This is a genomic window from Bradyrhizobium centrolobii (assembly GCF_001641635.1).
Lineage (GTDB): Bacteria > Pseudomonadota > Alphaproteobacteria > Rhizobiales > Xanthobacteraceae > Bradyrhizobium > Bradyrhizobium centrolobii.
The window spans coordinates 1-112,002 of record NZ_LUUB01000038.1 but is presented as its reverse complement, the minus strand read 5'-3'; the positions used below and the strand labels follow the sequence as shown (position 1 = coordinate 112,002).

General features: G+C 64.3%; 106 protein-coding genes and 2 pseudogenes (1 of these 108 only partly in view). 53 read left to right on the top strand and 55 right to left on the bottom strand.

All coding sequences use genetic code 11. The features are described 5' to 3' along the window. From AYJ54_RS09295 to AYJ54_RS09285, 3 genes are all read left to right on the top strand, one after another. Nucleotides 1–802 carry the 3' portion of an ABC transporter permease gene (locus AYJ54_RS09295; RefSeq protein WP_063698561.1) on the top strand. The gene continues 47 nt to the left of window position 1, outside the view, so the window shows 802 of its 849 coding nt (coding positions 48–849); its start codon lies off the left edge, out of view; its stop codon occupies nucleotides 800–802. Further along, nucleotides 799–1,413, top strand: a complete 615-nt coding sequence (locus AYJ54_RS09290) for a hypothetical protein (protein WP_063698560.1) — start codon at nucleotides 799–801, stop codon at nucleotides 1,411–1,413. Before AYJ54_RS09295 ends, AYJ54_RS09290 begins: the two co-directional genes overlap by 4 nt. Nucleotides 1,414–1,539: 126 nt before the next feature. Further along, entirely contained in the window at nucleotides 1,540–1,842 is a 303-nt protein-coding gene (locus AYJ54_RS09285) for a copper-binding protein (RefSeq protein ID WP_063698558.1), read from the top strand. Nucleotides 1,843–1,860: 18 nt separating this feature from the next. On the opposite strand, the gene AYJ54_RS09280 is transcribed toward AYJ54_RS09285, so the two are convergent. Beyond that, nucleotides 1,861–2,418 (bottom strand): PQQ-dependent catabolism-associated CXXCW motif protein, encoded by a 558-nt coding sequence (locus AYJ54_RS09280; RefSeq protein WP_063698556.1) that lies wholly within the window; start codon nucleotides 2,416–2,418, stop codon nucleotides 1,861–1,863. Further along, entirely contained in the window at nucleotides 2,415–3,299 is an 885-nt protein-coding gene (locus tag AYJ54_RS09275; protein ID WP_063698554.1) for a substrate-binding domain-containing protein, read from the bottom strand. Before AYJ54_RS09275 ends, AYJ54_RS09280 begins: the two co-directional genes overlap by 4 nt. A 143-nt stretch (nucleotides 3,300–3,442) precedes the next feature. Here AYJ54_RS09275 and AYJ54_RS09270 point away from each other — a divergent pair, with 143 nt between their 5' ends. Continuing rightward, complete coding sequence (locus AYJ54_RS09270) at nucleotides 3,443–4,369, top strand: quinoprotein relay system zinc metallohydrolase 2 (RefSeq protein ID WP_063698552.1); 927 nt, start codon at nucleotides 3,443–3,445, stop codon at nucleotides 4,367–4,369. A gap of 45 nt (nucleotides 4,370–4,414) precedes the next feature. After that, the gene (locus AYJ54_RS09265; RefSeq protein ID WP_063698550.1) at nucleotides 4,415–5,233 is read left to right on the top strand and encodes a quinoprotein dehydrogenase-associated SoxYZ-like carrier; all 819 of its coding nucleotides are present in this window, start codon (nucleotides 4,415–4,417) and stop codon (nucleotides 5,231–5,233) included. Nucleotides 5,234–5,511: 278 nt separating this feature from the next. On the opposite strand, the gene AYJ54_RS49110 is transcribed toward AYJ54_RS09265, so the two are convergent. Further along, the gene (locus tag AYJ54_RS49110; protein WP_136623565.1) at nucleotides 5,512–5,787 is read right to left on the bottom strand and encodes a hypothetical protein; all 276 of its coding nucleotides are present in this window, start codon (nucleotides 5,785–5,787) and stop codon (nucleotides 5,512–5,514) included. A gap of 567 nt (nucleotides 5,788–6,354) precedes the next feature. Between AYJ54_RS49110 and AYJ54_RS53930 the strand changes: the two genes are divergently transcribed. Then, nucleotides 6,355–6,591, top strand: coding sequence for an ATP-binding protein (locus AYJ54_RS53930; protein WP_082905560.1), 237 nt, complete (start codon nucleotides 6,355–6,357; stop codon nucleotides 6,589–6,591). Nucleotides 6,592–6,785: 194 nt separating this feature from the next. Here the strand turns inward: AYJ54_RS53930 and AYJ54_RS09260 are convergent, their stop codons facing one another. Then, nucleotides 6,786–7,145: a hypothetical protein gene (locus tag AYJ54_RS09260; protein WP_063698548.1), complete on the bottom strand. Its 360-nt coding sequence runs from the start codon at nucleotides 7,143–7,145 to the stop codon at nucleotides 6,786–6,788. Between the two features lie 86 nt (nucleotides 7,146–7,231). Between AYJ54_RS09260 and AYJ54_RS09255 the strand changes: the two genes are divergently transcribed. From AYJ54_RS09255 to AYJ54_RS09235, 5 genes are read left to right on the top strand one after another with little or no spacing between them, the layout of a single operon-like run. After that, entirely contained in the window at nucleotides 7,232–8,212 is a 981-nt protein-coding gene (locus tag AYJ54_RS09255; RefSeq protein WP_063698716.1) for an ABC transporter substrate-binding protein, read from the top strand. Between the two features lies 1 nt (nucleotide 8,213). Continuing rightward, a complete protein-coding gene (locus AYJ54_RS09250; protein WP_063698546.1) occupies nucleotides 8,214–8,951 on the top strand; it encodes an ABC transporter permease in 738 nt (245 codons plus the stop codon). Then, nucleotides 8,941–9,669: an ABC transporter ATP-binding protein gene (locus tag AYJ54_RS09245; protein WP_063698543.1), complete on the top strand. Its 729-nt coding sequence runs from the start codon at nucleotides 8,941–8,943 to the stop codon at nucleotides 9,667–9,669. Before AYJ54_RS09250 ends, AYJ54_RS09245 begins: the two co-directional genes overlap by 11 nt. A gap of 48 nt (nucleotides 9,670–9,717) precedes the next feature. Further along, nucleotides 9,718–10,512: a pentapeptide repeat-containing protein gene (locus tag AYJ54_RS09240; protein WP_063698540.1), complete on the top strand. Its 795-nt coding sequence runs from the start codon at nucleotides 9,718–9,720 to the stop codon at nucleotides 10,510–10,512. A 25-nt stretch (nucleotides 10,513–10,537) separates the two neighbouring features. Continuing rightward, nucleotides 10,538–10,888 (top strand): hypothetical protein, encoded by a 351-nt coding sequence (locus AYJ54_RS09235; protein ID WP_063698539.1) that lies wholly within the window; start codon nucleotides 10,538–10,540, stop codon nucleotides 10,886–10,888. A 9-nt stretch (nucleotides 10,889–10,897) separates the two neighbouring features. Here the strand turns inward: AYJ54_RS09235 and AYJ54_RS09230 are convergent, their stop codons facing one another. Continuing rightward, entirely contained in the window at nucleotides 10,898–11,107 is a 210-nt protein-coding gene (locus AYJ54_RS09230; RefSeq protein WP_063698537.1) for a hypothetical protein, read from the bottom strand. 219 nt (nucleotides 11,108–11,326) lie between these two features. Between AYJ54_RS09230 and AYJ54_RS09225 the strand changes: the two genes are divergently transcribed. Together AYJ54_RS09225 and AYJ54_RS09220 are read left to right on the top strand one after the other, a co-directional pair. Beyond that, nucleotides 11,327–12,397 carry an efflux RND transporter periplasmic adaptor subunit gene (locus AYJ54_RS09225; protein WP_063698534.1) on the top strand — a complete coding sequence of 357 codons (1,071 nt, stop codon included), beginning with the start codon at nucleotides 11,327–11,329 and terminating at the stop codon, nucleotides 12,395–12,397. After that, nucleotides 12,390–15,545 (top strand): efflux RND transporter permease subunit, encoded by a 3,156-nt coding sequence (locus AYJ54_RS09220; protein ID WP_201724154.1) that lies wholly within the window; start codon nucleotides 12,390–12,392, stop codon nucleotides 15,543–15,545. The genes AYJ54_RS09225 and AYJ54_RS09220 overlap by 8 nt, the downstream gene beginning before the upstream one ends. Nucleotides 15,546–15,754: 209 nt before the next feature. Here the strand turns inward: AYJ54_RS09220 and pqqA are convergent, their stop codons facing one another. Then, complete coding sequence (gene pqqA / locus AYJ54_RS09215) at nucleotides 15,755–15,835, bottom strand: pyrroloquinoline quinone precursor peptide PqqA (RefSeq protein ID WP_012029362.1); 81 nt, start codon at nucleotides 15,833–15,835, stop codon at nucleotides 15,755–15,757. A gap of 182 nt (nucleotides 15,836–16,017) precedes the next feature. Continuing rightward, complete coding sequence (lanM, locus tag AYJ54_RS09210; RefSeq protein WP_063698532.1) at nucleotides 16,018–16,410, bottom strand: lanmodulin LanM; 393 nt, start codon at nucleotides 16,408–16,410, stop codon at nucleotides 16,018–16,020. A gap of 197 nt (nucleotides 16,411–16,607) precedes the next feature. Here lanM and AYJ54_RS09205 point away from each other — a divergent pair, with 197 nt between their 5' ends. The 6 genes from AYJ54_RS09205 (at nucleotide 16,608) to AYJ54_RS09180 (ending at nucleotide 22,578) form a co-directional block, all read left to right on the top strand. After that, nucleotides 16,608–16,859, top strand: coding sequence for a hypothetical protein (locus tag AYJ54_RS09205; RefSeq protein ID WP_063698530.1), 252 nt, complete (start codon nucleotides 16,608–16,610; stop codon nucleotides 16,857–16,859). A gap of 234 nt (nucleotides 16,860–17,093) precedes the next feature. Continuing rightward, nucleotides 17,094–18,758, top strand: coding sequence for a methanol/ethanol family PQQ-dependent dehydrogenase (locus tag AYJ54_RS09200; RefSeq protein ID WP_063698528.1), 1,665 nt, complete (start codon nucleotides 17,094–17,096; stop codon nucleotides 18,756–18,758). A gap of 13 nt (nucleotides 18,759–18,771) precedes the next feature. Beyond that, nucleotides 18,772–19,128 carry a c-type cytochrome gene (locus AYJ54_RS09195; protein WP_063698526.1) on the top strand — a complete coding sequence of 119 codons (357 nt, stop codon included), beginning with the start codon at nucleotides 18,772–18,774 and terminating at the stop codon, nucleotides 19,126–19,128. Next, nucleotides 19,125–20,051 (top strand): substrate-binding periplasmic protein, encoded by a 927-nt coding sequence (locus tag AYJ54_RS09190; RefSeq protein ID WP_063698524.1) that lies wholly within the window; start codon nucleotides 19,125–19,127, stop codon nucleotides 20,049–20,051. Before AYJ54_RS09195 ends, AYJ54_RS09190 begins: the two co-directional genes overlap by 4 nt. Before the next feature lie 359 nt (nucleotides 20,052–20,410). After that, nucleotides 20,411–21,424, top strand: a complete 1,014-nt coding sequence (locus AYJ54_RS09185; RefSeq protein ID WP_245328946.1) for an FUSC family protein — start codon at nucleotides 20,411–20,413, stop codon at nucleotides 21,422–21,424. A gap of 164 nt (nucleotides 21,425–21,588) precedes the next feature. Then, nucleotides 21,589–22,578, top strand: a complete 990-nt coding sequence (locus AYJ54_RS09180; protein ID WP_063698522.1) for a Bug family tripartite tricarboxylate transporter substrate binding protein — start codon at nucleotides 21,589–21,591, stop codon at nucleotides 22,576–22,578. A gap of 88 nt (nucleotides 22,579–22,666) precedes the next feature. Here the strand turns inward: AYJ54_RS09180 and AYJ54_RS09175 are convergent, their stop codons facing one another. Continuing rightward, the gene (locus AYJ54_RS09175) at nucleotides 22,667–23,635 is read right to left on the bottom strand and encodes a helix-turn-helix domain-containing protein (RefSeq protein WP_063698520.1); all 969 of its coding nucleotides are present in this window, start codon (nucleotides 23,633–23,635) and stop codon (nucleotides 22,667–22,669) included. A 513-nt stretch (nucleotides 23,636–24,148) separates the two neighbouring features. On the opposite strand from AYJ54_RS09175, the gene xoxF5 reads away from it, so the two are divergent. The 7 genes from xoxF5 to AYJ54_RS09140 all read left to right on the top strand — a co-directional run bounded on the left by xoxF5 (nucleotide 24,149) and on the right by AYJ54_RS09140 (nucleotide 32,053). After that, entirely contained in the window at nucleotides 24,149–25,954 is a 1,806-nt protein-coding gene (gene xoxF5 / locus AYJ54_RS09170; RefSeq protein ID WP_063698518.1) for a lanthanide-dependent methanol dehydrogenase XoxF5, read from the top strand. Nucleotides 25,955–26,066: 112 nt separating this feature from the next. Beyond that, complete coding sequence (locus AYJ54_RS09165; protein ID WP_063698516.1) at nucleotides 26,067–26,558, top strand: c-type cytochrome, methanol metabolism-related; 492 nt, start codon at nucleotides 26,067–26,069, stop codon at nucleotides 26,556–26,558. Between the two features lie 63 nt (nucleotides 26,559–26,621). Next, a complete protein-coding gene (locus tag AYJ54_RS09160) occupies nucleotides 26,622–27,731 on the top strand; it encodes an S-(hydroxymethyl)glutathione dehydrogenase/class III alcohol dehydrogenase (RefSeq protein WP_063698514.1) in 1,110 nt (369 codons plus the stop codon). Between the two features lie 33 nt (nucleotides 27,732–27,764). After that, a complete protein-coding gene (gene gfa, locus AYJ54_RS09155; RefSeq protein ID WP_063698512.1) occupies nucleotides 27,765–28,328 on the top strand; it encodes an S-(hydroxymethyl)glutathione synthase in 564 nt (187 codons plus the stop codon). 640 nt (nucleotides 28,329–28,968) lie between these two features. Then, nucleotides 28,969–29,421 carry a (2Fe-2S)-binding protein gene (locus AYJ54_RS09150; protein WP_063698510.1) on the top strand — a complete coding sequence of 151 codons (453 nt, stop codon included), beginning with the start codon at nucleotides 28,969–28,971 and terminating at the stop codon, nucleotides 29,419–29,421. A 2-nt stretch (nucleotides 29,422–29,423) separates the two neighbouring features. Next, nucleotides 29,424–31,736: a xanthine dehydrogenase family protein molybdopterin-binding subunit gene (locus AYJ54_RS09145; protein WP_063698509.1), complete on the top strand. Its 2,313-nt coding sequence runs from the start codon at nucleotides 29,424–29,426 to the stop codon at nucleotides 31,734–31,736. Nucleotides 31,737–31,792: 56 nt separating this feature from the next. Then, on the top strand, nucleotides 31,793–32,053 hold the full coding sequence (locus AYJ54_RS09140; protein ID WP_063698507.1) for a hypothetical protein: 261 nt from the start codon (nucleotides 31,793–31,795) through the stop codon (nucleotides 32,051–32,053). Nucleotides 32,054–32,380: 327 nt separating this feature from the next. Here the strand turns inward: AYJ54_RS09140 and AYJ54_RS09135 are convergent, their stop codons facing one another. From AYJ54_RS09135 to AYJ54_RS09100, 7 genes and pseudogenes are all read right to left on the bottom strand, one after another. After that, nucleotides 32,381–34,108 carry a methanol/ethanol family PQQ-dependent dehydrogenase gene (locus tag AYJ54_RS09135; protein ID WP_063698505.1) on the bottom strand — a complete coding sequence of 576 codons (1,728 nt, stop codon included), beginning with the start codon at nucleotides 34,106–34,108 and terminating at the stop codon, nucleotides 32,381–32,383. Nucleotides 34,109–34,226: 118 nt separating this feature from the next. Beyond that, nucleotides 34,227–34,886: a QcrA and Rieske domain-containing protein gene (locus AYJ54_RS09130; RefSeq protein WP_063698713.1), complete on the bottom strand. Its 660-nt coding sequence runs from the start codon at nucleotides 34,884–34,886 to the stop codon at nucleotides 34,227–34,229. Nucleotides 34,887–35,151: 265 nt separating this feature from the next. Beyond that, on the bottom strand, nucleotides 35,152–35,616 hold the full coding sequence (locus tag AYJ54_RS09125) for a group III truncated hemoglobin (RefSeq protein WP_063698504.1): 465 nt from the start codon (nucleotides 35,614–35,616) through the stop codon (nucleotides 35,152–35,154). A gap of 140 nt (nucleotides 35,617–35,756) precedes the next feature. Beyond that, nucleotides 35,757–36,608, bottom strand: a complete 852-nt coding sequence (locus tag AYJ54_RS09120) for a 3-hydroxybutyryl-CoA dehydrogenase (RefSeq protein ID WP_063698502.1) — start codon at nucleotides 36,606–36,608, stop codon at nucleotides 35,757–35,759. A 573-nt stretch (nucleotides 36,609–37,181) separates the two neighbouring features. Continuing rightward, on the bottom strand, nucleotides 37,182–38,138 hold the full coding sequence (locus AYJ54_RS09110) for an MBL fold metallo-hydrolase (RefSeq protein ID WP_063698712.1): 957 nt from the start codon (nucleotides 38,136–38,138) through the stop codon (nucleotides 37,182–37,184). A gap of 204 nt (nucleotides 38,139–38,342) precedes the next feature. Next, a pseudogene (locus AYJ54_RS09105) lies at nucleotides 38,343–38,616 on the bottom strand (helix-turn-helix transcriptional regulator); the annotation flags it as partial. A 271-nt stretch (nucleotides 38,617–38,887) separates the two neighbouring features. After that, nucleotides 38,888–40,370: pseudogene (locus tag AYJ54_RS09100) on the bottom strand (FAD-binding oxidoreductase). Between the two features lie 228 nt (nucleotides 40,371–40,598). On the opposite strand from AYJ54_RS09100, the gene hisC reads away from it, so the two are divergent. Then, on the top strand, nucleotides 40,599–41,651 hold the full coding sequence (gene hisC, locus AYJ54_RS09095) for a histidinol-phosphate transaminase (RefSeq protein WP_063698711.1): 1,053 nt from the start codon (nucleotides 40,599–40,601) through the stop codon (nucleotides 41,649–41,651). A 75-nt stretch (nucleotides 41,652–41,726) separates the two neighbouring features. Here the strand turns inward: hisC and AYJ54_RS09090 are convergent, their stop codons facing one another. The 5 genes from AYJ54_RS09090 to AYJ54_RS09070 all read right to left on the bottom strand — a co-directional run bounded on the left by AYJ54_RS09090 (nucleotide 41,727) and on the right by AYJ54_RS09070 (nucleotide 46,167). Then, nucleotides 41,727–42,530, bottom strand: a complete 804-nt coding sequence (locus AYJ54_RS09090) for an amino acid ABC transporter ATP-binding protein (RefSeq protein WP_136623563.1) — start codon at nucleotides 42,528–42,530, stop codon at nucleotides 41,727–41,729. Then, nucleotides 42,527–43,222 (bottom strand): amino acid ABC transporter permease, encoded by a 696-nt coding sequence (locus AYJ54_RS09085; RefSeq protein ID WP_063698496.1) that lies wholly within the window; start codon nucleotides 43,220–43,222, stop codon nucleotides 42,527–42,529. The genes AYJ54_RS09090 and AYJ54_RS09085 overlap by 4 nt, the downstream gene beginning before the upstream one ends. Next, entirely contained in the window at nucleotides 43,219–44,013 is a 795-nt protein-coding gene (locus AYJ54_RS09080) for an amino acid ABC transporter permease (protein WP_063698494.1), read from the bottom strand. Before AYJ54_RS09080 ends, AYJ54_RS09085 begins: the two co-directional genes overlap by 4 nt. 61 nt (nucleotides 44,014–44,074) lie before the next feature. Beyond that, nucleotides 44,075–44,977, bottom strand: a complete 903-nt coding sequence (locus AYJ54_RS09075; RefSeq protein WP_063698492.1) for an amino acid ABC transporter substrate-binding protein — start codon at nucleotides 44,975–44,977, stop codon at nucleotides 44,075–44,077. A 29-nt stretch (nucleotides 44,978–45,006) separates the two neighbouring features. Next, complete coding sequence (locus AYJ54_RS09070) at nucleotides 45,007–46,167, bottom strand: aminotransferase class V-fold PLP-dependent enzyme (RefSeq protein ID WP_082905559.1); 1,161 nt, start codon at nucleotides 46,165–46,167, stop codon at nucleotides 45,007–45,009. Between the two features lie 176 nt (nucleotides 46,168–46,343). On the opposite strand from AYJ54_RS09070, the gene AYJ54_RS09065 reads away from it, so the two are divergent. Next, nucleotides 46,344–47,141, top strand: coding sequence for an IclR family transcriptional regulator (locus AYJ54_RS09065; RefSeq protein ID WP_063698488.1), 798 nt, complete (start codon nucleotides 46,344–46,346; stop codon nucleotides 47,139–47,141). Nucleotides 47,142–47,182: 41 nt separating this feature from the next. On the opposite strand, the gene fsrB is transcribed toward AYJ54_RS09065, so the two are convergent. Together fsrB and AYJ54_RS09055 are read right to left on the bottom strand one after the other, a co-directional pair. Then, nucleotides 47,183–48,472, bottom strand: coding sequence for a siderophore utilization protein FsrB (gene fsrB / locus AYJ54_RS09060; RefSeq protein ID WP_063698486.1), 1,290 nt, complete (start codon nucleotides 48,470–48,472; stop codon nucleotides 47,183–47,185). A gap of 81 nt (nucleotides 48,473–48,553) precedes the next feature. Then, entirely contained in the window at nucleotides 48,554–50,542 is a 1,989-nt protein-coding gene (locus tag AYJ54_RS09055) for a TonB-dependent siderophore receptor (RefSeq protein WP_063698484.1), read from the bottom strand. A 902-nt stretch (nucleotides 50,543–51,444) separates the two neighbouring features. Here AYJ54_RS09055 and AYJ54_RS09050 point away from each other — a divergent pair. The 3 genes from AYJ54_RS09050 to AYJ54_RS09040 all read left to right on the top strand — a co-directional run bounded on the left by AYJ54_RS09050 (nucleotide 51,445) and on the right by AYJ54_RS09040 (nucleotide 53,878). Then, nucleotides 51,445–51,765: a hypothetical protein gene (locus AYJ54_RS09050; RefSeq protein WP_063698482.1), complete on the top strand. Its 321-nt coding sequence runs from the start codon at nucleotides 51,445–51,447 to the stop codon at nucleotides 51,763–51,765. 512 nt (nucleotides 51,766–52,277) lie between these two features. Further along, nucleotides 52,278–53,531: a hypothetical protein gene (locus AYJ54_RS09045; RefSeq protein ID WP_136623562.1), complete on the top strand. Its 1,254-nt coding sequence runs from the start codon at nucleotides 52,278–52,280 to the stop codon at nucleotides 53,529–53,531. A gap of 62 nt (nucleotides 53,532–53,593) precedes the next feature. Further along, nucleotides 53,594–53,878: a TonB-dependent receptor plug domain-containing protein gene (locus AYJ54_RS09040; protein ID WP_063698478.1), complete on the top strand. Its 285-nt coding sequence runs from the start codon at nucleotides 53,594–53,596 to the stop codon at nucleotides 53,876–53,878. Between the two features lie 39 nt (nucleotides 53,879–53,917). Here AYJ54_RS09040 and AYJ54_RS09035 read toward each other — a convergent pair whose 3' ends face one another. Next, the gene (locus AYJ54_RS09035; protein WP_063698477.1) at nucleotides 53,918–55,234 is read right to left on the bottom strand and encodes an alpha/beta hydrolase; all 1,317 of its coding nucleotides are present in this window, start codon (nucleotides 55,232–55,234) and stop codon (nucleotides 53,918–53,920) included. A gap of 266 nt (nucleotides 55,235–55,500) precedes the next feature. Between AYJ54_RS09035 and blaBJP the strand changes: the two genes are divergently transcribed. Next, nucleotides 55,501–56,388, top strand: a complete 888-nt coding sequence (gene blaBJP, locus AYJ54_RS09030; RefSeq protein WP_063698475.1) for a BJP family subclass B3 metallo-beta-lactamase — start codon at nucleotides 55,501–55,503, stop codon at nucleotides 56,386–56,388. A gap of 224 nt (nucleotides 56,389–56,612) precedes the next feature. Here blaBJP and AYJ54_RS09025 read toward each other — a convergent pair whose 3' ends face one another. The 8 genes from AYJ54_RS09025 to AYJ54_RS08990 are packed head-to-tail and all read right to left on the bottom strand — an operon-like array spanning nucleotide 56,613 to nucleotide 64,982. Next, nucleotides 56,613–57,332 (bottom strand): ABC transporter ATP-binding protein, encoded by a 720-nt coding sequence (locus AYJ54_RS09025; protein ID WP_063698473.1) that lies wholly within the window; start codon nucleotides 57,330–57,332, stop codon nucleotides 56,613–56,615. Beyond that, nucleotides 57,325–58,077 carry an ABC transporter ATP-binding protein gene (locus AYJ54_RS09020; RefSeq protein ID WP_063698471.1) on the bottom strand — a complete coding sequence of 251 codons (753 nt, stop codon included), beginning with the start codon at nucleotides 58,075–58,077 and terminating at the stop codon, nucleotides 57,325–57,327. The genes AYJ54_RS09025 and AYJ54_RS09020 overlap by 8 nt, the downstream gene beginning before the upstream one ends. Then, the gene (locus AYJ54_RS09015) at nucleotides 58,074–59,072 is read right to left on the bottom strand and encodes a branched-chain amino acid ABC transporter permease (RefSeq protein ID WP_063698468.1); all 999 of its coding nucleotides are present in this window, start codon (nucleotides 59,070–59,072) and stop codon (nucleotides 58,074–58,076) included. Before AYJ54_RS09015 ends, AYJ54_RS09020 begins: the two co-directional genes overlap by 4 nt. Beyond that, a complete protein-coding gene (locus tag AYJ54_RS09010) occupies nucleotides 59,069–59,944 on the bottom strand; it encodes a branched-chain amino acid ABC transporter permease (RefSeq protein WP_063698466.1) in 876 nt (291 codons plus the stop codon). Before AYJ54_RS09010 ends, AYJ54_RS09015 begins: the two co-directional genes overlap by 4 nt. A 12-nt stretch (nucleotides 59,945–59,956) precedes the next feature. After that, entirely contained in the window at nucleotides 59,957–61,207 is a 1,251-nt protein-coding gene (locus AYJ54_RS09005) for an ABC transporter substrate-binding protein (RefSeq protein ID WP_063698464.1), read from the bottom strand. Nucleotides 61,208–61,228: 21 nt separating this feature from the next. Then, nucleotides 61,229–63,604, bottom strand: a complete 2,376-nt coding sequence (locus tag AYJ54_RS09000) for a xanthine dehydrogenase family protein molybdopterin-binding subunit (protein WP_063698462.1) — start codon at nucleotides 63,602–63,604, stop codon at nucleotides 61,229–61,231. After that, nucleotides 63,601–64,125: a (2Fe-2S)-binding protein gene (locus AYJ54_RS08995; protein ID WP_063698460.1), complete on the bottom strand. Its 525-nt coding sequence runs from the start codon at nucleotides 64,123–64,125 to the stop codon at nucleotides 63,601–63,603. The genes AYJ54_RS09000 and AYJ54_RS08995 overlap by 4 nt, the downstream gene beginning before the upstream one ends. Continuing rightward, the gene (locus AYJ54_RS08990; RefSeq protein ID WP_063698458.1) at nucleotides 64,122–64,982 is read right to left on the bottom strand and encodes an FAD binding domain-containing protein; all 861 of its coding nucleotides are present in this window, start codon (nucleotides 64,980–64,982) and stop codon (nucleotides 64,122–64,124) included. Before AYJ54_RS08990 ends, AYJ54_RS08995 begins: the two co-directional genes overlap by 4 nt. A 255-nt stretch (nucleotides 64,983–65,237) precedes the next feature. On the opposite strand from AYJ54_RS08990, the gene AYJ54_RS08985 reads away from it, so the two are divergent. Continuing rightward, a complete protein-coding gene (locus AYJ54_RS08985; RefSeq protein ID WP_063698708.1) occupies nucleotides 65,238–65,858 on the top strand; it encodes a TetR/AcrR family transcriptional regulator in 621 nt (206 codons plus the stop codon). 7 nt (nucleotides 65,859–65,865) lie between these two features. Here AYJ54_RS08985 and hutU read toward each other — a convergent pair whose 3' ends face one another. Genes hutU through hutI form a run of 3 tightly spaced genes read right to left on the bottom strand, consistent with a single transcriptional unit; the run spans nucleotide 65,866 to nucleotide 70,317 of the window. Continuing rightward, on the bottom strand, nucleotides 65,866–67,536 hold the full coding sequence (gene hutU, locus AYJ54_RS08980) for a urocanate hydratase (RefSeq protein ID WP_063698456.1): 1,671 nt from the start codon (nucleotides 67,534–67,536) through the stop codon (nucleotides 65,866–65,868). A gap of 10 nt (nucleotides 67,537–67,546) precedes the next feature. Further along, on the bottom strand, nucleotides 67,547–69,106 hold the full coding sequence (gene hutH, locus AYJ54_RS08975) for a histidine ammonia-lyase (protein WP_063698454.1): 1,560 nt from the start codon (nucleotides 69,104–69,106) through the stop codon (nucleotides 67,547–67,549). Next, nucleotides 69,103–70,317 (bottom strand): imidazolonepropionase, encoded by a 1,215-nt coding sequence (gene hutI / locus AYJ54_RS08970; protein WP_063698452.1) that lies wholly within the window; start codon nucleotides 70,315–70,317, stop codon nucleotides 69,103–69,105. Before hutI ends, hutH begins: the two co-directional genes overlap by 4 nt. Before the next feature lie 84 nt (nucleotides 70,318–70,401). On the opposite strand from hutI, the gene AYJ54_RS08965 reads away from it, so the two are divergent. From AYJ54_RS08965 to AYJ54_RS08940, 6 genes are all read left to right on the top strand, one after another. Beyond that, on the top strand, nucleotides 70,402–71,760 hold the full coding sequence (locus AYJ54_RS08965; protein ID WP_063698450.1) for a formimidoylglutamate deiminase: 1,359 nt from the start codon (nucleotides 70,402–70,404) through the stop codon (nucleotides 71,758–71,760). Next, entirely contained in the window at nucleotides 71,757–72,485 is a 729-nt protein-coding gene (gene hutC / locus AYJ54_RS08960) for a histidine utilization transcriptional repressor HutC (RefSeq protein WP_063698448.1), read from the top strand. Before AYJ54_RS08965 ends, hutC begins: the two co-directional genes overlap by 4 nt. 113 nt (nucleotides 72,486–72,598) lie before the next feature. Next, nucleotides 72,599–73,543 (top strand): ABC transporter substrate-binding protein, encoded by a 945-nt coding sequence (locus AYJ54_RS08955; protein ID WP_063698446.1) that lies wholly within the window; start codon nucleotides 72,599–72,601, stop codon nucleotides 73,541–73,543. 77 nt (nucleotides 73,544–73,620) lie between these two features. Then, the gene (locus AYJ54_RS08950) at nucleotides 73,621–74,394 is read left to right on the top strand and encodes an ABC transporter permease (RefSeq protein ID WP_063698444.1); all 774 of its coding nucleotides are present in this window, start codon (nucleotides 73,621–73,623) and stop codon (nucleotides 74,392–74,394) included. Next, nucleotides 74,391–75,176, top strand: coding sequence for an ABC transporter ATP-binding protein (locus AYJ54_RS08945; RefSeq protein WP_063698442.1), 786 nt, complete (start codon nucleotides 74,391–74,393; stop codon nucleotides 75,174–75,176). The genes AYJ54_RS08950 and AYJ54_RS08945 overlap by 4 nt, the downstream gene beginning before the upstream one ends. Beyond that, nucleotides 75,169–76,401 carry a Zn-dependent hydrolase gene (locus AYJ54_RS08940; protein WP_063698440.1) on the top strand — a complete coding sequence of 411 codons (1,233 nt, stop codon included), beginning with the start codon at nucleotides 75,169–75,171 and terminating at the stop codon, nucleotides 76,399–76,401. Before AYJ54_RS08945 ends, AYJ54_RS08940 begins: the two co-directional genes overlap by 8 nt. Here AYJ54_RS08940 and AYJ54_RS08935 read toward each other — a convergent pair. The 9 genes from AYJ54_RS08935 to AYJ54_RS08895 form a co-directional block, all read right to left on the bottom strand. Further along, nucleotides 76,398–77,351 carry an SMP-30/gluconolactonase/LRE family protein gene (locus tag AYJ54_RS08935; RefSeq protein ID WP_063698438.1) on the bottom strand — a complete coding sequence of 318 codons (954 nt, stop codon included), beginning with the start codon at nucleotides 77,349–77,351 and terminating at the stop codon, nucleotides 76,398–76,400. The genes AYJ54_RS08940 and AYJ54_RS08935 overlap by 4 nt on opposite strands. Before the next feature lie 12 nt (nucleotides 77,352–77,363). Continuing rightward, nucleotides 77,364–78,101, bottom strand: coding sequence for an ABC transporter ATP-binding protein (locus tag AYJ54_RS08930; protein ID WP_063698436.1), 738 nt, complete (start codon nucleotides 78,099–78,101; stop codon nucleotides 77,364–77,366). Then, nucleotides 78,094–78,879: an ABC transporter ATP-binding protein gene (locus AYJ54_RS08925; protein ID WP_063698434.1), complete on the bottom strand. Its 786-nt coding sequence runs from the start codon at nucleotides 78,877–78,879 to the stop codon at nucleotides 78,094–78,096. Before AYJ54_RS08925 ends, AYJ54_RS08930 begins: the two co-directional genes overlap by 8 nt. Beyond that, complete coding sequence (locus AYJ54_RS08920) at nucleotides 78,876–79,850, bottom strand: branched-chain amino acid ABC transporter permease (RefSeq protein ID WP_245328945.1); 975 nt, start codon at nucleotides 79,848–79,850, stop codon at nucleotides 78,876–78,878. The genes AYJ54_RS08925 and AYJ54_RS08920 overlap by 4 nt, the downstream gene beginning before the upstream one ends. Continuing rightward, the gene (locus AYJ54_RS08915) at nucleotides 79,843–80,733 is read right to left on the bottom strand and encodes a branched-chain amino acid ABC transporter permease (protein ID WP_245328944.1); all 891 of its coding nucleotides are present in this window, start codon (nucleotides 80,731–80,733) and stop codon (nucleotides 79,843–79,845) included. The genes AYJ54_RS08920 and AYJ54_RS08915 overlap by 8 nt, the downstream gene beginning before the upstream one ends. 2 nt (nucleotides 80,734–80,735) lie before the next feature. After that, the gene (locus tag AYJ54_RS08910) at nucleotides 80,736–81,641 is read right to left on the bottom strand and encodes an NAD(P)-dependent oxidoreductase (RefSeq protein ID WP_063698429.1); all 906 of its coding nucleotides are present in this window, start codon (nucleotides 81,639–81,641) and stop codon (nucleotides 80,736–80,738) included. Nucleotides 81,642–81,645: 4 nt separating this feature from the next. After that, a complete protein-coding gene (locus AYJ54_RS08905) occupies nucleotides 81,646–82,395 on the bottom strand; it encodes an SDR family NAD(P)-dependent oxidoreductase (RefSeq protein WP_063698427.1) in 750 nt (249 codons plus the stop codon). Nucleotides 82,396–82,488: 93 nt separating this feature from the next. Continuing rightward, nucleotides 82,489–83,694, bottom strand: coding sequence for an ABC transporter substrate-binding protein (locus AYJ54_RS08900; protein WP_063698425.1), 1,206 nt, complete (start codon nucleotides 83,692–83,694; stop codon nucleotides 82,489–82,491). 82 nt (nucleotides 83,695–83,776) lie between these two features. Next, on the bottom strand, nucleotides 83,777–84,580 hold the full coding sequence (locus AYJ54_RS08895) for an HpcH/HpaI aldolase/citrate lyase family protein (RefSeq protein ID WP_063698423.1): 804 nt from the start codon (nucleotides 84,578–84,580) through the stop codon (nucleotides 83,777–83,779). 111 nt (nucleotides 84,581–84,691) lie between these two features. On the opposite strand from AYJ54_RS08895, the gene AYJ54_RS08890 reads away from it, so the two are divergent. Together AYJ54_RS08890 and AYJ54_RS08885 are read left to right on the top strand one after the other, a co-directional pair. Further along, entirely contained in the window at nucleotides 84,692–85,375 is a 684-nt protein-coding gene (locus tag AYJ54_RS08890) for a GntR family transcriptional regulator (RefSeq protein ID WP_063698421.1), read from the top strand. Next, nucleotides 85,372–85,947: a cysteine hydrolase family protein gene (locus AYJ54_RS08885; RefSeq protein ID WP_063698419.1), complete on the top strand. Its 576-nt coding sequence runs from the start codon at nucleotides 85,372–85,374 to the stop codon at nucleotides 85,945–85,947. The genes AYJ54_RS08890 and AYJ54_RS08885 overlap by 4 nt, the downstream gene beginning before the upstream one ends. Before the next feature lie 161 nt (nucleotides 85,948–86,108). Here the strand turns inward: AYJ54_RS08885 and AYJ54_RS53925 are convergent, their stop codons facing one another. From AYJ54_RS53925 to AYJ54_RS08840, 9 genes are all read right to left on the bottom strand, one after another. Beyond that, on the bottom strand, nucleotides 86,109–86,990 hold the full coding sequence (locus AYJ54_RS53925; RefSeq protein WP_430641421.1) for an ABC transporter substrate-binding protein: 882 nt from the start codon (nucleotides 86,988–86,990) through the stop codon (nucleotides 86,109–86,111). A 176-nt stretch (nucleotides 86,991–87,166) separates the two neighbouring features. Next, complete coding sequence (locus AYJ54_RS51220; RefSeq protein ID WP_201724153.1) at nucleotides 87,167–87,673, bottom strand: ABC transporter permease; 507 nt, start codon at nucleotides 87,671–87,673, stop codon at nucleotides 87,167–87,169. Between the two features lie 282 nt (nucleotides 87,674–87,955). After that, nucleotides 87,956–88,783, bottom strand: a complete 828-nt coding sequence (locus AYJ54_RS08870; protein ID WP_082905557.1) for an ABC transporter ATP-binding protein — start codon at nucleotides 88,781–88,783, stop codon at nucleotides 87,956–87,958. Nucleotides 88,784–88,836: 53 nt separating this feature from the next. Beyond that, nucleotides 88,837–89,682, bottom strand: coding sequence for an HTD2 family dehydratase (locus tag AYJ54_RS08865; RefSeq protein WP_063698416.1), 846 nt, complete (start codon nucleotides 89,680–89,682; stop codon nucleotides 88,837–88,839). A gap of 23 nt (nucleotides 89,683–89,705) precedes the next feature. Beyond that, on the bottom strand, nucleotides 89,706–90,896 hold the full coding sequence (locus tag AYJ54_RS08860; RefSeq protein ID WP_063698414.1) for a CaiB/BaiF CoA transferase family protein: 1,191 nt from the start codon (nucleotides 90,894–90,896) through the stop codon (nucleotides 89,706–89,708). Continuing rightward, the gene (locus AYJ54_RS08855; RefSeq protein WP_063698412.1) at nucleotides 90,893–92,092 is read right to left on the bottom strand and encodes a CaiB/BaiF CoA transferase family protein; all 1,200 of its coding nucleotides are present in this window, start codon (nucleotides 92,090–92,092) and stop codon (nucleotides 90,893–90,895) included. The genes AYJ54_RS08860 and AYJ54_RS08855 overlap by 4 nt, the downstream gene beginning before the upstream one ends. A gap of 87 nt (nucleotides 92,093–92,179) precedes the next feature. Then, nucleotides 92,180–93,385 (bottom strand): FAS1-like dehydratase domain-containing protein, encoded by a 1,206-nt coding sequence (locus AYJ54_RS08850; protein WP_063698410.1) that lies wholly within the window; start codon nucleotides 93,383–93,385, stop codon nucleotides 92,180–92,182. Nucleotides 93,386–93,419: 34 nt separating this feature from the next. After that, nucleotides 93,420–94,310: a succinate--CoA ligase subunit alpha gene (locus tag AYJ54_RS08845; RefSeq protein ID WP_063698408.1), complete on the bottom strand. Its 891-nt coding sequence runs from the start codon at nucleotides 94,308–94,310 to the stop codon at nucleotides 93,420–93,422. Then, a complete protein-coding gene (locus tag AYJ54_RS08840) occupies nucleotides 94,307–95,443 on the bottom strand; it encodes an ATP-grasp domain-containing protein (protein WP_063698406.1) in 1,137 nt (378 codons plus the stop codon). The genes AYJ54_RS08845 and AYJ54_RS08840 overlap by 4 nt, the downstream gene beginning before the upstream one ends. Before the next feature lie 501 nt (nucleotides 95,444–95,944). On the opposite strand from AYJ54_RS08840, the gene AYJ54_RS08835 reads away from it, so the two are divergent. Continuing rightward, nucleotides 95,945–96,598 carry a sigma-70 family RNA polymerase sigma factor gene (locus AYJ54_RS08835; protein ID WP_063698404.1) on the top strand — a complete coding sequence of 218 codons (654 nt, stop codon included), beginning with the start codon at nucleotides 95,945–95,947 and terminating at the stop codon, nucleotides 96,596–96,598. A 366-nt stretch (nucleotides 96,599–96,964) separates the two neighbouring features. Here AYJ54_RS08835 and AYJ54_RS08830 read toward each other — a convergent pair whose 3' ends face one another. Beyond that, the gene (locus AYJ54_RS08830; protein WP_063698402.1) at nucleotides 96,965–97,531 is read right to left on the bottom strand and encodes a hypothetical protein; all 567 of its coding nucleotides are present in this window, start codon (nucleotides 97,529–97,531) and stop codon (nucleotides 96,965–96,967) included. Between the two features lie 282 nt (nucleotides 97,532–97,813). On the opposite strand from AYJ54_RS08830, the gene AYJ54_RS08825 reads away from it, so the two are divergent. Then, on the top strand, nucleotides 97,814–98,740 hold the full coding sequence (locus AYJ54_RS08825; RefSeq protein WP_063698400.1) for a catalase family peroxidase: 927 nt from the start codon (nucleotides 97,814–97,816) through the stop codon (nucleotides 98,738–98,740). A 19-nt stretch (nucleotides 98,741–98,759) separates the two neighbouring features. Here AYJ54_RS08825 and AYJ54_RS08820 read toward each other — a convergent pair whose 3' ends face one another. Continuing rightward, on the bottom strand, nucleotides 98,760–99,692 hold the full coding sequence (locus AYJ54_RS08820) for a helix-turn-helix domain-containing protein (RefSeq protein ID WP_063698398.1): 933 nt from the start codon (nucleotides 99,690–99,692) through the stop codon (nucleotides 98,760–98,762). A gap of 502 nt (nucleotides 99,693–100,194) precedes the next feature. On the opposite strand from AYJ54_RS08820, the gene AYJ54_RS08815 reads away from it, so the two are divergent. From AYJ54_RS08815 to AYJ54_RS08770, 10 genes are all read left to right on the top strand, one after another. Then, on the top strand, nucleotides 100,195–100,854 hold the full coding sequence (locus tag AYJ54_RS08815; protein WP_063698396.1) for a response regulator transcription factor: 660 nt from the start codon (nucleotides 100,195–100,197) through the stop codon (nucleotides 100,852–100,854). Between the two features lie 39 nt (nucleotides 100,855–100,893). Beyond that, complete coding sequence (locus AYJ54_RS46945; RefSeq protein WP_201724152.1) at nucleotides 100,894–101,307, top strand: response regulator; 414 nt, start codon at nucleotides 100,894–100,896, stop codon at nucleotides 101,305–101,307. Nucleotides 101,308–101,339: 32 nt separating this feature from the next. Further along, the gene (locus tag AYJ54_RS08805; RefSeq protein ID WP_063698393.1) at nucleotides 101,340–102,926 is read left to right on the top strand and encodes a GAF domain-containing sensor histidine kinase; all 1,587 of its coding nucleotides are present in this window, start codon (nucleotides 101,340–101,342) and stop codon (nucleotides 102,924–102,926) included. A 272-nt stretch (nucleotides 102,927–103,198) separates the two neighbouring features. Then, a complete protein-coding gene (locus AYJ54_RS08800) occupies nucleotides 103,199–104,143 on the top strand; it encodes a helix-turn-helix transcriptional regulator (protein ID WP_063698391.1) in 945 nt (314 codons plus the stop codon). A gap of 258 nt (nucleotides 104,144–104,401) precedes the next feature. Then, nucleotides 104,402–105,232: an alpha/beta fold hydrolase gene (locus AYJ54_RS08795; protein WP_063698704.1), complete on the top strand. Its 831-nt coding sequence runs from the start codon at nucleotides 104,402–104,404 to the stop codon at nucleotides 105,230–105,232. Between the two features lie 43 nt (nucleotides 105,233–105,275). Beyond that, on the top strand, nucleotides 105,276–106,496 hold the full coding sequence (locus AYJ54_RS08790; RefSeq protein ID WP_063698389.1) for an NAD(P)/FAD-dependent oxidoreductase: 1,221 nt from the start codon (nucleotides 105,276–105,278) through the stop codon (nucleotides 106,494–106,496). A 72-nt stretch (nucleotides 106,497–106,568) separates the two neighbouring features. Continuing rightward, nucleotides 106,569–107,357, top strand: a complete 789-nt coding sequence (locus AYJ54_RS08785; RefSeq protein ID WP_063698387.1) for an acetoacetate decarboxylase — start codon at nucleotides 106,569–106,571, stop codon at nucleotides 107,355–107,357. A gap of 31 nt (nucleotides 107,358–107,388) precedes the next feature. After that, nucleotides 107,389–108,564, top strand: a complete 1,176-nt coding sequence (locus AYJ54_RS08780; RefSeq protein WP_063698385.1) for a DUF3734 domain-containing protein — start codon at nucleotides 107,389–107,391, stop codon at nucleotides 108,562–108,564. Between the two features lie 43 nt (nucleotides 108,565–108,607). Then, on the top strand, nucleotides 108,608–109,390 hold the full coding sequence (locus AYJ54_RS08775; protein WP_063698383.1) for a 3-hydroxybutyrate dehydrogenase: 783 nt from the start codon (nucleotides 108,608–108,610) through the stop codon (nucleotides 109,388–109,390). A 36-nt stretch (nucleotides 109,391–109,426) separates the two neighbouring features. Further along, nucleotides 109,427–110,173, top strand: coding sequence for an SDR family NAD(P)-dependent oxidoreductase (locus AYJ54_RS08770; protein WP_063698381.1), 747 nt, complete (start codon nucleotides 109,427–109,429; stop codon nucleotides 110,171–110,173). An 80-nt stretch (nucleotides 110,174–110,253) separates the two neighbouring features. Here the strand turns inward: AYJ54_RS08770 and AYJ54_RS08765 are convergent. After that, a partial coding sequence (locus AYJ54_RS08765) for a BamA/TamA family outer membrane protein (protein ID WP_063698379.1) occupies nucleotides 110,254–112,002 on the bottom strand: 1,749 nt, incomplete at its 5' end.

The following is a 112,002-nucleotide window of genomic DNA, read 5'->3' as shown; positions in this document are numbered from 1 at the left end:
CAAGTACATGACCTGCCTCACCGGCATTGTCTGGCGCGAGGGCCTGCGCTTCCTGCATCAGCGCGAGCGCTTCATCTCCGCGCTGGTACGGCCCCTGGTATGGCTGTTCATCTTCGCGGCCGGTTTCCGCCAGGTGCTCGGCATCTCGATCATCCCCCCTTACGAGACCTACATCCTCTACGAGGTCTATATCGCGCCGGGGCTGATGGCGATGATCCAGCTCTTCAACGGCATGCAGTCCTCGCTCTCGATGGTCTATGACCGCGAGATGGGCAACATGCGGACGCTTCTGGTGAGCCCGCTGCCGCGCTGGTTCCTGCTGTTCTGCAAGCTGCTCGCGGGCACCGCGGTGTCGCTGCTCCAGGTCTATGCGTTCCTGCTGATCGCCTGGTTCTGGGACATCACCCCTCCCCCGCTCGGCTATCTCACCGTGCTGCCGGCGCTGATCCTGTCCGGGCTGATGCTGGGCTCGCTCGGCATGCTGATCTCCTCCGGCATCAAGCAGCTCGAGAACTTTGCCGGGGTGATGAACTTCGTGATCTTCCCGATGTTCTTCGCCTCCTCCGCGCTCTACCCGCTCTGGCGGGTACAGGAGGGCAGCCCCTATCTTTATTATGTCTGCCAAGCCAATCCATTCACCCATGCAGTGGAGCTGATCCGCTTCGCGCTGTATGGACAGATCAACTGGATCTCGCTGGCGGTGGTCGCGACCTGCACAATCGTGTTCATGATTGGCGCGATTCTCGCCTATGATCCGTCGCGCGGGCTCGCGCGACGGGGCCCTGCAGGAGGCGAAGGATGAGATTAGGGATCGTGACCATGGCTGCTCTTGCGCTCGCAGTTGCGAGCACGGTCGCGCGCGCCGCCGATCCGCGCTATCCTGACTGGCCCTGCACGCAAGCCAAGGTTCCGGAAATCTCGCTTGCAGCCGTCTGGGCCGGACCGCCGCTCGACGATGTCCAGAGCAAGTGGAAGGACGATGCGAAGGTCAGCGCGCTGGTCTCAAAGCTCGCGGCGCGCAAGACGCCGCTGGACGAGGCCGAGAAGTCGGTGAAAGACTTCCTGGCAGGTTCCGCCTCCGACAAGACTGCGAATGCCAAGCTGCTGTTCGCCGGCCTGTTCGACACACTCAACGCCCAGCGCTCCTCGGTCATGAGCGGGCTCGAACGTGTCAGCCACAAGCAGCGCGAAGCCGCCGACAAGATCCGCGAGGAGACCCTCCAGCTCCAGGCCCTCCAGGGCGCGAAGCCTCCCGACGAGACCAAAGTCGAGGCACTCAGCAATCAGCTGATCTGGGAGACCCGCATCTTCGAGGACCGCCGCAAGGTGGTGCGATTCGTCTGCGAGGTTCCGACCACGATCGACCAACGCCTGTTCGCGCTCGGACGCGTGATCCAGCAGGAAATGGAATAGCGTCAGCCTCGCTGACGGCTCATGAAAAGTTCGCGGATTGGCCCCGCTTTTGCCGCGCTATCTGCCGGAACCAAATCGATTTATCATGTCTTGTCGAAGTGAACCTCGAACGGTCGGGAGGCCTCGATGGGAACAGCAAAATTCATTTACGCGGGGGCTGCGGCCATCGGCATGCTCGCGTCGCCGGCATTCGCCGCTGACGACATGAACGGAATGATCACGAAGATCGACCGGCTCAACAACACCATCTCGATTCAGCAGATGCAGAAGGGAACGGTCGGCGGCAGCGCGGGCGGCGCCGGCGCACTCCAGGAGTACAAGGCGAAGGACGCCGGGATGCTCGAAAGCGTTCACGCCGGTGACAGGGTGACGTACTCCGCGACCGACACCAACGGCACCGGCACGCTCACCAAGCTTCAGAAGCAATAGCTCCCGCTTAGTCGATAGCTACTGTTCGGGGCGCGGCTCCGGCTGCGCCTCTTCGGTGGGAAGCCTTGCGCGCTCCCAGCCGTCGGTGCCGTCTGGATACCAGGCAACGTTGGAATAGCCGTAGGCGAGCGCGCGCTTGCCGGCGTTCCAGGACATCCAGCAATCGGCCTGGCAATAGATCACCACCAGCGCCGCCTTGTCGCCATGCGTTGCGCTGGCGAGGCCGCGCTGGAAATAGTCGTCCGTCGCGGGCGGCAGCGCGCCATAGCCGGTGTCGGGCAGCCAGATGCTGCCGGGAATGTTCTTGCGCGGCATGTCGCGCCAGACGGTGCCCGCGGGAAGGTTCTTCGGCTTCGGCGGACGCGGCAGCACATCGACGAAGGCGCCGGTCTTCGCCCGCCAGATGGCCTCGGCCTCTGCGGTCGTGAGCACGCGCGCGCCTTGCAGCGTCGCCGGCACCGGCGCGCGGTAATTGTCAGTGCGGTAGCCTTCGGGCTCGAACGGCTCTTGCTGCTGCGCGAACGCCGGCGCCGCCAGTGCGGCGGCGACGAGCGCAGCAGCAAGATGCCATCTCATGGGTTCTTCTTGGCGGTCTCCGCACCGAGCGGCCGGTCGCTCTCGTCGAGCAGCGGGACGCCGAACTCGATCAGGATCTTGTTGATCTCGCCCTGGTTCTCCTGGATCAGCTTGTTGAGCTGCCGCTTCCAGTTCTGGTCGGCAGGACGCACGCCCATGCCGATGCGATAGACGAGCTTCGGTCCGGTGGCTTCCTTCACCAGCGGCGTGACATGGAGCGAGGCGCCGGCCTGCTTGGCATAGAAGCCTGCCATCGGCCCCCACAGCACGCCGGCATCGATCGTGCCGGCGGCGAGATCATCAACCATCGCCTTCGCCGAATTGTCAAAGCGCGTGTCGATCATCAGCGGATAGGGCTTTGCGTTGGTCATCAGGCCGGCAATGGCCATGTTGGTCGCCGGAGGTGTGCCGGCGATGATGCCGATGCGCTTGCCTTTAAGCCGAGCGTCTTCGAGCGTATCGACGTCCTCGAGCCCGCTGCCCGCCTTCGCGACCAGCGCGTAGGTCGTGCGGTAATAGGGATTGGTGCCCTGCACGAGATCGTCGCCTTGCGGGAAACCCATGATGACGTCGCAGCGATGCGCGCCCAGCGTCATCCGCACGAAGCCCGTGGCCTGCGGGAAGAACACGTAGTCGAGCTTCTTCTGGAGCTTGTCCGCGAACAGCTCGGCGAGCTTGTTCTCGAAGCCTTCGCCCTTCTCATTGGAGAAAGGCAGGTTGCGCGGATCGGCGCAGACTCGCAGCACCTTCGGGTCGACCAGCTCAAACGAGAGATCGCCGCTGTCACTGGTCTGCGCCCGCGCGGCGCCGTCCGCGACGAACATTGCGGTGATCGCCAACAGCGAGAACAACCAGCGACGATGTCGTCCGGCCTCCGTCATCGCGCTTCCTCCTCTTGTCTTGATTGAATGCTAACCATGGATCAGGTTACGCGCCACGGTCGGCGAAGTTTCTTGATGACTTCGCTTGGGATCTTGCTTGTTGCAGTGCAACGCCGCGCGACGATCGGAACTGAGGCGTAAAGATGGCGCATGTCGCTCTGGTGATCGCGGTGCTCGCCGTGCTGGGGATGCCAACGCTAGCACGCGCAACCCCTCCTGAATTGCCTGTGAGCGAAGTTGCACCCGGAATTTTCGTGCACGCTGGGTCAATTGCGCTGATGAACTCCGAGAACGAGGGCGCGATCGCCAATGTCGGCTTTATCATCGGCAATGACGCGGTGGCCGTGATCGATACCGGCGGCAGCGTCCGCGAGGGCGAGGCGCTACTGGCGGCGCTGCGGGCCCGAACCGACAAGCCGATCCGCTACGTCATCAACACCCACGGCCATCCCGACCACATCTTCGGCAATGCCGCCTTCGTCGCACAAGGGACCAGCTTTGTCGGCCACAGCAAGCTGCCGCAGGCGCTTGCCACGCGCGGCCCATACTATCTCGACAATTTTCGCCGCATCATGGGCGACGAACTGATCGCGCCGGTCAAGATCGTGCCGCCCACCCTGCTGGTTTCGGACAACATGACGCTCGACCTCGGATCGCGTCGCCTCAGCTTGCGGGCTTGGCCTGCCGCGCATAGCGACAACGACCTGACGGTGTTCGATGAGACGACGAAAACCCTGTTCGCGGGCGACCTCGACTTCCTCCGCCATATTCCGGTGATGGACGGCAGCATCCGCGGCTGGCTCGCCCTGCTTAAGGACCTCGAAACCATCCCTGCGCAGCGCGTCGTTCCCGGTCACGGACCCGTGACCGAGTGGCCTGCCGCGCTCGCCGATGAGCGGCGTTATCTCTCGACACTGCTGGCCGACGTCCGTGCGCTCAACACAAAAGGCGAGCCGATTCGGTCGGCGGCGGACAAGGCGGCGGCGTCGGAGCGGTCGCATTGGGACCTGTTCGACGACTACAACGCCCGCAACGCAACCGCAGCATTTTCGGAAATTGAATGGGAGTAGCGGGCGCGCTACGCTCGCTCCGATCACCTGCGCGAGACCACGACCATGATGGGACACCCTCTCCGCCTGACCTTGATCGTCGCGCTGCTCGGCATCGCCTTTGCCGCGCCGGCGCGCACTGAAGAGGCCTATGATCCCTGGCCGGGTCTGGTGCAGGACATCTTCGGCAACCGTCCGATGAACGACGGCAGTGACGTCATCGGCATCGAGATGCCTTATCGCGCCGAGGATGCAGCCATCGTTCCCGTGACCTTGCGCAGCAAGCTGTCGCCCGGCGATGCCCGCCGCATCCGCGCGATCACGCTCGTGATCGACCATAACCCCGCGCCGATGGCGGCGAAGTTCGAGCTCGGGCCGGACGCCAACGTCACGGAGATCTCCACGCGCGTGCGCGTCAACAACTACACCGACGTTCATGCGGTCGCCGAGCTCAGCGACGGCCAGCTCTACGTCTCCAAGACCTATGTGAAGGCCTCCGGCGGCTGCTCGGCGCCTGCGGTGAAGAATGCCGAGGAAGCCAGGAACCGGCTCGGCCACATGCGCTACCGGCAATTCGCGCGCGAGGACGCGCCCGCGAGCCGCGTCCGCGAGGCGCAGATCATGATCGGCCATCCCAACAATTCCGGCCTCCAGATGGACCAGGTCACGCAGCTCTATATCCCAGCGTTCTTCATCGACCAGCTGAAGCTGACGCAGGACGACAGTCCCGTGCTTTCGATGGAAGGCGGCATCTCGATCTCGGAAGATCCCAATTTACGCTTCACTTATGTCTCCAATGGCGCAAAGCGATTCCGCGCGGAAGCGAAGGACACGGATGGACACGTCTTCCGCAACGAGTGGGATGTGGAGAAGCCTGGCACGTGACGGGCGCTAGCTTAGCCTCTCCCCGCGTTGTGGGAGAGGTACCTCGCGAAGCGAGGCGGGCGAGGGTCTCCCTCCGCGGAGACCTCTCTTGCCGGAATTCGCTGATAGAACCCCTCATCCGGCGCCATGGCCGAAGCTTCGCTTCATGCCGACCTTTGAAGCCTGCTGGAATCTCACGCGCAAACAAAAAAGCCCCCGAGAGGAAACCCATAATGGGAATCCTCCGGGGGCTATTTTTTTTTGCGAAGCTCGTGTCAGTCGTCACAGCAACAGGTTAGTCAATTGCCGCGATAATCACAGGACACGCACATATGACCAGCGCTATCCATGTTCTTCTTAGCATCGTAGCCTGAGTCGTGCAGATTCTGCCTATAAAGTGTCCAAGCAGGTCGTTCGTCAATACTACCGCCTGCCGGAGCGCCAACAGCCATCACAGCTGATTCAATATGGTGTCGATTATGATTGAGTGATGAACCATGACGCTGATCATTACCAGCATTAGCTGATACAGCACCAACAGCTAATATAGCTGTAACCAGAAGTGCGGTCTTCATGATGCACCTCCTAGATACAAAGGCAGCGTAGTTGCTGCCAAATGCAAGGCTACTCCTTCTGTCACCCGGTTCATTGTGAATTAGCTCACATCTTCGCATCGACGCCCGCCCCCGGCTCGGCCGGCTGCATCGCCTCACTGGCCGCGACCGTGACGGCATCGAGCGCCTGCTCGCGATCAAGGTGCCGAGGCCGACGCCGGCACCAATGTCGCAACAAGCCGCCGAGTGAATTCCGACTTCGAGGCGTGATCCGGGCCCGCTCCGATGTCGATTTTTCAGCGCTGTTGCCGGTTTCGCCGCGATTTGCAATCGAAGACTCCGCGCACCGGCCTATGGCTACGTAGGGACAGGTCACCGGCCTTTCGCGCCATCTTCGGAGCACTCCGAAGATGGAGCCTAAACGATCAACCGCAGCCCAAGACGGTCTCGCGTTCCAGTGCTATCAGTAAGAGGCGCTGGGGGACACGATGCAGGAAGAAGCAAGGGTCGAGGTAAAGCCTGACTTTCTCGCGCGGCAGACGAAGGCGCGGCCAGTGCAGGCTCTCGCCGAGTTAATCTGGAAATGCGATCGATGCCGATGCGACGTCCATCAACATTGAGTTCGAGCCGGACGGGATCGGCAGCATCGCTAAGATTGTGGTCGACGACAACGGGGACGGAATGCCTCGCGCAGAGGCTCCGCAGCTCTTCAAAAACCTTGGCGGGTCGTGGAAACAGCTCCGGTTCACCACGCCGCGTCTGAACCGCATGCTACATGGATGCGAGGGTCGTGGGGTTACACGGCTTTCGCGCTCGGCGACGTAGTGAATTGGAAAGTCGTCTACAAGAAAGATGGTGCTCCATTTCGTTATGACATCGCTGTTCTTGAGCAGGACATCGAGCGGGTCCATATCTCGGACACAACGGTGGACGCGCGCAGCGCATCGCGCTGTTTTTATTGGACAATTATCTCCTCTTCGTTTCTCATAAAGGGAGAAGGGAAGGCAGCGCAGCAAGCGTCAAAAACACCTCACCTCTGCTTCCGCCTGCGCGCGTCGGAGATCATTCACGGCGGAGTTGGCCTGTTCGGAGGTGCGAAACTGGACGCCGAGATTGCCGCGCACCTGGGACATGCTGAGCGCGGTCTCCGCGGTGACGTAGCGTTCGTAGGGCACGATCGAGGCGACCACGTCGATCGAGCAGGAGCATTGCTCGATCGCCTGCCGCGTCTCGCCATTGGCCTTCATGCAGCCATAGACATATTCCGCGCGCGCGGAGGTCGGATAGTCATTGGCTTCCTCGGCCCGTGCCACGCATGCGGTCGCCGTGAGCACCGCCAACGCGGCGACAATCGGTCGTAGCTGTCCTGCGAAACTCATGCGCGTCCTCCCGCTGGTTGCGACAGAAACTATGCTATGCCTATTGTCCTGAAAAGAACTCGTTGGTGGAAACGGCTCACAAGGTGATGAGAGGTCTTGCTCGAATAGTGGCGCTGTCGGCCGTGCTGGCGCTGGCGCATCTTGCCCCTGCCCGCGCCGCGGACACGATCCGCCTTGCGGTGCAGAAAACCGGAACATTCTCCTGGGAACTGGCCACGATCCGCGCCAACGGCCTCGACAAGGAGGCCAACCTGTCGCTCGCTGTGACGGAGCTCGCGAGCACCGAGGCCGGCAAGATCGCGATGCGTGCAGGGAACGCCGACATCATGCTGTCGGACTGGCTGTGGGTCTCGCGCGAGCGCTCGCTCGGCGCCAAGCTGACCTTCTATCCCTATTCCAGCGCGCTTGGCGCGGTGATGGTGCCGGCGTCTTCGCCGATCAAGACGCTCGCCGACCTCAGGGGACGCAAGCTCGCCGTTGCCGGTGGGCCGATCGACAAGAGCTGGCTCCTGCTCCAGGCGCGGATGAAGCAGGACGGCATCGACCTGAAGTCGGATGCGACCATCGTCTATGGCGCGCCGCCTTTGCTGGCGGCCAAGGCGCTCGACGGCGAGATGGATGCAAGCCTCAACTTCTGGAATTTCTGCGCCCAGCTCGAGGCCAAGGGCTTTCGCCGCCTCGCCGGCATCGAGGACATTCTGCCGAAGCTCGGCGCCAAGGGCCCGGTCTCCGCCGTCGGCTATGTCTTCGACGAGACCTGGGCGGCGGGCCACCGCGACGCGGTGGCGCGCTTCATCGCGATGACCCGCAAGGCCAAGCAGCTGCTGGTGACCTCCGACGCGGCCTGGGAGAAGGTTGCCCCGCTCACCGGCACCACCGATGCGGCCATGCTCAAGACCTATCGCGACCGCTACCGTGACGGCATTCCGCGCCGAAGCATCGATGACGAGGAGGCGGATGCGCGTGTGCTCTACCGCGTGTTGGCCGAGGTCGGCGGCCGCGACCTGGTCGGACCTGCGCCGGAGCTCGATCCCGGCACTTTCTATCACGCGGTCCCCGGAGACTGAGGTGCTACGTCTTTTGTCGTTTGCCCTGTTCCTCGCGATCTGGTGGATTGCAGCGCTGTTCGTCGGCGGCGCAAAGCTCCCCTCCCCGCCCGCCGTGCTCCAGGTGATGATCGGGGAAGCGGAAAGCGGCGCGCTGTTCCTGCATCTCGGTGCCACGCTCGCGCGCGTCGCGCTCGCTTTCGTGCTGGCGATGTCGCTCGGCAGCGCCATCGGCTATCTGATGGGACGGGTGAAGTTCGCCGACCGGCTCGGCGATCCCTGGCTGATCCTGCTGTTGAACCTGCCGGCGCTGGTCGTGATCGTGCTGGCCTATATCTGGGCCGGCCTCACCGAGGCTGCCGCGATCGCGGCGATCGCCATCAACAAGCTGCCGACCGCAGTGGTCACCTTGCGCGAGGGCACCCGCGCGCTCGACCGTTCGCTCGACGAGATGGCAACCGTGTTCGCGATGCCGCGCTGGCGCGCGTTCCGCCATGTCGTGCTGCCGCAGCTTGCGCCCTATATCGCGGCCGCCGCCCGCTCCGGATTGTCGCTGGTCTGGAAGATCGTGCTGGTCGCTGAACTCTTGGGACGGCCGAACGGCGTCGGCTTCGAGATCGGCGTCGCCTTCCAGCTCTTCGACACCCCGCGGCTGCTCGCCTATTCGCTGACGTTCGCCGCCGTCGTGCTCGTCATCGAAACCCTGCTGGTGCAGCCGTTCGAAGCCCGTGCAACAAGGTGGCGGCCCCGTGCAGCTTGAGGTCGACATCACAGGCAAGACCTTCCGCAGCGCGGCAGGCGAGACGCATGATGTGCTCGCGCCGGTCCGCTTCTCGCTCGGCGCTGGCGAGGTCGGCGTTCTCGTCGGCCCGTCCGGCTGCGGCAAGAGCACGATGCTGCGGATCATCCTGGGCCTCGACCACGACTTCCAGGGCGAAGTCACGCGGCCTCCGAACGCACGCATCGGCATGGTGTTCCAGGAGCCGCGGCTGCTGCCGTGGCGCTCGGTCGAGCAGAACGTGCGGCTGGTGGCGCCGGAGATCGACGACGCGAAGCTCGCCGAATTGTTCAGGATCCTGGAGCTGGAAGCGCACCGCAGCCACTACCCCGGCGAGCTGTCGCTTGGGCTTGCGCGCCGCGTCGCGCTCGCCCGCGCCTTCGCCGTCGAGCCGGACCTGCTGGTGCTCGACGAGCCGCTCGCCTCGCTCGACGATGCCTTGGCCGGCCGCCTGCGCGAGGAGATCGCAACGCTGGTCGCTAGCCGGCCGGTGATGACGCTGCTCGTCACTCATAGCCTCGACGACGCGGTGCGTCTCGGCGACCGCTTGTTCTTCCTGTCGCCGCGGCCGGCGCGGATTCTGGCCGAGGTGCCGATCGCCATCCCCCGCGACGCGCGGGGCGAGGCCGAGATCGCCGCGATCAAGGCCGGCTTGGAGCGGCGGACGCAGAGCGAGCGCGCCGGGCGGGATGTCTCATAGGCACGCGCGCTGCCTTCGTGCTAAACAAGCGTGAAGCGGAGCCTGACGATGAAGGCAAAGGCTGTCCTCACAGCGCTCGGTGTCGTGCTTGCCGCCCCCGCGGCAAACGCGCAGGACATGATGCGCGATGTCGACCTCACCTCGCCTGCGATGGTGTCGGCCGAGATGAGCCGGGCCGAGGTCGAAACCGTGCTCACAAAAGCGAGCGCGGCCGCACCCGCCGACTTCACCGGCAAGCGGCTTTCGGGCCTTGACCTGTCAGGTCTGGACATGTCCGGCGCCATTCTTCGCGCGGCACGGTTGAACAGGACCAAGCTCGCGGGCGCTCACCTGGATCGCGCGATCCTCGATCAGGCCTGGCTGCTGGAGGCCGATCTCACCGGCGCAAGCCTCAAGGGCGCCAATCTGTTCGCCGCGCAAATGGCGCGCGCCCGCCTCGACGGCGCCGATCTGACGGGCGCTCGCATCGCCGCCGACCTCACCGGTGCAAGCCTCGTCGGCGCCTCGATCGCGGAGGCGCATCTTGGCGCCGACATGCGCAACCAGTCGATGGGGCTGATGCGCGCCGTCCTGCGCTCGGCCAATCTGGCAGGCCTCAACGCGCGCAACGCCGATCTCTCGCGCGTCGATCTCGAATTCGCTTCCCTCAAAGGCGCCGATCTGACCGGCGCCTCGCTTAGGAGCGCCCAGCTCGGCGGCGCCGACCTGAGCGGAGCAACCGTCATCGGCACCGATTTCGAGGGCGCCGACCTCGTCTCGAGCAAGCTGATCGCGCCGATCGGCCTTGACCGCGCCAAGAATCTCGACAAGGCAAGAAACAGCGAGCGCGTCATCAGGAAATGACGGCGTGATTTGGGAGGAGCGGCTGATGACGCGTTGGTGTCTGGCTTTGATCGTCGTGGTGGCATGTGCCGGCGGAGCCGCCGCGCAGAGCAAGGGCAAGGGCATCCGGTTCTGGAACCTGACGACCGAGACGATTTCCGGCTTTCAGCTCTCGCCGGCGGGCAGGACCGACTGGGGACCGAACCAGACCTTGAACGACAAGGACAAGGAGGTCGACCATGACGAGCGGCTGCGGATCACCGGCGTCGAGCCCGGCCGCTACGACGCCAAGGTCAGCTATCCCAATTCACGGCAGTGCATCGTCCGCGACATCGAGATCAGGGCGGACGCGGTGTTCTCGATCGCCGACAAGGATCTGAAGGACTGCACCAAGTAATGCCGATGCTCAGGCCTTGTCATGCGTGTGCGGATATTCGCAGCGCCATCGCACGGCCTGCCACTTCGGATGCTCGCCGATCCATTGCGCGATGTAGGGCGGCGCCGCCATGGCGCATTGCCTCGGCGAGCCGCCATAGGAAAACACCAGATGCTGCTCCTCGCAGGTCGCGGGCGAGAGCACGGCGCAGACAGTCACAATCAGATCAATCGGATTCATGCCGAAATCCTTGTGTCCTCGGTCAAGGGATAACATAGAGGGCTACGTTGGACGCAACGGGAAGTTTCAATCCCGCGTGAAGAGAAACCGGAACCGGGGCGTCGTTGGCCGCACGCTGCGCCCATCAAGCTCTCCCGCAGGGTAGCAAGACGACAACCGGCGCCTTGCCGCCGGTTCAGTTCGTCAATAAGCTGGTTCCCAACAACTGCTAACAGGCTAATGGCTCTCACGAAAACCCTATGGCGCGGCGTTGCGGTCGCTGTGCGTTTGCTGGCTCTGGTCGCCGGCATCTGGCTCTTCGCCGGTGAAGTCCGGCAAGCGGTTTCAGAGGAGCCGCAGCCGGGCACCCCGAATTCGAGCCGCGCCGAGCCTTCCCGCACTGCAAACAGCGACCAGGCCGTGGTCAAACTTACTCCCGGCCAGCAGAAGCAGATTGGGCTCGAAACGGCGGCTGTGGAAACAGCTCTGCACCCCGAGCAATTCCGCGCATACGGCGCGGTACTGGACATCTCCCGCATCACCGAGCTGACCAACAGTTACGCCAACGCGCAGGCACAGCTCCAGACGGCGCAAGCCAGGCTCGAGGTCGCAAAGAGCGCATTCGAGCGGACCAGGAATCTCGTCGAGTCAGCGGCGCTCCCCAAGAAGGAGGCCGAGACCGCGGAGGGAACATTCCGGACGGACAAGGCCGCGCTCGCCGCCGCCGAGTCGCAGCTCAGGACCCTCGCGGCAACGGCGCAGCAGGAGTGGGGGCCGGTGATCGGCCGGGGAATCGTCGAGCGCTCGTCCCTCGTGGTCCGGCTCATCGAACGCGATCAGTTTCTCGTCCAGGTGACGCTACCGCCGGGCGTGACGGTCATGGGGACTCCGGGAACGGCTCTCGCGCAAGCGCCGACACGGAACGCGAATATCGATCTACAGTATGTCTCGCCAGCGACGCGCACCGACCCGCGCGTTCAGGGATTGAGCTATTTCTTCTCCGCACCCGGCGACAGCGGTCTCTTGCCCGGCATGAACACCACCGTTTATGTGCCGTCGGGCAACACATACGAGGGCGTCTTCGTCGAGGATACCGCGATCGTGCGATGGCAAGGTCGCTCGTGGGTTTACCTGCGCGTGAACGCCGACAGCTTCAGACGACATCCGATCAGCACCGATCAGCCCGTTTCGGATGATGACTACGTTGTCCGGGACATCCCATCGGGCTCGGAAATCGTGATCCGGGGCGCACAGGTCTTGTTGTCCGAGGAGGCAAAGAGCGAGCTTCGGGGCGACACCGACAATGACTGACGGCATTGGCTCAGGCAAGTCAGGGCCGCAAGTCGCTCTCGTATCTTTCGCCATTCGCTTCCGGGGCATCGTGCTGGCGGTTTCGTGCGCGCTGCTCGGCTACGGCCTGTTTGCGCTTGGCGAAGCCAAATACGGAGTCTTTCCCGAATTCGCGCCGCCACAGGTCACGATCCAGACCGAGGCGCCCGGCCTCAGTCCGGAGCAGGTCGAGATTCTCGTGACGCAACCGATCGAAACCTCGATCAACGGTCTGGCCGGCGTCGAGAGCCTGCGCTCGTCATCGATCCAGGGACTCTCCGTGGTGACCGTCATCTTCCAGCCGGGCAAGGATATCTACCGGGGGCGCCAATTGGTGACCGAGCGTCTCGCGGTCGTTGCCTCGCGGCTGCCCCAAGGCGTGCAGGCGCCGTCGATGACGCCTTTGACTCCACTGGCCGGCACGGTGCTCGTCGTCGGCCTGACCTCCGACCAGCGCTCATTGATGGACTTGCGCACGGTCGCGGACTGGACCGTGGCAAGGCGTCTCCTGGCCGTCCCGGGCGTGGCCCAAGTGTCCACCTACGGCAGAGATGTCAGATCGTTGCAGGTGCAGGTCCGGCCGGACGATCTGATCCGTTTCCGGATCGGCCTGAATGACGTGCTGGCCGCCGCGCGGAAGGCCACCGGAGTACGGGGCGCCGGCTTCGTCGATACGGCCAATCAGCGCATCACGTTGCAAACCCAGGGGCAGTCTTTGACGCCCGACCAGCTTGCCCGCACGGTGCTTCTGCACGAGGGCGGCGCCAGCGTGGTACTCGGCGATGTCGCCACAGTGGTGACCGCTCCCGAACCACCGATCGGCGCCGCCCTCATCGACGGCACGCCCGGCATCATGCTCATGGTGAGCCAGCAATACGGCGCGAATACAAGGGAAGTCACCATGCGGGCGGAAGCCGCGCTGCAAGAGCTGCGCCCGGCGCTCGAAGCCGACGGGATTCGGCTCCACGCGGATCTGTTTCGTCCTGCCAACTTCATCGACACGGCGACCGACAACGTTCTGAACGCCTTGCTGATAGGCGGGGCGCTCGTGATCATCGTTCTGTTCCTGTTTTTGTTCGACTGGCGTACCTCGATCATCAGTTGCACCGCCATCCCCCTGTCGTTGATCACGGCCGTGCTCGCCCTGCAATGGATGGGCGAAACCCTCAACACCATGACATTGGGTGGCCTTGCGATCGCCATCGGCGAAGTCGTCGACGACGCCGTGATCGGTGTCGAGAATGTCGTGCGCCGACTGCGCGAAAATCGCCGGGCATCGAAGCCCAGAGTCGAGGCTCGCGTTGTGCTTGAGGCCTTCCTCGAGGTGCGTACTGCTGTTGCCTACGCAACGTTTGCGGTGCTGCTGGTGTTCTTCCCGGTCCTCGCGCTTTCGGGCATTGCCGGCCGCCTCTTCGGTCCGCTCGGCATCGCCTACATTCTTGCGGTGGTTGCCTCGCTCGCGGTCGCGCTTACGGTGACGCCGGCGCTCTCGATGCTGCTGCTCGTCGGGAGGGCCGGCCACCAGCGCCTGCATGAACCGCCTGTGGTGCGGTGGTCCCGCCGCTACTACCAGGCATTGCTGCGTCGCATCGGCCGCTTCCCGAAGCTCGTGATGACGGCGGCCGTGGTTCTGACGATCGCCGGTGCGGCTATGCTGCCGTTCTTCGGCGGGACATTCCTGCCGGATCTCCGCGAAGGCCATCTGATCCTGCACGTCTCCGCGATTCCCGGCACGTCGCTCGACGAATCGCTGCGTATCGGCAAGCTGATCACGGATGCACTCGAGCAGATTCCCGGCGTACGCAGTGTGGCGCAGCACGCGGGCCGCGCCGAGGCCGGCATCGACACGGTGGGGCCGCATTCCAGCGAGTTCGAGGTCGACTTGCAGCCTGGGCTCTCCGGCAAGGAGCAATCCGCCGCAGAGGCGCGCATCAGGGCCGCCTTGGCCGACTTCCCCGGCGTTTCCTTCTCGAGCAAGACCTACCTGACGGAGCGGGTGGAGGAAACCGTTTCAGGCTTCACCGCAGCAGTAGTCATCAACATCTACGGCCCCGACCTCGATTCACTCGAGAGCACAGCGCGCAACGCCGCCCGGGAACTCGACGAGGTCCGGGGCGCGATCGACGTGCAGCAGCGATCCCCGCCGGGGATGCCGCAGGTCAATGTGACGCTTCGTCCGAGCGATCTACAGCGCTGGGGGCTCGACGCGGTCGAAGTGCTCGAACTGATCCGCACCGCCTACCAGGGCGACGTCGTCGGCCAGGGGTATGAAGGCAATGCGGTGTTCGATGTGATCGTTATCCTCGACGCGCATGATCGTGCACGCCTCACTCAGATCGGCGATATGCCGGTGCGCACGCCGAGCGGAGCTTACATTCTGCTGAAGCAAATCGCCGACGTCTACGAAACCTCCGGCCGCTATCAGATCCTGCATCAGAACGCCCAGCGCGTTCAGACGGTAACGGCAAATGTGAGCGGACGCGATCTCGAATCCTTCGTCACCGCGGCCAAGCGCAAGATGGCGCGCGAGGTCACACTGCCGCCCGGTGCGCATATAGAGTTTGCCGGAGCGGCCGAGGCGCAAGCGCAGTCGCGGCGCGACCTCATCGTCAACTCGTTGCTGGCCGGGACCGGCATTGTCCTTCTGCTTGCGATGGTGACCGGCCATTGGCGAAACCTGCTGCTGGTGCTGATCAACTTGCCGTTCGCATTCGTCGGCGGCGTGTTTGCGCTGGCGCTGACCGGCGGCGTGCTTTCGCTCGGCTCGATGGTAGGCTTCGTGACCCTGTTCGGGATCACGCTGCGCAACTCCATCCTGATGATCTCGCACTACGAGCACCTCGTTCTCATCGATGGCCGGGTGTGGGGACCCGATACCGCCATCGAAGGTGCAGCCGATCGCCTTATTCCGATCCTGATGACGTCCCTGGTGACGGGCCTGGGCCTGTTGCCGCTGGCGCTCGGCGCGGGGGAGCCGGGGCGAGAAATCGAGGGCCCGATGGCGATCGTCATCATGGGGGGCCTCGTGACGTCGATGGCCCTCAATCTGCTGCTGCTGCCAACCCTTGCGCTTCGTTACGCGAGTTTCAAGGTGAAGCCTGAGCCCGCGACCGGAAGTGTCGCGGTCTAACGCAAGCCTGGCGTCCGGAGGTGGGCACTGCGCGATGCCCGACCCTGGATGGGACGCGAGTCGCGACTCGAATGCGTCAGACAATCGGATGATTTGAAGACGCTTCGCACATGATGAGGACGACTGGGCCGGCGCACCGCACGCCATAAACACCACCGCGGCTTCAATGGTGTTTGCCATTGAAGCCGCGGCGGGTCCGTCAGGTGGTCTTACTTGCGCGCAGCGCAGGCGTACATGTTGATTTCCATGCCCACCGGCACTTCCACGATCTTCGGAGCTTTCCAAGCCATTCGGGGTCTCCCAAGGTATTGAGCGCGACATCGCGCGGACCGAAACCTAGGGCTGCATCGCGCACCGCGCAAGCCGGTAATCGAACGCCGAACACAGAGATGCAGCCTTTTAAGCGATGATAGTTCCCTCTCGGGCAAATGGTGTTCGCTCTCGGTCAAGCCACGACGCGCGCTGCGCGCATCTATCGCAACAGCCGCACCAGTGCGCGCCCGGCACGCGAATTCAACTCCTTGGCGTCCAGCGTCCCATCATTGTCGGGATCTGCTGCCTTGAAGCGCTGTTCCACCACCGCGAGATACTCATCCAGCGTGAGCGTCCCGTCGTGATCGGGATCGGCGGCGGCGAGCTCTTTTGCAGTCAACCGTCCGCGCAATTCCCGCGCATCGAGCGTGCCGTCGTGATCGGCATCGAGCTTGGCGAACAGCGCAGCGGCGGCCTTCTTCGCCTCGGCAAGATCGACCGTTCCGTCATTATCGGTATCAAACATCTTGACCGCGTTGCGGGATGCCGACCAGGCCGGGCCGCCAAGCAGCAGGCCGGTCAACGCAAGTGCAATGGAGCGGCGCGATATCATCAAGACCTCCCTTGGAGAAAATCCCCGCGTGGCGCGGGATCGAGACAACCATAAGTCCATTGTCCGGGGCTGGTTTCAAGCCCCGGGTTCGCTGCGGACCCCGGGTCATGCGCAAAGTTGACGGATTTCGGGTGGACCGTCGGCCCGCACCATCGCCTTATTGCGGATATTGTCATGCTGCACCAGCGAGGCTGCCCATGAACATCCCGACCCCAATTCCACTTTGCTGTGCCGTTGCGATTGGCCTCACCTCTTCCGTTGCGGCGCAGAGTAGGGCTCTTCCCAAATCGATGCCGCCTGCGACTGCCAAGGCTGAAACCCTGACTGGCAAGGAACGGCTCGGTCCCAAATGGACGGACGAGCAGCGCATCGACAACTGCAATGTGCCGCCGGACAAGCGCGGAACCAAGCCGCGTCCGATTCTGTGCTCGAACCATCTGACCAACTAGACGCGCGAACGGTGCGCCACCGCGACAAGCAGCACGCGTCGCGTCATGCCGTGGAATTGCGCCAGCGCATCAACACAAGTGGAGTCGATTGTCGAAAGGTTTACTCAAGGTAACTGGCATCTGGCGTGCAAACACTTCGACGCACAACTTGCGACTTTTCGTGTTGACGCGTTTTGCTTTCCGACAGAGTGTTGCTCCCGCAGCGTCAAAAGGCGCGCATATTGGGAGGAACGGATGAAATGCTTTGCGATGGCCGCGAGCCTCGTCATGCTTGCATCAACGTGTGCGAACGCACAGACCACCGAGCAACTGGTCAAAGGGGCGACTGATACATCGAATGTTCTCAACTACGGGATGGGCTACAATCTCCAGCGCTTTTCGACGCTGAATCAGATCAACAAAGACACCGTCAAGAACCTCGTCCCGGTCTGGAACTACAGCTTCAACGACGATCGCAGCGAGGAATCGCAGCCGCTGGTGTACCAGGGCGTGATCTACGTGACGTCGCACAACGCGACCATGGCGGTCGACGCCAAGACCGGCAAGCAGATCTGGAAGAGCAAGATCGAATATCCCGCCGAGACGCCGCGCATCGTCTGCTGCGGCATCATCAACCGCGGCGCTGCGCTCTACGACGGCAAGGTGTTCCGCACCACGCTCGATGCCAACGTGATTGCGCTCGATGCCAAGGACGGCAAGGAGCTCTGGCGGCAGAAGGCCGCCGACGTCAAGGAAGGCTATTCGATGACGGTCGCGCCGCTGGTCGCCGACGGCGTCGTCGTCACCGGCATGTCCGGCGCCGAGTTCGGCACGCGCGGCTTCATCGATGGCTGGGATCCTGCAACCGGCAAGCATCTCTGGCGCACCCATTCGATCCCCTCGCCGGACGAGCCCGGCGGCGACACCTGGAAGGGCGACACCTGGAAGCTGGGCGGCGGCTCGACCTGGATCACCGGCTCCTATGATCCGGAGCTGAACACGGTCTATTGGGGCATCGGCAATCCCGGACCGTTCAATTCGGCGGTGCGTCCCGGCGACAACCTCTACACCTGCTCGGTGCTGGCGATGGATCCCAAGACCGGCAAGATCAAGTGGCACTACCAGTTCTCGCCGAACAATCCGTTCGACTACGACTCGGTCGCCGAGATGGTGCTCGCCGACATGAACGTCGAGGGCAAGCCGACCAAGGTCCTGATGGACGCCAACCGCAACGGCTTCTTCTACGTGCTCGACCGCACCAACGGCAAGCTGCTCGCGGCCAACCCTTACGTGAAGGTGAACTGGGCCACCGGCATCGACATGAAGTCGGGCCGGCCGATCGAGACTGATGTTGCGAAGGACGCACGCGAGGGCAAGAAGGTCATCGTCTATCCGTCGATCCTCGGCGGCAAGAACTGGGAGCCGATGGCGTTCAATCCGCAGACCGGACTTGCCTACGCCAACACGCTCGCCTTCGGCGGCAGGTACAAGACCGAGCCCGTCACCTTCAAGCAGGGTGAATGGTATCTCGGCATGGACCTCACCGATCCCTGGGAATTCGGTGACGGACCGCGCGGCCATCTCAAGGCGATCGATCCCTTGACCGGCAAGGCGAAGTGGGAAGCGCCGAGCGACATCCCGCGTTTCTCCGGTGTCTTGTCGACGGCGGGCGGCGTCGTGTTCACGGGCACGCTGACCGGCGAGTTCGAAGCCTTCGACGCCGACACCGGCAAGAAGCTCTGGCAGTTCCAGACCGGCTCGGGCATCGAGGGACAGCCCGTCACCTGGCAGCAGGACGGCGTGCAGTACATCGCCGTCACCAGCGGCTATGGCGGCGTCTACTCGCTGTTCTCCGGTGACGAACGGCTCGCCAAGGTGCCGCCCGGCGGCTCGCTCTGGGTTTTTGCGGTCAAGCAGTAACCACAGGCGACACGTGCTGAGAGAGGTATCTCATAAGACGGCGGCGATCCTCGCCGCCGTCACGGCGCTCACGGTCGCGCTTGTGGCGACCGTCCGTGCCGCGGACGATTCATCCGGTAATCCGGTTCAGGCGCAGATCGACCACGGCAAGTCGACCTATGCCGAGAAATGCTCGCACTGCCACGGCCCCAATCTTATGAACTCCGGCACCATCACCCCGGACCTGCGCGCCTTCCCCGACGACAGGACACGTTTCGTCACCACGGTGAAGAACGGCAAGAACAACAAGATGCCGCCCTGGGGTGACATCCTCAATGACGATGACATCACGGACCTCTGGGCGTTCATCTCGAGCCGGAGACGGCAATGAGGCGCCGGCTGGTGACGTGCGGTCTTGCGGCGCTTTTCGCGGTTCTGGCGACGGCCGCTTGCGCGGCTGAACCCTTGCGCATCTGTCTCGACGAGGATCGGCCGCCGCTGTCGGCACATCGCCGCGGCAAGCCGGACGCCGGCTTCGACGTGACGCTGGCGCAGGCGATCGCGGATCGAATGGGACGACCGCTGAAGATCCAGTGGTTCGAGAGCAAATTAGATGAGGATTCGAGCCCGCAGCTCGAGGCCAATGCGCTGCTCTCCGACGGCCGCTGTTCGCTCGTCGGCGGCTACGCGCTGACGACGGATTCGCTGGTGGCTCCCGGCATGAAGACCGCGCGGCTTCCCGACTTCGACGGCGCCACGCGCGAGGACCGGCGCCGCCGTGTCGCGCTCGGCGTCCTCGCGCCGAGCCGGCCTTACGTCTATTCGCCGATGACTGTGGTGCTCGGGCCGAAGGCGCGCGAGCGCAGGATCGGCGACATCGGCGATCTTGCAGGCCTTCGTCTCGCGATCGAGAGCGGCTCGCTCGGCGACGCCATCCTGATGACCTTCGACAAGGGCCGCCTGATCGATAACATCACGCATCTCGTTCCCGGCCGCGACGACCTGCTCGGCGCACTCGACCGCGGCGTCTATGATGCGACGCTGATCGACCTCGGCCGCTTCGACGCCCATCGCGCCGTCCATCCCGATACGGCGATCACCGCCTCCGGCTACTACTATCCGATCGGCGCCAATCGCGGCTATGTCGGGCTTGCGAGCGACCCTGCCTTGATCACCGAAGTCAACAAGGCGCTCGGCGAGCTTGCCGCCGAAGGCAGGATCGCCGAGCTCGGCAAGCAGGCCGGCCTCACCTATCTGCCGCCACGGGAGCCTGCGATCCTCGGCGACGTCTGGAAGCAGATCATCCAGCGGTGAGATTTACCGCCGTCATTCCGGGGCTCCGAAGGGCGAACCCGGAATCCATCTCCCCGCAGAACATGCGGCCTGATGGATTCCGGGCCTGCGTGCTGCGCACGCATCCCGGAATGACGGCGGATGTGGCTGGGCGCAACCACATCGACTGGTTCGGCGCCTCGTTCTCCGCTGTCGTGCGAAAGCGGGGCATCCAGTACGCCGCGGCTTCTCCGTATCATTCACCGTCTCTGGAATACTGGATCGCCCAGTCGAGCCGGGCGATGACAGCGAGAGCTGTGGCACGGCCATCGCACGCGGGCCAAGGTACTGAGGCCATTTTCGTGCTATGCGTAGCGCTTCCTTCGACGATCTGGTGCATTGTGAGCCCGCCGATAGTTGCAAGGCTGCGAGACCTGCTCTCCCGCGAAATCAAGACCGGCGAGCTCCTGCGAGCGCTGGTCGTCGTCGGTCCGATCGTGGCCGCCTATTTCCTGACGCGCGAGCCGGCCCTTTTGAACCTGGGATTGATCGCGGTTTCGCTGCTCATTCCCGCGCTTAAACTTCGGCTGGCACCGAGGGCGGTCGCATTGCACTATCTCGCGATCCTCTTCACCTTTGGCACGCTCTTCCTCGCCGCTCCGATCAAGCCGCTGTTCGTAGCGTTGACGGCACTCGCCGGATTCCTTGCCGTTGCGGTGACGCGCTACGGAGACAACTTGCGGACCCTCGGCAATTGGGTGTTCATCCCGGCCGTCTATCTCGCCTGCGAAGTGCGCGAGGGGGTGAGCGCTACGGAGGCCCTGCGTCATGCAGGCGTCATCATCGCGTCCTCGCCGGTTGCGCTTGCGCTCGTCTGCGGCGTCCAGATTTATGACCAGCGGCGAGGCAATGCCGTGACGTCCTCCTACGGACCGCCCTCCCCCGAATGGTTCCTGCCCGCCGCCGCAACCGCCATGGCGGTGTTCGCCGCGGCGGCCCTGGTCGAGATTTTGAATCTCGCCCAGGGGCAATGGGTGATGTGGTCGGCCGCAAGCGTCGTCGTCGGCGACCTCTCCGCCTCCACCGGCAAGCTGAAGCAAAGAGCGATCGGGGCGCTCGTCGGTGTCCCGCTCGGCTTCCTCGCAGGTGTCGCGCTGCCGGTCGGCCGGGTCGGCTATGCGCTCGCGGTGCTCGCTGCCACCCTCACGCTGATTTCATTCTCCAGCTACATTGTCGCCTTCGGCCTGCGTTGCTTCTTCATCGCGCTTGCGGCCTCCTTCGCCGGCGGCGCGAGCGGCATTGCCGAAGAGCGCGTGGCCAACGTGATCACGGGCGGCGCGTTCGGCCTCATTGCGGTGGCCCTGACGGAGATCGTCTGGCTGCGCGTCGTGCGGAAAGCCCGTTCGTCCAGATAACACGCGACAAGGATCGACCTGCATCGCGCGCGGGAGCGCGGCGCCACGATCCGGACCAGGCGCCTTCCCTCGAATGCGCCAATCTGTCTCGCCTGTCGCCCATTTCACAGGCCGCATGATGCAGTACCCTCGACGAAAAATTCAGGAAGGGATTGAAGGGATTCATGTCCGCGAAGCTCGATCGCCGCCACTTCATCGCAGCCGGCACCGCCGCTACCGTGATGCCTTCCATCTCGCGCCCCGCCTCGGCGCAAGCCGCCTGGCCGTCGCGGCAGATCCGCATGATCTGCAGCTACCCTGCCGGCGGACAGACCGACCTGCTGGCGCGCGCATTCGGCGAGTTCATCTCGAAGCAGGTGGGAAAGACCGTCGTCATCGAAAACAAGCCCGGCGCCTCGGGCGCGATCGGCACGGCAGAGGTCGCCCGTGCAGAGCCCGACGGCCACACGGTGCTGTGCTCGATCTCGACCACCTACATCATGAACCGGGTGGTCATGAAGAATCCAGGCTACGACATGGATAAGGACCTGACGCTCGTCAGCGTCATTCCGGGCGCCGGCCTACTGCTGGTGGCGAACCCTAAAACCGGCATCAAGACGCTGGACGACTTCGTCGCGTTCGCGCGCAAGAGCGGCAAGGTGAACTTCGGCACCTATAGTGCGGGCTCGGCCCCGCACATGACGATCAATGAGCTCAACAAGCAGTATGGCCTCAGGATCGAGCCGGTTCACTATCGTGGCGAAGCCCCGATGTGGACGGGGATGCTGGAAGGCACGCTCGATGCCGCGATGGGCAGCTACACGGCCGCGCAATCCGTTCTGCAAAGCGACCGCGGCACCGTGTTCGCGGTGCATTCGAAGAAGGTCGACGCGATCCCGAACATCAAGACTCTCCCCGAGCAGGGCGCAACATCGAAGTTTTTCACGGTGAGCGGCTTCACAGGCTGGGCCGTGCCGAAGGCGACGCCGCAGCCGATCGTCGACCGGCTCGCCGAACTCTGCGTGGCTGCCAACAGCGATCCGAAAGTGAAGGAGGTGCTCAGCACGTTCGTGCTCGAACCGGCGCTCGGGTTCAAGGAGACAAATGCCCTGTATCAGCGCGAACTGCCGATCTGGATCGAAAGCGCGCGGTCGCTTGGCCTGGAGCCGGCCTGACTCCAAAAGCGAAACGCCCGCCTGCAGAGGCGGGCGCCTCGATCGGTGCGGCCGATGATGCGAACGGCGCCGCGACGCGGCCCCTCTTCTAGTGCTCCTCGGAGGAAACGGCGTTCTGCTGCGCCTTGTGGATCGAGGACGGCACCACGCCGAAATATTTCCGGAATACCCGGCTGAAATGCGACGAGCTGGAAAAGCCCCAGGAGAAGGCGACGTCGGTGATGGTCTTGCCGCCGTGGGCCTCGAGCTCCTGCCGGCAGTTCTGCAGGCGCGCCTGCCAGATGTAGTCGCTCACCGTCGTGCCGCGTTCGCTGAACAGCATGTGCAGATAGCGCTTGGAGCAACCGAGCTCCGTCGAGATCTGGTCGATGCACAGATCCGGGTCGCGCAGGTGCTCGCGGATGAAGAACTGCGCGCGCACATACATCGCCTCGGGCCCGACCCGATCGAACATCGTGTCGGCCTCGCGCAGCGGCAGCAGCAACAGGTCGATCAGCGAATCGGCGACGCCGACCGCACTGTTCGCCGACAGCTTCGCGGCCTCGTCGAAGGTCGCATGGACGAAATCATGGGCGATCCGCCCCGTACCCGTGCGCGCCGACAGCTTGCAGGCCGGCATCCGCTGCGACGGGAAGCCGCGATCGCGCAGCAGCGACTTCGGCACGATCACCACGTCGTGGCGCGTGAAGGCGGGACTGATGATCGAATGCGGACAGGAGACGTCGTAGGCGATGATGTCGCCCGGGTTGAGCTCGATGTGGCGACCTTCCTGCTCGAAATAGGACACGCCGTAGGTCTGGAAGTGAATCTTGATGTAGGGATGCTCGTTCGCCTTGGCACGCGCCATGGTGTGCGCGATGCGGTGCTGGCTCACCTCGATCTGGCAGAGCTTCAGACGCGAAACGGTGGTGTAATCGATTCGTCCCTCGAGCGAGGACGCCTCCAGCGGATCGACATCGAAGTAGCCGCACAGGCTCGTCAGCCCGTCGATCCAGCTCTGGATCTGCTTCTTCGGCGTCAGTCCGGTCGTCGAGAGCGTGTGGATTGTGTCGGACATGATCCAGCCACTGGTTTCACCCGGGGAGTCGACGCGAATCGCGACCGGCGCCGCCGGAGCCCTCAGTCGTGATTGCGCGACGTTTACCTCAAATCTGGGCGGTCTTTTGGGGCAAGCGCCCTGCCCCACTGCCGTCCTTAAAAATAATCCTCCGACTTAGTTGCAGCGCCGTCAAGGGGAACCTGAAGCGCCGAAGCCTGCGGTCGGGCAGCGCGGAAGCCGCTGAATTCGCTATTGCAAAATCAAAAACTTCGCGTCCGTGCGCTGTCGAGCAAAGCGGCTTCTCTCTTGGGCAAGTTTCCCGATAGCGAACCGGTTAGGGATTGCGGCAGGAACAACAAGAAACGGGCCGCTAACCAAACGCGGACCTGTGGCTCATACCAGGAGGAGGAAACAATACAGCATCGTTTCTGGTCCCAAACGTGACCGCCCTGCACGAGCAGACGCTGGACGTCAAAGCCCGGCGGTTAAGCATGCTTCGAAAACGATAAACGAGACCTAGGAGGAATGACTATGCGCAAGGTGCTACTGGCGACCTATCTTGGCTCCGCGGCGGCTCTGGCCGTCGGCAGCGCGTCAGCCAATGACGAGCTGATCAAGATGTCGCAGAATCCCAAAGACTGGGTAATGCCAACGGGCGACTATGCCAACAGCCGCTATTCCAAGCTGAACCAGATCAACGCACAGAATGTCGGCAAGCTCCAGGTCGCCTGGACCTTCTCGACCGGCGTGCTGCGCGGCCACGAAGGCGGGCCGCTGATCATCGGCAACGTGATGTACGTCCACACTCCGTTCCCGAACAAGGTCTATGCTCTTGACCTTTCCAACGAGAACAAGATCATCTGGAAGTACGAGCCGAAGCAAGACCCGAACGTCATCCCGGTGATGTGCTGCGACACCGTCAACCGCGGCCTCGCCTATGGCGACGGCAAGATCATCCTGCACCAGGCTGACACCACGCTGGTCGCGCTTGATGCCAAGACCGGCCAGGTTGCCTGGACTGCGAAGAACGGCGATCCGACCAAGGGCGAGACCGGAACCTCGGCGCCGATGGTCATCAAGGACAAGGTGCTGGTCGGCATTTCCGGTGGCGAGTTCGGCGTGCAGGCCCACATGACTGCCTACGATCTCAAGACGGGCAAGGAGGTCTGGCGGGGGTACTCGGAGGGGCCGGATAATCAGCTCCTGGTCGACCCCGAGAAGACCACGGCTCTCGGCAAGCCGATCGGCAAGGACTCCAGCCTCAAGACCTGGCAAGGCGATCAGTGGAAGATCGGTGGCGGCGCCACCTGGGGCTGGATCTCCTACGATCCTGAGCTCAACCTGATCTATTACGGATCGGGCAATCCCTCGACCTGGAATCCGAAGCAGCGTCCGGGCGACAACAAATGGTCGATGACGATCTGGGCGCGCAATCCCGACACCGGCGTGGCCAAGTGGGTCTATCAAATGACCCCCCATGACGAATGGGACTATGACGGCGTCAACGAGATGATCCTCTCGGATCAGCAGATCAACGGCCAGGCGCGCAAGCTCCTGACGCACTTCGACCGCAACGGTCTCGGCTACACGCTCGATCGTGCAACGGGCGAACTCCTGGTCGCCGAGAAGTACGATCCGAAGGTGAACTGGACCTCCGGCGTCGACATGGACAAGAACTCGCCGACCTACGGTCGCCCGAAGGTTCTTGACGCGGCCTCGACCGAAAAAGGCGGCGAGGATCACAACACCAAGGGCATCTGCCCGGCCGCGCTCGGCACCAAGGACGAGCAGCCGGCGGCCTACTCGCCCGACACGCAGCTGTTCTACGTCCCGACCAACCACGTCTGCATGGACTACGAACCGTTCAAGGTGAGCTACACCGCGGGTCAGCCCTATGTGGGTGCGACGCTCTCGATGTATCCGCCGCAGGGTGAAAGCCACATGGGCAACTTCATCGCCTGGGACGGCAAGACCGGCAAGATCGTCTGGTCCAACAAGGAGCAGTTCTCGGTCTGGTCGGGTGCGCTCGCAACCGCCGGCAACGTGGTGTTCTACGGCACGCTCGAAGGTTACCTGAAGGCGGTCGACGCCAAGACCGGCAAGGAGCTCTACAAGTTCAAGACTCCCTCCGGCATCATCGGCAACGTCACGACCTATGAGAACAATGGCAAGCAGTACGTTGCCGTGCTCTCCGGCGTGGGCGGCTGGGCCGGCATCGGTCTGGCGGCAGGTCTGACCGATCCGACCGCCGGTCTCGGCGCAGTCGGGGGCTACGCGGCGCTCAGCAACTACACGGCACTCGGCGGTACGCTGACCGTGTTCTCGCTGCCCAACTAGCCTCTCTTCAGCATCGCTCCGGCGCGTGGATCAACTCCACGCGCCGGCTCGTCTCCACCGCGCGCCTGCGAGGAAAAATCTCTTGCGTAAGATCTGCTCTGTCATTGCTGCGATGTTCTTCGTTGCGTCCGGAGGAATTGCCGTCGCGGACAACTCGGGTGACCCGACTGCCGTCAAGCAAACCGAAACTGGCGAATGGCTCGATAAGGAAGGAAATCCGACCTACAAGATCTCGGCCGACGGCAACGTGGACTGGTACACCTATTCCGGATACCGCCGCTATCACTCGGACTGCCATGTGTGCCATGGCCCGGATGGAATGGGCTCCACCTACGCGCCGGCGCTGAAGGACTCGCTCAAGACGATGAGCTATGCCGATTTTCTCGGCGTCGTTGCCTCCGGCCGCAAGAACATCTCCACCGCCCAGGAGAATGTGATGCCGGCCTTCGGCGATAATCCGAACGTGGCCTGCTACATGGACGATCTCTACGTCTATCTGCGCGCGCGTTCCAACGAAGCCTGGGGCCGTGCGCGGCCCGGCAAGCATGAGGACAAGACTGACGCCTATACCAAGGCGGAAGACTCGTGCATGGGCAAGAAATAAACGTTTGGAGCCGGGCCGAGACTTGAAGTCTTGGCGTCTCCATGAGGATTTGAGGAGTTTACGATGAAGACACGTGCCGCCGTCGCTTTCGAAGCGAAAAAACCGCTTGAGATCGTCGAAGTCGATCTGGAAGGACCGAAGGCCGGCGAAGTCCTGGTCGAGATCAAGGCAACGGGCATCTGCCATACCGACGCCTACACGCTCGACGGCTTCGACAGCGAGGGAATCTTTCCGTCGATCCTGGGCCATGAGGGCGCCGGCATCATCCGCGAGATCGGCGCAGGCGTGACCTCGGTGAAGCCGGGCGATCACGTCATCCCGCTCTACACGCCGGAATGCCGGCAGTGCAAAAGCTGCCTCAGCCAGAAGACCAATCTCTGTACCGCGATCCGCGCTACTCAGGGCAAGGGCGTGATGCCTGATGGCACCAGCCGCTTTTCCTACAAGGGCAAGCCGATCTACCACTACATGGGCTGCTCGACGTTCTCGAACTTCACCGTGCTGCCGGAGATCGCGGTGGCGAAGATCCGCGAGGACGCCCCCTTCGACAAGAGCTGCTACATCGGCTGCGGCGTCACCACTGGTGTCGGCGCCGTCGTCAACACCGCCAAGGTTACCCCCGGCTCGAACGTCGTCGTGTTCGGCCTCGGCGGCATTGGCCTCAACGTCATCCAGGGCGCCAAGATGGCCGGCGCCGACAAGATCATCGGCGTCGACATCAACGACTCCAAGGAGGAATGGGGCCGCAAGTTCGGCATGACGCACTTCGTCAACCCGAAGAAGGTCACCGGCGACGTCGTCCAGCACCTGGTCACGCTCACCGACGGCGGCGCCGACTACACCTTCGACTGCACCGGCAACACCACGGTGATGCGCCAGGCGCTCGAAGCCTGCCATCGCGGCTGGGGCACCTCGATCATCATCGGCGTCGCGGAAGCCGGCAAGGAGATCGCCACACGTCCGTTCCAGCTCGTCACCGGCCGCAACTGGAGAGGCACCGCCTTCGGCGGCGCGCGCGGCCGCACCGACGTGCCGAAGATCGTCGACTGGTACATGGATGGAAAGATCCAGATCGATCCGATGATCACCCACGTGCTGAAGCTCGAAGACATCAACAAGGGCTTCGACCTGATGCATGAGGGCAAATCGATCCGTTCCGTCGTCGTCTACTGAACCCGAACCATCACCCACCAGGAGGATCGTCCCATGACTGTTGCACTCCACCCCTCAATCGACAACGGCATCAAACAGGGCAGCGGCAGCTTTGCCGGCGGAACGCTGGTCTGCAAATGCACTGACCATCCGGTCAAGGTCGGCATCAAGGGCGACGTCGCCCACAATCACGCCTGCGGCTGCACCAAATGCTGGAAGCCGCAAGGCGCGATGTTCTCGGTCGTCGCGGTGGTGCCGCGCCAGAACGTCACCGTGCTCGAGAACGGTGACAAGCTCCAGATCGTCGACCCTTCGGCGGTGATCCAGCGCTACGCCTGCAAGGCCTGCGGCACGCACATGTATGGCCGCATCGAGAACAAGAACCATCCGTTCTACGGCCTCGACTTCATCCATCCCGAACTGTTCCAGGAACAGGGCTCGCAGGCGCCGCAATTCGCCGCCTTCGTCTCCTCGGTAATCGAATCGGGCGTGAAGCCGGAGCAGATGGCCGGCGTTCGGTCACGGCTCAAGGAGCTGGGGCTCGAGCCCTATGACTGCTTGTCGCCGGCGCTGATGGACGCGATCGCGACCCACGTGGCGAAAGCCAAGGCCGCCTGATCAAGGCCGCCAAACGTTCGCCATCTCCCGTCCAGCCGCTGGTCTCGACCACCTTCAGCGCGCCGGACGGGCGAGGCCCCGATGGATTGCGGCGGCATCGCAGCCGCCGCTTCTACTTGATGCGCCTGCGAGAGCCGTTGGCTCCCTCAGTCCTGGTCTTTGAATGACTGCGCAGTGCCGCCTGCTTCCTCGTTGAAGTACGCGTGCCCTGCGTTTCTCCCTCCCTCGACTGAGGCATCCTGCTTCGTCCGCGCAGTCCCTCCTGGCGGACGAAGCTTTTTTGCTGCCACCTGCCTTGCAGGATCCGCGCGGCACCCAAGGCGCAGCATCGCCGCCCTGCTTTTGCCAAACCGCAGATACAATCTGTTCACGTCAAGGACACCCGGCTGTGAATGCCGGTCCAGCCCGATCTCTGATACGGTCGCGGCGTGACGATGCCGAGCGAAACATAATCAATTAAGAACGAAAACGGGAGGTATCGAGCACATCCAGACATCGCCGATCGCATTCCGACCTCCCTCCGGGACTGCCCGCGCGGGACGACAGGCCGGGATGTGGGCGAAACGACGTACGGCCCCATGGCGCCGACTGATGTCGGCTCATTCAAAATCGACATGCTTATGAAGAGCGAGGGACGATCATGATCAAGGTGAAGATCAACGGCCAGGAACAGAGCTGGGACGGCGACCCGGATCTCCCGCTACTCTGGTTCCTGCGCGACGAGGCCGGGCTAACCGGCACGAAGTTCGGCTGCGGCCAGGCCCTGTGCGGCGCCTGCACGGTCATCGTCGACAAGGAAGCCGTGCGCTCCTGCATCACCTCCGTGAACGACGTCGCCGGGCGCGAGATCACGACCATCGAAGGGCTGCATCCGACCGGCGATCATCCCGTCCAGAAGGCCTGGCGCCAGGTCAACGTTCCCCAGTGCGGCTTCTGCCAGGCCGGCCAGATCATGCAGGCCGCGGCGCTCTTGATGGACAATCCAAAGCCGTCGCACGAGCAGATCCGCGAGGCGATGTCCGGCAACATCTGCCGTTGCGGCTGCTACCAGCGCATCGAGAACGCCGTCCATCTCGCATCGACGGGGGTGTGATCATGAATTTCATCGACAATCCCGGGAAGCTTCGTGGCTTCGAAAAGAACATCAAGGTCGAGAAGGTCTCGCGCCGTAGCATCCTGAAGGGCCTCGGCGTCACCGGCGGCTTCGTGCTTGCCGCGCCCGTAATGTCGCGCCAGGCCTTCGCCTATGAGACCGGCGCGGGAAAGATGCCGCACGGCGTCGTGGTCGATCCGCGCGTCTTCGTCGCGGTCGCGCCTGACGGCGTCGTCACCATCATCGCGCACCGCTCCGAGATGGGCACCGGCGTGCGCACCAGCCTGCCGCTGATCGTGGCCGAGGAGATGGAAGCCGACTGGTCCAGGGTCAAGGTGCAGCAGGCCCATGGCGACGAGGTCAAGTTCGGCAACCAGGACACCGACGGCTCGCGCAGCACGCGGCACTATCTGATGCCGATGCGCCAGATCGGCGCCTCCGCCCGCACCATGCTGGAGCAGGCTGCCGCAAAGCGCTGGGGCGTGCCGGCGACCGAGGTGAAGGCGGTCAATCACGAGGTGGTCCATGGCGCCAGCGGGCGCAAGTTCGGCTTCGGAGAGCTCGCGGCCGATGCCGCCAAGGAATCGGTGCCGAGCATCGAAGGCCTCAAGCTGAAGGACCCCAAGGACTTCCACTATCTGACCAAGGGCAAGATCGGCATCGTCGATCTTCACGACATCACCACGGGCAAGGCGGGTTACGGCGCCGACGTTCGCCTGCCCGGGATGAAATACGCGGTCATCGCGCGCCCGCCGGTGACCGGCGGCAAGCTGGTCTCGTTCGATCCGGATGGGGCGCTGAAAGTTTCCGGCGTGGAGAAGGTGATGCAGGTCCGCGGCTGGCCGTGGCCCTCGAAATTCCAGCCGCTCGGCGGCGTCGCCGTGATCGCTCGCAACACCGGTGCGGCGATCAAGGGACGCGACGCGCTGAAGCTGGTCTGGGACGATGGCCCCAACGGCAAATACGACTCGGTCGCCTATCGCAAGGAGCTTGAGGAGGCCTCGCGCAAGCCGGGCCTCGTCGTGCGCAAGGAGGGCGATGCGGATGCCGCGCTGAAAAGCGCCGACAAGGTCATCGTCGGCGAATACTACCTGCCCCACCTCGCCCATGTCAGCATGGAGCCGCCGGTCGCGGTCGCCGACGTCAAGGGCGACAAGGCCGAGATCTGGGCGCCGGTGCAGAGCCCCGGCGGCACGCGCGAAGACGTCGCCAAGACGCTTGGTATCCCCGAGCAGAATGTGACGGTCAACGTCACGCTGCTTGGCGGCGGCTTCGGCCGCAAGTCGAAATGCGACTTCGCGCTCGAGGCCGCGCTTCTGTCGAAGGAGCTCGGCGCGCCGGTGAAAGTGCAGTGGACGCGGGAGGACGACGTCCACCACGACTTCCTGCACACCGTCTCGGTCGAGCGGATCGAGGCGGGGCTCGACAAGAACGGCAAGGTGATCGCCTGGCGCCACCGCAGCGTGGCCCCCAGCATCGCCTCGACCTTCGCCGCCGGCACCGTTCACCAGGCGGCCTTCGAGCTCGGCATGGGGCTCGTCGACATGCCCTTCGAGATCGCCAACATCTCCTGCGAGAATCCGGAAGCGGCCGCGCATACCCGCATCGGCTGGTTCCGCTCGGTCTCGAACATTCCGCGCGCCTTCGCGGTGCAGTCGATGGTCGGCGAGATCGCGCATGCGACGGGCCGTGACCAGAAGGAGACGCTGCTCGCGCTGATCGGCAGCCCGCGGATCGTCAAGCCTGAGGTGAAGGACCTCTGGAACTACGGCGAGCCCTATGACAGCTACCCGATCGACACCGCGCGGCTGCGCAAGATGGTCGAGCTGGTCGCCGAGAAGGGCGAATGGGGGCGCCAGGTGCCGAAGGGCCATGGCCTCGGCATCGCCGTGCACCGCAGCTTCGTCAGCTACATCGCGACCATCGTCGAGGTGGCCGTCGACGACAAGGGCAAGCTGACGGTGCCGCGGGTCGACACCGCTATCGATTGCGGCACCTACGTCAATCCCGAGCGCATCGAGTCGCAGATCGAGGGTGCGGCGATCATGGGCCTCAGCCTCGCCAAATATGGCGAGCTCACCTTCAAGGACGGCAAGGTGGAGCAGAAGAACTTTGACGACTTCCAGGTCATCAGGATGGACGAGTCTCCGCTGATCACCAACGTCTACATCGTGGCGCCCGGACCCGACACGCCGCCGAGCGGCGTCGGCGAGCCCGGCGTGCCGCCCTTCGCGCCGGCGCTGATGAACGCGATCTTCGCCGCGACTGGCAAGCGCATCCGCGCGCTTCCGATCGGCAAGCAATTGGAGGCGTAGAGCGGGAACGTAAGTCGGCTTCGCGCCGTTTCCATCGATCTGACAGGAGCAGATCGATGACCATGACCTCAAGGGCGCTCGCAGTCTCGCTGCTGTCGGGCGCCTTTCTTTTGACCGCAGCAAGCACCTTCGCCCAGAGCGCTGCGAGCGCGCCGGCCACCGCGACGCGCCCCACCGCGCCGGACCAGAACTCGCTTCCCAACGCCAATGCACCGCCGGCTTCGACCACCCAGACCACCGGGCAGAGCAGCGCAGAACCGAAAGTTCGGGAGATGAACCAGAAAGAGAAGGACAAGGTCGACCGCCAGGGCAAGTAGTGAACTCGCGCTTTGTGCAGACGCTTTCCATGTCCTTAAGGCGGGCTCGCCGTCCTCGCCGAAGCTATCCGATTGAGCCCTCTCCCCATGTGGGAGAGAGCAGCGACGCTGAAAGACACGCACTCGCTGGGGTGAGGGGTCTGCCTCCGCGACCAATCCTCTCGCATTGTTACCCGCGGATAGAGACCCCTCATCCGGCGCTTCGCGCCACCTTCTCCCACAAGGGGAGAAGGTAATCCTCGTCGCATGGCAAAATGCGGCGGACGTTGCCGTCCGCCGCATTCGCTCGCCCCCTGCACGCTCCGCTTCTTTCGATCCGCCGCGGAGCTATTTCTTCAGCGCAAAGACCCAGATGACGCCGCCCTGCGGCACATTGGATTCGATGCCGATGTTGTTGGTCGCGAGCGCATCCTGGATGCGTTGCGCATCGACGCCCCAGCCGGACTGGATCGCGATGTACTGCGTCCCGTCGACCTCATAGGACACCGGCATGCCCATGATGCCGGAGTTGGTCTTCTGCTCCCAGAGCAGCTCGCCGGTCTTGGCGTTGAAGGCGCGGAAGTTGCGGTCGTTGGTGCCGCCGGCGAAGACGAGGTCTCCGGCGGTGGCCGTCACCGAACCGAACAGCTGCGACTTCGGGAAATTGTACTGCCACACCTTCTTTCCGGTCGCGGGATCCCAGGCCTGGAGCTCGCCGAAATGATCGGCGCCGGGCTTCGCCTTCAGGCCGATGTCTTCCGGCTTGGTGCCGAGCCAGAGCTCGCCCGGCTTCAGCGGGATCTTCTCGCCGGTGAAGCCGCCGCAGAAATTCTCGTTGGCGGGTACGTAGACGAGACCGGTCTTCTGGCTGTAGGCCGCCGACGGCCAGTCCTTGCCGCCCCAGAGCGACGGACAGAACTCGACGCGCTTGCCGATGACGGGCTTATGCGCGGGATCGACGATCGGCTTTCCGCTCTCCGGTTCGATGCCCTTCCAGACGTCGGTGGAGACGAACGGCCAGCCGGCGACGTAGTTGATCTTGGTCGGCGCGCGCTCGAGCACCCAGAAGATCGCATCGCGACCCGGGTGGATCAGGCTCTTGATGCTGCGGCCGTCGCGTTGCAGGTCGACCAGCATCGGCGCATCGACCTCATCCCAGTCCCAGGAATCGTTCTGGTGATACTGGTGATAGGTCTTGATCTTCCCGGTGTTGGGATCGAGCGCGAGCACCGACGAGGTATAGAGATTGTCGCCGGGATGCATCTCGCCGGGCCACGGCGCGGCGTTGCCGACGCCCCAGTAGATGGTCTTGGTGTCCTTGTCGTAGTTGCCGGTCATCCAGGCCGAGCCGCCGCCGTTCTTCCAGTCGTCGCCCTGCCAGCTGTCATGACCAGGCTCGCCTTCGCCGGGGATGGTGAAGGTCCGCCACAACTCCTTGCCGTCCTTGGCGTCATAGGCGGCAACGTAGCCGCGCACACCGAACTCGCCGCCGGAGCCGCCGACGATGACCTTGCCGTCGACGATCAGCGGCATCAGGGTCATGTACTGGCCTTTCTTGTAATCCTGCACCTTGGTGTCCCAGACCACCTTGCCGGTCTTGGCGTCGAGCGCGACGACGTGGTCGTCGGTGGTGGCGAGATAGAGCTTGTCCTCCCAGAGGCCGACGCCGCGGCTGGTCGGATGCAGCTGGAAGAGATCGTCGGGGAGCTGCCGCTTGTAGCGCCAGTATTCGTCGCCGGTCTTGGCGTTCAGCGCGATCACCTGCCCCATCGGCGTTGCCACGAACATCACGCCATTGTTGACGATCGGCGGCGCCTCGTGGCCTTCGACCACGCCTGTGGCAAACGTCCAGACCGGCGTGAGATTCTTGACGTTGGCTGTGGTGATCTGGTCGAGCGGGCTATAGCCCTGCCCGTCATAGGTCCGCCGATAGAGCATCCAGTTGGCGGCTTCCGGATTCTCCAGGCGCTGCGCGGTGACCGGACTGTAGTTCTCGATCGGGCCAGCGCCGGCAACGGTCGAGACAAGGCAGGTGAAGGCGACGAAGCCGGACAGTAACCATTGCTTCCTGGTCATGGACGTTCCCCTTTGATTCATCCGTTGAATTCTTGTCGTGAATTCTTGTCGTTCTTCTCGTCACCCGCCCATCGGCGGATGCGGCCTCTTGTGACGCGGGCGCGACCCGCGCCGTCCATCATCCAGGCTGCTGGCCACCTACCTTTCCGATGAAATTGCCTGCGACGCTGAGCGAGCCATCAGCGAGCGCGAGCGGCAGCGCAGCGAGGCGCCGCGGTGCCGGCCCGAACACGACCTGTGCGCCTGCGCGAGGATCGTATTCGGAGTTGTGGCACATGCATTTGAACACCTCCTTGTCGCCGACATCGCTCTTGACCCAGGCGGTGACGGGACAGCCGGCATGCGAGCAGATCGCCGAATAGGCGATGATGCCGTCCACGGCGCGCGCCTTGGTCTGATCGTCGAGCTCGGCGGGGTCGAGCCGGATGATCAGGATCTCGTTGAGCCGCGAGCCGCTGCGCACCACTGACGTCTTGGGATCTTTCGGCCAGGCATGCACCGGCGGCCCGCCGCGCGGCAGGTCGGCGGAGGTGATGACCTTTCCTTCCTGATCGCCTTCGGAGAAGACGAGGAGGTCGCCCTTCTGCGGCCGCTCGTCGGCGCCGGGTGCATCCTCGCCCGCATGAGACGCCGCCGAACAGCCGAGGCAGGCCGTGGTGGCGAGCGCACCGATGAGGAGCGTTCGCCGTGTTTGCTCCGTGCCCGCGTCGACGTCAGGTTCGGTCGCGGTGTTGGAGGACGATGATGTGGAGATGATGTTGAACGATGCACTCGACATGCATGCTAGCAGGCGCTGGAACTCGGCCAAAAAGAAGGCGAAGAATTTGCGCCGCAGTGCATCAATGCGGTTTTACTCGCGCTGATTGAATGCGAATAAACGCGTTCACGCGCATTTTCTCGATTGCAACGTCATGACGCGCGACTGGTCATGATGTTTTTGCAGGTCAGGCCGATTACATTGGAATTGGTGCAACGCGCCATCATTCGACGCAGTGCAGAACGGCAATGACACAACTGCACGTTTCGCAGGCAACCTGTCGAGTTCAAGTTCTCAGCACGTGACGCGGCGCGGCGATGCGTCCGGCCACCGTGGCCGACGCCATCTCAAAACTGTCGGCGATGCGTCGCGCCTTCTCGATGAAGAACGAGGCTGCCGCGGGCGGACAGACCTCGCGTGCCGTCTGCTCGAACAGGTCGAGCCAGCGGTCGAAATGATCGCCGATCAAGCTCAGGGGCAGATGCGCTCGCATCGGCGAACCATGATAGCGGCCGGTCATCAGCACCACCGAGGACCAGAAGTTCTTGAGCTTGGCGAGGTGCTCGTCCCAATCCTTGACGATCGCGAACACCGGGCCCAGCAACGCATCCTCGCGCACGCGCCCGTAGAAGCGCGTGACAAGTTCCCCGATCATCTCTTCGGTGATCCCGGTGCGCTCGATGGCATCCTGAACCAGAAGGTTCCGCCGCTCGGCCGCAGCTTCGCGCTCGGCCTTCAGTCGATCCGACATTTCCTTTGATATCCGTTCCGTTGATTCCGCAACCGCCCTCGCGACATTGTCTGGGCTGATCGCGCCGCTCCGTCTTTGTCGCAGCGCAAATTGCGGGAGAGAGGCGGCGGAACGCTGAACGCCCGCCGCCTGCGCCAAAATCAGGCGCTGTAGGTGTAGAAGCCCTGCCCGGTCTTGCGGCCGAGATGGCCGGCATCGACCATCTCTTTCAGCAGTGGCGCTGGACGATATTTGGTGTCGTTGAAGCCTTTATAAAAGACCTCCATCACCGACAACATGGTGTCGAGGCCGACGAGATCGGCGAGCGCCAGTGGCCCGATCGGATGGTTGCAGCCGAGCTTCATGCCGGCGTCGATCTCTTCGGCCGTGGCAATGCCTTCCTGAAGCGCGAAGATCGCCTCGTTGATCATCGGGCACAGGATGCGGTTGACGGCGAAGCCCGGGCTGTTCTTCGCGGTGATCGCCACCTTGCCGACGCGCTTGGCGAAATCGAGGGCCTTGGCGTGGGTGTCGTCCGAGGTCTGCAGGCCGCGGATCAGTTCCAGCAGCGCCATCACCGGAACCGGGTTGAAGAAATGCATGCCGATGAAGCGGTCGGGGCGATCGGTCGCGGCGGCGAGCTTGGTGATCGAGATCGAGGAGGTGTTGGTCGCGACAAGGGTGCGCGGCGACAGCGTCGCGCAGAGATCCCTGAGGATCTTGACCTTGAGCTCTTCGTTCTCGGTCGCGGCCTCGATCACGAGGTCGCAATTGGCAAGCTTCGCCCGGTCGGTCGTACCGGTGATGCGCTTGAGCGTCGCCTCGCGGTCGGCCGCGCTCAGCTTCTCCTTCTTGACCAGACGGTCGAGGCTGCCGCCGATGGTGGCGATGCCGCGGCCGACCGCGGCATCGGAGATGTCGACCATCTCCACCTCGAGCCCGGCTGCCGCGCAGACCTGGGCAATGCCGTTCCCCATGGTGCCCGCCCCGATGATGCCAACCGTATTGATCATGATCTTGCGTCCTTCTCCTGAGCGAGCGCTCCCCGAACTGGGCGGCCCGGCTTTGATCTCTGTCGATCCGTACCGCCGCCGGCGGCGTGGGATCGTATCTGCCAGGCACTTCCTTAAAGCATCCGCGGCCGGAATAAAGCCGCCTCGCGGTCGCGCAAGGCATGATTTCGCGTTCTCGCGGCCCGTTTTGCCCGAGTTATGCGCTTCGTCTCGCCCCCAATGGATGCCGAGGGCGCAGGGAAGGCCGGGCGCGGCTGGCACCCGCGGTCCGCTATGCAACAGTCACGCAAAAGGAAACTGCACAGCGGCATACAGGGCAGCCAAGACATCCCGGCCTTCCCTGCGCAGTGGCTTTACGGCTTATGCCGCGCTCTCCCCGGCGAAATCCGAATTTCGGTAAAGTGGAATATCTTTGGCGGACAGGGTTGACTTTCGAGCTGCGCGAAAGCGGCGTTGGGTGCTCTGCCCGACATCGGCGGCGAGCCGGGCGCAATCGGCAACGCGGGAAACCAGGGCGTGAACTCATCAACGCTATGAGTACACGCCCTGGTTCGGCTCTAACCCAACAAGCGGTCAGTAGTCCCAGAAGGCCGGTACCCAACGAAAGGTGTCGCCGGCGACCGCCACCCGGCCGACGGACGGGAACGGCAGGTGCGTGGCCACCAGCATCTCGCCGGTCTCAGCCAGCTCCCGCAAAAGTCGGACCCGAACGCGCGCTGCTTCCTCGGGGTCGTGTTCGAAGCCGTTATGCCAGTCGGGCTGGTCGAACCCGACCGCGAACACGGCGTCGCCGGCGAACGTCAGCGCGTCGCCGGCGGACGCCAGGCGGACCACGCTGTGCCCGGGGGTGTGGCCGCCGGTGCGGCGGACGACCACGCCCGGCGCAACCTCGTGCTCCTCATCGAACTGCCGCAGATGGTTGTGGTACGCGTTCACGAACCGCTTGGCGGCCGACCGAAGCGCGTCCGGGAACCCCGGTGGCATGGAGGTGTGGGAGAAATCGGGCGACTCCCAGAACTTGACCTCGGCGGCCGCCACGTGGATCCGCAGGTCCGGACGCAGCCGCTCCTTCACCCCGTCGACGAGCAGCCCGCCAATGTGGTCCATGTGCATGTGGGTCAGCACCAAGTCGGTCACGGACGCAAGATCGATGCCGGCGGCCTCCAGTCGCTTGATCAACTGCCCGGCCCGCGGCAAATGCAAGTCCGGGTCGGCCCCTAGTCCAGCGTCGATGAGGATGGTCTTGCCGCCGCTACGTACCACGACCACGTTCAGCGCCCAGTCGAAAGCGTCCGGCGGCAGGAACATGTCGTGCAGCCAGGCCGCCCGGACGGCCGGGTCGGCGTTGTGCGCCAACATTGCGGTTGGGAGCGGTAGCACGCCATCGCTGACCACCAGCACGTCAATCTCGCCGACCTTCAGCGCGTAGCGCGACGGAACCAACTCGTCGGGCCCCGGTCTACCGGGGTGTGAGGTGTCGTCTAGGCTCATGTTTGTCTCCTGCTGAGTGTTGCGGATGATCCGATTCATCTTTGAAAACTCCTGCGTTCGATCTTGGCGCTCGATCATGGGCGGGCCGCGCTTCCCGCGTGGGACGCGCGATCAATGCCGGTGAGGTGTTCAGAGAGCGGTGACGAGCTCATTGGTGGTGTGTGACCGTGATGATCTATCGAACTTGACCTGCGACTGCCCCAGAACGATTGCCGTCACTGTAGAGCGATTGCTGCTAATGCTGCGCCTCCGCCAGAATGGCTCGGGGTTTCACCGGTCAGCTTCCTGAATGCGGCCGCGAAAGCAGTTCGGGAGGAGCAGCCAAGCGCCGCGGCGACCGAGCCGTCGGTGTCGCACAGCATCGTCATGGCCTGCTCCAGCCGGTGCTGGCGCAGCCAGGTATGCGGCGAGAGCCCGGTGCTCTCCTTGAAGGCGCAGCAGAAATGGAAGCGCGAGAGGCCGGCATCCGAAGCCACGCGGCAAGGGAGACGTCTGCATCGTCGTCCGAGCGCAAACGAGCGGCGATCGGACCGCCCGGCCCAGTACCGCGCTACGGTAGCCTGGCCACGTCCGCTATGGCCCCCCAAAGCGGACTTGGACTGCGGTCAGTAAGATCGCTAAATTCCCTCCCAACCGCTAATTCGATTCAGAGAGATCGCGGCCACGACGAAAAATCCGAGAAGCAATATCGCCCCGTGCTTGTAGAAGCGATTTTGCGGCTCTTTGAACGCGAGTGCAAAGAGAGGGGTGCTACCTTAGCGGAGCATGTTGCCACCTCCGCGCCTCACTCATGAGAGCCGCAGCACCTTGCCCGGGTTCATGATGTTCTTGGGATCGAGCGCCCGCTTGATCATGCGCATGACGTCGAGCTCGGTCTTCGAACGATAGTGCGCGAGCTCATCGAGCTTCTCGATGCCGATGCCGTGCTCCGCCGAGATCGATCCTGCCATGGAGGTGATGAGGTCGTTGACGACCCGCGTGATCGCCGCGGAATACAGGGCGAGCGTCTCGCGATCCATGCCCTTCGGACCCATGAAGGAGAAGTGCAAATTGCCGTCTCCGATGTGGCCGAGCGGATAGGGTCGGATCGTCGGCAGGATCTCGAGCACGGCCTTGAGACCCTTGTCGATGAACTCCGGAATCCTGGAGACCGCGACCGACACGTCGTAGCTCAAGCCGGGCCCCTCAGTGCGCGAGGCCTCGGCTACGCTTTCGCGGATGCGCCACATGTTGCGCGATTGCGCTTCTGTTTGCGCGATCACCGCATCCAGCACGCGGCCCGCCTCGAGCTGGTCGGCCAAGAACTGCTCCATCTTGTCCGACATGCCGGCGACGCCGTCCTGCCGCGGCCGGGCCGATGACCATTCGAGAAGGAGATACCATTCGGTCTCCGCCTTGAGAGGATCCTGGGTTCCGGGGATGTGGCGCAGCACCATGTCGGTGCAGGTACGGCTCATGAGTTCGCAGGAGCCGACATTGTCGTCGTCGGAAGCGGCATACGCCTCCGACAGGATCTCGATGGCCGCGTTGGGATCGCGGATCGCGAGCCACGCCGTGCACACGTCCTTCGGCGCGGGCCAGAGCTTCAGCACCGCCTTGGTGATGATGCCGAGCGTCCCTTCGGCGCCCATGAACAGATGCTTGAGGTCGTAGCCGGTATTGTCCTTCTTGAGTGCGCGCAGCCCGTCCCAGACGTCGCCGTTGGCCAGCACGACTTCGAGGCCCAACACCAGATTTTCGCGCATTGCCATAGCGCAGCACCTGCACGCCGCCGGCATTGGTCGACAGATTGCCTCCGATCATGCACGAGCCCTGGGCACCCAGGCTGAGCGGAAAGAAGCGGTCATGGCGCGCGGCCGCGTCCTGAAGCGTCTCGAGGATGCAGCCCGCTTCCACGGTCATGGCGTAACCGACGGGATCGACATTGAGCACGTGGTTCATGCGGCCGAGCGACAGCAGGATGCCGCGGTGCGTCGGCCACGGCGTGGCGCCGCCCATCAGCCCGGTGTTGCCGCCCTGCGGCACGATGGCAATGCCGTTGTCGTGGCAGAGCTTGACGACAGCCGCGACTTCCGCGGTGTTGGCGGGACGCACGACCGCCGCGGCCTGCCCGGCCAGCGTGCCGCGCCAGTCGGTCACGAAGGGCTGCTTGTCCTGCTCGTCCAGGATCAGGCCTTTGTCGCCCACGATTCCCCGCAAAGCATCGAGAATGGCGGCCGTCACGGGCGCGGTCGGAATGGAGGGAGTGGTGGGAAGGGCTGCACCCGGCATTTGGTCCTCTCCTTGCGGCTCTTCTGCGCAGCTCAAAGCTGCGCGGGCCCTCGTTCTTGTTTTTCAATTCCGGCGTTTGCGTGCCGACCCTAGCATGAAGGCCGCGCTTGCCGGAACGGCCCGAATTGCGACGCTTGTGCAGATCTGCTTCAGATGCTGAACGGGATGCGCACTTCCGCCGACGCTCAGCATGCCCTACTGTGCCCCGATCAACTTGGATCGGAGATCATGAGCCGCTTCTGGAGTCCGGTCGTCCACACGCTTTCGCCCTACGTGCCGGGCGAGCAGCCGAAGCAGGACGGCATCGTCAAGCTCAATACTAACGAGAATCCCTATCCGCCCTCGCCGCGCGTGCTGGCGGCGATCGCATCGGCGGCGGAGCGGCTGCGCCTCTATCCCGACCCGCGCGCCACGCGCCTGCGCGAGGCGATCGCGGCCCGCTGCGATGTTGCGCCCGAAGAGGTGTTCGTCGGCAACGGCTCCGACGAGGTTTTGGCCCACACCTTCCAGGCGCTTCTGAAGCACGACGCGCCGCTTCTGTTCCCCGACGTCACTTACAGCTTCTACCCGGTCTATTGCGGCCTCTATGGGGTTGCTCACGAGGAGGTGCCGCTCGATGCCGCGATGAGGATCGAGTTCGCCGGCTACCAGCGAGCATCGAGCGCCATCCTTCTCTGCAACCCGAACGCACCCACCGGCATCGCGCTTCCGCGCGACGCGATCGCGGAGCTGCTCGCCGAACGTCCGGACCGGCTGGTGGTGGTCGACGAGGCCTATGTCGATTTCGGCGCCGAGAGCGCCGTGCCGCTCGTTGCGCGCCACGACAATCTGCTCGTCATCCAGACCTTCTCGAAATCGCGCGCGCTCGCGGGCCTGCGGGTTGGCTTTGCGATCGGCCAACGGCCGCTGATCGAGGCGTTGGAACGGGTAAAGGACAGCTTCAACTCCTATCCCGTCGATTGCCTCGCCATCACCGGGGCCATCGCGGCCATCGGGGACGACGGGTGGTTTCGTCAGACCCGCGCCCGCATCATCGCGAGCCGCGAAGCGCTGGCCCGCGATCTCGGGCAGCTCGGCTTCGAGGTGCTGCCGTCGCTCGCAAACTTCGTCTTCGCGCGCCATCGCAGCCACGGCGGAGCCGATCTCGCGGCTGCGCTTCGCCAGCGCGGCGTTCTGGTCCGGCATTTCAGGAAACCGCGCATCGAAGACTTCTTGCGCATCACGGTCGGAACGGAGGAAGAGTGTGGCCGGCTGATCGGAGTGCTGCGCGGTTTGATCTAATCCACGGCTGGCGACAGACCGACGCCATCCAAAATGGTGCCGGGCGCTGGCTGTGCCCGGAGGGCTTCAGAATCCCTAGTGGATGATCTGGTTCAAAAAGCCCTTGGCGCGCTCCGTGCGGGGCGCCCGGAAGAAGGTTTCGGGGTCGCCATCCTCAACGATGCTGCCCTGGTCCATGAACACGACACGGTCAGCCACCTCGCGCGCAAAACCCATTTCGTGCGTCACGCAGACCATAGTTATGCCATCGGCTGCGAGCTGCACCATGGTGTCCAGCACCTCCTTGACCATCTCCGGGTCCAGCGCCGAGGTCGGCTCGTCGAACAGCATGATCTTCGGCTGCATGCACAATGCGCGGGCGATGGCGACGCGCTGCTGCTGGCCGCCCGAGAGCTGCGCCGGATATTTGTCCGCCTGACCTTGGATACGAACCTTCCGGAGCAGCCCCATCGCGCGCTCACGCGCCTCGGGACGCGAGAGCCCGCGCACCTTCATCGGCGCCAGCATGCAATTTTCGACGACCGAGAGATGCGGAAACAGATTGAAGCTCTGGAACACCATGCCGACCTCGGAGCGCACGCCGTTGATGTCGGCCATGCGGTCGGTCAGCTCGACGCCGTCGACGATGATCCGGCCGCCATCATGCCTTTCGATGTGGTTGATGCAGCGGATCAGCGTCGACTTGCCTGAGCCGGAAGGTCCGCACAGGACGATCTTCTCGCCTTTCGCGACGGTGAGATTGATGTCGTTCAGCGCGGTGAAGCCGCCGAACCGCTTCACCAGGTTCTCCGCGACAACAATCGTGGACGAACGATCGATCGGGCTTGCTGTGCCTTGCATCTTCGTTTCCCTCACTGGCTGTTCGAGCTGATCTATCATCTGTGCGCCCCGGTGAACGCGTAGCGCCGCCTGAGCGAGGCGACGCATTGCGACGCCGCCGAACTGATGGCGAGATAGACCACCGCCACCACGAGATACATTTCGACGAGACGGCCATTGAGCTGCGCAAGCTTCGAGGCCGCGCCGAGAAGGTCGGTCAGCGAAAGTACGTAGACGAGCGAGGTGTCCTGGAACAGGATGATGGTCTGACTCAGGATGATCGGGCTCGCGACGCGGATGACCTGCGACAGGATCACGCATCGATACGTGTCGAAGGTGGACAAGGCGAGCGCCTGGCAGGCTTCGAACTGGCCCTTGTTCACCGCACGCAATCCGACGCGGATGATCTCCGAATAGTAGGCCGCCTCGAACAGGCCGAAGGTGATGAAGGCCGTCCAGGTGGCGCCGATCGGAATCGGACGGCCGTTGCCATAGAGGTGCCCGAGCACGATCGGCACCAGGAAGAAGAACCAGAACAGGACGAGGATCAGCGGGATCGAGCGGATCAGCGCGATGTAGCCGCGTACGACCTGAGCGACGACCGGCACCTCGAAGTGCTGCACGAGGGCGAAGCAGGTCCCCAGCAGCATACCGATGACAAAGGCCGCCGCGGTCAGCGCGAGGGAGAAAAGCAGTCCCGACCAGAGATAGGGCCAGGCCTGGAGAAGGATCGAGAAATCGAGACTGTTCATTTCACGACCTCCATTCCATGGGGCAAGGCGGTGCCCGGCTGCACGTCGTCCGCCAGAGTCGGCTCGATCGCGTCCTTTGCCGGCGTGGAGCCGGGGATGCGCACGGCCCTGTCGATGAGCATCATCGATTGATAGGCAATGAGCGCGAGTGCAAGGTAGATCAGCGTCGCGGCGCCGAAAGCGGTGAAGGTCTGGAAGGTCGCTTCGCTGATCTGGCGCGCCTGCGCGGTCAGCTCCATCAGACCGATGGTCATCGCCACCGACGTGTTCTTGTAGATGCCCATGACCTCGCTTGTCAGGCTCGGCACGATCAGGCGCAGCGCCTGCGGCACGATGACGTGACGATAGCTCAGGTATCCGCCAAGACCGAGCGCGCTCGCCGCCTCGGTCTGTCCCTTCGGCAAGGCCTCGATGCCGGCGCGCACCTGCTCGGCGATGCGGGCGGCGGTGTAGAGACCCAGGCACAGCAGCGCCGGGAAGAACGATCCCCAGGGTGGCGGGATCTGCTTGATGGCGTCGCCGAGCGAAGTCGGGAGAATCTCCGGCAGCACGAAGTACCAGAGGAACATCTGCACCAGGACGGGGATGTTGCGGAAGATCTCCACATAAAGCCGCGCGAGCGCCGCAACGACCCGGTTTTGTACGGTACGGCCGATCCCGACGACGACACCGACAGCGAAGGCGATCCACCAGCCGAAGAAGGCCAGCGCCAGCGTCCAGCCGAGACCTGAGAGGAGCCAGTCGATATAGCGCTGGCCATCTGCCGTCTGTTCAAAAAGCACTCCCAACATCGCGAACCTCTAGGTTGGGTGCGAGCGAAGGCGACTACATCGAGTCCCGCGGCGCTTCCGGTCAGTCGACCGCATCACTCGGATGCGCGATCCGCTCCATCAGCGTCTCGGTGAGCGGGAATGCGAGATTCTCACCCTTGGGCGGGATCGGCCTGGTAAACCATTTCGCGTAGGTCTTCTCGAACTGACCAGACGCCATCTGCTTGGACAGAACGTCGTCGACGAGCGCCTTGAAGCCGGCATCGCCCTTCGTGAACATCAGCCCGTAATAGATTTTCGCGTAACCTTCGGGCAGGAAGATCAGCGCGTCCGGATTCGGGGCTGCCGCCTTGAGGCCGGCGAGGAGAATATCATCTTCCATGAAGGCCGCAGCGCGCCCCGTGTTCAGCATCAGGAACGATTCCGCGTGATCCTTGGCCTGGACGATGTTGAGGCCGAGTTGCTCCTTGGCGTTGACGCCTTGGGCAAAACCCACCGCATTCGAGCCCTGAGTGACGACGATCGTCTTTCCCTTGAGATTGCCGGCGGTCTTCACGCCGCTGTCGGCCTTGACCAGCCAGCGCGGCTGGCTGACGAAGGTCGCCACCGAAAACGAGACCTGCTCCTGCCGCTTCTTGTCGTTGGCCGTTCCGCCGCACTCGATATCGACGGTGCCGCTCTGGATCAGTGGGATGCGGTTGGACGAGTTCACCGGCGTGTAGTTGACGGTGAGATTGGGCAGATTGAGCTCCGTCCTGACGCGCTCGACGATGGCGGCGCAGAGATCGAGCGAGAAGCCGATCGGCTTCTGATCGGGCCCGAGATAGGAGAACGGAATCGAAGCTTCACGGTAGCCGATCGTGATCGCGCCGCTGGACTTGATCTTGCTCAGCGTCGGGCTGTCGGCTGCGGCCGACGGCTCGGCCATGGCAGCTACGGCCAGAAGAGCTGACAGGGCTCCCGATATCCGTGCAAAATTCCTCATGTCCTGCACCCTCCTCTGTGATGTCAGGCCTAAGCGGCCCTGGATGATGTCTTCACGCCGCGCCGGCGGATGAGCTCGACCAGGCGGTCGACATCGGCAAACGTATTGAACATGCCGAACGACACGCGAATTCCGTCCCGTTCCGGCGACACCCGGACGCCGTTCTCCTCGAAGTAGCCAAGCCAATCGGCGGCCGGCAGCGCGATGACGTAGATGTGCGGCGCGCGGTGCTTCCGGTCACGCGGGCCGACGAGGCGGATATCGAGTGCATCGAGCGCGGCGACGAGGTGATCGCCGAGATCGAAGCAGTGGTTCCGGATATTCTCGATGCCTATCTGCTCGATCATGTCGAGCGCAGCGCAGAGCGCATGGATCGCCGGAATGTTGAAGTTGCCAAGCTCGAAGCGGCGGGCGCTGGGCGCCGGAGCAAGCCTGTCCGGGCGTGCGATGAGATCGGAGGGGATCTCGGCAAGGCTGGCGGCGGCGAGATACGCAGGCTCGAGCCCCGCATGCGCGCTGTTCCAATAGAGCAGCCCTAGCCCTTGCGGAACGAGCAGACCCTTGTGACTTCCCGATCCGACAAACGTCGCACCGATGGCCTTGGCGTCGATCGGCACGATGCCGATCGCCTGCATCACGTCGACGACGAAATGAAGCTTCCTCTCCGCGCAGAAGCGACCGATGCTTTCAATATCGAAGCGATGACCGGCGTGAAACGTCACATGCGACATCGAGATCGCGCGGGTGTTCGCGTCGATGTGGGGATGGAAGCTCGCCGCATCGATGACGTCAGTCATCGGCACGAAGCGCACCTCGACGCCCTTCCGTTGCAGATTGAGGAAAGCATAGGCGTTGTTCGGGTGATCGCCGTGGATCATGAGGACATTGTCGCCCGCCCGTAGCGGCAGCGCGTTCGCGGCAATGTTCATGCTCTCCGAGGTGTTCTTGGTGAAGGCGATCTCGTGGGCGGACACGCCGAGGAAACGCGCGACCTTGGCGCGCGTCTGCTCGACGCGATCGAGCCACACGCTCTTCGGGCCGGCCGTCTCCAGACCTTCGCGCAGGAAGAGGTCGATCGCCGCCTTCACGGGACGCGCGAGCGGCGCCTGGAATCCGGAGTCGAGATAGATCATCCGCTCGGCAGCCGGGAATTCCTTCCGCACGGCATCGACGTCGTAATGAGCTGACATCCCACTCCCCCGTTGAGCACCTGGGCGAACCCGATTTGCACTGCACAAATCCTGTTCACCCGCCGGCAAAGCCAACGATATGGGCAGCCAGGGAAAGAGCCTAGAATATTTTTCATATTTCAGTAGTTTTTATTCCGAAAAATGATAATTGATAAATCGCAAATACAGGGACGGTGATGGCAGAGCCAACCAAGACCGACGGACCACTCGATCGCGCGTTCGCCATCGTCGGGCACATCGCGAGCCAGACCAAAGCGGTCTCGGTCGCAGAGATCGCGCAGGCGCTCGCGCTTCCGCTTCCGACGGCGCATCGGCTGATCGGAAACCTGGAGGAACGCGGCCTTCTTCAGAAGGCGCTCGGGACCAAGCGCTATGTGGTCGGCAATCAACTCGTCACCTTGTCGGCCAAGGTCATCGGTGCCGCATTTCGCACTGCGCGCCGGCACGCCGTGTTACGCGCGGTCGCCGGGGAAATCGGCGAGCAGTGCGAGATCGGCGTCGTGCGCGACAACGTCGTGACCTATGTCGACAGCGTCCGTGTATCGCAACCGCAGGGCCTGCAATTCAATCCGGGCGAGGCGGCGCCGCTGCACTGCACCTCAACCGGCAAGATCTACATGAGCCGCCTGCCGGAGAAGGCCCGCGAAAAGCTCTGCTCTGCGCTCGCGCTAACGCAATACACCGACAACACGATCGTGGATCGCGACAGGCTGATGCAGGTTCTCGCGGAGACCCGCCAGCGCGGTTGGGCCAAGACCAACGAGGAATACGTCAAGGGAGTCGTTGGATGCGCCGTCCCGATCGTTTCACCCGATCGCAATCTGATTGCGTGCCTCGGCGTCTCTGTCCCCGTGGCTCGCGTCAGCTTCGCCGAGCTCGACCGCTTCATCGCGCCGCTGCAGAAGGCCGCCGCTCTCCTGTCGGAGACCATCCTCCAGACAGACGATGACTACGAAGGCGGTTACGTGGCGTAACGCCGACGCAACCCGCGTCGCAACGAAGGATCAATCATTCATCACTCCGCCGCCACGACGCGCTGGCTCGCGCGGATCGCGGCTGTCTCTCGCACCTTGATGCGGGCGCGGCGCTTGCGCCACCAGATCACGACGCCGGTCACCGAGAGCGCCGCCACCACGAGCCCCATGACCGAAATCAGGATGCGGCCGAACAGCCCGGCGATGCGTCCTGAGTGCAGCGGAAACTGCGCCTGCACGAAGATGTCAGCGGCGGTGCCGACCCAGGGCAGTCGCTCGCCGAGCGGATGTCCGTCCTCGCTGTCGTAATAGAGCTGCGCCGGGCCGACACCACCGGCACCATGGTCGTCGCCGGGATGAAAGAAGGCCGCGGCATAGACGCCGTGCGCCGGGCCGTAATTGATCGAGCCGACCGGCTTGGTCCAGCCGCGGCTGCGGCCGGCGGCGGCGGCGCGCGCCGCGATGTCGGCAAAGGTGACCTTGGGCTCGATCGGATCGTCGAGGTTCCGATACGGCCTCTGTTCATAGGGCGTCGGCGTGTAATTCGACACCATCTTCATCAGGGGAGAAAAGACCTCGAAGTAGAGGTTCAGGGAGAACGCCGTGAAGGCGATGACGAACAACAGTCCCCAGGTCCACAGGCTGAAGGCACGGTGAATGTCGAAATTGATCCGGTAGGCGCTGCCGCTGGTCTTGATGGTCCAGGCCGGCCTCCAGCGCGCGAAGAAACCTCGCGCGAGCTGACGCCTGACCGCGGGCGCCTGCGTGGCGCTCGCGCGTCGCCGGCTCGGCAGCGTCAGATAGAAGCCAACGAAGCAATCGATGGTCCAGATGATGGCGATGACGCCGAGAACGCGCATCCCCCATCGATCGCTGCCCCAGAATTCCGGGATGTGCATCGTGTAGTGCAGCTTGTAGAGGAAGGAGACGAAGTTCTCCCTCGTCACCGGCCATACCGCGCCCCAATAGCGGCGGCCGAGTTCGGCGCCGGTGTTGGGATCGAGGAAGACCTGGTTGTAATCGAGCGCATAGCGCTTGCCCGTCGCGGGATCGATCCGCGGCAGCACGAAGAACCACAGCGATTGCCCGACTTCCGGCGTCATGAAGAGGTAGACGACCCGTGCGCGCGGGTCGCGGCTCTCGATCAGCTTCGCGAGCTCGATCGAGGGTATCGCCGGGCCTTGGGTGGTCACATCGTAGAGACGCCGGTTCAAGACCTCGTCGATCTCGTGATCCCACGAAATGATCGCGCCGGTGATCCCTGAGAAGAACAGAAAGCCTGCGGTCAGCAAGCCGGCCCAGCGATGGAGTCGCCCGAAGATCGATCTCATGGCATTCAGAACCCATTGCCGCCCGTCATGAGCGGGATTGCCACCGCCGGTCGATGCACCGGCGGCGGATCGTCGTGAAGGTCACCAGCGATAGGTCACCTTGCCGATCGCCTTGCGCCCCTCCGCGTAGAAGCAGCCCGACAGGCTGTAGCAGGCGGCGACATAGCGGGTGTCGGCGAGATTGGTGACGTTCAGCGACAGGCGCCAATTGTCTCTGGTGTAGGCAAGCAGCGCGTCCAGCACGGTGGACGATCCGACCTTGAACGTGTTGGCGTCATCGCCCCAGGTCGCACCGACGTGACGGATGCCACCGCCGAACTGCAGGCCGGCGAGCGGCCCGCTCTGCAGCGTGTAGTCGCTCCACAGCGAGGCGCGGTTGAGCGGCACGGTGGGCGGCGCCTTGCCGAGATTGACCGGATCCTGCGACAACACGGCATCGACATAGGCATAGGCGCCACGCAGATTCCAGCCGCCGGCGAGCGACATCGTGCCCTCGAGCTCGATGCCGCGCGACTTCACCTGCCCGATCTGTTCGGCGAGGTAGGTCGGAGGCGGATAGGTGACGACGTTGTCGCGCGTCAGGTCGAAGGCCGCGAAGGTGAACAGGGCGTTCCAGCCGATCGGCTGGTACTTGACGCCGACCTCGTACTGCACCCCGGTCTCGGGATTGAGCAATTGGCCCGCCGGGCCGGTCGCAAGTATCGGCAGGAACGACTCGGAATAGCTGAAATAGGGCGCGATGCCGTTGTCGAAATTGTACATCACCGCGGCGCGGCCGGTGAACGCCGAGGCGTCGGTTGACGCCGAGGTGTTGAAGAGATCGGCGTTGACCTTCGTCGTCACGAAATCCTGGCGGCCGCCGAGCTGGAACGAGAGCCGGCCGAGCTTGATCTGATCCTGCGCGTAGAATCCGACCTGCGATTGCCTGACGCCGGTGTTGTCTGTCATGGCGCCAATGGTCCAGTCGTAGCTGTAGACCGGCGCGAATACGTTGATCTCAGGAGCCGAGGTCGCGACACCAAAGGCGGTGTCGCGGAATGAGGTGTTGCGATAGTCGATGCCGACCAGCGTGGTGTGGCTGAGGAAGCCGGTGGTGAACTTGCCCTGGAGCTGATTGTCCACCGCGAAAGAGTTGATGTAGGAGTTGCTATAGCTGCCGACACGTGCGAGCTGGCCTGCCGCCTCGTCGGCGTAGCCCGCGCCGTAGAACACCTTTTCCTCGTTGTGCTGATAGGCGTAGCGCAGGTTCTGCCGGAAGGTGATGGCTTCATTGAAATCATGCGAGAGCTGGTAGCCCACAGTGGCGATCTCGGTGTTGAACGCATCGAAGCCGGGCACGCCTGCGAAGAAGGATACCGGGATGGTGCGGCCGTTGTTCGGCCACACCGTGCCCGAGGCCGGCAGGAACTGCAGGCCCCACCCTGCCCGGTCCCTCTGATAGTTGGCCAGGAAGGTGATGGTGGTATCGTCGTTCGGTTTGAAGGTGACGGCCGGCGCGATGAAGACGCGGTTGTCCTTGGTGAAGTCGACCTGGGTCTCGCCGTCGCGGACGACGCCGGTGAGACGCCACAGCACGGTGCCTTCCTTGTTGGCGGGGCCGCCCATGTCGAACTGGCCCTGATAGCGGTTGAAGCTGCCGCCCGAGACCGAGACTTCGCCGAATTGCTGCGCAGTCGGCAGCTTGGTCACGTAATTGAGGATGCCGCCGGTGCCGCTGCCGCCATACATCGCCGAGGACGGTCCCTTGAGGACCTCAAGGCGCTCGGCGCCATAGGGATCAAGGCCGTTGAAATGCACGTAGTTGCTGGACGGAATCCGCAGACCGTCGATGTAGAGTCCCGGCATGGTCATGTCGAAGCCGCGGATTTGCAGGCCGCCGAAGCGGGTGTCCGAACCGCCATTGACGTCGCCGCTGACGCCGGCCGTGTAGCGCAGCGCCTCACCGATCGAGACTGCGCCCTGGTTCCTGACCTGGTCGGTGGTGATAACGGACACCGACTGCGGGGTCTCGATGAGCGGCGTGTCGGTCTTGGTCGCGGTGCCGCTTCGGGTGGCGACGAAGCCGCGCACCGGACCGTTGGCACGTTCGCCGGTGCGGGCAGTCGATGCCGCCTGAGTTGGCGCGACTTGCTGCGCCGGAGCACGACGAGCGGCGCGTGTGGTGCGTGTAGCCGTCGTCCGTCGCGACGACGGCACCGCTGCGGGACGGGCGCTATCGACTGGCGCGTCGACGGTGACCGAGGGAAGTTGCGTCTGCGCCTGCACGGGACCGTTCGTCAGCGAAAGAACAAGTGCACTGGCGGTGAGCAGACAGACCGATAAGACCGTTTCCTTTCGCGTGGTGGAACACAAGTGACCAAAGCATAAGAGTTTCACGTTCGCGACGCCCCGCAGGTAAGCCGGCTTTTGCCGGTATGATTGTTGGTGCCTCGCTCTATCGCAGCCATCTTCGAACTTCGATGCGTGCGCTGTTAGAATTTCTCCAGAGCGGCCATGATGCGACGATCTGTCCGCTGCGCGTTTAGAACCGTTCAAACGCCGCGCGTTTCGCGCCACTCGACAGCGCGCGCGGCTCTCGCACTCGGCGCGTGAGGAACGCCGCATCCGCAGGGACGTTGCCCCGGGGGCGAGAAACCATGGAGAAGCCGATGAAGAAGATCGTCTTGGCATTCGCCTGCATCCTGGCGCTGACAACGAGTGCCTTCGCGCAGACGCAGCCGGCCTAGCTCTTTTGGCCAGTGCGGGGTCGGCCAATCGTCGCGAGGTCCGGCGACGAAGGGAATGACGACGGGCCGCGTCTCGAACATGCAGAACGAGGCTGCCGACAGACATGCGATCGGGATCTGCCCGCAAGCTCACATCGTCTTCACGCCCGTTGAACCCAGCGTGAACTCTCGCGAATCGATGTGAGGGGCCGGAATATCTCGTGGCTCGCCCGATCCCTTTTGTGTGGATCGTTTTTGGAGCCTCTCATGACAAGGACATACATCGTCGCGGCCGTGCGGCTCGTTCTGTCGCTCACGATGCCGGATGCGGCACAGGCGTGGCGCGGACAGGATCCGGCTTCAATTGCCATCGCATCACTCTCGGCAACGACGTGCACGGAGCAGGAAGCACGCGGGGAATGCCACGCGTCGGTGCTCGCGCACGGCATCCCCGTCGCACTCAGTCGCAAGACCGCGCAAGCGCGTCCGCATGTTCACGGAGCGGAGCGCCCGACCAACTCACCGCCTCCGCCGGCACGCTTCCCGGATCATGAGGAGGACCCCTTCGCATCGATGCATTTCGAATGAGCGGCGGCATCATTGATGATCGAAGACGGCGGCAGGAGCCGAAGAGCGGCTGCAACACCGGTTGCGCGGCGCGCGGCTGTCGTGGATGCGGTGCGTCAATTGGGTCGCATCCATTGACATCTGTGTGACAGCCGGGGCAATTTTCGCATTGCTGGCGAATCAGCAATGTCTCATTCCGAGTACCTCTTGGACAACTTCCAGTGCTTTCGAGACTGATAGCGTTGCTGCGCCGCCTTCCTGCGGTGAAATGGGCGTTCACCCGGCTTCGGCCTTTGCCGCAGGTCGAGGCTGTGAGTGTTGAGCCCATTGCTCTGGAACACTCCCCGGTCGCCGTTGTCGATAGCGTGGACGCTTCTCCGGCGGCGTGCACCGATGCTGGCATCGGCAGCGAGCCGTCTCACGATATTGTCCCTGACGTCGGACCGGTTGTCGCGGACAGTGCGGCGATCGCGGATGTTGCGGAAACCTCATCGACTGATCTTCCCGGCGTTGGCAACGATTCACCTTGCAACGTGCTCGTGGATGTCGAGCCGGTCGCCACGGAAGACTCCGCGCCTCCCCCGGTCGACATCGCAGGCTGCTCCGATGCCCAGGACGCCGGCATCAACAGCGATCTATCCGACAATGGCAACGCGGAGGTCGCGCCGGTTGCCGCGGACAGCGCCCCGATCACGGATGTTGCGGAAACCTCATCGACTGGCCTCCCCGACGCCGGCAACGATGCACCTTGCATCGTGCTCGCGGACGTCGAGCCCGTCGTCGCGGAAGACTCCTCGCCTCCCCCGTTCGACCTCGCAGACTGCTCCGACGTCCCTGATGTCAGCATCAACGGCGGCCCATCCCACAATGGCAGCGCGGAGTTTGAGCTGGTCGCCGCGGAGAGCGCGCCGATTGCGGATATCGCGGAAACCTCATCGACCGGCCTCCTCGACGTCGGCAACGATGCACCTTGCACCGTGCTCGCGGACGTCAAGCCAGTCATCGCAGACGAGGCTCAGGTCGCTGTCGTCGATGCCCCAGACCAGTCCGATGTTCCGGATGTCAGCATCAGCACCGATCCGGACCACGGCGACACTGCAGAGGTCGAACCGGTTGTCGCGGACGAACCGGCGATTGGCGACATCGCGGAGAGTTCGCCGGTGGCTTTGGCCGATATCGCCGGCCCCGATGTGTCATCCTGCAGCACACTCGCTGATGTCGAGCCGGTCACGGTAGACGCCTCTCCGGTCGCCCCGGTCGACCTCGCCGAAGATCTGTCGGCAGACCGTCCCAGCGTCAGCATCAGCAGCGACACCTCGGACGCCGAGGCCGTCGATAGCGCCCCGGCCGCCATGGCCGAGGCAGCAGAAGCCTCTTTGGCGGTTGCGGAAAGCGTCACGTCGGGTGATGAGCCAATTCCGGCCTGCGCGGCCCCTTCACCGGAAGCCCCTGATATCCCGAAGGCTCCGGCGAAAGCCGCAGAGCCTGTCGATCGCGCCACGCTGATCCGGCGGCGCTGGGCGGAAACCGGGATCAGGATGTGGAACCCGCGGCTTCACGGCACCGGCGATGCTGCGCTGAACATCCAGGGGCGCGTCGAACTGCTGCCGCCCGCGCCCGGCGAGAAGATGCCGCGCTACGACAAGCTCGAATTCAGGATGCTCGGCGGGCAGATCGTCTGCGAGGGCGTCATCGTCGAGGCGCCCGTGAATGCGGGCCACCGCAGCTTCACTGGGCTCGCCGAACCGCGGCATCCGGAGCGCGCACGCGAGGCCGTGCCGGCCTGATCCCTTTGGCCTGCAATGGCTGGCGAAATGTGTTAGGCTCACGTCCTGACACGGGAGATCGCATGCCCACGAAATTGTTGCGAATGATCGCAATCGCTGCGCTGTGCGTCTCGCACGCGGCCGTTGCAGCCACTGCCAAACGTCCGCGCCACGCGCCAGTGCCGGCTCCGCTCGTCGATCCGGCGGCACCCTACAAGGCCGACCGGCTGTCGTCATCGCACGGCCAGACGATCCTCAACACGCCCGGACAAACAACCGTGCTGACGCGGCAGGTCCTCGACGACATGAACGCAACGAGCCTGAAGGACGCCATGCGCTCGACCGCCGGCGTGACGATCGGACGATAGCGCCCTTCCGCTACGCGCCGGCGTCCGGCGGCATGCGCCTCACGGAATCGGATAGCCCTTCCAGACCCACTCCAGCGCGGCCGGCAGCGTTTGCGCGATCGTCGGTCGATCGACGTGCTTTGCGTTGCGCACGAACAGGAACTGATAGTGATAGCCCTTGTCGGCCAGCACTTTCGCCATGAGCTCGTTCGACAGGGTCCAATCATGCATGCCGTCTGGAATGGTGGGATTTGGATAGAACAGGTCCTGGTCGCCGACAAAGAACCAAAAGCGGACCGGCTTGGCCGGTGAGTTCGGGATCAGCGGTACGCTCGGTGGATCGGCCGGCGTGAGCACGCCTGCTTTCACGATGAGGTTGGGGCCGGCCGGCCCCGTCCATGCGCTGTGATATTCCCAGGCGCCGCCGCGCAGTGCGGGATCGTGCGGCCATTGCTGGTTGACCATCGTCGGCGAGAAGGCCAGCACGCGGTGATAGAGGTCGGGATAGAACCACGCCATGGTGAAAGCCGCCGCGCCGCTCGAGCTCAGGCCCATCGTCGCGCGCCCGTCCGGATTTTTGGTGAGCTTGACACCTGCCTGCTGCTCGACCAGCGGAAGCACCTCGCGCTCGACGAACTGCGCGTAGGTGCCCGAGACAGTGTCGTATTCACGGCCACGCTGGCTGCCCTGCGCGTCCTGCCCGCCATTGCCGATCTGGATCGCGATCATCGGCGGCACGCGGCGCTGCGCGATCAGATTGTCGAGCGTGGTAGCGAGATCCTTGTAGGCGTTCGAGCCGCCGTCGCCGACGACGATGAACGGCGCCTCCGTGCCGCTCACATATTGGGTCGGCACATAGACGTCGATCGTGCGCGACCAGATGCCGGGATGACTGGTCGTGACGAGCATGTGCGATTTGTCGTCCGGCGCGGTGACGGTCGTCATGATCGATGAGTTGGTGCAGCCGGCAACATCGTCGCGGATCAGGCCAGGATTGTAGATCGTGCTGTCGCTTGAGGACAGCGTGAAGGATTTCGTCGTGCCGCGCGGCACGCCCTCCTTTGCGATGGTCTCCGGCGCTGGGTTGTGGGTGGGACCGATGATGAAATTGCCTTCTGCGCCAGGCAGCGGCAGCGTGCCGTCGGGCAGTTCGGTCGCGCGCGGATAGCTGGGGTTCGATGGATCGCGCGTCGGCGGCGCCGTCTTGAAATCGAGGCCTGTCGTGTCGATGAAAAAGGGCGCCGTCTTGTCGGTGGTGTTGGCGCCGGGCGGCACGGCCATGTTCTGGGTCACGCAGGCCGGCTGCGACAAGGCGATGGAGGCGAAGGAGACGACGGAAATCAGCGTCCCCGCAAGGACGGACAATGAATTGGTCATGTCTGCTCCCGGTGTTGACAAGTCTTGTTGGCTCGTCTTGAGGCGAAGTATGCCGGGCCGCCCGCGGGCGGTCAAACGGCGGCCGGCCGCGTTGCAGCGATGGCCGCCATGCTGAAACCGAACAAGGACCGTTATTCCGCGCATGCCGCCGAAATTTTCCGGACATGAGGCCGTTGCTGTCGCACCTCGCGCGACGTAGCTTGCACACCGGTCGAGCCGCGAAAGTCGCGTCCGGTCAAAACGAAGAACTCTCCGGGAGGCAAACTATGAAAAAGCTCGCAGCCGCATTGTGCGCGGTGGCGCTGTTCGCAACGAGCGCGCAGGCTCAGACCGTGAAAGATTTCATCGCGGCGGTCACCAAGAAATGGACGACGCCGTTCGAGCCGTTCCAGCTCATCGGCAATATCTATTATGTCGGCACCGACGGCATCGCCGTCTACATCATCAAGACCTCGCAGGGCCTGATCCTGATGGATACGGCGCTGCCGGAGTCGACCGGCATGATCAAGGACAACATCGCCAAGCTTGGTTTCAAGATCGCCGACATCAAGTACATCCTTAACAGCCACGCGCATTTCGATCACACCGGCGGCTTCGCCGAGATCAAGAAGGAGACCGGTGCGCAGCTCGTGGCTGGCGAGCGCGACAAGCCGCTGCTTGAAGGCGGCTATTACCCCGGCGACGAGAAGAATGAGGACCTCGCCTTTCCCGCGGTGAAGGTCGATCGCGCGGTGAAGGAAGGCGACAAGGTCACGCTCGGTGACACCACGCTGATGGCACACGCGACACCCGGCCACTCGCCGGGCTGCACGAGCTGGGAGATGACCGTCAAGGACGGCAACCAGGACCGCGATGTGCTGTTCTTCTGCAGCGGAACGGTGGCGCTCAACCGCTTGGTCGGCCAGCCGACCTATCCCGGCATCGTCGACGACTATCGATCGACCTACGCCAAGGCCAGAGCGATGAAGATCGACGTTCTGCTCGGACCGCATCCGGAGGTCTACGGCATGCAGGACAAGCGCGCGCAGATGAAGGACGGCGCGCCGAACCCGTTCGTCAAGCCGGGCGAGCTTGCCACCTATGCTGCCGGTCTTGAACAGGAGTTCGACAAGCAGCTCGCAAAGCAGACGGCGGCGCTGCAGACTGCCAAGTAGCACCCCAACCACTGCTCTCCGCCTCTCCCCAAACGGCTAACGCACGCAAGCGCGTGGGTGCCGAAGCTTCCACATCGTCATGGCCGGGCTTGCCCCCGGCCATCCACGCCTTGCCCTGCGGCAGAAAACCCATGCCGGCCGATGCGGTCGCCGATTATTTCGCGGCGGAGGTTCAGCGTCTCGATGGTGCGCGGCGCGCGGCCAGGATCGTGGCCTGACCCCGCTCATACCGCGCAATAGCGGTCCTGGATCGCCTTGTCCGAGAGCAGCGCCGCGGCGCTGCCCTCATGCACGACCTCGCCCTGATCGATGATCACGGCGCGGTCGGCGAGGCGCAACGCCCATTCAACGTTCTGCTCGACCAGAAGCAGCGTCTTGCCCTCGTCGCGCAGGCGGCGGAACAGCACGCCCATCTCCTCGACCAGCACCGGCATGATGCCTTCGGAGGGCTCGTCGAGCAGGATCATCCTGGGCCGCGCGATCAGCGCACGGGCGATCGCCAGCATCTGCTGCTCGCCGCCCGAGAGCGTCACGCCCTCCTGGTCGAGGCGCTCCTTCAGGCGCGGGAAAGTCTCGGCGATCTCGTCGATCGCAGCGCGCTCCTCGATGTCGCTGCCGGCCGCGACCAGGCCGAGCCGCAGGTTCTCGCGCACGGAGAGGCCGGGAACGATGCGGCGTTCCTCCGGCACATAGGCGAGGCCAAGGTGAAAGCGCTGGTGCGCACGAAGCGGCAACAGCTCCCGGCCCGCAAAGCGCACCCGTCCCGTCGCCTTCGGCATCAGGCCCATCATCGCCCGCAATGTCGTGGTCTTGCCGGCGCCGTTGCGGCCAACCAGGGCGACGACCTCGCCCTCCTTCACGCGCAGCGAGATGCCGTGAAGGATGTGGCTCGGGCCATACCAGGCGTGGAGGTTCTCGATCTCGAGCAGCGCGGTCTCAGCCATAGCCTTCACTCTGTCCGAGATAGACCCGGCGGACTTCCGGGTTGCTCCTGATTTCGTCGGGCGCGCCGTCCGCAAGCAGGCCGCCATGGTGCAGCACCACGACGCGCTTGCTCAGCCCCAGCACCATCTTCATCTTGTGCTCCACCAGCAGCACGGTGCGCTTCTCGGCAAGCCGCTCCAAGAGCGCCACCATGTCCTTGGTTTCCTCCGGCCCCATGCCGGCGGTCGGCTCGTCGAGCAGGAGCAGCTCAGGTTCTGAGACCAGCGCGATCGCGATCTCCAATGCACGCTGCTGACCGTGGGACAGGAATTTCGCCAGCTCCCCGCGCTTGTCGAGAAGCCCAACCGCTTCGAGTGCAGTGTCAGCGCGCGCTTTCAGCTGTGCAAGCCGCGTGCGGTTGCGCCAGATGTCGTAACTCACCGTCAGCGCCTGTGCCGCCACGCGCACGTTCTCGTGCACCGTCAGATCCGGGAAGATGTTGGTGATCTGGTAGGAGCGCGAGATGCCCTGATGCGCGAAGCGGTGCTGCGGCAGCCCGTTCAGCTCGCGTCCTCTGAAATGCAGCTTGCCCGATGACGGCGTCAGCGCGCCCGAGAGGATGTTGAAGAACGTGCTCTTGCCGGCGCCGTTCGGCCCGATGATCGAAGTGAGCTGGCCGGCCGCAAAGGACACTGTGATGTCCTCGAGCGCGACGAAACCGCCGAAGCGCTTGCCGATGCCCTCGGCGCGAAGCAGCTCGCTCATCGCCGTTCCTTTCCGATCGGCAACACGTCGAGCAGCGTGCCCCAGATGCCCTTGGGCAGGAACAACACGAACAGGACGAAGATTGCGCCGACGAAGATCTGCCAATGCGGCGTCCAGAGCGAGATGACGTCCTCCAGGATCAGGAAGGTTGCCGCACCGACGAAGGGTCCGAAGAAGCTGCGCGCACCACCCAGCAACACCATCATCACGATCATGCCGGAGGTCTGGTAGTGCAGGATGTCCAGCGGCACGATCGACAGATGCAGCGCCAGCATGCAGCCGCCGAGCGAGGAGATCGCACCCGACAGCATGAACACGATGAGCTTGCAGCACTCGACATTGTAGCCGCAGGCCCGCGCCCGCTGCTCGTTCTCACGGATGGCCTCGATGACCGCGCCGAACGGCGAGTTGAGGATGCGCGACTGGAACCACATCGCCAGTGCCGCAAGCCCCATCAGCACGTAGTACTTGTTGACGGGATCGAGGAAGTTGACGGAAAGGCCGAACAGGTTGATGCGATCGACGGTGAAGCCGCGCAGGCCGTTCTCGCCGCCGGTGAAGGAAGCGGCCTGAAGCGCGACGTAATAGACGAGCTGGGCCAGCGCGAGCGTCACCATGGAGAAATAGATGCCGCGGGTGCGCGTCGAAACCACGCCGATCGCAGCCGCAAGGCATGTGCTGAGGAAGACGGCGATCGCGACCGCGACGAACCAGGGCACGCCATAGCGGCCAATGGCGATCCCGTTGAAGTAGGCGCCGGCGCCGAAGAAGGCGGCCTGACCGAACGACAGCAACCCGGTGTAGCCGAACAGGAGATTGTAGCCCATCACCACGACGCCGTAGATCAGGACGTTCACGGCCAGCGCCTTGGACGGCAGCAGCCATGGCAGGACAGCGAGGACCGCAATGGACAGCAGCACGCGCTGGTCCGGAAGCCAGCCGAGCCCGCTGGGCGCAGGTTTGGCGACCGCTTCGCCGCTCGATGGTGACGTCACGCGGTCCTCCCCTTCACGCCGAACAGGCCCTGCGGACGGATCAGCAGCACCACCGCCATCAGCGCGAACATAACGATGGTCGCCATCTCCGGCGCGAACAGCGCCACTAGGCTGATGGAAACGCCGACCATGAGGCCGGCCACGACCGCGCCGACGATCGAGCCGAGGCCGCCGATCACGGTCACGACGAAGGCTTCCGCGAGCACGAGCGAGCCCATCTCAGGGTTGACGCTGCGCATAGGACCGGCCAGCACCCCGCCAAGCGCCGCGAGCGCGACGCCAAGGCCGAAGATCGCGAGCCAGACCCGGCCGATATCGACGCCGAGCACCTGCATGATGGTGGGATCGCGGGCGCCGGCGCGCACGATCAGGCCGACGCGGGTCTTCTCCAGCATCAGCCAGAGCACCAGCAGAACCACGGCCACGAGCAAGATGACGAAGAGGCGGTAGCGCGGGAAGAAGCCGATGCCGAGGTCGAGCACGCCGATGAGCTGCGGCGGGGTCGGAAACGGGATTCCGTCGCTGCCGAACACGATGCGGACGCCCTCGACCAGGACGTAGCTGAGGCCGAAGGTCAGGAGGAGCGGATCATCGATCGAGCGTCCATAGAGCCGGCGGATCAGGAGGAACTCGATCAGCATGCCGAAGGCGCCGATCAGAATGGGGGCAAGCAACAGTCCCCACCAGAAACTGCCGGTGAGGGACGCCAGATAGAGGCCGGCGTAGGCGCCGATCATGAACAGCGCGCCGTGAGCGAAGTTAACGACCCCGAGCATGCCGAACACGATCGTCAGTCCAAGCGCAGTGATCACCAGGACCGCCCCAAGGGCGATCCCGGAGAGAAGCTGCATGATGATCAGCGACAGGTCCATCGTGACAGGACTTCAGGTGGCGTGGCCGAGCTCGGTACAGCTGCGCAGCATATCGTCCGAGCCCACGTCGTTGGCAACGACCGCGAACAGGTCGTTATCGTTGGCCATGGCGGACTTCTTCTTTGACTCCAGCACCAGAACCGACTGCACCGACTGATGATCGCACTTGCGGTAGTGCTGCGGACCCTTGGTCAGGTCATATTGCAGCTTCTCCAGGGCATCGACGACCTTGTCGGTGTCGGGGCCGCCCGCGGCCTGCATGGCGAGCAGCAGCGAGGCCACGCCGGAATAGCCGTAGGCGCCGTAATCGGTCGGGATCGCGCCGCCATTGGCGGCGCGGAACGCCGCGTTGAAATCGGCCGCCGACTTGCTCTGCGTCTCCAGGCCCCAATAGTAGTTGGCACCGCCGACCACGCCCTCGAACACGTCGGGACCGACCGCGAGCCGCTGGTTGTGCAGGATCACGGGTACGACGATCTTCATCTGCTGCTTGACGCCAAAATCCACCGCCTGCTTGATCGCGTTGGCCTGGTCGCGGCCGAAATTGGAGATACAGAGCACGTCGGGCCGCATCGACATCAGGCGCGGCATGAAGGTGGAGTAATCGGCCGCGCCGAACGGATGCAGGATCTCGCCGACATTGTCCGCGCCGATCGCCGCCTGGGCACGTTTGAAGCCGCGCAGCATCTCATGGCCATAGGCATAGTCGGCGACGAGATGCGCGACCTTCATGCCTTTCTTCAGGGTCTGCCGCGCCACGGCAGCGGTCGTCATGTGTGGATTGAGTGCCTCGTGGAAGGTGTATTTGCTGAAATCCCTGGCCTCGTTGATGGTGTCGGACTGGCTGATCGAGATATAGATCACGCCCCGCGCGCGGGTGACCTCGTTGACGGCAAGCTGCACGGCGCTGGAGAGTGCTCCGACCACCGCATGAACCTTGTCCTTCTCGATCAGCTCGAGCGTGCGGGTGGCGGCTTCGCCGGCATTGAGCTTGTCGTCACGCACCAGCAGCTCGACCTTGCGGCCGGCGATGCCACCCTTGTCGTTGACGAGCTTGACCGCAAGCTCGGCGCATTTGACCTGATCGCGCGCCTCGGCGGCGAAGGGACCGGTGAGCGGTGTGGGAAACCCGATGCGGATCGTTTCATCCGCGGCGCGACCGAGTCGGGGCATGGCGAGCATCGCGGCGCTGGCCGACAGGCCCGCCAGCGCGGCGCGGCGGGAGATTTTTTGGCGAAACGGGTTCGAGCCGGATTTGGGCATGATTCCTCCAGGAGTTTTTTTCTAGAAACGCTTCAGGGCTTTCAGGATTTTTGCGGGCGTGATCGGGATTGAATTGATCGTTGCGCCGAATTGCGCCAGCGCGTCGTTGACGGCGTTGAGCACGCAGGCGGATGCCGCCGCGGTGCCGGCCTCGCCGCAGCCCTTGGCGCCGAGCGCGGTGTCGGCGGTCGGCGTCTCGACATGGGCGATGACGATGTCGGGCATTTCCATCGCCATCGGCACCAGATAGTCGGCGAGCGAGCCGTTGATGAGCTGGCCGGTGTCGCTGTAGCGGCATTCCTCGAACAGGGCCGCACCTAGCCCCTGCACGACGCCGCCGCGGAGCTGCTCGTCCACCAGCATCGGATTGATGATGCGGCCGCAATCCTCGACGACGAAGTGCTTCAACAGCTTGACGAAGCCGGTGTCGACATCGACCTCCAGCGAGCAGCCCTGGATCCCGTTGGTGAATGCGAACGGATAGCCCTGCGGCGCGAAGTGGTGGCTCACGGTGAGCTGTGCCTGCGTGTCCGGCGGCAGCGTGTCGGAGCGGAAATAGGCGATGCGCGCGATCTCGGAGATCGGCAGACGCTGCTGCCGCGTCGCCGCGTCGACCACCTCACCGTCGATGATGTCGAGCGCGGCCGGCTGCTCCTGGAGGATGAGCGCGGCGATCTCCAGGATGTTGCGCTTGAGCACGCGCGTCGCCTGAAGCGCGGTTTCGCCGCCGATGCCGGCGCCGCGGCAGGCCCAGGTGGCACCGCCGTGCGGCGTGACCTCGGTATCGCCGGTGATGACCTTGACGTGTTCCTGCGCAAGGCCGAGCTGATCAGCGACGATCTGGCTGATGATCGCTTCGGTGCCCTGCCCCTGCTCGGTGACCGAGATCAGGCAGCGGACCTCGCCCGACGGTGTCAGGCCGACGATCGCGCCGTCCTGCGACGAGATGCGTGCGCCGCCGACGCCATAGAACGCCGGGCTGGGATTGGTGATCTCGACAAAGGTCGCGATGCCGATGCCGCGATAGACGCCGCGCTTGCGCAAGTCGCTCTGCTCGGCGCGCAGCGCGTCATAGTCCATCATCGCGTGCAGGCGCTTCAGGCATTCCTGATGCGACAGCGCCTCGAAGCGGTAGCCGGTCGGCGAGGTCTGCGGATAGGCGTCATCGGCGATGACGTTCTGTGCGCGGATCGCGAAGGGATCGAGGCCGACTTTGGCCGCGGCCATGTCGACCAGCCGTTCGGTGACGGCACAGGCGACGGGATGACCGACGGCACGGTACTGGCTGGTCTGCACCTTGTTCTGGAAGATCACCTCCAGCAGCGCACGATAATTCCTGAAGCAATAGGGCGCACCGATCAGGCGGATGACCTGGTTGCCTTCGACCACGCTGGTGCGGGGATAGGTCGAGAAGGCGCCGATCGCGGTCAGATCGTGCACGTCCATCGCCAGGATCTCGCCCTTGGCGTCGAGCGCGATTCGGGCGCGGACGCGATGGTCGCGCGCGTGGATGTCGGAGACAAAGGACTCGATCCGATCAGCGACATATTTCACGGGACGGCCGATCAGGATCGAGAGGCCGACCACCGCCATGTCCTCGTGATAGACATGCAGCTTCATCCCGAAGGAGCCGCCGATGTCGGTCGCGATGACGCGGACGCGGGCCTCGGGGATGCCGTAGTGACGCGAGTAGAGGTCTTGGAACTGATATGGCGTCTGCGTGCCATGATGCACGGTCAGCATCTCGGCGCCGGGGTCATAATCGGCGACGATGGCACGCGGCTCCAGCGTCACGGCGGTATGGCGGCCGAAGGAGAACTCCTCTTCTACGACATGGGCTGCGGTTGCGAAGACGTCGTCGACGCCGCCGCTGTCGAGCTGACTACGGAAGCAGACGTTGCTAGCGCTGCCGGGATTGACCAGTGGCGTTCCGACCTCGCGGGCGCTGTCGATGTCGACCACCACGGGCAGATCCTCGTAGTCGATCTCGATCAGCTCCAGTGCGTCCTCGGCGATCGACCTACTCTCGGCGACGACGGCGACCACCGCCTGTCCGGCCCAGACCACGCGATCGAGCGGCAACGGCAATTGCGGCGCCGATGTCATGCCCTTGAAATGATCCAGCGTGCCGGTCCAGGGCGTGCAGATCTTTGCGAGATCGGCGCCCGTGGCAACGAGATGCACGCCCTCGAGCACACGCGCCTGTTCGGTATTGATCGAGACAATCTTCGCATGCGCGTGCGGGCTGCGCAGGAACGCGGCATGCAGCATGCGCGGCAGACGGAGATCGCTGACATAGCGCCCGCGCCCGGCGAGCAACCGCTTGGCGTTCGGCCGCGGCACCGAGCGGCCGATATAGGAATTCGGGCGGTCGAGCGAGGTTAGCGGCGCGCTCATGCTGCACCTCCCTCGCTGCGCGCCTTGGCGACCACGTCGATGGCATCAACGATCGCCTCGTAGCCGGTGCAGCGGCAGTAATTGCCCGACAGCGCGTCGCGGATCTCTTCGCGGCTCGGCCGCGCGACCTGCGAGAGCAGCTCATGCGCGTTGACCAGCATGCCTGGCGTGCAGAAGCCACATTGCAATGCGTTGCGACGATGGAATTCGGCCTGAAGATCGGCGATCACGCCGCTCTCGGACAGGCCTTCGATGGTGTCGATCCTGGCGCCGTCGGCCTGCACGGCGAACATCAGGCAGGAGTGCACGGAGCGACCGTCGAGCCGAACAAGGCAGGCGCCGCACGCCCCCATCTCACAGCCGGCATGCGTGCCGGTCAGTTCGAGCACGTTGCGCAGGCAATCGACCAGCGTCTCGCGTGGAGCAACGTCGCAGGCGACCTTGCGACCGTTGACGATGAAGCGGACCCGCACTGTCTCATTGACTTCCTCCGCCAGCATATCGTCGCCGATCCCGCTCATGCGCCCTCACCGAGACGTCCGAGCAGGCGGCCAAGCAGCACGCGGGCGAGATGCAGCCGCATCATCGGCGGCACCTCGTCGCTCTCGGGCGGCGCGAGATCGTTGTCCAGCGCAGCCTGCGCGGCGGCGATGCGTGCCGCATCAAGGCTGAAGCCGGTCAATGCCGTCTCGGCGCCCTTGACCCGCGTCGGCGTGTTGCCGACCGAGAAGAAGGATATGCGGATATCGTCGATGCGATCGCCCGTTTGGGTCGCGAGCATGCCGCAGCCGACCAGCGCATAATCGCCGCGCCGGCGCGCCAGCTCGTCAAAGGCGAAACGCTGATTGCTCCTGAACAATGGAACGTGGACCGCCGTGATCAGCTCGCCCGGCTGCAAGGCGGTTTCGAACAGATCGATAAAGAAGTCGTCAGCTTTCAAACGCCGGCTGCCCGAAGGGCCGGCGATCTCGATCTCGGCGTCAAGCGCCAGCGTCATCGCGGGAAATTCGGACGCGGGATCGGCCAGCGCGACGCTGCCGCCAAAGGTGCCGCGGTTGCGGATCGCCGGATGGGCGACGAAGGGCGCCGCGGCGCGCAGCAGCGGCGCGAACGCGGCGATCAACGGCTCGGTCAGCATCTCACAATGACGGGTGAGCGCGCCAATGCGCAAGGTATCGCCCTCGCGGCAGACGCCGCGCAGTTCGGCGATATGGGTGATGTCGATCAGGAGCCGCGGCGCCTGCAGCCGCAGCGACAGCGCCGGCACGAGGCTCTGGCCGCCGGCGATGAAACGCGCGTCGTCGCCGGCGCGCGCATGAGCGTCCAGCGCCTGGTCGATCGTATCGGCACGAAAATAGCTGAAAGCCCTCGCCTTCACCGCCGTTTCCTCAGATCCATCGGCTCATCAGCCGGGATGCCAGATTTGTAACCATCTGGTCTTAAAATCCTGACACGGCGGCACAAGCCGGTCAACAGGAAATGACCATTTGGTCACAAATGCACGTTTAGGCTAAGAAGGCAGCCGGGAGTGCGATTCAGCGGCAAGATGGCGAAAAAGACGCAGAAGACGGCGAAACGACCGGCCCGGCGGCGAACCGAAGGACGCGACAGGGCCGCGCCAAAGCGCCGCAACATGCGCGCAGCCGACCGCGAGCGGGCGATCGTCGACGAGGCGATCCGCTTCTTCGCCGAGCGAGGCTTCGAGGGCCAGACCCGCGAGCTTGCCAAGCGCATGGGCATCACCCATTCGGCGATCTACCGCCACTTCCCGAGCAAGGAGGCGCTGATTGAACGGGTCTACCAGGAGGTCTATCTCAGCCGCTGGTCGCCGGAATGGGGCCCGCTGATCCACGACCGCACGCTGTCCCTGGAGGCGCGGCTGACGCGCTTCTATCTCGACTATGTCGTGCGCGTGTTCGAATACAACTGGGTGCGGATCTTCGTCTTCTCCGGCATGAAGTCGTTCGGCATCACCGGCCGCTATCTCGACATCGTCCGCCGCGAGATCATCGAACCGGCCGCGGCCGAGCTGCGCCACGAGCTCGCGCTGCCTGATGCCAAAGCCCAGCCGCTCGGCGAGCGCGAGACCGAGCTGTTCTGGGGCCTGCATGGCCGCATCTTCTATCTCGCCATCCGCAAGTTCATCTACGAGACGCCGATCCCGTCGGATCTCGACGCGATCGTGCGCGACGCCGTCCGGACTTTCATGGACGGCGCGAAGGCGACGATGCCGAAGCTGTTGATGCGCGACTAAGCCGTGGCTACTTCGCGAGGCTCGGCAGATCGAGCCCGTTGGCGCGGGCGCAGTCGATGGCGGTGTCGTAGCCCGCATCGGCATGACGCATGACGCCCGTGGCGGGATCGTTCCAGAGCACGCGCTCGATCCGCTTCGCGGCTTCCGGCGTGCCGTCGGCGACGATCACCATGCCGGCGTGCTGGGAATAGCCGATGCCGACGCCGCCGCCATGATGCAGCGACACCCAGGTCGCGCCGCTGGCACAGTTCAAGAGCGCGTTGAGCAAGGGCCAATCGGACACCGCGTCCGAACCGTCGCGCATCGCCTCGGTCTCGCGGTTGGGGCTTGCCACCGAGCCGCTGTCGAGATGATCGCGGCCGATCACGACCGGCGCCTTGAGCTCGCCGCGCGCCACCATCTCGTTGAAGGCGAGGCCGAGCCGGTGGCGGTCACCGAGGCCGACCCAGCAGATCCGCGCCGGCAAGCCCTGGAACTTGATGCGTGCCTTGGCCATGTCGAGCCAGTTGTGCAGATGCTTGTCGTGCGGCATCAGCTCTTTCACCTTGGCGTCGGTCTTGAAGATGTCCTCGGGATCGCCCGACAGCGCGGCCCAGCGAAACGGACCGACGCCGCGGCAGAACAGGGGGCGGATGTAGGCGGGAACGAAGCCCGGGAAATCGAAGGCGTTCTTCAGGCCCATGTCCTGCGCCATCTGGCGGATGTTGTTGCCATAGTCGAGCGTCGGAATGCCCTGCACGTGGAAATCGAGCATGGCCTGGACATGATCAACCATCGACGTCTTCGACGCGCGCTCGACCGCCTTCGGGTCGGAGGCGCGCTTCGCCTCCCATTCGGCCAGCGTCCATCCCTTCGGCAAGTAGCCGTTGATCGGATCATGCGCGCTGGTCTGGTCGGTGACGATGTCGGGCTTGACGGCACGGCGCACCAGTTCGGGAAAGATCTCCGCGGCATTGCCGAGCAGGCCGACCGAAACGGGCTTCTTCGTCTTCGCGGCCTCCGCCATGATCGCGAGCGCTTCGTCGAGCGTCGCGGCCTGGCGATCGAGATAGCCCGTGCGCAGCCGCATCTCGATGCGGCTCGGCTGGCACTCGACGGCGAGGAGCGAGGCGCCAGCCATGGTCGCGGCAAGCGGCTGCGCGCCGCCCATGCCGCCGAGGCCGGCCGTGAGAATCCATTTTCCCGCGAGGCTGCCGCCATAGTGGCGGCGCCCGACCTCGACGAAGGTCTCGTAGGTGCCCTGCACGATGCCCTGGCTGCCGATATAGATCCACGAACCCGCAGTCATCTGGCCGAACATCATCAAGCCCTGCCGATCGAGCTCGTTGAAGTGGTCGAGCGTTGCCCAGTGCGGCACGAGATTCGAATTCGCGATCAGGACGCGTGGTGCGTCCGCATGGGTGCGAAAGATGCCGACCGGCTTGCCGGACTGAACGAGCAGCGTCTGGTCGCCTTCGAGCTTCCGCAAGGACGACGTGATCCGGTCAAAGCTCTCCCAGTCGCGCGCGGCGCGGCCGATGCCGCCATAGACGACGAGCTCGCTGGGGCGCTCCGCGACTTCCGGATCGAGGTTATTCATGAGCATGCGCAGCGGCGCTTCCGTCAGCCAGCTCTTGGCGCTGATGTCGCTGCCATGCGGAGCGCGGATGATGCGGTCGTTGTCCAGTCGGCGGTTCATGAAGACCTCCTTAACCAAGTCTCGGAAACGGATCATTTGGGAGCGCGGAAAGCGCGACGGCCGGCAGCGTGTCGCCTTCGATCAGCGCGGCCGCCTTGGCGAGATCGCCCGCCATATAGCGGTCGGTACTGAGCGCGGGCACCTGTTCGCGAAGCGTGGCGATAACGGCGACGAGCGGTTTGCTGGTCGCGTGCGGCGCGCGCAGCGTAATGCCTTGCGCGGCGACCAAAAGCTCGATGCCGAGGATGGCGGCAAGATTGTCGGCCATATCCGACAGCCGCCGCGCGGCATGCGCGGCCATCGAGACGTGATCTTCCTGGTTGGCACTGGTCGGCGTCGAATCGATCGAGCAGGCGAGTGCGCGCTGCTTGTTCTCGGCATAGAGCGCGGCCGCCGTCACCTCGGCAATCATGAAGCCGGAATTGATGCCGGGGTCGGATGTCAGGAATGGCGGCAGACCGAAATTGAGCGCGGGGTCGACCAGCGTCGCGATACGCCGCTCACTGATCGCGCCGATCTCGGACAGTGCCAGCGCGATTGCGTCGGCGGCAAAGGCCACGGGCTCGGCGTGGAAATTGCCGCCGGAGACGATCTCGCCGGTCTCGACCAGCACGAGCGGATTGTCGGTGACGGCGTTGGCCTCGATGATCAGAGTGCGCGCGGCCTGCGTGATCAGATCAAGCGCTGCGCCCGCGACCTGTGGCTGGCAGCGTAGGCAATAGGGATCCTGCACGCGCTCGTCACCTTCGAGATGCGACAGCCTGATATCGCTGCCGTCGAGCAGCGCCGTTAGCGTTGCGGCCGCAGCGATCTGCCCGGCATGGCCGCGCAATTGCTGGATCTCAGGACGGAACGGCGCCGTCGACGCCATCGCGGCATCGACCGACAGCGCGCCCGTGACGAGCGCGGCACGAGCGAGGCGATGTGCGCGCAGCACGCCGGCGATGGCATAGGCGGCCGAGAACTGCGTGCCGTTGATCAGGGCAAGCCCTTCCTTGGGGCCGAGCGTCAGCGGCGCGAGGCCTGCCGAGGCGAGTGCATCGCGGCCGGGCACGGTCTTGCCGTCGACGAATGCCTGCCCCTCCCCGATCATGACCGCCGTCATATGCGCGAGCGGCGCGAGATCGCCGGAGGCGCCGACCGAGCCCTGCTGCGGCACCAGCGGATAGACGCCTCGCGCCAGCATTGCTTGCAACTGCTCGATCACCTCGCGGCGCACGCCGGAGGCGCCGCGCCCGAGCGAGATGATCTTCAGGGCCATCATCAATCGCACGATCGTTTCCGGCGTGGCCGGCCCGACGCCGCAGCAATGCGAGACGATGAGGTTGCGCTGGAGCAGCACGGTCTGATCGGGCGGAATGCGTTTCGACGCAAGCTTTCCGAAGCCGGTGTTGATGCCGTAGACCGGCATATCGGCATGCGCGGCCTTCGCGACAATCGCTGCGGCCGCCTCGACGCGCGGCCAGAACGAAGGGGCAAGGATGACAGACGCGCCCGCGAGCACATGCGCAAAATCGTCGAGGCCGACTGTTCCCGGCGCGACGACGATCGGTGCGCCCGGCTCCGTCACTGGCCCCTCCACACCCGGCGATGCAGCGGGTTGAAGCCGATGCGATAGACGAGCTCGGCGGGACGCTCGATGTCCCAGATCGCGAAGTCGCACCATTTGCCGGCTTCGAGTGTGCCGGTTTCATGGAGCACGCCCAGCGCACGCGCGCCTTCGCGGGTCACGCCGGCAAGACACTCGGCCACCGTCATCCGGAACAGCGTCGCACCCATGTTCATGGCAAGCAGCAGCGAGGTCAGCGGCGAGCTGCCGGGATTGCAGTCGGTCGCGAGCGCCATGTTGACGCCATGCTTGCGGAACGCCTCGACCGGCGGCTTTTGGGTCTCGCGGATGAAATAGAAGGCGCCGGGCAGCAGCACGGCCACCGTGCCGGCCTTCGCCATCGTCGCCGCACCGGCCTCGTCGGTATGCTCGAGATGATCCGCCGAGAGCGCGGAGAATCTTGCGGCGAGCGCCGCACCGCCGAGGTTCGACAATTGATCGGCATGCAGCTTGACCGGCAACCCGAGCGCCTTCGCCGCCTCGAACACCCGCGCGGTTTGCTCGCCGGAAAACGCGATGCCTTCCATGAAGGCATCCACAGCGTCGGCGAGACCAGCCTTGGCGACCGCGGGCAGCATCTCACGACAGACAAGATCGATGTAGCGATCCTTGTCGCCGTCGGCCTCGGGCGGCAGCGCATGCGCGCCGAGAAAGGAGGTGCGGATCGCAACCGGCCGCATCCGGCCGAGGCTGCGCGCGGCGGCGAGCTGCCGCATCTCGGTTTCGGTATCGAGGCCGTAGCCGGACTTGATCTCGACGGTAGTCGCGCCCTCGCCGATGAGGGCATCGAGCCGCAGCAGCGCACTTGCAACGAGATCAGCCTCGCTTGCCTTGCGCGTTGCGGCCACGGTCGAGACGATACCGCCGCCGGCGCGCGCGATCTCCTCGTAACTCGCGCCCTTCAGCCGCAGCTCGAACTCGTGCGCGCGGTTGCCGCCATAGACGAGATGGGTGTGGCAGTCGACGAGGCCCGGCGTGATCCAGCGGCCCTCGCAATCGATCCGCTCGATCGCATCCGTATCCGCCGGAAAATCCGCCTGCGTGCCCGCATAGACGATGCGGCCGCCGTGCGCGGCGATCAGTCCATGCTCGATCTCGCCGAGATCGGGACGATCGGCCCGCATCGTGGCGAGCCGGGCATTGTGCCAGATCCGGTCAAAGCGCTCTGCCATGCGGTGGTCCCTCGCCGTGGGATGCTTGACATATATGTCTAGACATATAATCGTGGCGCGGTTCTGTCCAGCCGGCATGGAAACATGACACGACTGCATTTCGCCTCCGCGCTGCTGCCTTCGGGCTGGGCCAATGACGTGCAGGTGGTTGTCACTGCCGGCGCGATTGCCGCAGTGACGCCGGGCGTAGCGCCGGCCGCGGGCGACGAACGCCACCAGATTGCGCTTCCGGGTCTGGCAAGCCTGCACAGCCATGCGTTTCAGCGCGGCATGGCAGGATTGGCCGAGCTGCGCGGCGACTCCACCGATACATTCTGGACCTGGCGCGAGACGATGTATCGTTTCGCGCTCGCGATGAGGCCGGACGACGTCACCGCCGTCGCGAGGCTGCTTTATGTCGAGATGCTGGAACAGGGTTTTACCCGCGTCGGCGAATTCCATTACCTGCACCATGACCACGACGGCGCGCCTTACGCTGATATCGCCGAGATGGCCGCGCGCATCGCGCAAGCTGCCGAAGCCTCAGGCATCGGGCTGACGCTGCTGCCGAGCTTTTATGCGCACGGCTCCTTTGGCGGCGCGGCACCGCATGCCGGGCAGCGTCGCTTCATCTGCTCGGTCGATAAGTTTGCGGCGCTGACGGCTGCCTCGCACAAGGCGATCAGCACCTTGCCTGGCGCCAATATCGGCATCGCGCCGCACAGCCTGCGCGCCGTGACGCCAGACGAGCTCGCGGCGATCATTCCGCTCGCGGACGGCGGTCCCGTGCATATTCACGCCGGCGAGCAGATCAAGGAGGTCGAGGATTGCCTGGCCTGGTCGGACCGGCGGCCGGTGCAATGGCTGCTGGAGCACGCGCCCGTCGATCAACGCTGGTGCCTCATCCATGCAACCCACACGACGAACGAAGAGGTCACCGCATTCGCCAGGACCGGCGCGGTGGCCGGCCTCTGCCCGGTGACCGAAGCCAGTCTCGGCGACGGCATCTTTCCCGCCCGCGAATTCCTCGACGCCGGCGGCGCGTTCGGCGTCGGCACTGATTCCAACGTGCTGGTCGGCGTCGCCGACGAGCTGCGTCAGCTCGAATATGGCCAGCGGCTCAGGCATCGCGAGCGCAATGTCCTGTCGGGCGGCGCAGGTACGTCGACGGGGCGCGCGCTGTTCGATCACGCGCTTGCAGGCGGCGCGCAGGCGCTGGCGCAGAAATCCGTCGGCCTCGCGCCCGGGGCGCGTGCCGATATCGTCACGCTCGACACCGCGCATCCGTCGCTGGCGGGACGTTCACGCGATGCCGTCATCGACGGCTGGATCTTTGCGGCCGGCAGCGGCGCGATCGATTGCGTCTGGGCCGGCGGCAACAAGGTCGTCGAGGGTGGGCAGCACGGGCTGCGCGCCAGGGCACGGGAGCAATTCAACGCAGCCGTGCGGAGGCTCGTCGCATGAGCCTCGCCACCAATGCTGCCGACAAGCCGACGCTCTACAAGCGGATCCGGGCCGACATCGAGAAGCGGATATTGACCGGCGAATGGCCGCCGGGGCACCGCATCCCCTTCGAGCACCAGTTGATGGCGCGCTATGGCTGCTCGCGCATGACGGTGAACAAGGCGCTGTCCGAGCTCGCGCAGGCCGACCTGATCGAGCGACGGCGCCGCGCCGGCTCCTTCGTGCGCCGGCCGCAACACATGTCCGCCGTGCTCAAGATCGCCGACATGCGCGCCGAGATCACCGCGCTCGGCCGCAGCTATGGCTACGAGCTGATCCATCGCAAGCTGCGCGCGGCGACCGCCGCCGACCGCGACCGGCTCGGCGTGAAAACGGCCGGCAAGGTGATCGCGATTGCCTGCCGGCACAGCGCCGACGACGTGCCTTTTGCGGTCGAGGACAGGCTGATCGATCTCTCCTCCGTGCCCGAAGCCGCGAGCGCGGATTTTGCGCGCGAGCCGCCGGGCTCATGGCTGCTTCATCATGTCCCATGGACAGAAGCCGAGCACACGATCAGCGCCATTGTTGCGGACGATCGCACGGCGGAGGCGCTCGACATCGCCGTCGGCGCGCCCTGCCTCGTGATCGACCGCTATACGTGGCGCAGCGCACGCACGATCACCGCCGTGCGCCTGCTCTATCCTGGTGACTCTCACCGCCTTGTCGCCCGATTCAAGGGAGGCTGAGAGAGACGATGTCGGCACAATTCGTGCAACGCTTCGGGCAACGGTTCAAACAATTCGGACCGACAAAGAGATCAACAGGACGTCAATCCATCGATCGCAAGAGGACGACAATCATGCGTAGTTCAAAGGTATTCGCGACAATCATTGCCCTCGCAGTGTTCAGCCCGGCGCTCGCCGACGACGTCAAGGTCGGCGTCGGCATCTCCGGCTGGACTGGTTTTGCGCCGCTCACGCTCGCGAAAGAGGCCGGCATCTTCAAGAAGAACGGCCTCGACGTGACGCTGAAGAAGATCCCGCAGAAGGACCGCCACCTCGCCATCGCCTCGGGTGATATCCAGTGCGCGGCAACCACCGTCGAGACTTGGATCTCCTGGAACGCCAACGGCGTCACCACCAAGCAGATCTTCCAGCTCGACAAGAGCTATGGCGCCGACGGCATGGCCGTGCGCAACGACATCGCCGCGATCAAGGATCTGAAGGGCAAGACGGTGGCGGCCTCCGCGCCCGGCACATCGCCCTATTTCGCGCTGGCCTGGATGCTCAAGAAGAACGGGCTGTCGGTTAAGGACGTGACCGTCGTGAACCTCGAGCCGGCCGCCGCCGCGCAGGCTTTCGTCTCCGGCCAGAACGATGCCGCGATGACCTATGAGCCGTATCTGTCGACCGTGCGCGCCGCGCCCGACAAGGGCAAGATCATCGCGACCACGCTCGACTACCCGATGGTCATGGATACCTTCGGCTGCACCCCGAAATTCCTCACCGACAATCCGAAGGCAGCCAAGGCGCTCGCCGACGGCTATTTCGAAGCGCTGGACATGATCGCCAAGGATCAGGCCAAGGCCTACGAGATCATGGGCGCTGACGTGAAGCAGACCGGCGAGCAGTTCGGCAACTCGGCAAAATATCTGCGCTGGCAGGACAAGGCTGCGAACCAGAAATTCTTCGCCGGCGATTTCCTGACCTTCAACAAGGACGCTGCCGACCTCCTGCTCGAGATCGGCATCATCAAGGCCGCGCCGAAGGTCGAAGACCTCTTCAACGCGAGCTACATCAAGTAAACTGCCCAGGAACTGCCGGTCCCGCTTCGCGGCGGGACCGGCGCATGAGTTAAGCTACTGCCCGGATAGATCGTTTGATGCGTCCCCTGGATCCCGTGACATCGAAGCGGCGCGCGGCCTATGGCCTTGCGTTCTTCGTGCTGTTCGTTGCCCTCTGGTCCTGGGCGACTTTCGGCGGCCATGTGTCAAAAACCTTTCTCGCCAACCCGCTGACGATGGTGCAGGAAGGTGTTGATCTCCTGACCCAGCACGGCTTCCTGTTCGACATCGGCATGACGATCTGGCGCGTGGTCGGCGGCTTTGCGCTGGCAGCGGTCATCGCGGTGCCGCTCGGCGTGCTGATGGGCGCCTACAAGCCGGTCGAAGCGTTCCTCGAACCGTTCGTCTCCTTCGCGCGCTACCTGCCCGCTTCCGCCTTCATTCCGCTCCTGATCCTGTGGGCCGGCATTGGCGAACTGCAAAAGCTGCTCGTCATCTTCATCGGCTCGGTGTTCCAGGTCATCCTGATGGTCGCGGTGACCGTGGGCGCCACGCGGCGCGATCTGGTCGAGGCGGCCTATACGCTCGGGGCCGGCGACCGCGGCATCATCCGCCGGGTGCTGCTTCCCTCCTCCGCGCCCGAGATCGCCGAAATCCTGCGGCTGGTGCTGGGCTGGGCCTGGACTTACGTCATCGTCGCCGAGTTGATCGGCTCGTCCTCCGGCATCGGCCACATGATCACCGACAGCCAGGCACTGCTTAACACCGGCCAGATCATCTTCGGCATCATCGTGATCGGATTGATCGGCCTTATCTCCGACTTCCTGTTCAAGGCGTTCAACGCCTGGCTGTTTCCGTGGAAGCTCGCATGACGACGCTGAAGATCGAGCAGGTCTCGCGAACCTTTCCCGCGCGCCACGGCAACGCGCCGACCAAGGCGCTGGAGCCGACTGACCTCATCATCGGCAACAACGACTTCGTCACCATCCTCGGCCCTTCCGGTTGTGGCAAGTCCACACTCCTTCGCATCGTCGCCGGCCTCGACCGCCCGACCAGCGGGCGTGTTACGCTCGACGCGCGCGAGGTGACCGGCCCCGGCGCCGATCGCGGCATGGTGTTTCAGTCCTACACGCTATTTCCTTGGCTGACCGTGCGCGAAAACATCGCCTTCGGCCTGCGCGAGCGTGGCGTTCCGCAAGGAGAGCGCCACAAGATCGCGGATGCATTCATCCGCCAAGTTGGCCTCGCCGGCTTCGAGAACCACTGGCCGAAGCAACTCTCCGGCGGCATGCAGCAGCGCACGGCGATCGCCCGCGCGCTCGCCAACGATCCAAAGATCCTGCTGCTCGACGAGCCTTTCGGCGCGCTGGACAACCAGACCCGCGCACTGATGCAGGAGATGCTGCTCGGGATCTGGGAGCGCGACCAGAAGACCGTGCTGTTCGTCACGCACGACATCGAGGAGGCGATCTTTCTCGGCAGCCGCGTCATCGTCATGAGCGCGCGTCCCGGGCGCATCAAGGCCGAGATTGCGGTGGACCTGCCGCATCCGCGCTCCTACAAGATCAAGACCACGCCCGAATTCGTCCGGCTGAAGGAGCGGCTGGTCGAGGAAATCCGCACCGAGGCGTTGAAGGTTGCCGAACATGCCTGACACACAGTTGCGCGCCAATGGCGAGCGGGTTCTCGCCGATCTCAACGCGTTGCGCGCCATCGGCGCCTACAAGACAGGCGTGCACAAGCCGACCTTCTCCGAACCGCACAAGCAGTCGCTGGAATGGCTGGTGCAGAAGCTGCCCGAGGCGGGCCTCACGGCAGCGATCGACGGCATCGGCAACGTCTTCGGCACCAGCGCAAGAGTCGGGCCGAAGCTGCTTGCGGGATCGCATCTGGAAAGCCAGAACTACGCCGGCTGGCTCGACGGTCCGCTCGGCGTCGTCTATGCGCTTGAAGCCGCGCGCGTGCTCAATTCCGATCCCTCGCTCAAAGGCGCGGTCGAGGTTGCCGCCTGGTGCGATGAGGAAGGACATTTCGGTCATTTCCTCGGCTCGCGCTCCTATGTCGGGCAGGTGACCGAGGCCGACGTCGACGCCGCGCGCGATCGCACCAGCGGCCGGACGATGCGCGAGGCACTCAGCGACATGGGTCTCGCCGGACGCGCGCGCGTCACCGCCGAGAAGGGGCGGCACGTCGGATATCTGGAGGCGCATATCGAGCAAGGCGATACGCTTGAAAGCGGTCGCCTCGCGATCGGCGTCGTGACCTCCATCGTCGGCATCTGGCAATACCGCATCGATTTCGCCGGCGAACAGAACCACGCCGGCACCACCCGCATGGTGGCGCGCAAGGATGCGGGCCTCGCGCTGGCAAAATTCTGCGTGGCGATCGATGAGCGTTTTCCGGCCGCGTGCGGACCGCGCACGGTCTGGACGACCGGCCGGATCACGCTCGATCCGGGTGCGCCGAGCATCATTCCGGGCGCCGCCGAAATGCTGTTCCAGATCCGCGACGACAACCCGGCCGTGATCGTGCGGCTGGAGGAACTGCTGCGGACGATGGCGGACGAGGTCAACGCGAAGGGCCCCTGCACCGTGACCGTGGAGCGAATCCGCACCGGCGCTCCCGCCATGATGGATTCCCGCTTCCAGGATGCGATCGAGGCGGCAAGCAAGGCCGTTGCGGACGGACGCTCGCTCCGCATGCCGAGCGGCGCCGGTCACGATGCGCAGATGCTCGCAACCATCATGCCCGCGGGCATGCTGTTCGTGCCCTCGATCGGCGGCATCAGCCACCATTGGACCGAAAACACCGCCGACGCCGATATCGTCACCGGCGCACAGGTCTTTGTCGACGCCTGCCGGCGCATTCTCGGCGGCTAGGCAGAGGCCTGACGCCGGCGCGCGGTGCGGGGGTCGTTGAGCGCGAGCCCCGGCCTTGGCCAATCCACCGCAACCAGCCGACCGGTGCCGGAGAGCGTGATGAAGGCGGTGCGCATGTCCGCGCCGCCAAAGCAGATGTTGGTGCAGTAGACCTCGTCGGCCTCGTGGAATTCCACGAGATCACCGTCCGGCGAGAATACGCTGATCCCGCCGCGCACCAGCGTCGCGACGCAGATATTGCCGTTCTCCTCCACCGCGAGCGAATCGAAACGCTGGTAGCCGGGCAGGCCGTGCAGCAGCCTGCCGCCATTGGGCGAAGGCCACGGCTCCTTCGCAACCTCGCCCTCGCCCGTGATCGGATAGCTCCAGATCCGGCTGGTCTCGGTCTCGGAGACGTAGAGCGTGCGTCCATCCGGCGACAGCCCGATGCCGTTCGGCGTCATGATCGGAAAGATCGCCTCCCGGATCATGGAGCCGTCGGTGCGCGCATAATAGACCGCGCCGCGATCCATCAGGCGGCCATAGGTCTTGCCGAGGTCAGTGAACCAGAAGCCGCCGTTGGCGTCGAAGACGATGTCGTTCGGCCCTTTCAGATGGACGCCGCCGCAGCTGTCGTAGAGAGTTTTGACAGCGCCGGTGTCGAGGTCGACCTGCTCGATGCGGCCCGTTGTGTAGTCCTCGGCGCGGCCGGTCGGACGGGCATAGTTGCGGCTGTCCTTGTGCCAGGAGAAGCCGCCATTGTTGCAGACGTAGCATTTTCCGTCCGGCCCGATCGCCGCGCCATTCGGACCGCCGCCGAGATGCGCGATCACCTCTTTCCGGCCCGCCGGCAGCACCCGCGTGAGCCGGCCGCCTTCGATCTCAACGACGATGACGCTGCCGTCGCCAAGCGCAATCGGCCCTTCGGGAAAGGCCAGTCCGTTCGTAATCTCTCTGGCTTCGAGGCGCATGTCGTCACTCCGTCATGCCGGTGCCGGCTGGCCCGCACCGAGATAGGCTTCCACGACTTCGGCCCGGCTTGCCGCGGTCGCAATAGCCGCCGCGCTGCGATGGCCCACAATCGCGCCGTTGCGGACGAAATAGAGTTCGTCGGCTACCTTTATCGTCATCCGGAAATTCTGCTCGACCAGCATGATCGCAAGCCCGGTGTCCTGCTTGATCGTGACGAGGCGCTCGAACACGCGCCGGATCAGCAGCGGCGCCAGCCCAAGCGATGGCTCGTCGAGCAGAAGCAGCCGCGGCGCGCTCATCAGGCCGCGCCCAATCGCGAGCATCTGCTGCTCGCCGCCGCTCAGCATCCAGGCCGGCGACTTCAAGCGGTTCGCGATCTCCGGAAACAGTTCCAGCATGAGATCGCGCCGCTGCCGCTGCATGCGCGCATCGAGGAAGAAGCCGCCAAGCAGAAGATTTTCGGCGACCGTGAGCGAGCCGACGATCTGACGGCCCTCGGGGACATAGACGATGCCGCGCCGGACACGCTGCCGCGCGGCGAGCACGCCTATGTCTTCGCCGGCGAAGCGCATCTCGCCTTCCGCCGGCACCAGGCCCGCGATAGCCTTGAGCACCGACGATTTGCCGGCGCCGTTGGCGCCGAGGAGCGCCACCACGCCTTTCTCCGGCACGGAAAGATCGACGTTTTCGACGGCGCGCGCCGCACCGTAGCGGACCGAGAGGCCGCGCGCGGAGAACAGCTCAGGCATCGGCGTCGTCTCCGAGATAGACACGGATCACGTCCGGATGCGCGCGGATTTCGGCCGGCGTGCCACTCGCGATCATACTGCCGAAGTTCAGCACATAGATGTGCTCGCAGAGCTCCATGATGAGGTCCATGTCGTGCTCGACGACGAGGAGCACGAGGTCGGACCGCATCAGGCGCTTCAGGGCGCGCGTCAGGTCGCGCGTCTCGACCGCGTTCAGACCGGCGGCCGGCTCATCGAGCAGGATCGCCGTGGGCTCGCTGGTGATGGCGCGCGCAATCTCGGCGAGGCGCAACGTTCCCGGCGGCAGGTCGGACGGCTTTTCATGAGCGGCGGAGCCGATGCCGAGCTCGTTCAACGCAGCCATGGCGCGGCGTTCGGCGTCCCGCTGCTCGGCCCGCTGCGCCGGCGTCGGCACGAAGGCACTGAACCATCCGGATCGCCGCTTCAAGGTGAGACCAACGAGGACGTTCTCCAGCAGCGACAGGTCCGGGCACATCGCCAGGTTCTGGAAGCTGCGGGTGATGCCGCATGCGGCGCGCTGGGCGGGACCGAGACCGTTCAGCGGCGTGCCAGCAAAACTGCTGCGGCCGCGCTGGCCGTGGTAGAGGCCGGTGAGGCAATTGAACAGGCTGGTCTTGCCCGCGCCGTTCGGCCCGATCAAGCCGGTGATCACGCCGGGCCGCAGCGTCATCGAGACATCGTTGAGCACTTGAAGCCCGCCGAAGGCAAGCGAAATGCCTTCCGCGACGAGCCCGTTGCTGCCGGCGGGTACCGTCATCGACCCCTCCCGCGCGGCAGGAAGCGGCGCAGATCGCCAGCATTCGCCACGAGCGTGACGACGACGAGCGCAACGCCGTAGAGGATCGGAACCCAGTCGCCGGCTTGCGCGAGATAGGTCGGCACCAGCGTGATGAAGGCGCCACCGACGAGTGCTGCCGGCAAGGACAGGCCATTGAGGCTGACGACTGAGCCGACCAGCAGGAACACGCCGCTGAAGAAAGTGAAGCTATTGGGCGAGACGGTTGAGGATGCAAAGCCCGTGAGCGCGCCGGCGAGCGCGGCCACCGCCGCGCTCAGCGTGAAGATCGAGACGCGCGCCCAGCTTCGCGTGATCCCTATGGCTTCGGCCGCGCGCGGCTGCGCCTGCGCCATCAGCAGCGCCAGGCCCTGCGCAGACCTGCGAAAATGCGCCAGCGCAAGGCAGACGAGCCCGAGCACTGCGAGTGCGACGTAGTAGCGCTGCAGCGCCTTCGGAATGCCGGGGATCAGGTCCTGCGCGATATAGAGCCCTTCGAAGCCGCCTGTGAACTTCTCGAAGCCGATCAGGATCTCCGGCAGCGCCAGCGCGAGCGCCATGGTTGCGACTGCCAGATAGATTCCGGACAGCCGCCGCGAGGGGAATGCAAAGACGAAGCCGGCGGCGGCGCCGAGCAACGTCGCCAGCGGCAGGCTGGCGGCGATCGACAGGCCGAGCCGGTGCTCGACGATTGCAACCGCATAGGCGCCGAACGCCACGAAAAAGCTGTGCCCGATCGACACCTCGCCGCCGTAGCGCACGAGCATGCTGACCGAGAGCACGGCCAGAGCGTTGGCAAAGCACAGCGACAGGCTGTAGAGCAGGAAGCCGCCGGCAAGGAGCGGAAGCAGCGACAGCGCCACGACCAGCGCAAGAACGGACAGGCGCGCGATATCGACGTGACCGCCGCGGGCGGACACGCCGGTCTTGGACGCGTGCGCGAGATCAGACACGGCCACCGATCGCCCTTTCCAGGAGCCCGTTGGGGAAGAAGTTCAGCGTCAGCAGGATCACGCCGAGCAGGAACGTGTTCATGAACTCCGGCGAGACGTAGAACGAGAAGAGATTCATGGCGATGCCCACAAGGACGCCGCCGACGGCAGCGCCCGGCAGGCTCGAGAAACCGCCGACCACGGCCGCCGTAAACGCCTGCAGCATGAAGGACGGCACCGTCGTCGAGCTCAGGAACGTCGTCGGCACGATCAATAGTGCGGCGACGAGGCCGAGGACGGCGCCGGCGAGCCAGGAGAACAGGTGCACCGAGCGCAGGTTGAGCCCGCAGACCTCGCAGGCGAACGGATTTGTCGACACCGCGCGGAAGGCGACGCCAAGCTTCGTCCGCTCGATGATCACGAACAGCCCGCCGACGATCGCGAGCGTGACGACGAGGACGGCGAGATCATAGGAGGAGACGCGGATCGCGCCGAGGCTGAAGCTGAAGCGCGGTAGCGGCAGGTCGAGATTGACGATGTCGGCGCCGAAGACGAGCTGCACGGCGCCTTGCAGGATCAGCCCGACGCCGAGGGTTGCGATGGTGGAGGCGAGATCGGACTTGAAGACGATCGGCGCGATCAGGGCGTAGCTCATCACCGCTATCGCGGCCGCGATGCCCAGCGCCAGCGCGACCGCGCTGCCCCAGGACAGGCTGAGCAGGCTGCCGCTGGAGAAACCGTAGACCACGAAGGCACCGAGGCAGGCGAGATTGCCGTGCGAGAAGTTCACGACGCGCGAGCTCTTGAACACCATGACGAGGCCAAGGGCGCCGACGCCGTAGAGGCAGCCGGAGATGAGGCCGGACCACAGCAGCGGCAGGATGTCCCTGATGAATCCCGCCACGCTCACGCCTTCGCCTGCCCTTCGCCCGGCGCGCCGCCCTGCTCGATGAACTCGATCACACCCGGGAAATAGCGGCCTGACAGACCCTGCCGGCATGCGGCGTCGTAGTAGCGGCGCGCGAGCTCGGCGATGCCGGGACGAACACCGGTGTCGGAGGCGAGCTGAAGCACATAGTCGAGGTCCTTCAGCACATATTCCGGCGGGAACGCCTTTTCCGGAAAGTTGCGCGGCAGCATCGCCTTGGTGCCGTGATTGCGCAGCACGAAGCTGTCGCCCGACCCCTTCGACACTGCGCTGAGCAGCGTCTCGGGCTTCACGCCTGCACGCTCGCCGACCACCATCATCTCGGCGAGCGCCAGCGTGTGCTCGAACACCAGGGCGTTGTTGATCAGCTTGACGACCTGGCCGCAACCGACCTCGCCGCAATGGGTGACGTCGGAGCCGATATAGTCGAGCAACGGCTTGATCCGCGCGAACACGTCCGCCTCGGCGCCTACCATGATGCTGAGTTCGCCGCGCTGCGCGGCCTCGCGCGTGCGCGCCACCGGCGCGTCCGCGAAGTGGAAGCTCCTCGCCTTCAGCCGATGGGACACGCTACGCGCGAGCGCAACCGGCGTGGTGCTGAGATCGACGATCGTCGTCCCCGGCCGCGCCGCCTCTGCAATCGCCCCAGAAACCGCTTCAACCTGCGGGCCGCCCGGCAGCGACAGGAAGATCACGTCGGCCGCGGCGGCGAGCCCTTCGAGCGAGACTGCCGCTTCCGCCTTGGTGTCGGAGAGCTCGGCCAGTGCCGCCGGATCGCGATCGAGCATCAGCACGCGGCCTGCGTGCTTCTTCGCGATGTTCCGGCACATCGGACCGCCCATGACGCCAAGCCCGATAAAGCCAATGATCTGTGCTGCGCTCATGGCGTCAATCCATCAACATGCCGCCATTGACGTCGAGCACCGTTCCGGTGATCCAGTTCGACGCCGGCGAGCAAAGGAAGAGAATGCTCTGCGCGATGTCCTCGGGTTGGCCGAACCGCCCCAGCGGCACATTCCCGTTCGGCGACGGCGCGGCGCGATCGGTGACGGTGGCCCACATCGGCGTCTCGACCGGACCGGGCGCGATGATGTTGGCGTAGACGCCCTTGCCGGCGCCGTTCTTGGCGACCCATTTCATCAGGCCGTGCACGGCGGATTTCGCCGCGACGTAAGCGGGGCCCGAAGCGACACCGCCGATCTTGGCGGCGATCGAGCCGAGCGCCACGATCTTGCCGAAGCCGCGCTCGGCCATCACGGGATAAAGCTTGCGGACGGGATTGACCGTCCCCATCAGATTGACGGCGAGGATCTTCTCCCACTGCTCGTCGGTCGACAACGGCAGCGGCGTGTTGGCGATCGTGCCGGCGCAGAGCACGAGGATATCGATCTTGCCGCGCGCCTTCAGCTCTTCGTCGATCAGCTTCTCGACGGCCGCGCGATCGGTCACGTCGCAGCGGCGATAGCTCGCCTTTGCGGGAAACTTGCCGCCATCGGCGACGATATCGGTGGCGATGACGTCGGCACCGGCTTCGCAGAAGGCCGCAACCACGGCACGGCCGATGCCGCCGGCAGCTCCAGTGATGAGGGCGGTTTGTCCGTCGAGACGCGAGGGGCCGCTCAAGGGCGATCCAGCCATGTCGAGATTTCCTTGCTTTTCTTGGTAGGCTTTTTGGCAGTTAAGACGAGCAGCGGACGAGCGCGCTTGCGATCACCCGCTGAAGGGATCGGCTCAGGCCGGCTTGGCGTCGAAGGCCACCGCCGGATAGGGCTTGAAGTCGCGCACCATCACGAAGGAGCCCTGCGCTTGCAGGATCGCTTCCTGGCGCGTGCCGCGATGATCGGAACCTGTGAAGGTCACCTTGCGCGCGCCGCCAACCGAAGCATTGTTCAACGTGTTGCCCGCCTCGATCAGGTTGGCGCGCGTGATCGGCTTGCCGCTGTCGACCAGCGCAGCAAAAATGCTGCCGAACAGCGCGGCATTGCTCCAGCCGTTGAGGCCGAACACGCCGACCGGATCGTTCGGATAGTATTTCGTCACGGCCTCGCGATAGGCCTTGATCTCGGGCTCCTGGCTGTCGACCGGAAGCAGCCAGGAGGAGAAGTATACGCCATTCAGGAGATCGCCGGTCAGCTTGTAGGTCGCGGGATCGGCGGTGAAGAAGGGCGCAAACCAGGTGAGCTTGACGCCCTGACGGTCGGCCGCCTTCAGCGCGGCCGCGAGGTTGGCATTGGAGCCGAACAGGATTGCCGCCTCGGCTTGCGAATTGGCGACGCGGCGGATGTGCGGCGTGAAATCGGTGGTCTTCACCTCGAACGGAACCGACTCCGCAGGGGTGAGCTTGTTCGTCTCCATGAAGAGATCGAAGCCGCGCTTGGCCGAACGGCCGAGCTCGTCGTTCTCCCACAAGAGCGCGATCTTCTTCAGCTTCAGATCATTGACAGCGAACTCGGCATTCGATGCCGCCGACCAGCCGTAATCGGGCAGCAGCGGAAAGATGTTCGGCTCGGCGAAGAAGGCGCTGGCGCCGCCGATCGGACCGATCATCGCAAGGCCGTTTTCCTTGGCGAAGGGAATGACGGCGACGTTGGTCGCGGTGCCCACTGCGGCAACGAGCGCGAAGATGTGGTTGTCCTCGACGAGGCGGCGAACCGCGGCGACGCTGCGCGCGGGATCGTAGCCGTCGTCGAGCGTCACATAGTTGATCTTCCAGCCCTTGATGCCGCCGGCTTGGTTGACGCTCTTGAAATAGGCGTCCGCGGCGTGGGTGAGGATGGCATAGAACGGAACGGGCCCGGTGACCGGGGTGAAGCCGCCGATGGTGATGGTCTTGGCGGCGGCATCGACGCCGATCTCGTCGGCGAGGAGCGATGAGCCGGGATAGGCCGATGCGAGCGCGGCGGCGCCCGAGAGTTTTAGAAAGTCACGCCTTTTCATAAGCCCTCCCCGCGATATCTGTTTTTCTTCGTCGATCTTTAGCGGGAGGCGCTCGGTCGGTCAAGAAAAAATGCATTATGCATTATGTCTCGATGCCCGCCAAGATGAGCTGGGCGCGACGGATGACCGGAGCATCGATCATCTTGCCATCCAGCGCCACCGCCCCGCCGCGTCCGCTATCGGCAGCTTCCATCACGCGGCGCGCCCAGTCGAGCTCCTCCGCGGTCGGCCGGAAGGCATCGTTGACGAGCCCGACCTGGGCCGGATGGATGCAGAGCTTGGCGCCGAAGCCGAGCGCCTTGGCCCGGCCGACAGCGGCGCTGAAGGCTGCCGGATCCGCCCAGGACGTGGTTACGCCGTCGATCGGCGGCGCCAATCCGGCGAGTCGCGACTCCAGGACGATTTGCAAGCGGACCGGATCGAGCTCGCCGGCGGTCTCAGTCACGCCGGCATCGATACCGAAGTCGAGATTGCCGAAGGCGAAACGCGAGACCAGCCCGCTCTTGCCGATGTTCCGGAGCTCCGCATAGCCCTTGACCGTTTCAATCAGCGCGATGACCTGGCACGGCCGGTCCAAGGCTCCCGCGAGGCGATCGAGCGCCGCGGGCTCGGCCTTCGGCAACATCACTTTCGTCACACCGGCACTGCGGACCATCGCCATGTCGGCGGCAAAGAAGCCGGTATCCGCGCCGTTCACGCGCACGATCGCATCCGTGCGCCTCCTCCACTGCGCGACAAAGCCGCGAGCCGCCTCCTTGTCGGCTGGAGCCACCGCGTCCTCGAGATCGAGGATGATCTGATGGGCGCCGGATGCCGCGGCCTTGTCGAAGCGTTCGGGCCGGTTGGCGGGGACGAACAGGAAGGAGCGGGACAAAGAGCTGGACATTTGGCACTGGCCTCGATTATGCATAATGCATTATCGTTTGTACTTCTACCCTCCCTGGTGGGGCGCGTCTATGGTAGTCGCGGGCAAATCGGTCACGGGCGGCGGCATTCAATGGAATATCGAACGAAAGAGGAGCAGGTCGCTGACTATCTCCGCGAGGGCATCATCTCGGGGCGGCTGCCGCGCGGCGCCCGGCTCAAGCAGACGGAAATCGCCCAAGAGCTGAAGATCAGCATCACGCCGGTTCGCGAAGCGCTCAAGCTGCTCGAGGCTGAAGGCTATCTGTCCAGCGACTCCTATCGTGGCGCCACGGTGGCGCCATTTGACGTCGAGGCATCCACGGAGATCCTGAAGCTGCGGATCACGCTCGAGACCCAATTGGTCGAAAGCGCCGTGCGCAACATCACCGCCGAGGAGATCGCGGAGCTGCGCGAGCTGGCGCGGCAGTTCGAGGAGGCGGCGCTGGCCAACGACAGCACCGCCGCACGCGGCATCAACTACCGCTTCCATCGGCGCATGTATGACTTCGCACGGCTGCCGAAGACGCTGCATTTCGTGCAGGTGCTGTGGGCGCAGTATCCGTTCGACGTCATCAACCGCATCGGCGGCCGGGCGGTGCGCGCCGCCAAGGAACACAGCGAGCTCCTGAAGAACGTGATCGAAGGCGACGCCGCAGGCGCGATGCTGACGATGCGGCAACACATCGAAACTGGCTGGAACGAGCTGCGCAACAGCCTGCCGGCGAGGACCGAGAATTCCGTCAAATCGAAGAGCTCTGAGAAGGAGACGCTATGAAGCCAATGCTGCTCGTCATGGACATGCTGAACGACCTCGTCCACGAGAACGGCGGCGGGGCGAAGACCTACGTCCCGCAGATGAAGGAGCGCGACGTGCTTGGCCGCACCAAGGCGGTGATCGCGAAAGCGCGCGCGGCCGGCGTGCTGATCGGCTATGTCCGCGTCGGATTTTCGCCCGATTACCGGGAATGCCCGCCCAACTCGCCGATCTTCTCCCGCGCCCGCGGCGCCGGCATGTTCAAGCTCGGCACCTGGGGCACGGAGGTGCATCCCGAGCTCACGCCGGAAGCGGGCGAATTCGACATCGTCAAGCACCGGGTGAGCCCGTTCTACGGCACCTCGCTGGAGCCGATCCTGCGCGCCCATGGCGTGACTGATCTGTTCCTGTGCGGCGTCTCCACCAACGGCGTGGTGCACACCGGCGCGCGCGAAGCCCACGACCGCGACTATGCCTGCACGGTGCTGGAAGACTGCTGCGCCGGCGGCACGACCGACGAGCACGAAAGCGCCCTGCGCTGCCTCGGCCGATTTGCCGCAATCAGGAACAGCGCGGATGTGAGCTTTGCGTGAGCTATCCTCTCCGTCTTCCCGCTCTTCGCGGGGAGAGGGTTAGGGTGAGAGGCTGCCTCCGCGAAAACGGTGACAGTTCGATATGCGGAGCTCCGCCTCACCCGGAATCCGCGCTTCGCGCGCGTTCCGGCCTCTCCCCGCAGCGGGGAGAGGCGAAGAAACTACGCCCCAAGCCAGCGCGGATTGATCGCCTGTTGATAGGTGACGCCGCGCACAGCGTCGCTGAACCTCAGCTCGAACTCCATGTTGTGCGCGAACTGTTGCTCGGACAGCGTCGGCGGCACCGAGACGGTCATGCGCTGATCCGACACGGTGTGCTTGATCAGCTCGAGGCCGGTCTGCTGGAAATACCGATTATGCAGGAACTGCCCGGCGGCGTCGGGATCGTTACGGATCAACTCTGACGCCTTGGTCATGCCGCGGACGAGCGATGCGATGACGTCTGGATTTCTGTCGAGGAAATCCGGCCTTCCGCACAACACGGTATAGAGGAAGTTCTCGATGCCCGGCACTTCGCCGTGCGACGGGCGCGCCGCCCATACCGCAAGGCCGTCTTCCACCGCCTGGTTGTTCGCGGGCGCCGTGGTGTTGAAGCCGTCGATCTGGCCGGAGCGCAGCGCCAGATACATCTTGTCGAGCTTGACCACCGTCAGGCTCACGTCCTTCTCGGGATCGAGTCCGCCGAGCGACAGCAGATAGCGCCAGATCTTGTCGGTGCCGCGGCCGCGGCCGGAAATGGCAAGCGTCAGCCCCTTCATGCGGGCCATGCGCTCCTTCAACGGCATGTCCGCCGCAAGGCCGATCTTCTCGGCGGTCTTTCTGCTGATCACGGCGTCGCTCGCATATTGCGACATCAGCGGCGCGAAGGCGTTGATCTTCTGGCCCTTGGCGACCGCAAGGATCACGTCGCTCATCACGAGACCGGCAACGTCGACGCTGCCGCCGAGGATCGCCGCCATACTGTTGGTGCCGCTGCCGGTATCGATCAGGGAGACATCGAGGCCTGTGTCCTTCATGAAGCCGGCTGCCGTTGCCACGAGCAATGGCAGATAGGCGAATGTATAGCCGCCGATCGCGATCGTTACCGGNGCTTGCCGCCGGCGCCTTGCGACAGGCTTGGCTCGGCCGAGCCGACCAGCGCTCCCGCGGCAATACCGCCCAACATCGTCCGACGCGTGATCATGATGTCCTCCCTTGTTTTTGTTTCGGCCAGGTCTCCTCAGCGCCAGCGGAAAATCCAGCTCTCCAGTCGCCCGAGCGCCTCATTCAGGAGGGTGGTGACGACCATCAGCGCAAATAGCGCGGCGAAGACTCCAGCAGTGTCGAGCTGGCCTGCGGAATTCTGCGTGAGGTAGCCGATGCCTGCATTGGAGGCCATCATCTCGGCCGCGACCGCGCCAACGAAGCCGTAAGGCAAACCGAGCTTCAATCCCGTGAACAGCCACGGCAGCGCGGAGGGAAAGATCACCATGCGCTGGACCGCGAACCTGCCTGCGCCCATGGTCCGGAGCGCATCGACCATCTTCAGGTCAACCTCGCGCACACCGCGCAGGGTCGAGAAGAATACCAGGAAGAAGACGCTGATCGCGGCGAGCACGATCTTCGGCGCAAGCCCGATGCCGAACCACATGATGAAGAGCGGTGCGAGCGCGACCTTGGGCACGCCGTACACGGCCGTGACGAATGGATCGACGGTGCGATGCAGAGTGTCGCTCGCACCAACCAACAGCGCGAAACAGGACGCCAGCGGTCGCGCCCAGCACGAAGCCGACGAAGGTTTCCTTGAACGTGATGAGCAGGTGATAGGCGAGCTGGCCGCTCGCGGTCCATGCGACCAGCGTTTTGAACACGGCCGCCGGGCTGCTCACCCAGAACGGATCGAGCAGCGTTCCGGACGCGGCCTGCCAGGCCGTCAGCATCGCAACCACGAAGACCGTGCGATACAGCCACACACGGCCGGACGGGCCGAGCACAGGTTCGGCTCGCGTTTCGGACAGCGCCTGTGTGCTCATGATGATCGCCTCGCCGGCGGTTCGAGGGCGGCCCATAGCCGCCGATAATGCTCTTCGAACGAAGGATGGAAGCGCACTTCGTGCACCTCGCGTGGCCGCGGAATGGCAATGAGCTCGTCGAGCCTGATTTGGCAGGGGCGCGGCGAGAAGACCAGAACACGATCGGCGAGAGTGATCGCTTCGACAATATCGTGGGTTACGAACACCACCGTCTTGCGCCGCGCCGACCACAGTTTCAGAAGCTCGGCCTGCAGTACCAGCTTGAGCTGGGCGTCGAGCGGTCCGAATGGCTCGTCCATCAGGAGCACCGGCGGGTCGTAGATCAGCGTGCGGGCCAACATCGCTCGCTTGCGCATGCCGCCAGAGAGCTGGCTTGGATAGTGGCGTTCAAAGCCTTCGAGGCCGACCTGCGCGATCAGGTCGCGAACGCGTGCGGCGATCTCCATGCGGTCGACGTTACGCAGCTCCAGGGGGACAGCGATGTTCTGCTCCACCGTCCGCCACGGCAGCAGGCTGTCATGCTGGGTGAGATAGCCGATCCCGGTGTTGACCGTCGCAACCGGCTCGCCCTGGCACAAGACCGTGCCCAAGGTCGGCCGATCGAGGCCGGCAAGCAGGTTCAGCACCGTCGACTTACCCGAGCCGCTCGGGCCGACGATGGCGAGAAACTCGCCGCTCCCAAGCGTAAAATTCAAGCCGCTCAGAACGTCGACCCGGCCGCTTCGCGAGGTGAAGGTCTTTCCGACGCCGCGAAGCTCGACCGCGGGCGCGCACTGCGCGTCGCAACTTTGCGCCGGGACAACAGACAGGTGCGCCGATCTCATCGCTTGGCCCTCCCCTGTATTTTTTTCTTGTTCCTAGTCCCGATTGCGTGTCCTCAGACCTCTGCGGCTGCGCGCATCGCGAGCCCGCCGCTCGGCCCGCTGGCCCAGAGGTCGAGCGCGCGCCCATCGCCCCTGCCTTCAAGCCTGAACGGTGAGCTCACGAACAGCGGCGAGACGCCCCTGAACTCGAACGACTTGAGCGGCTTGCCTGCCCGCCTCTCCGCAAAGCCTTGCAGCAGCGTTGCCGTCAGAGGCCCGTGCACGACGAGATCCGGATAGTTCTCCTCCGATTGCGCGTAGGCCTGATCGTAGTGGATGCGATGCCCGTTCGACGTCAGCGAGGAATAGCGGAACAGGAGCACGGTGTCGGGATGAAACTCTTCCGACCACGTCGCATCCTGTGGAGCCGGAGTGGCCGTAGGCGCAGACGATCCCGGTGCTGCCGCCTCGCGATAGACGATGTCCTGCTCCTCGGTGAGGCACGTCGTACCGTCGCAGGCAACGCTATGGCTGACGGTCACGAACACCAGCCTGCCCGCGCGGCCGGATTTGGCTTCGACCTTCAGAATGGTGCTCTCGCGCACCCCTTCGCCGCCGATGGTCAACGGCTTGTGGTAGGTGAGCCGCCCGCCGGCCCACATGCGGCGCGGCAGCGACACCGGCGGCAGGAATCCACCGCGCCGGGGATGTCCGTCTGTTCCAAGCTCGTGTCGCGGCACGAAGCGGTTGAAGAAGATCCAGTGCCATCCCGGCGGCAAGGCAGCGCCGGCCGCATAGTTTCCTTCAAGACCGAGCGTGGCGCCGAGTGCGGCAACGCGATCCGGCGCGATCCGCTCGCGGATCGTCTCCTTGCGACCGACCCAGGCCTGCCAGTCCTCTCCTGCTGCGCTCTCGCTCATGATGGCAACTCCACTTGAAGCGGTCAGTAAATCACCTGCTGATCCATCAGGCTCTGGCGTTCCTCGCGGCTCAAGCCGAGCAGCTCGCCGAACACGTAGTCCTCATCCTCGCCGAGGCGGGGCGTGCCGCGCGCCATGCCGACGTCGGACTTCGAGAAGCGGATCGGCGCCTTCAGCGCGGCACGCTGGCGGCCGGTGCTATCCTGGACTTCGACGACGGTCCCGCGGTCACGCAGATGCCGGTCGTTCGCGATGTCTTCCATGTTGCAGGAGACATGTGCCGCGATCCCGGCGGCCTGGAGTCGTCGCTCGGCTTCACCAGCCTCGCGCGTCATGGTCCAATGTTCGATTTCACCGTGCAGCGCCTGCCGGTGCTTGTGCCGGCTCGCAGCGGCCTGAAACCGCGGATCGGTCAAGAGATGCGGCGCATCGATCAGCTTCACCAGGGTCCGCCATTCGTCGTCGGTGCGGACCGCGATGGTCAGCCAGCGATCCTCCTCGCGGGTCCTGAACACGCCGTGCGGCGCCATGCGCAGATGATCATTGCCGATCCGCGCCGGGCTTCCGCCGGCGGCGGCGAACAGCAGCGCCTCGCCGACCAACGAGCAGGCAACCTCGCGCGCGCTCACATCGACATGTCCGCCGCGCCCGGTGCGGCGGAGCCGATACACCGCAGCCACCGCGGCCATTGCCGCGTTCATGCCGACACTGTGATCCATCACGTGCCGCATCTCGACCGGCGGTCCGTCTTCGTAGCCGGTAAGATAGCCGAGCGCGCCCCAGGCGCCGAACAGCGGTGCGTAGCCGGCAAAATGCGAATCCGGCCCGCTCTGGCCGGACGACGAGACGGACACCATCACGACGGAGGGCTTCAACGCGGCCAGCGCCGCATAGCCGAGGCCGAGCCGCTCCATCACGCCAGGCCGAAAGCTCTCGCAGACGAGATCGCTCACGCCGACGAGCTTCTTGGCCAGTGCGATGCCCTTCGTGTCCTTCAGATTGATGCGCACCGAGAGCTTGTTGGACGCGACCTGATCGAAGCTCGCGGGCCCCATCCGGCCATAGACCGGATGCGGCTTGCGGAAAATGTCCGGACGCGCCGAACTCTCGACCTTGATGCACTCAGCGCCGAGTTGCGACAGGATATGCGTGCAGAACGGCCCCGCCGCGTGCAGCGTGAAATCGGCGATGCGAACTCCGGCAAGCGACTTCATGAGGCCTCCGCGGCAACAGTGGCTTGGTCGCGGCGGCGTCTTGCCGCGAGCATGTGCTGATGTTCGCCGAGCCGCGGCGGCCCCGCTTTCAGTGGCAGCGCCGCACCGTCGACATGGAACGGTTCCGACAACACCGGCAAGCGACCTGCGCCGGGAATCTCGACGGGTTGAAACAAGTCCCGCGCGCGCTCATGCGGGCCCGACAGCACCTCGGCGGGACTGGCATATTTCGCCATCGGAACGCCCAGCGCCTGGGCCCGCGCGACGACATCGGCTGTCTGCTGTTCGAGCGCCCAGGCGCGAATGGCGCGGTTGATCTCCGCGCCGCGGCGGCTGCGCTCCAGCGCGTCCGAAAGCGCGGCGTCGAACATCCAATCGGGACGTCCCATCAGTTCGACCAGGCCGCGCCACTGCCGCTCCTCGAGCGTCAACAGCTCGACGTAGCCGTCGGCGCATTCGAGCACGCCGCCATATTTGAAGGAGCGCGTCCGGCGGTGCTCCAGCGAGCCGTCGCCAAAACGCTGCAGCGCGAATGCGCCCACGGCCAGCGTCGCATCCTGCACGGAGACGTCGACGCTTTCGGCTTCGCCCTGCGCGCGGCCGATCAACGCTGACAGCGCGCCGAGCGCGGCGACCACGCCGCCCTGATATTCGGCGAAATGACCATAGACCTTCAACGGCGGACGATCAGGAAAAAGCTCGGCGGCGAGGCCATTGGGCAAAAGGAAGCCTTCGCCCGATGCGTGAATCAGGTTGATCTCCTCGGCCTGCCAGCCGGCCTTCGGCCCGACCGCGCCGAAGGGCAGCACCGAGACATCGACCAGTTTCGGGTAGTGTGCCCTCAAGGCCTGCTCGTCGAGCTCAAGGCTCGCGCGTTCGTCGGGGCGAAGGTCATGGATGAAGACATCCGCGGCCCCCAGCAGCGCTGACAGCCCTGCCCGACCGGCCGGCGTCTCAATATCGCACGTGACACTCTTCTTGCCCGCTGCAAGGAAGGCGAACAGCGCGCTGGCCTCATTGGCCGGCGGAAGGAACGGCGGCTCGCGGCGAAGAGGGTTGCCTTCCAGCGGCTCGACGAGAATGGTCTCGGCGCCGAGGGAAGAGAGAAGCCGGCCGGCATGGCTCGCCGCAACGCCGCGCGAGATTTCGACGGCGATCACTCCCACCAACGGAGGCGCAGCAGCCTCGTCAATCATGGCAACGCTTCCCCTTGTTGTTCTTGATTGGCAGTCCCGGAGCGTGATGCGAAGGCACCACGCTCCGGCTCTTGGCCCAGGCAGACTCTAGCGGATCGTCGGCAGTTCCAGCTCGAGCGACGAGCCGTCGAAGAACACACGGTTCTTCACGTCGCGCGACGGCAGCATCACGGTGGCAAGGCCGGGCGTAGTCAGTTCACCGCGCTGGTTCTCGCCGCGGATGTCGATATCGACCAGCGCAAAGCCGTCCTTGACGTACTTCCGGGTGACCTTGCCCCGGCACCAGGTGGAATCGCCCATGGTGTTGAAGCGGCGCATCTCGGTCCGCACGCGCTTAAGGAAGGCGGCATCGCCCATCCAGTTGCTGACGAGGCTCGCGAGCCAGGACGAGCGCTGCGGACCGTAGTCGTAGGTGCCGGGTACGCCGACCTCCTTCGCAACCGACTCGCGATGATGCCCGATCCCGGTATATTCGATGCCGCCGCCCGCTTCCGGATTGCGGAAGAAGTGGCCGGGATGCTTGACCGCCGATTTCAGCACGATGCCGTGGGTGTGGCCGCGGCCGCAGCCGACCAGGAAGCCCATCGTGTCCATCAGCGAGAGCGGACCGCGCACGATCGGCGGCAGTTCGTCGCCTTCATTGACGTCCTCGAAGTAGCGCATCGTGGCGCCGCGGATCCGCTCGTCCTCCTTCAGGATGGCCTCGTCGAGCGCCGCGAATTCATCGGCCGTATATTCGTAAGGCTTGACGTCCTTGTACTTGCCGGCATCACGCGCGGCCTTGCGCTCGTGGCGCGTACAGGTGCCGAGCGCGCGAGCCACCATCTCGCCGCGCTGGTTGGAATAGGTTGCCTCGACATATTGCAGCACGAGCCGGCCGGAGAACTTGCTCTCCTTCTCCTCGATGCCGACCACGCGCTCGATCGCGGTGATGCGATCGCCCGGACGGATGTGGCGGAACAGCTCCCAGTCGTTGCCGGCGTAGAAGCCGTGCACGCCCGGAAGGCCCCAGCGGGTGCGGCCGATCCAGCCGAATGCCATCGGAAACATCGGATGAGCGACATTCGTGCCGTAGCGGCTCTGACGTCCGTGCTCAGCGTCGCGATAGAGCGGATTGAGATCGCCGATGCCGTTGCAGAAGTTGCGGATCGTGTCTTCGGTCGCGTCCTGGAGATACGGCCCCTCGGGACGAAGCTGGAGGCCGATCATGCCCCGCGCCTGCGCGATCGCCTCGTCCGTGATCTTTCCTTCCGCCGGCGCGTGACCGACCTCTTTTTCCATGACGTCTGACATTTTCGTCTCCAATCCCTCTACGAGTTGACGATTGTTAAGCTGCGGGTTTCATGGCGCGGGCCAGCGCTGATGCGGCGGCGGAGGCAAGGCCATCGAGATCTCGCGCGATCACGACACCGGCGCGATCGAGCGCCTCGACCTTGGCGGCCCAGCTCTCGGCGTAGGAGCCGATCATTGCGGCGGCGTGTCCCATCTTCTTCCCGGCAGGCGCGGTCCGGCCGACCAGGAGGGCCGCCGACGGTTTCGCGTCAGGCCGCTTTGCATATTCGGCGAGCGCATATTCTTCCGACCCGCCGATCTCGCCGAGATAGATGATGGCGCGCGTCTCCGGATCGTCGTGGAACAGCGCAATCGCTTCCGCTGCATTGACGCCGCGCACGGGATCGCCGCCGATACCGATGACACTGGTCTGGCCAAGGCCGGCCGATGACAGGCGGAAGCAGGCTTCGTAGGAAAGCGATCCGCTCCGCGAGATGACGCCGATCGGTCCGGGGGCGTAGCAGAAAGAGGGCATGAAGCCGAGCTTGGCCTTTCCGGGCGAGATCAGGCCGGGTGAGTTCGGTCCGACCAGATGAGCACCATGATCGAGTGCAGCCGCGCGCATTTCCATCGCATCCAGCACCGGCAGGCCGTCGCCGGGATAGGCGATCAGCGGGCAGCCGGCCTCGATGGTCTCCAGCACCGCATCGAGCGCGACGACGGCCGGAACATAGACCAGCGCCGCATTGGCGTGCGTTTCCTTCATCGCGGCCGCGACGCTGGAGAAGACCGGAGCGCCCTCGATGGTCTGGCCGCCGCGCCCCGGCGCTACGCCGGCAACGACCCTGGTATGGCTCTGCGCGAGGTCCTTGACCGAAAACGTTCCGAACTTGCCGGTGATGCCGACGATCAGCACGCGCGTATCGGCATCGAGAAGAATGCTCATGACCGCGCTCCCGCAACTCTCTTCACGATATCGGCGACCGCCGTTTCCAGCGTCGCGTGGTTCTGACGGCCGGCTTCGCGGAGGATGGTCGTGGCAAGATCGCTGCGCGTGCCATTCAGCCGTAGCGTCACCGGTTTCGCCGACGCCCGCTTCGCGAGAAGCTCGACGAGAGTTTTGGCCACACGATCGGTGTGCAGCCCACCGCCGAACATGCTGACCAGGATACCCTTCACGTTCGGTGCGCGGTCCAGGAGATCGAAGGCAAGCCCGAAGCCCGAAGGCGTCGGATTGCCGCTCACGTCGAGGAAGCACGCCGGCTGCGCGCCGGCGCCGTCGATCGCATCCATCGCGGCCATCGTCATGCCGGCGCCGCCCGAGATCAGGCCGATCTCACCGTCGAGCCAGACCAGCATCAGATTGGCCTCTTCGCACAGCCTGATCTCGCGCTCGGCCTTGTCGCGGGACGCGGCGATGGCGGCAGCCGTGGCCGTTTTGCGGAAGGCCGCCGCCTCGTCGAGAACGATCTTGGCGTCCGCGGCGATCAACGAGCCGCCCCTGGCAACGACCAGCGGATTGATCTCGACCGTCATGCACTCATTCGCCTGCGCGATGTCGAGCAGCCGCCGCGCAGTGGAAATCACGCGTTCGCGCACCTTGGCGTCACTCTCGACCGGTTCGAGAAGCGCGCGGAAAGCATGGGCGCGGAAGTTGCGGGCGAGCCCGACCGGATAGCTCAGCGGCGGCGGTCCGTCCTCGATATTGACGCCGCCGCGCGGCGAATAGAGCACGTTGAAGCCACCGACACGGCTGTCGATCGCCACGGCGAGATAGAGCTCGCGCTCGATGTCGAGCCATGTCTCGACCAGCACGGACGACGGAGCCTCGCCGGCGAACCGCATCCCCATGATCGCGCCGAATGCCGCTTCGAGCTCGGACGCGGAACTCGCCTTGCGGATTCCACCCGCCTTGCCCCGACCGCCGGCGGCGACCTGGGCCTTCACGGCGGCGGGAAGATTGATGCGACAGGCCCGCGCCTCGTCGAGAGAGCGCAACTCCTGGCTGGACGGTGTGGCGATAGCGGCGGCGCGAAGGAGCGCCTTGCCTTGGGCTTCAGTGATTAACATGAAATGCATAATGCATTATCGAGCCGGCATGTCAACGTGGCCCTTTCGCGAGCATGAGGCGAATTTCCATCATTTTGTCGATTTCTCCTCATTCGAGACCGTCTTGGCACGATTGCAACGTCTCCAAGGCGGCAGATAATGCATTTTATTTGAGCGCGATCGAGGGCAATCCACGATCGGGACACTGTTTTCCTATCCCAGATGTGCCGGCGCCCGCTGCAACCGGTGTCCTTCCGACACTCCGGCGTCACGGGACGTTGCATTCCCCTCGCAGGTCCAGCCTTACCTAGACCAAGAGATTAGGCGTCGACCCTCTCGTACGATGGTTCGGATCAGCCCTTGCAGCGCATCGTGGCGTCTCGGCGAAAAGGATGGGAGGCTGCAATGTTGCAGGGACAGGCCGACGGGTTAGTCGCAGATCCGCCCGAACGCACATTGAATGACAGAGCGCGCCCCCAGCGCTGCGACGGGCCGGACCGTTTGCATCCGACTCACCTCGTCGGCGGCGTGATGAAAGCCGAAGCGCCAGTTCGCTCATCAATCTCGGAGATCCAAAGTCACGACGCCTCGGATGACGAGCTCATAGAGCGTGTCGCTCGGCGTGATCCCCTCGCAATGCAGATCCTTTACCTGCGCCACCGCGTCCGCATATTCAGATTCGTGCGGAGACTGGTGCGGGAACGAGAGACTTGTGAGGACCTCGTCAGCCAGGTCTTTCTCGACGTCTGGCGCTCGGCTGGCGCGTTCGAGCGCCGCTCGCGCGTATCGACCTGGCTACTGTCGATCGCCCGTTTCAAGGCACTGGGCCATCTGCGGCAACGCGTGCACGAGAAGATCGACGATGTCGAGCTGCCCGAGATCGTCGACGAGTCCGATACGCCCGAGGCGGTCACCGACCGAACGCGGACGAACGCCACGTTGCGGTCCTGCATCGACAGGCTGTGTCCAGCCCATCGCATGGTCATAGACCTCGTCTATTACCACGAGAGATCGGTCGCCGAGGTCAGCGAGATCCTGGGTGTTCCCCGCGGCACCGTCAAGACGCGCATGTTTCATGCCCGCAGACAGCTCGCCACATTGCTCGACAGCGCAGGCATCGACGCGGTGCCGGCGAATTTCGTGGGTGTGGGCGCGACGTCCACCGCGCGCGCAGGAGACGACTGATCCGTCGCTACCCCATCATCTCGGCGACCGACGCGCTCGCGACACCGGTGAGAAAGCCATGCGCAGTGAGACCGGCAAGCTCGGCGCCACCATCAATGCCACGCGCAGCGTCGACGCGGCACAGCCGCGCGCAACACCTGAGACGAATCCATTAGATGATGTGACTGGGATCGACGGGCACAAACCGCAATGTCCGTCCTGCAGCGGCGCGATGGAGCAACGAGGGTGCCGGCACTTTGCCTGCGCGCCATGCCGGCAATCGATCCAGACCTTCGAGGTCGCCGGGCACCTGTATCTACCCCGCCGCCGGATCCGGCGTCGGCGACGACCGGGACACCCGGACGCAGCGCAACGCCAGAGCCAACCTCAGGTCTGAGTGTCGACCTGGTTGGTGCGGCTGGATGACGTAACCTGCTGCGCGGCGTAGGCGGCCGCCGCACTTGAGGCCGGCGAATATCTAGCGAAAGCCTCGGCCAACTCCTCGGCGGTTTCGGTGAGCTCCTTCATGACAGCCGGGCTATCTGTCGGCCGGCCGCCGGAGGAATGACGGACCTCGAACGATATCCCGTTCGGGAGATCGACGTGGATCTTGTCCAATCCGACTGCACCGGAGGTGTCGTCGTTGCCAGCGTCGGAAGCGGCGTCCGCCCGATCGGCGTGACCGGACGTGTCCTGGCTCGCCAGCCTCTCCACGAAGTCTTCGATGGTCTTGAGCGTGGCACTGTCGAGGCCGGCGTTGCCGAAGCTGACGACTCCGATCGACATGCCGTTGGGCAGGTCGACCTTGATCGCGTCGTAAGGCGCATCGGCGTTCATGCCGGGCGCCAGCGTCGAGCCACCCTCTTGCGTCGTCGTTGCCGATGCAGATTTCGTCTGACGGACGGAAGAAGGCCAGCTGACTGCGCTTCCGCCGGCGATGCTGCTGATGCTCATGCAGGAACTCCACTGTCATTGCGAACGCTTGGCTTGCGAGCAACAGACGTGCCAATTCGGAGAGTCAGCACCGTCAATGGCTTATCGCGAATTGCGGGAGGCACGCGCTTCACACCGGCAAACACGTCCCGGCAAAAGCTGCCACGCGGCCCACATGCGCTGACAAATTCCGGCGTCGCGTTGTGAGCATAGTTCGGCAAAACATGGTCGTTTCGGGAAAGACGACGAACGTGCATGATACCTACAACACACCTCGAAACACTCAAATCCCGAGGAACCGCCATGTCTCAGCCCGCAAGCGGCGCAGCGACGCCTGCGCTGGTCGTTGACGCTCTGAAAGCGGTCGCCGGCAATCCGCCAAAGGTGCGCGCGAGCTTTGCCAAGGGCTGCTGCGTACGCGGCACCTATACCCCATCGGACCGCGCGGCGGAGATCACGAGATCGCTGAGCTTCACGAAGCCGTCGCGCGTGCTGGCGCGCTTCTCGGTGGGCGGCGGCAATCCCAAGGTGCCGGATACCAACAGTCTCGTTCTGCGCGGCTTCAGCTTCAAGCTTGGCGACGACGAGCATCGCTCGGACATCCTCGTCGAAAGCGCTCCGGTGCACTTTGCGAGGACGCTCGACCAGATGCTCGCTTTCCTCAAGGCGCGCATTCCCGGTTCCGACGGCAAGCCCGACATGGAGAAGGTCAAGGCCTTCTCCGCTGCCAATCCCGAAACGCTCAATCAGGCAAATTACATCGCCGCGCGCCGGTTGCCCGCGAGCTTCGCCGCAACGACCTATTGGGGCGTGCACTCCTTTCCCGCAACGAATGCGAAGGGAGAGACGCGCTTCATCAAGTTCAAGGTCGTTCCGGTCGGCGGCGACGTGACCTTGACCGAGGAGGAGGCCAAGACGAAATCGGCCGACTTCCTGCGCGACGACCTGGAGCGTCGCGTCGCTGCGGGCGACGTCCGCTTCAACGTGATGGCTCTGCTCGACCGTCCCGGCGATCCCACGATGGACGTGACCGTGCGATGGCCCGACGAGGACAATCGCGAAGAGATGCGGCTGGGCACGATCGTCATCACCGCCTTTGAGGCGGACGAGGCGTGCGACGCATCCATCTTCAATCCGGCAAATCTCGCCGACGGCATCGACCATCCACCGGACGAAATTTTCACAGCGCGCCGCGCCGCCTACACCATCTCACTGGCGAAGCGTCGCTGACCGGAACGGACGCCCCGCATCATGTCTCGCTGCCCGAGGAACCCTGCGCTTGGCGGCGCCACGCGCCGGGGCTGACGCCGACCATCGCGGAAAACACCCGTGTAAAATGGCTTTGATTGGCAAAGCCTGCCGATATCGCGATCTCCGACAACGGCAGGTCGCGCACGCTCATCAACTGCTTGGCAGCCTTCACGCGCTGCTGCAGCAGCCACTGGTGCGGAGGCAGTCCGGTGGAGATGCGAAATGCGCGCGAAAAATGGCTGACCGACAGGCCGAGCTCGGCCGCGATCGCCTGCAATGAGAGCTTGCCGCCGAGATCGGACTCGAGCCTGTCGCAGGCGCGCCTTACCTGCCATGGCGCAAGACCGCCGCGGCTCGGCTCGACGGCGCGCTGGAGCCCGCCATAGGTCTGCGCGACATGTGCGGTCAGCGCGAGCATCATGTGATCGATGAAGAGCTGGTTGGCCTCGTCCGGCCGGCGCAGCCCCTGCTGCAGCGAAGCGCCGATGTGACGGACGATGGTGTCATCATGGCCGACGCCGATCCGGCAATCGAGCTCGTCCACGCGCGGGGCGCCGGTTTGTTCGGCGATGCCGTCGAGCGCGGAGCGCGGAATGTAGAAGAAGAGCGAGTGGAACGGCTTGTCGATCACGTAGCGCGGATCGCGCTTGAGGTCGTACAAATATGTCGTTCCCGCATGGACATCCGCCGTCATGATGCATTTGCCACGCTCCCAGAGTTCGCAGTCCGGGTAATCGTGAAGCTTCAGGCTGACGAGAAATGCGTCCTCGGCGGTGAGCGAGCCGGACAGCCCAGGCTCCGGATTGTCATTCCGGGTCTCGGTGACCGCGAGTTCAGTGCTGCGCAGCGAACGCGTGACCAGCGAGGGCGGGGCGTCCTTCAGATGCAGGAACTGCCCGAGCTTCTGTCCGTAGGCGCCAGCCCGTGTCATCGATGTATCCTTCTGTGGAAGTCCAAGCGCAGGCCACAGCGTCCTGCAACTCAAGGAACTTATTATCGAGTATTCGCCAACCGCTGTCCACGTCCGCACCCGAATCGAGAGGCAGAACGCCGCAGCATACCTCGCCGATTGGGCAGGCTAATTTTGCAACGATTTCAAAGCGGTTTTGTGCGACCCGCCAATCTCGCAAACACGCGATCGGGCCGGAGGGACACATCACGACTTTTCACAAATGCACGGCAAAATACGCCCCGGCGTCGCATTTGACCGGGGGTCGGGCCCCCCGGAGCAGGATCAGGCAACGCATCGCAGCTTCAGGAAAGACGCGGATACTTGCACCGCCTAGAACCCGTAAATCAACGGTCCCGGAATTCGGAATGCCCCGTTTCGAGACCAGGACATCACGCTGGCGAAGCGATCGAAAGAGGTCACGATGGTTGGGACAACCACACTGGTCGGCTCGCTTGCCGCACGCCAGATACCCCGCTTCGCCATGAGTACAATTGTCGAGAATCCCGATCGTCCGCGGGTCCTGATCGTGGACGACGACGAGGAAATCCGGAGCGCGCTTCGCGAGCTTCTTCTGTCCGTCGGGATCGACGCGTGCTGCTATGCATCGACGCAGGAACTGCTGCGTGCCGATCTTCCAGAGCGCCCAGGCTGTCTCATCCTCGACGTCCGCATGCCGGGCGCGAGCGGCCTCGATCTCCAGCAGCATCTGACAGCGAGAGGAAGCACGAGACCGATCATCTTCCTCACCGGCCATGGCGATATTGCCATGACCGTCCAGGCCATGAAGGCGGGAGCCGTCGACTTCCTGACCAAGCCCGTGCGGGATCAGACCCTTCTTGACGCCGTCGCGGCGGCGATCGAGAAGGACATCGCGCAAAGAGCGGCCGCGCAACGCGTGAAGCGAAACGTCGAACTCTTTGCAAAGCTGACGGCGCGCGAGCGCGAGGTCGTACGCGAAGTGGTCAAGGGCCGGCTCAACAAGCAGATCGCCTTCGAGCTGAACATCAGCGAGATCACGGTCAAACTGCATCGCGGCAATGCGACCAAGAAGCTCCAGACAAACTCCGTCGGCGAGTTGATCCGGATTTGGGAATCCCTGCCGCCGGACCATCGAGGGGAGCCGGCCTACACCAAAGAATAGGTACAACCGGGTGACCGATGGGCAGATGGTCGTTGGGCCATGCCAGCGAAAGACATCTGCTTGTCCAGAATGCCCCTAGTTGCCATCGTAGACGACGACGAAGCTGTGCGAGAGGCTCTTTCCGAACTTCTTCGGGCGATGGACGTCGCGTGTCGCACATTTGATCGAGCGGAGGCCTTCATGGCCGAATTCGAACCGGATCGTTTTGATTGCCTGATCACCGACGTGAGCATGCCGGGCCTCAGCGGAATCGATCTGCTGCGGCACCAGCGGAGCATTGGTTCCACCATGCCGCTGATCGTCATCACGGCCGACACCAATCCGGCGACCCGGTCGCGCGCCATACGATGCGGCGCCCATGCTTATCTGACCAAGCCGATAGAAACTGAAGTACTGCTTCAGCATCTGCAGTCCGCCCTGAGGCGGACTGCCTTTCGATCTGACGCCGAATGAGAGGCTTCTGATGGCCAGCCCCGTGGACTGACATGCTCAACACTATGCAGGTACCCGCGGAAGTCATGCAAAAATGGCAGGAGATCGTAGATCTTCTGGCCGAAATTCTAGGCGTTCCCTCCGCATTGATCATGAGGGTAGAGCCGCCAAATATCAAAGTCTTCGTTTCCAGCGTGACAAAAGGAAATCCTTACGAACCGGACGAGGTCGCGTGTCTCGATACGGGCCTCTATTGTGAGACTGTAATGAACACCCGCCAACCATTGATCGTCCCGGACGCTCTGCAAGATGAGGCGTGGAAATCAAACCCTGACATCAAACTAGGCATGATCTCTTACCTCGGCGTGCCGATTACTTGGCCCGATGGCGAGATGTTTGGAACGATCTGTGTTCTCGACAGGAAAAGCAACGAATACAGCGAGCTCTATCTCAGACTGTTATTGCAGTGGCGTGACGTGTTGCAGGCAGACTTGAGAACCATTGCCACCATGCAACGAGAGATCGAACAACGCGAGGCGAAAATTCGCCGCCTCGTCGATGCCAACATCATCGGCATCATCATCTGGAATGTGGAGGGTCAGATTCTCGATGCCAATAGCGAGTTTCTCCGCATGGTTGGTTACGATCAGCGCGATCTCCTGTCCGGTCGCGTGAGCTGGGCTGACATGACGCCCCCTGAATGGCGCGATCACTACGCGCTGGCGATGTCCGAGCTGAAGAACAAGGGAGCCGTGCAGCCCTTTGAAAAGGAGTACATCCGGAAGGACGGCAACCGTATTCCAGTATTGATCGGCATCGCGAGCCTCGAAGGGATAGAGGGCCAGGGTGTCGCATTTGTGCTCGATTTAACCGAGCGTAAGCGGGCAGAAACAGAAGCGCGTGAGAGCGAGCGGCGATTTCGCAACATGCAGATGGAATTAGCCCACGCCAATCGCCTCGCAACTTTGGGCCAGCTTACGGCGTCTATTACGCATGAGGTCAAGCAGCCGATCACGGCCACGCTCCTGAATACCCAAACAGCTCAGCGCTTCCTCACTCGCCAGCCTCCAGATGTTGAGAGAGCGAAAACGGCAATAGACCGCGCGGTGCTGAACGGCATGCGGGTCAGTGAAGTTGTCGACCGGACGCACGCGTTGGTTAGGAAGGAGCCAATGCGAAAGGACCGCTTGGAGATTAATGAAGCCATTTCGGGAGTTATCGGGCTGACGCGCGGGGAGGTCGCGAAGAACGGCGTTCAAGTGCGAACTCAACTGGAAGAGGGTTTACCCGTCGTTCAAGGCAGTCGGGTCCAGATTCAACAGGTGATGCTGAACTTGATCGTAAATGCCGTCGAGGCGATGAGCCAAATGAGCGACGATCCCCGGGAATTGCACATCAGCACCCAGGCCGAAGCTGACTGTGTTCTCGTTACGGTGCGAGACACCGGCCCGGGTCTATCAGAAGGTACTATCGAGCGAGCCTTCGAGGCATTTTACACGACGAAGTCGAGCGGCTTAGGGATGGGACTATCCATCTGCCGGTCGATCGTTGAGGATCACGGAGGACGATTGTGGGCGATCGCAGACGTACCAAAAGGTGCGGCGTTTCAGTTCACAGTTCCTATCAATTCGGACTGCTAGGGCTGACTGCGTATTGAGCCTCTCAACTCGTGTGGATCACTGCGTCGACGGCATTTGGCTCCACGCCGCCCCACGCGATAGGGGAGCCGGCCGTCGATGACGCGCTCCCATGTGACTATCCCAAGGTACAGGTCAATCTATTCCCCGAATCAGCCGGACCAGACCTGCTGCACGATTCCGTCAGGCGGCGCTTGCCGTCATCGTTGCGAGCACTGAGGCAGCAGTGTTGCGCCTCATTGGTTCTGACCTGGCGCCAACGCGAGCATACGTCCATGAGCAAGCCCAACTTGCGCGATTCCTCGGAGCATCTTTCCGCCGTGTCGGAGACGAACGACCTACCGGCCGACGACCGGCGTCGTGCCGATGTGGAGATGGCTCGTGTGCTCGGGACCGCGCCATTTCGCATGGCATTGGACCCCTCCGGTGCCGGGATCGCCCACTGGAAGCATGAACCATTGCACGACGTCGTCGAGCCCATGAGCCACCACGTCATCATGGCCTACAACGGCTCGACCCAGCGCATGGAGCGGCGATCGGGAAAATCGGTTGCGATTGGAACGTTTCGCCCGGGGGTTGTGATAATCATTCCGGAAGGATCAAGCTCCCGATGGGACATTCCGAAACCTGTTGATGTCGTTCAGCTCTATCTTCCTCAGGCAACGCTGAAGCGCATTGCCGACGAAGCCGGCACAGCCGCATCGACCGATCTCCTGGAGCGAACGGCACATCCCGACCCCGTTACATCCAGGCTGCTCCTGAGCGCGGCGGATGTCCTGGAGGGCAACGAGGCCCTGGATACGTTGTTCAGGCAGCAGCTGATAGACCTCCTGGCCACACGCCTCCTGGCTGCGCACACCGGCGCGCCTAGCACGATCCGGCCAGTCAGGGGCGGGCTGGCGCCGAAGACGCTTCTTCGCGCGATCGAACGCCTGCGTTCGGACGGCGCTGCGGACGTCTCGCTCGCGGCTCTCGCGTCGGAGGCCGGGCTATCGCGCTTCCACTTCTGCCGCGCGTTCAAGGACAGTACCGGGCTTTCACCCCATGCCTGGCTGCGCCAGCACCAGCTTGAGCAGGCCATGAACATGCTGCGCGACACCGACGCATCGGTGGTCTCAATTGCAGCCGCCCTTGGCTATTCCTCGCAAACCGCGTTCGCGGCGGCGTTCAGGAAATTGACCGGCGAAGCGCCGAGCGATTGGCGCAAGCGCATGCGTTAGCAGCAATCGCGCTGCAATCGCGTCAATCGCGCTGGCGCAGCGGCACATCCGGTTCGGTAGTTTTCACCGCGTTCACTGCAATGAAACGGAAATGCTCAAATGCCCTGGATCAACTCCGTCAGCCGGCTCGCAAACACCTCGCGGCGAAAAGTGCTCGCGACCACGCTCATGTACGCGGCTTCGATGGCCGTCCGCTCCACCTCGGCGGCGGGCAAGGAGCCGAAGGCCGCGCTCCTCCTCACTGAGAGGACCGGTCCCATGACCTCGGTTACCACCAGCGATGGCGTGCGGATCTTCTACAAGGACTGGGGACCCAAGTCCGCTCAGCCAATCGTGTTTCACCACGGCTGGCCGCTGAGCTCTGACGACTGGGATGCCCAGATGCTCTACTTCCTCGGCAAGGGCTATCGCGTCATCGCTCACGATCGCCGCGGTCACGGCCGCTCGAGCCAGGTCAGCGACGGGCATGACATGGACCACTACGCGGCCGACGTCGCAGCGCTCGTTGAGCATCTCGACCTTCGCAACGCCATTCATATCGGCCATTCCACGGGCGGCGGCGAGGCCGCGCGCTACGTCGCACGCCATGGCAGGGATCGCGTCGCCAAGCTGGTGCTGATCAGCGCCGTGCCGCCCTTGATGCTGAAGACGGAGGCCAATCCCGGTGGCCTGCCCATCGAGGTCTTCGATGGTCTGCGCCGGCAGCTCGCCGCCAACAGGTCGCAGTTCTATTTCGATTTCGCGAGCGGTCCTTTCTACGGCTACAACCGCCCGGGCGCAGAGCCATCGCAGGCCGTGATCTGGAACTGGTGGCGCCAGGGCATGATGGGCGCAGCCAATGCGCATTACGACGGCATCAAGGCCTTCTCCGAGACCGACTTCAACGAGGATCTGAAGAACATCACCGTGCCGACGCTCGTCCTGCACGGTGGCGACGACCAGATCGTACCCGTCGCCGACTCGGCACCCCTGTCGGCGAGGCTCCTGAAGCGCAGCACCCTCAAGGTCTACGACCTGCTGCCGCACGGCGTCTGCACGACACACCCCGACATCATCAACGCCGACCTGCTCAAATTCGTGATCGTGTAGCTCACGCCTTCACCGCAATGATCCCAACCAAGGAGTAATCTACATGCGAATAGTCATCATCGGCGCCGGCTTCGCCGGCATGTACGCCGCCCTCTCCGCCGCCCGCCTGCGCGACATCCAGGGTGCTTCGCCGGAGACTCTCGAGATTGCGCTGGTATCACCGGAGCCGACGCTGGTGGTTCGCCCGCGTCTCTACGAGCCGAAGCCGGAGACCCTGACGGCGCCACTTCTGAACGTCCTCAAAGCCATCGACGTCGACTATGTGCAAGGCAGCGCCGAGACGATCGATACCAAATCCAAGGTGGTGAACATCGTCGCCGCCAAGGGCGCGAAGAAGCAGCTCGCCTATGACCGGCTGGTCGTCGCCACTGGCAGCCGGCTGTTCCGTCCCAACATTCCAGGCCTTGCCGAGCACGGCTTCAGTGTCGATCAGCTCGACGACGCAATCGCTCTCGACCGGCACCTGCACAGCTTGCCGAGCCGTCCAGCATCGAAGGCGCGCGACACGGTCGTGGTTGCCGGCGGTGGCTTCACCGGCATCGAGGCGGCGACCGAGATGCCGTCGCGCCTGCGTGCCATCCTCGGCAAGGAGGCCAAGCCACGCGTCATCATCGTTGACCGCAACGAGGCGATCGCACCCGATATGGGTGCTGGCCCCCGCCCCATTATCGAGGACGCGCTGCGCAAGCTCGGCGTGGAGACCAGGCTCGGTGCCGGCGTCGCCTCGCTCGACAAGTCCGGCGTCACGCTGTCCAGCGGCGAGCACATCGAAGCTGCGACCGTGATCTGGGCCGCCGGTATCCGCGCGGCGCCGCTCACCGCGCAGGTCCCCGCCGAGCGCGACAATTTCGGCCGGCTGCTGGTCGACCGCGAGCTGCGCGTGCCGTCGGTGGCCGGCGTCTTCGCCACCGGCGATGCGGCGCGCGCCTCATGCGACGGTAACGGCAACTACGCGCTGATGTCGTGCCAGCACGCGACGCGGATGGGCGCCTTCGCCGGCAATAATGCCGCCGCCGAGCTGCTCGGTGTTCCAACCAAACCCTACCACCAGAAGGGTTACGTCACCTGCCTCGACCTCGGCGAAGCTGGCGCGCTGTTCACGCGCGGCTGGGAACGCGAGGTGACGATGGTCAACGACGTCGCCAAGAAGACCAAGCGGGAGATCAACACCGTCTGGATCTATCCGCCGAAAGCCGAGCGTGCCGCCGCGCTGGCCTCGGCCGATCCGGAGCGTGTGACTGATGTGACTGGCTTCTTCCACTAGACCGAAACGGGCCGCGCTTCCCGCGCCGAAGCACGGCCCGCTCACCTTAAATTGCCCTGGAGATCGACCACGATGAAATACGAAACCGTGCGCTCAGCGGCGTTCGCCATGCCGCTGACCAATCCGGCCTTTCCACCCGGCCCCTATCGCTTCATCAACCGCGAATATTTCATCATCCAGTACCTGACCAACGCCGAAGCGCTGCGGCGGATCGTACCGGAGCCACTCGCGCTCACCGAGCCCGTGGTGAACTACGAGTTCATCCGCATGCCGGATTCGACCGGCTTCGGCGACTACACCGAGAGCGGTCAGGTCATTCCGGTGAGCTACCAGGGCCAGACCGGCAGCTTCGTCCACCAGATGTTTCTCAACGATCATCCGCCGATCGCGGGAGGGCGCGAGCTGTGGGGCTTTCCCAAGAAGCTCGCGCAGCCGAAGCTCGCCGTCGAGATCGATACTCTGGTCGGTACGCTGAACTACGGTTCGGTGCGGATCGCGACCGGCACCATGGGCTACAAGCACCGCGCCCTCGATGCCGCCGCTGAGGCCAAGAAGCTCGCCGCGCCCAACTTCCTGCTCAAGATCATCCCGCATGTCGACGGCTCGGCGCGCATCTGCGAGCTGGTGCGCTACAACTGCGAGGACATCACCGTGAAGGGCGCGTGGACGGGGCCCGCAGCCCTGGACCTGTTTTCGCATGCGCTCGCGCCGGTCGCCGAGCTGCCGGTGCTGAAAGTGCTGTCGGCCAAGCACGTCATCGCCGACCTGACCCTCGGGCTCGGCACCGTGGTCCACGACTATCTCTCGCCGGGCGAAGCAGCACCGCGACGCAAGTCCGTGCTGGAAACGAGCGCCGGCTGACTCGCCGGCCACAATATCGGGAGTTCTGGACATGTTGAACGTGATGCGCGAGCCGATGCAGTCCACCTCGCAAATGACCAAGCCACTGCCATACGACGTCGTCGCCCTGGTATTGCAGGGCGGCGGTGCACTCGGAGCCTATCAGGCGGGCGTCTATGAGGGCCTGCACGAAGCCGGCATCCGGCCGAACTGGCTGGCCGGCATTTCCATCGGCGCGCTCAATGCCGCCATCATCGCGGGCTCGCCGGAGGCGGAGCGCGTCGATCGGCTGCGCAAGTTCTGGGAGAGCATCTGTGCGACTCCGGTCGAATGGCCCGCCGGCGAGGGACTTGCCAACGCTCTGCCCTTCGCCTTCGACATGCGCTCGGCGCACAATGCGTTTGCCGCGATGCGGGCACTGTTCCAGGGCCAGCCCGGCTTCTTCAAGCCGCGCTTCCCGCCGCCGTTCTTGTCGCCGTTTTCAGGCGATGCAGCGACGAGCTTCTACGACACCGCGCCATTGCACCAGACGCTGGAACGGCTCGTCGACTTCGACCGGCTGAACTCGGGCGAGGTACGCGTCAGCGTCGGCGCGGTCAATGTCCGCACCGGCAATCTGACCTATTTCGACACCGCGCAGCGAAGGCTCGGTCCGAAGCATTTCACGGCGTCCGGCGCCCTGCCGCCGGGATTTCCCGCCGTCGAGATCGAAGGCGAGCACTATTGGGATGGTGGCGTGGTCTCGAACACGCCTCTCTCCCGCGTACTGTCCGGCGAGCCGCGCGACACACTGACGTTCCAGATCGACCTCTGGTCGGCCCGTGGCCGCGTTCCCTACGACATGATGGAAGTGTCGAGCCGACAGAAGGACATCCAGTATTCGAGCCGCACGCGCGCCGTCACCGACCACGCGCTGCGGATGCAGACGTTGCGTCAGGCCCTGCGGAAGACGATCGAGAAACTTCCGGAGAGCGCCATGCAGGATCCGGAGATCCGCGCCATCGCCGAGATGGCCCGCCATCGCTCCTACAACATCGTCCATCTGATCTACCAGACCAAGATCCACGAGGGCCATTCCCGCGACTACGAGTTCGGACTGAACGCGATGCGCGCGCACTGGCAGAGCGGCCTCGACGACATCCGCCGCACGCTGGCCGACCCACGGCGGCTGGATCCGCCGCCCCTCGAGCTCGGCATCGTCACCCACGACGTCCATCGCCGCGATTGAGCGGCAACGAATCTCAATTCTCAGATCATCGAAAGGAATTCCCATGTTGAAGGGCAAGACAGCCGTCGTCACCGGTTCGACTAGCGGTATTGGGCTCGGAATCGCCAGGGAGCTGGCGCGGCTCGGCGCCGACATTGTGCTGAACGGTTTTGGCAACACCAGCGAGATCGAAGCGATCCACAAGGGCATCGAGCGCGACCACGGCGTGCGTGTGATCTATAACGGCGCCGACATGTCGAAGGCGGAGGCCGTCCGCGGATTGATCACCGCAACGGTCGAGACGTTCGGACGGCTCGATATTCTCGTGAACAATGCCGGCATCCAGTTCACTGCGCCGGTCGAGGAGTTCCCCGCCGCCAAGTGGCACGCGATCCTGGACATAAACCTGTCGGCCGCGTTCCACGGCATTGCGGCAGCGGTGCCGCAGATGAAGAGGCAGCGCTGGGGACGCATCGTCAACATCGCATCCGCCCATGGCCTCGTCGCGTCCACCCACAAGGCCGCCTATGTCGCGGCCAAGCACGGGCTGGTCGGCCTGACAAAGGTGGTTGGCCTCGAGACCGCCGGAAGCGGCGTGACCTGCAACGCGGTCTGCCCCGGCTGGGTGCGAACGCCGCTGGTCGAGAAACAGATCGACGACATCGCCGCGCAGAAGAACATCAGCCAGAAGGAAGCTCTCAAGTCCCTGCTCGCCGAAAAGCAGCCATCCCTCGATTTCGTCTCGCCGGCGCAGCTCGGCGGCACGGTTGCGTTCCTGTGCTCGGCTGCAGCGGACCAGATCACGGGCACGGCGATCTCCGTCGACGGCGGCTGGACCGCGCAATAGCGGACGCAACACCAACCAGGCCACAGGAGATCGAACGTGCAGAGTGCAAAGGTCATCATCGTGACGGGCGGCAGCTCCGGAATCGGACGGGCAGCGGCGTTGCGTTTCGCCAGGCAAGGCGACAAGGTGCTCATCACCGGCCGTCGCCCCGGCCCCATCGAGGAGACGATCGCCGAGCATGAGAACATCGTGGGTCTGGTTGCGGATGCTGCCTCCGCCGAGGACGCAAGGCACACGGTCGGCAAAGCCATTGATCTCTGGGGCCGTGTCGATGTCTTGGTCAACAATGCGGGCGCGGGCGCGATCCTTCCGCTGGCGGATGTGACAGCCGAACGGATCACGGACATCTTCTCTGTGAATGCGCTCGGCCCGAGCCTGCTCGCCTCGGCCGCGCTGCCGCACTTGAAGGCAACGCAAGGCACGATCGTCAATGTCTCGAGCACCTTCGGCCACAGGCCGGCGGCCGGCTTGTCCCACTATGCCGCCAGCAAGGCGGCCTTGGAGCACCTCACCCGTTGCTGGGCGCTCGAGCTTGCACCACTCGGCGTGCGGGTGAATGCGATTGCGGCGGGCCCGACGGAATCGGGCGCGCTGACCGGCATGCTGGGGCTGTCCGCACAGCAGGCCGCCGCAGTCAAGGAGCAGGAACGCGCGCGCATACCGCTTGGGCGGCGCGGTGTCCCCGAGGACGTCGCCGAATGGATCGTGCGGCTTGCCGGCCCGGCCTCCGCATGGACGACGGGCCAGGTGATCGCAGTCGATGGCGGCCTGGGGCTGGCGTAGTCACCTGCGTCATGAGCGAGCGCATGCGTCAGGATGGACCAAATGCATCGTGGCGCATGGCTTTCTCGCCCGGCGTCTCGCTAGAACGACGTGCCGCCGCCAAACCTGAATTCCTGGACGGTGTCGTATTTGCCCTTCGTGATTGGCACGGCGTAGTCGAAGCGCAGCGGTCCGAACGGCGAGGCCCAGATCAGGCCGACGCCGACCGACGAACGCACCACATTGCCGTCGTCATATTGCAGCCCGCAGGTTGGGCAGGCCTTGGTATTGACTTCGCCCGTGGCCGACCAGGAGGTCGGTCCCTGGTAACCCCAGAGCGAGCCGGCATCGGCGTAGACTGCGCCCTTCAGGCCGACCTCCTTTGGCAGGAACCAGAACGGCATCTGCAACTCCATGGACGCACCCCAGTACTTCGTACCGCCGAGCGCATCACCGCTGGCGCCAAGGCTTGCATAGGTGATATCGCGCGGCCCGATCCCGTTGGAGGCGAAGCCGCGCACGAGGTTCGGACCCATCTGGAAGTGGTCGAGCATGCGCAGATCCTGGTCACCGATCTTGTTGAGGATGCCACCCTGAAGATGAATCACGCCGACGATCTCGGACACGAGGGGCGCGTAGTACTTGGCATCCATCGCGCTCTTCAGATAGGTCACGTCGCCGCCGACCCCGGCAAAGTCCTGCCGGAAGTCGATCAACAGGCCGTCGGTCGGGTTCTTGGTATTGTCGAGCGTGTTGTAGCTCAGCGTATAGCCGATCGCCGAAGTCCATGTCGCTCCGTTCGCCAGCTCCTTTCGGACCGGCAGGCTCGACTCGCCGTCGCCGTAGCAACCGTATCCATAGACCCCTGAACCGGTGGAATTGGTCGGATCCACACCGCCCAGAACGCTCTTGATGTACGCAGGCGTCGGGTTGTAGGCCAGCGACGTATTGGATGCGTTGTTGTTGCAATTGTTATATGCGCTGGCGAGCGTGATGCTCTGCTGATAGAGCGAGTAGCGCAGCTGGAGCGTGAGATCTTCCCGTAGCGCGATACCGACGCGCGGAGAGAAACCCAGCGTCGTCACGCCGTAGCTCGTGTAGCTGTTCGCCAATTGCTGGCGCCAGTAAACGTCCATTCCGAGCGCCATCCGGTAATCGAGCAGATAGGGCTCGACGAAGGACAGCGATATCCCGCGCGAATACTGGCCGTAGCTGACGGACGCCTTGCCGTAGAGCCCGCGGCCGAGCAGGTTGCGCTCGGAGATCGAGACTTCGGCCAGCGCGCCGTCGGTCGTGGAGTAGCCGCCGGATATCGAGAAGTCACCGGTCGACTTCTCCTCGAGATCGACGATCAGGACCACGCGGTCGCTTGAGGAGCCGGGCTCCGTGGAGATCTTGACGCTCTTGAAGAAGTCGAGGTTCTTCAGGCGGCGCTCGGCGCGATCGACCAGCGCGCGGTTGTAGGCGTCACCCTCGGAGATGTCGAACTCGCGCCGGATCACATAGTCGCGCGTGCGGGTGTTGCCACGGATGTTGATACGTTCGATATAGGTGCGCGGCCCTTCGTCGATGTTGAAGACGATGGCTACAGTGTGCGCCTCGAAGTTGCGGTCGCCGCCCGGGCGGACCACGGCGAAGGCATAGCCGCGGCGCGAGGCCTCGATCTGCATCTCCTCGACCGACTTCTCGACCGATTCGACGTTGTAGAGCGATCCGATACTGACGCGCGAGTAAGAGCGCATCGAACTCGCGTCAAAATTGGGAATGCTGGAGCGGAAATCGATCGAGCCGATGCGGTACTGCTGGCCTTCCTCGATCTTGAAGGTGACGAGGAAGCCCTTCCTCTCCGG

What these genes read in the sequence shown, in the direction of transcription:
- AYJ54_RS08845 (WP_063698408.1), bottom strand. Translation starts at nt 94,310, where the DNA reads ATGAGCATTCTTCTCGATGCCGATACGCGCGTGCTGATCGTCGGCATC.
- AYJ54_RS08885 (WP_063698419.1), top strand. Translation starts at nt 85,372, where the DNA reads ATGAAGCCAATGCTGCTCGTCATGGACATGCTGAACGACCTCGTCCAC.
- AYJ54_RS09290 (WP_063698560.1), top strand. Translation starts at nt 799, where the DNA reads ATGAGATTAGGGATCGTGACCATGGCTGCTCTTGCGCTCGCAGTTGCG.
- AYJ54_RS08965 (WP_063698450.1), top strand. Translation starts at nt 70,402, where the DNA reads ATGACACGACTGCATTTCGCCTCCGCGCTGCTGCCTTCGGGCTGGGCC.
- AYJ54_RS08985 (WP_063698708.1), top strand. Translation starts at nt 65,238, where the DNA reads ATGCGCGCAGCCGACCGCGAGCGGGCGATCGTCGACGAGGCGATCCGC.
- AYJ54_RS09010 (WP_063698466.1), bottom strand. Translation starts at nt 59,944, where the DNA reads ATGGACCTGTCGCTGATCATCATGCAGCTTCTCTCCGGGATCGCCCTT.
- blaBJP (WP_063698475.1), top strand. Translation starts at nt 55,501, where the DNA reads ATGAAAAAGCTCGCAGCCGCATTGTGCGCGGTGGCGCTGTTCGCAACG.
- AYJ54_RS08835 (WP_063698404.1), top strand. Translation starts at nt 95,945, where the DNA reads ATGAAAGCCGAAGCGCCAGTTCGCTCATCAATCTCGGAGATCCAAAGT.
- AYJ54_RS08870 (WP_082905557.1), bottom strand. Translation starts at nt 88,783, where the DNA reads ATGAGATCGGCGCACCTGTCTGTTGTCCCGGCGCAAAGTTGCGACGCG.
- hutI (WP_063698452.1), bottom strand. Translation starts at nt 70,317, where the DNA reads ATGGCAGAGCGCTTTGACCGGATCTGGCACAATGCCCGGCTCGCCACG.
- AYJ54_RS08850 (WP_063698410.1), bottom strand. Translation starts at nt 93,385, where the DNA reads ATGTCAGACGTCATGGAAAAAGAGGTCGGTCACGCGCCGGCGGAAGGA.
- AYJ54_RS09065 (WP_063698488.1), top strand. Translation starts at nt 46,344, where the DNA reads ATGGCAGAGCCAACCAAGACCGACGGACCACTCGATCGCGCGTTCGCC.
- AYJ54_RS09070 (WP_082905559.1), bottom strand. Translation starts at nt 46,167, where the DNA reads ATGTCAGCTCATTACGACGTCGATGCCGTGCGGAAGGAATTCCCGGCT.
- AYJ54_RS09260 (WP_063698548.1), bottom strand. Translation starts at nt 7,145, where the DNA reads ATGAGTTTCGCAGGACAGCTACGACCGATTGTCGCCGCGTTGGCGGTG.
- AYJ54_RS09270 (WP_063698552.1), top strand. Translation starts at nt 3,443, where the DNA reads ATGGCGCATGTCGCTCTGGTGATCGCGGTGCTCGCCGTGCTGGGGATG.
- AYJ54_RS08940 (WP_063698440.1), top strand. Translation starts at nt 75,169, where the DNA reads ATGCCTGACACACAGTTGCGCGCCAATGGCGAGCGGGTTCTCGCCGAT.
- AYJ54_RS09265 (WP_063698550.1), top strand. Translation starts at nt 4,415, where the DNA reads ATGATGGGACACCCTCTCCGCCTGACCTTGATCGTCGCGCTGCTCGGC.
- AYJ54_RS09280 (WP_063698556.1), bottom strand. Translation starts at nt 2,418, where the DNA reads ATGAGATGGCATCTTGCTGCTGCGCTCGTCGCCGCCGCACTGGCGGCG.
- AYJ54_RS08815 (WP_063698396.1), top strand. Translation starts at nt 100,195, where the DNA reads ATGAGTACAATTGTCGAGAATCCCGATCGTCCGCGGGTCCTGATCGTG.
- AYJ54_RS09205 (WP_063698530.1), top strand. Translation starts at nt 16,608, where the DNA reads ATGAACATCCCGACCCCAATTCCACTTTGCTGTGCCGTTGCGATTGGC.
- AYJ54_RS08855 (WP_063698412.1), bottom strand. Translation starts at nt 92,092, where the DNA reads ATGATTGACGAGGCTGCTGCGCCTCCGTTGGTGGGAGTGATCGCCGTC.
- AYJ54_RS09075 (WP_063698492.1), bottom strand. Translation starts at nt 44,977, where the DNA reads ATGAGGAATTTTGCACGGATATCGGGAGCCCTGTCAGCTCTTCTGGCC.
- AYJ54_RS08780 (WP_063698385.1), top strand. Translation starts at nt 107,389, where the DNA reads ATGTTGAACGTGATGCGCGAGCCGATGCAGTCCACCTCGCAAATGACC.
- AYJ54_RS09005 (WP_063698464.1), bottom strand. Translation starts at nt 61,207, where the DNA reads ATGCCCAAATCCGGCTCGAACCCGTTTCGCCAAAAAATCTCCCGCCGC.
- AYJ54_RS09175 (WP_063698520.1), bottom strand. Translation starts at nt 23,635, where the DNA reads ATGTCCGACACAATCCACACGCTCTCGACGACCGGACTGACGCCGAAG.
- AYJ54_RS09200 (WP_063698528.1), top strand. Translation starts at nt 17,094, where the DNA reads ATGAAATGCTTTGCGATGGCCGCGAGCCTCGTCATGCTTGCATCAACG.
- hisC (WP_063698711.1), top strand. Translation starts at nt 40,599, where the DNA reads ATGAGCCGCTTCTGGAGTCCGGTCGTCCACACGCTTTCGCCCTACGTG.
- gfa (WP_063698512.1), top strand. Translation starts at nt 27,765, where the DNA reads ATGACTGTTGCACTCCACCCCTCAATCGACAACGGCATCAAACAGGGC.
- hutU (WP_063698456.1), bottom strand. Translation starts at nt 67,536, where the DNA reads ATGAACCGCCGACTGGACAACGACCGCATCATCCGCGCTCCGCATGGC.
- AYJ54_RS08790 (WP_063698389.1), top strand. Translation starts at nt 105,276, where the DNA reads ATGCGAATAGTCATCATCGGCGCCGGCTTCGCCGGCATGTACGCCGCC.
- AYJ54_RS08925 (WP_063698434.1), bottom strand. Translation starts at nt 78,879, where the DNA reads ATGACGGTACCCGCCGGCAGCAACGGGCTCGTCGCGGAAGGCATTTCG.
- AYJ54_RS09035 (WP_063698477.1), bottom strand. Translation starts at nt 55,234, where the DNA reads ATGACCAATTCATTGTCCGTCCTTGCGGGGACGCTGATTTCCGTCGTC.
- AYJ54_RS09125 (WP_063698504.1), bottom strand. Translation starts at nt 35,616, where the DNA reads ATGTCGGATCGACTGAAGGCCGAGCGCGAAGCTGCGGCCGAGCGGCGG.
- AYJ54_RS09040 (WP_063698478.1), top strand. Translation starts at nt 53,594, where the DNA reads ATGCCCACGAAATTGTTGCGAATGATCGCAATCGCTGCGCTGTGCGTC.
- xoxF5 (WP_063698518.1), top strand. Translation starts at nt 24,149, where the DNA reads ATGCGCAAGGTGCTACTGGCGACCTATCTTGGCTCCGCGGCGGCTCTG.
- AYJ54_RS09225 (WP_063698534.1), top strand. Translation starts at nt 11,327, where the DNA reads ATGGCTCTCACGAAAACCCTATGGCGCGGCGTTGCGGTCGCTGTGCGT.
- AYJ54_RS46945 (WP_201724152.1), top strand. Translation starts at nt 100,894, where the DNA reads ATGCCAGCGAAAGACATCTGCTTGTCCAGAATGCCCCTAGTTGCCATC.
- AYJ54_RS09165 (WP_063698516.1), top strand. Translation starts at nt 26,067, where the DNA reads ATGTTCTTCGTTGCGTCCGGAGGAATTGCCGTCGCGGACAACTCGGGT.
- AYJ54_RS09050 (WP_063698482.1), top strand. Translation starts at nt 51,445, where the DNA reads ATGACAAGGACATACATCGTCGCGGCCGTGCGGCTCGTTCTGTCGCTC.
- AYJ54_RS09275 (WP_063698554.1), bottom strand. Translation starts at nt 3,299, where the DNA reads ATGACGGAGGCCGGACGACATCGTCGCTGGTTGTTCTCGCTGTTGGCG.
- hutC (WP_063698448.1), top strand. Translation starts at nt 71,757, where the DNA reads ATGAGCCTCGCCACCAATGCTGCCGACAAGCCGACGCTCTACAAGCGG.
- AYJ54_RS08905 (WP_063698427.1), bottom strand. Translation starts at nt 82,395, where the DNA reads ATGGCTGGATCGCCCTTGAGCGGCCCCTCGCGTCTCGACGGACAAACC.
- AYJ54_RS08895 (WP_063698423.1), bottom strand. Translation starts at nt 84,580, where the DNA reads ATGTCCAGCTCTTTGTCCCGCTCCTTCCTGTTCGTCCCCGCCAACCGG.
- pqqA (WP_012029362.1), bottom strand. Translation starts at nt 15,835, where the DNA reads ATGGCTTGGAAAGCTCCGAAGATCGTGGAAGTGCCGGTGGGCATGGAA.
- AYJ54_RS09190 (WP_063698524.1), top strand. Translation starts at nt 19,125, where the DNA reads ATGAGGCGCCGGCTGGTGACGTGCGGTCTTGCGGCGCTTTTCGCGGTT.
- AYJ54_RS09255 (WP_063698716.1), top strand. Translation starts at nt 7,232, where the DNA reads ATGAGAGGTCTTGCTCGAATAGTGGCGCTGTCGGCCGTGCTGGCGCTG.
- AYJ54_RS08930 (WP_063698436.1), bottom strand. Translation starts at nt 78,101, where the DNA reads ATGCCTGAGCTGTTCTCCGCGCGCGGCCTCTCGGTCCGCTACGGTGCG.
- AYJ54_RS08950 (WP_063698444.1), top strand. Translation starts at nt 73,621, where the DNA reads ATGCGTCCCCTGGATCCCGTGACATCGAAGCGGCGCGCGGCCTATGGC.
- AYJ54_RS08800 (WP_063698391.1), top strand. Translation starts at nt 103,199, where the DNA reads ATGAGCAAGCCCAACTTGCGCGATTCCTCGGAGCATCTTTCCGCCGTG.
- fsrB (WP_063698486.1), bottom strand. Translation starts at nt 48,472, where the DNA reads ATGAGATCGATCTTCGGGCGACTCCATCGCTGGGCCGGCTTGCTGACC.
- AYJ54_RS08910 (WP_063698429.1), bottom strand. Translation starts at nt 81,641, where the DNA reads ATGAGCGCAGCACAGATCATTGGCTTTATCGGGCTTGGCGTCATGGGC.
- AYJ54_RS08795 (WP_063698704.1), top strand. Translation starts at nt 104,402, where the DNA reads ATGACCTCGGTTACCACCAGCGATGGCGTGCGGATCTTCTACAAGGAC.
- AYJ54_RS09135 (WP_063698505.1), bottom strand. Translation starts at nt 34,108, where the DNA reads ATGACCAGGAAGCAATGGTTACTGTCCGGCTTCGTCGCCTTCACCTGC.
- AYJ54_RS09090 (WP_136623563.1), bottom strand. Translation starts at nt 42,530, where the DNA reads ATGATAGATCAGCTCGAACAGCCAGTGAGGGAAACGAAGATGCAAGGC.
- AYJ54_RS08830 (WP_063698402.1), bottom strand. Translation starts at nt 97,531, where the DNA reads ATGAGCATCAGCAGCATCGCCGGCGGAAGCGCAGTCAGCTGGCCTTCT.
- AYJ54_RS09120 (WP_063698502.1), bottom strand. Translation starts at nt 36,608, where the DNA reads ATGATCAATACGGTTGGCATCATCGGGGCGGGCACCATGGGGAACGGC.
- AYJ54_RS08775 (WP_063698383.1), top strand. Translation starts at nt 108,608, where the DNA reads ATGTTGAAGGGCAAGACAGCCGTCGTCACCGGTTCGACTAGCGGTATT.
- AYJ54_RS08955 (WP_063698446.1), top strand. Translation starts at nt 72,599, where the DNA reads ATGCGTAGTTCAAAGGTATTCGCGACAATCATTGCCCTCGCAGTGTTC.
- AYJ54_RS08825 (WP_063698400.1), top strand. Translation starts at nt 97,814, where the DNA reads ATGTCTCAGCCCGCAAGCGGCGCAGCGACGCCTGCGCTGGTCGTTGAC.
- AYJ54_RS09145 (WP_063698509.1), top strand. Translation starts at nt 29,424, where the DNA reads ATGAATTTCATCGACAATCCCGGGAAGCTTCGTGGCTTCGAAAAGAAC.
- AYJ54_RS08820 (WP_063698398.1), bottom strand. Translation starts at nt 99,692, where the DNA reads ATGACACGGGCTGGCGCCTACGGACAGAAGCTCGGGCAGTTCCTGCAT.
- AYJ54_RS09220 (WP_201724154.1), top strand. Translation starts at nt 12,390, where the DNA reads ATGACTGACGGCATTGGCTCAGGCAAGTCAGGGCCGCAAGTCGCTCTC.
- AYJ54_RS09180 (WP_063698522.1), top strand. Translation starts at nt 21,589, where the DNA reads ATGTCCGCGAAGCTCGATCGCCGCCACTTCATCGCAGCCGGCACCGCC.
- AYJ54_RS08785 (WP_063698387.1), top strand. Translation starts at nt 106,569, where the DNA reads ATGAAATACGAAACCGTGCGCTCAGCGGCGTTCGCCATGCCGCTGACC.
- AYJ54_RS09020 (WP_063698471.1), bottom strand. Translation starts at nt 58,077, where the DNA reads ATGAGCGAGCTGCTTCGCGCCGAGGGCATCGGCAAGCGCTTCGGCGGT.
- AYJ54_RS08900 (WP_063698425.1), bottom strand. Translation starts at nt 83,694, where the DNA reads ATGAAAAGGCGTGACTTTCTAAAACTCTCGGGCGCCGCCGCGCTCGCA.
- AYJ54_RS08805 (WP_063698393.1), top strand. Translation starts at nt 101,340, where the DNA reads ATGCTCAACACTATGCAGGTACCCGCGGAAGTCATGCAAAAATGGCAG.
- AYJ54_RS09080 (WP_063698494.1), bottom strand. Translation starts at nt 44,013, where the DNA reads ATGTTGGGAGTGCTTTTTGAACAGACGGCAGATGGCCAGCGCTATATC.
- AYJ54_RS09140 (WP_063698507.1), top strand. Translation starts at nt 31,793, where the DNA reads ATGACCATGACCTCAAGGGCGCTCGCAGTCTCGCTGCTGTCGGGCGCC.
- AYJ54_RS09150 (WP_063698510.1), top strand. Translation starts at nt 28,969, where the DNA reads ATGATCAAGGTGAAGATCAACGGCCAGGAACAGAGCTGGGACGGCGAC.
- AYJ54_RS08890 (WP_063698421.1), top strand. Translation starts at nt 84,692, where the DNA reads ATGGAATATCGAACGAAAGAGGAGCAGGTCGCTGACTATCTCCGCGAG.
- AYJ54_RS09230 (WP_063698537.1), bottom strand. Translation starts at nt 11,107, where the DNA reads ATGAATCCGATTGATCTGATTGTGACTGTCTGCGCCGTGCTCTCGCCC.
- AYJ54_RS09240 (WP_063698540.1), top strand. Translation starts at nt 9,718, where the DNA reads ATGAAGGCAAAGGCTGTCCTCACAGCGCTCGGTGTCGTGCTTGCCGCC.
- AYJ54_RS09130 (WP_063698713.1), bottom strand. Translation starts at nt 34,886, where the DNA reads ATGTCGAGTGCATCGTTCAACATCATCTCCACATCATCGTCCTCCAAC.
- AYJ54_RS49110 (WP_136623565.1), bottom strand. Translation starts at nt 5,787, where the DNA reads ATGAAGACCGCACTTCTGGTTACAGCTATATTAGCTGTTGGTGCTGTA.
- AYJ54_RS08865 (WP_063698416.1), bottom strand. Translation starts at nt 89,682, where the DNA reads ATGAGCGAGAGCGCAGCAGGAGAGGACTGGCAGGCCTGGGTCGGTCGC.
- AYJ54_RS08995 (WP_063698460.1), bottom strand. Translation starts at nt 64,125, where the DNA reads ATGAGCGGGATCGGCGACGATATGCTGGCGGAGGAAGTCAATGAGACA.
- AYJ54_RS08945 (WP_063698442.1), top strand. Translation starts at nt 74,391, where the DNA reads ATGACGACGCTGAAGATCGAGCAGGTCTCGCGAACCTTTCCCGCGCGC.
- AYJ54_RS09000 (WP_063698462.1), bottom strand. Translation starts at nt 63,604, where the DNA reads ATGAGCGCGCCGCTAACCTCGCTCGACCGCCCGAATTCCTATATCGGC.
- AYJ54_RS09235 (WP_063698539.1), top strand. Translation starts at nt 10,538, where the DNA reads ATGACGCGTTGGTGTCTGGCTTTGATCGTCGTGGTGGCATGTGCCGGC.
- AYJ54_RS08840 (WP_063698406.1), bottom strand. Translation starts at nt 95,443, where the DNA reads ATGCATTTCATGTTAATCACTGAAGCCCAAGGCAAGGCGCTCCTTCGC.
- lanM (WP_063698532.1), bottom strand. Translation starts at nt 16,410, where the DNA reads ATGATATCGCGCCGCTCCATTGCACTTGCGTTGACCGGCCTGCTGCTT.
- AYJ54_RS09285 (WP_063698558.1), top strand. Translation starts at nt 1,540, where the DNA reads ATGGGAACAGCAAAATTCATTTACGCGGGGGCTGCGGCCATCGGCATG.
- AYJ54_RS08860 (WP_063698414.1), bottom strand. Translation starts at nt 90,896, where the DNA reads ATGAAGTCGCTTGCCGGAGTTCGCATCGCCGATTTCACGCTGCACGCG.
- AYJ54_RS09160 (WP_063698514.1), top strand. Translation starts at nt 26,622, where the DNA reads ATGAAGACACGTGCCGCCGTCGCTTTCGAAGCGAAAAAACCGCTTGAG.
- AYJ54_RS09085 (WP_063698496.1), bottom strand. Translation starts at nt 43,222, where the DNA reads ATGAACAGTCTCGATTTCTCGATCCTTCTCCAGGCCTGGCCCTATCTC.
- AYJ54_RS08935 (WP_063698438.1), bottom strand. Translation starts at nt 77,351, where the DNA reads ATGCGCCTCGAAGCCAGAGAGATTACGAACGGACTGGCCTTTCCCGAA.
- AYJ54_RS09025 (WP_063698473.1), bottom strand. Translation starts at nt 57,332, where the DNA reads ATGGCTGAGACCGCGCTGCTCGAGATCGAGAACCTCCACGCCTGGTAT.
- AYJ54_RS09110 (WP_063698712.1), bottom strand. Translation starts at nt 38,138, where the DNA reads ATGAATCGGATCATCCGCAACACTCAGCAGGAGACAAACATGAGCCTA.